Origin of the sequence: Providencia stuartii (assembly GCF_029277985.1) — a bacterium.
GTDB classification, from domain to species: Bacteria; Pseudomonadota; Gammaproteobacteria; order Enterobacterales; family Enterobacteriaceae; genus Providencia; species Providencia zhejiangensis.
The window spans coordinates 115343-230685 of record NZ_CP119546.1; the positions used below are offsets into that span (position 1 = coordinate 115343).

General features: G+C 40.8%; 99 protein-coding genes, 1 tRNA gene and 1 pseudogene (1 of these 101 cut by a window edge). 50 read left to right on the forward strand and 51 right to left on the reverse strand.

What is annotated here, in order from left to right:
- A protein-coding gene (prlC, locus tag P2E05_RS00485; protein ID WP_154624688.1) for an oligopeptidase A crosses the window boundary here: on the reverse strand, nucleotides 1–1437 show its 5' portion. 606 nt of this gene lie to the left of the window's left edge; 1437 of the gene's 2043 nt are visible here — the first part of the coding sequence; the start codon lies at nucleotides 1435–1437; the stop codon falls past the left edge of the window.
- A gap of 255 nt (nucleotides 1438–1692) precedes the next feature.
- On the opposite strand from prlC, the gene P2E05_RS00490 reads away from it, so the two are divergent.
- Together P2E05_RS00490 and P2E05_RS00495 are read left to right on the forward strand one after the other, a co-directional pair.
- Nucleotides 1693–1787 (forward strand) — tRNA-Sec (locus P2E05_RS00490).
- 164 nt (nucleotides 1788–1951) lie between these two features.
- Nucleotides 1952–2475: pseudogene (locus P2E05_RS00495) on the forward strand (tyrosine-type recombinase/integrase); the annotation flags it as partial.
- Between the two features lie 163 nt (nucleotides 2476–2638).
- Here P2E05_RS00495 and P2E05_RS00500 read toward each other — a convergent pair.
- From P2E05_RS00500 to P2E05_RS00515, 4 genes are all read right to left on the reverse strand, one after another.
- The gene (locus tag P2E05_RS00500) at nucleotides 2639–4009 is read right to left on the reverse strand and encodes a class-II fumarase/aspartase family protein (RefSeq protein WP_154623533.1); all 1371 of its coding nucleotides are present in this window, start codon (nucleotides 4007–4009) and stop codon (nucleotides 2639–2641) included.
- 14 nt (nucleotides 4010–4023) lie between these two features.
- Nucleotides 4024–5580 (reverse strand): PTS transporter subunit EIIC, encoded by a 1557-nt coding sequence (locus P2E05_RS00505; protein ID WP_154623532.1) that lies wholly within the window; start codon nucleotides 5578–5580, stop codon nucleotides 4024–4026.
- Nucleotides 5581–6053: 473 nt separating this feature from the next.
- Nucleotides 6054–6794 carry a MurR/RpiR family transcriptional regulator gene (locus P2E05_RS00510; RefSeq protein WP_154598569.1) on the reverse strand — a complete coding sequence of 247 codons (741 nt, stop codon included), beginning with the start codon at nucleotides 6792–6794 and terminating at the stop codon, nucleotides 6054–6056.
- Between the two features lie 43 nt (nucleotides 6795–6837).
- Nucleotides 6838–7317, reverse strand: coding sequence for a cold-shock protein (locus tag P2E05_RS00515; RefSeq protein ID WP_154622039.1), 480 nt, complete (start codon nucleotides 7315–7317; stop codon nucleotides 6838–6840).
- Nucleotides 7318–7971: 654 nt separating this feature from the next.
- Here P2E05_RS00515 and P2E05_RS00520 point away from each other — a divergent pair.
- Nucleotides 7972–10698: an ATP-binding protein gene (locus P2E05_RS00520; RefSeq protein WP_272657794.1), complete on the forward strand. Its 2727-nt coding sequence runs from the start codon at nucleotides 7972–7974 to the stop codon at nucleotides 10696–10698.
- Here P2E05_RS00520 and P2E05_RS00525 read toward each other — a convergent pair.
- Nucleotides 10675–11820, reverse strand: coding sequence for an MFS transporter (locus P2E05_RS00525; protein WP_272657795.1), 1146 nt, complete (start codon nucleotides 11818–11820; stop codon nucleotides 10675–10677). The two genes, P2E05_RS00520 and P2E05_RS00525, sit on opposite strands and share 24 nt — an antisense overlap.
- Before the next feature lie 235 nt (nucleotides 11821–12055).
- Between P2E05_RS00525 and P2E05_RS00530 the strand changes: the two genes are divergently transcribed.
- The 10 genes from P2E05_RS00530 (at nucleotide 12056) to P2E05_RS00575 (ending at nucleotide 22261) form a co-directional block, all read left to right on the forward strand.
- Nucleotides 12056–12838, forward strand: a complete 783-nt coding sequence (locus P2E05_RS00530) for an SDR family NAD(P)-dependent oxidoreductase (RefSeq protein ID WP_272657797.1) — start codon at nucleotides 12056–12058, stop codon at nucleotides 12836–12838.
- 732 nt (nucleotides 12839–13570) lie between these two features.
- Nucleotides 13571–14137 carry a tyrosine-type DNA invertase gene (locus P2E05_RS00535; protein WP_154622043.1) on the forward strand — a complete coding sequence of 189 codons (567 nt, stop codon included), beginning with the start codon at nucleotides 13571–13573 and terminating at the stop codon, nucleotides 14135–14137.
- Nucleotides 14138–15044: 907 nt separating this feature from the next.
- On the forward strand, nucleotides 15045–15434 hold the full coding sequence (locus tag P2E05_RS00540; protein ID WP_154635685.1) for a helix-turn-helix domain-containing protein: 390 nt from the start codon (nucleotides 15045–15047) through the stop codon (nucleotides 15432–15434).
- 82 nt (nucleotides 15435–15516) lie between these two features.
- The gene (locus P2E05_RS00545; protein ID WP_154622811.1) at nucleotides 15517–16080 is read left to right on the forward strand and encodes a fimbrial protein; all 564 of its coding nucleotides are present in this window, start codon (nucleotides 15517–15519) and stop codon (nucleotides 16078–16080) included.
- Between the two features lie 66 nt (nucleotides 16081–16146).
- Nucleotides 16147–16692 carry a fimbrial protein gene (locus P2E05_RS00550; RefSeq protein WP_272657798.1) on the forward strand — a complete coding sequence of 182 codons (546 nt, stop codon included), beginning with the start codon at nucleotides 16147–16149 and terminating at the stop codon, nucleotides 16690–16692.
- 28 nt (nucleotides 16693–16720) lie between these two features.
- Complete coding sequence (locus P2E05_RS00555; protein WP_154622810.1) at nucleotides 16721–19252, forward strand: outer membrane usher protein; 2532 nt, start codon at nucleotides 16721–16723, stop codon at nucleotides 19250–19252.
- Nucleotides 19253–19265: 13 nt separating this feature from the next.
- Nucleotides 19266–20015, forward strand: a complete 750-nt coding sequence (locus P2E05_RS00560) for a fimbria/pilus periplasmic chaperone (RefSeq protein WP_154622809.1) — start codon at nucleotides 19266–19268, stop codon at nucleotides 20013–20015.
- A 10-nt stretch (nucleotides 20016–20025) separates the two neighbouring features.
- Complete coding sequence (locus P2E05_RS00565) at nucleotides 20026–20640, forward strand: fimbrial protein (protein WP_154622808.1); 615 nt, start codon at nucleotides 20026–20028, stop codon at nucleotides 20638–20640.
- A gap of 39 nt (nucleotides 20641–20679) precedes the next feature.
- Complete coding sequence (locus tag P2E05_RS00570) at nucleotides 20680–21246, forward strand: fimbrial protein (RefSeq protein ID WP_154635686.1); 567 nt, start codon at nucleotides 20680–20682, stop codon at nucleotides 21244–21246.
- A 13-nt stretch (nucleotides 21247–21259) separates the two neighbouring features.
- Nucleotides 21260–22261, forward strand: coding sequence for a fimbrial protein (locus tag P2E05_RS00575; protein ID WP_230085797.1), 1002 nt, complete (start codon nucleotides 21260–21262; stop codon nucleotides 22259–22261).
- Nucleotides 22262–22532: 271 nt separating this feature from the next.
- Here the strand turns inward: P2E05_RS00575 and P2E05_RS00580 are convergent, their stop codons facing one another.
- Nucleotides 22533–23156, reverse strand: a complete 624-nt coding sequence (locus P2E05_RS00580) for a TetR/AcrR family transcriptional regulator C-terminal domain-containing protein (RefSeq protein WP_196713929.1) — start codon at nucleotides 23154–23156, stop codon at nucleotides 22533–22535.
- A gap of 128 nt (nucleotides 23157–23284) precedes the next feature.
- Between P2E05_RS00580 and P2E05_RS00585 the strand changes: the two genes are divergently transcribed.
- Genes P2E05_RS00585 through P2E05_RS00595 form a run of 3 tightly spaced genes read left to right on the forward strand, consistent with a single transcriptional unit; the run spans nucleotide 23285 to nucleotide 25888 of the window.
- Nucleotides 23285–24370, forward strand: a complete 1086-nt coding sequence (locus P2E05_RS00585; RefSeq protein WP_154622705.1) for an HlyD family secretion protein — start codon at nucleotides 23285–23287, stop codon at nucleotides 24368–24370.
- A gap of 1 nt (nucleotide 24371) precedes the next feature.
- On the forward strand, nucleotides 24372–24623 hold the full coding sequence (locus P2E05_RS00590) for a hypothetical protein (RefSeq protein WP_276122970.1): 252 nt from the start codon (nucleotides 24372–24374) through the stop codon (nucleotides 24621–24623).
- On the forward strand, nucleotides 24623–25888 hold the full coding sequence (locus P2E05_RS00595; protein WP_276122971.1) for an MFS transporter: 1266 nt from the start codon (nucleotides 24623–24625) through the stop codon (nucleotides 25886–25888). Before P2E05_RS00590 ends, P2E05_RS00595 begins: the two co-directional genes overlap by 1 nt.
- Nucleotides 25889–26124: 236 nt before the next feature.
- Here P2E05_RS00595 and P2E05_RS21565 read toward each other — a convergent pair whose 3' ends face one another.
- From P2E05_RS21565 to P2E05_RS00645, 10 genes are all read right to left on the reverse strand, one after another.
- Nucleotides 26125–26424, reverse strand: a complete 300-nt coding sequence (locus P2E05_RS21565) for a hypothetical protein (RefSeq protein WP_276122972.1) — start codon at nucleotides 26422–26424, stop codon at nucleotides 26125–26127.
- Between the two features lie 1295 nt (nucleotides 26425–27719).
- Complete coding sequence (locus P2E05_RS00605; protein WP_154635687.1) at nucleotides 27720–28154, reverse strand: YbaY family lipoprotein; 435 nt, start codon at nucleotides 28152–28154, stop codon at nucleotides 27720–27722.
- A 14-nt stretch (nucleotides 28155–28168) separates the two neighbouring features.
- Nucleotides 28169–28597: a winged helix-turn-helix domain-containing protein gene (locus P2E05_RS00610; RefSeq protein WP_154635688.1), complete on the reverse strand. Its 429-nt coding sequence runs from the start codon at nucleotides 28595–28597 to the stop codon at nucleotides 28169–28171.
- A 344-nt stretch (nucleotides 28598–28941) separates the two neighbouring features.
- A complete protein-coding gene (locus P2E05_RS00615; RefSeq protein WP_163860487.1) occupies nucleotides 28942–29436 on the reverse strand; it encodes a hypothetical protein in 495 nt (164 codons plus the stop codon).
- Nucleotides 29414–30064: a hypothetical protein gene (locus tag P2E05_RS00620; protein WP_154623060.1), complete on the reverse strand. Its 651-nt coding sequence runs from the start codon at nucleotides 30062–30064 to the stop codon at nucleotides 29414–29416. The genes P2E05_RS00615 and P2E05_RS00620 overlap by 23 nt, the downstream gene beginning before the upstream one ends.
- The gene (locus tag P2E05_RS00625; RefSeq protein WP_247047930.1) at nucleotides 30042–30596 is read right to left on the reverse strand and encodes a hypothetical protein; all 555 of its coding nucleotides are present in this window, start codon (nucleotides 30594–30596) and stop codon (nucleotides 30042–30044) included. The genes P2E05_RS00620 and P2E05_RS00625 overlap by 23 nt, the downstream gene beginning before the upstream one ends.
- Nucleotides 30580–31338, reverse strand: a complete 759-nt coding sequence (gene sctJ, locus P2E05_RS00630) for a type III secretion system inner membrane ring lipoprotein SctJ (RefSeq protein WP_154623058.1) — start codon at nucleotides 31336–31338, stop codon at nucleotides 30580–30582. Before sctJ ends, P2E05_RS00625 begins: the two co-directional genes overlap by 17 nt.
- Before the next feature lie 3 nt (nucleotides 31339–31341).
- Nucleotides 31342–31635, reverse strand: coding sequence for a type III secretion system inner rod subunit SctI (sctI, locus tag P2E05_RS00635; RefSeq protein ID WP_154623057.1), 294 nt, complete (start codon nucleotides 31633–31635; stop codon nucleotides 31342–31344).
- A 54-nt stretch (nucleotides 31636–31689) separates the two neighbouring features.
- On the reverse strand, nucleotides 31690–32019 hold the full coding sequence (locus P2E05_RS00640; RefSeq protein ID WP_154623056.1) for an EscF/YscF/HrpA family type III secretion system needle major subunit: 330 nt from the start codon (nucleotides 32017–32019) through the stop codon (nucleotides 31690–31692).
- 11 nt (nucleotides 32020–32030) lie between these two features.
- The gene (locus tag P2E05_RS00645) at nucleotides 32031–33227 is read right to left on the reverse strand and encodes a PrgH/EprH family type III secretion apparatus protein (RefSeq protein ID WP_272657803.1); all 1197 of its coding nucleotides are present in this window, start codon (nucleotides 33225–33227) and stop codon (nucleotides 32031–32033) included.
- A 197-nt stretch (nucleotides 33228–33424) separates the two neighbouring features.
- Between P2E05_RS00645 and P2E05_RS00650 the strand changes: the two genes are divergently transcribed.
- From P2E05_RS00650 to uhpT, 21 genes are all read left to right on the forward strand, one after another.
- Nucleotides 33425–34204, forward strand: coding sequence for an AraC family transcriptional regulator (locus P2E05_RS00650; RefSeq protein ID WP_154623054.1), 780 nt, complete (start codon nucleotides 33425–33427; stop codon nucleotides 34202–34204).
- Nucleotides 34194–35891 (forward strand): type III secretion system outer membrane ring subunit SctC, encoded by a 1698-nt coding sequence (gene sctC / locus P2E05_RS00655; RefSeq protein WP_272578348.1) that lies wholly within the window; start codon nucleotides 34194–34196, stop codon nucleotides 35889–35891. Before P2E05_RS00650 ends, sctC begins: the two co-directional genes overlap by 11 nt.
- Nucleotides 35882–36994, forward strand: a complete 1113-nt coding sequence (gene sctW / locus P2E05_RS00660) for a type III secretion system gatekeeper subunit SctW (protein ID WP_272578349.1) — start codon at nucleotides 35882–35884, stop codon at nucleotides 36992–36994. Before sctC ends, sctW begins: the two co-directional genes overlap by 10 nt.
- A gap of 4 nt (nucleotides 36995–36998) precedes the next feature.
- Complete coding sequence (locus P2E05_RS00665; protein WP_272578350.1) at nucleotides 36999–39068, forward strand: EscV/YscV/HrcV family type III secretion system export apparatus protein; 2070 nt, start codon at nucleotides 36999–37001, stop codon at nucleotides 39066–39068.
- A gap of 11 nt (nucleotides 39069–39079) precedes the next feature.
- Nucleotides 39080–39487 carry a type III secretion system protein gene (locus P2E05_RS00670; RefSeq protein WP_154623050.1) on the forward strand — a complete coding sequence of 136 codons (408 nt, stop codon included), beginning with the start codon at nucleotides 39080–39082 and terminating at the stop codon, nucleotides 39485–39487.
- A gap of 2 nt (nucleotides 39488–39489) precedes the next feature.
- Nucleotides 39490–40782, forward strand: a complete 1293-nt coding sequence (gene sctN, locus P2E05_RS00675; RefSeq protein WP_272657804.1) for a type III secretion system ATPase SctN — start codon at nucleotides 39490–39492, stop codon at nucleotides 40780–40782.
- Complete coding sequence (locus tag P2E05_RS00680; protein ID WP_154623048.1) at nucleotides 40782–41237, forward strand: hypothetical protein; 456 nt, start codon at nucleotides 40782–40784, stop codon at nucleotides 41235–41237. The genes sctN and P2E05_RS00680 overlap by 1 nt, the downstream gene beginning before the upstream one ends.
- Nucleotides 41209–42597 (forward strand): hypothetical protein, encoded by a 1389-nt coding sequence (locus tag P2E05_RS00685; RefSeq protein WP_272657805.1) that lies wholly within the window; start codon nucleotides 41209–41211, stop codon nucleotides 42595–42597. The genes P2E05_RS00680 and P2E05_RS00685 overlap by 29 nt, the downstream gene beginning before the upstream one ends.
- 2 nt (nucleotides 42598–42599) lie before the next feature.
- Entirely contained in the window at nucleotides 42600–43529 is a 930-nt protein-coding gene (locus tag P2E05_RS00690; protein WP_154623046.1) for a FliM/FliN family flagellar motor switch protein, read from the forward strand.
- A gap of 1 nt (nucleotide 43530) precedes the next feature.
- On the forward strand, nucleotides 43531–44196 hold the full coding sequence (locus P2E05_RS00695) for an EscR/YscR/HrcR family type III secretion system export apparatus protein (protein WP_196713916.1): 666 nt from the start codon (nucleotides 43531–43533) through the stop codon (nucleotides 44194–44196).
- Between the two features lie 12 nt (nucleotides 44197–44208).
- Nucleotides 44209–44481: a type III secretion system export apparatus subunit SctS gene (sctS, locus tag P2E05_RS00700; RefSeq protein ID WP_272657807.1), complete on the forward strand. Its 273-nt coding sequence runs from the start codon at nucleotides 44209–44211 to the stop codon at nucleotides 44479–44481.
- A complete protein-coding gene (gene sctT / locus P2E05_RS00705; RefSeq protein ID WP_154623043.1) occupies nucleotides 44478–45278 on the forward strand; it encodes a type III secretion system export apparatus subunit SctT in 801 nt (266 codons plus the stop codon). Before sctS ends, sctT begins: the two co-directional genes overlap by 4 nt.
- Before the next feature lie 15 nt (nucleotides 45279–45293).
- Nucleotides 45294–46397, forward strand: coding sequence for an EscU/YscU/HrcU family type III secretion system export apparatus switch protein (locus tag P2E05_RS00710; RefSeq protein WP_154635689.1), 1104 nt, complete (start codon nucleotides 45294–45296; stop codon nucleotides 46395–46397).
- Between the two features lie 109 nt (nucleotides 46398–46506).
- Nucleotides 46507–47022 (forward strand): type III secretion system translocator chaperone SicA, encoded by a 516-nt coding sequence (sicA, locus tag P2E05_RS00715; RefSeq protein ID WP_154624776.1) that lies wholly within the window; start codon nucleotides 46507–46509, stop codon nucleotides 47020–47022.
- A gap of 10 nt (nucleotides 47023–47032) precedes the next feature.
- A complete protein-coding gene (gene sctE / locus P2E05_RS00720) occupies nucleotides 47033–49228 on the forward strand; it encodes a type III secretion system translocon subunit SctE (protein ID WP_276122973.1) in 2196 nt (731 codons plus the stop codon).
- 21 nt (nucleotides 49229–49249) lie between these two features.
- The gene (locus P2E05_RS00725) at nucleotides 49250–50557 is read left to right on the forward strand and encodes a hypothetical protein (protein ID WP_272578354.1); all 1308 of its coding nucleotides are present in this window, start codon (nucleotides 49250–49252) and stop codon (nucleotides 50555–50557) included.
- Between the two features lie 4 nt (nucleotides 50558–50561).
- Nucleotides 50562–51554 carry a hypothetical protein gene (locus P2E05_RS00730; RefSeq protein ID WP_269723459.1) on the forward strand — a complete coding sequence of 331 codons (993 nt, stop codon included), beginning with the start codon at nucleotides 50562–50564 and terminating at the stop codon, nucleotides 51552–51554.
- Nucleotides 51555–51653: 99 nt separating this feature from the next.
- Entirely contained in the window at nucleotides 51654–53768 is a 2115-nt protein-coding gene (locus P2E05_RS00735) for a hypothetical protein (protein ID WP_272657810.1), read from the forward strand.
- Nucleotides 53765–54025, forward strand: coding sequence for an acyl carrier protein (locus P2E05_RS00740; RefSeq protein ID WP_154624771.1), 261 nt, complete (start codon nucleotides 53765–53767; stop codon nucleotides 54023–54025). The genes P2E05_RS00735 and P2E05_RS00740 overlap by 4 nt, the downstream gene beginning before the upstream one ends.
- Before the next feature lie 583 nt (nucleotides 54026–54608).
- Complete coding sequence (locus tag P2E05_RS00745; RefSeq protein ID WP_276122974.1) at nucleotides 54609–55397, forward strand: inositol monophosphatase family protein; 789 nt, start codon at nucleotides 54609–54611, stop codon at nucleotides 55395–55397.
- A gap of 29 nt (nucleotides 55398–55426) precedes the next feature.
- A complete protein-coding gene (gene uhpT / locus P2E05_RS00750; RefSeq protein ID WP_163860499.1) occupies nucleotides 55427–56827 on the forward strand; it encodes a hexose-6-phosphate:phosphate antiporter in 1401 nt (466 codons plus the stop codon).
- A 50-nt stretch (nucleotides 56828–56877) separates the two neighbouring features.
- Here uhpT and P2E05_RS00755 read toward each other — a convergent pair whose 3' ends face one another.
- Nucleotides 56878–57594: a FadR/GntR family transcriptional regulator gene (locus P2E05_RS00755; protein ID WP_154623683.1), complete on the reverse strand. Its 717-nt coding sequence runs from the start codon at nucleotides 57592–57594 to the stop codon at nucleotides 56878–56880.
- A 215-nt stretch (nucleotides 57595–57809) separates the two neighbouring features.
- On the opposite strand from P2E05_RS00755, the gene P2E05_RS00760 reads away from it, so the two are divergent.
- The gene (locus tag P2E05_RS00760; RefSeq protein ID WP_163860500.1) at nucleotides 57810–59120 is read left to right on the forward strand and encodes an MFS transporter; all 1311 of its coding nucleotides are present in this window, start codon (nucleotides 57810–57812) and stop codon (nucleotides 59118–59120) included.
- 44 nt (nucleotides 59121–59164) lie between these two features.
- Complete coding sequence (gene uxuA / locus P2E05_RS00765) at nucleotides 59165–60355, forward strand: mannonate dehydratase (protein ID WP_154623681.1); 1191 nt, start codon at nucleotides 59165–59167, stop codon at nucleotides 60353–60355.
- 51 nt (nucleotides 60356–60406) lie between these two features.
- On the opposite strand, the gene P2E05_RS00770 is transcribed toward uxuA, so the two are convergent.
- Nucleotides 60407–61219, reverse strand: a complete 813-nt coding sequence (locus P2E05_RS00770; protein ID WP_244316462.1) for a hypothetical protein — start codon at nucleotides 61217–61219, stop codon at nucleotides 60407–60409.
- A 179-nt stretch (nucleotides 61220–61398) separates the two neighbouring features.
- Here P2E05_RS00770 and P2E05_RS00775 point away from each other — a divergent pair, with 179 nt between their 5' ends.
- Nucleotides 61399–61986 (forward strand): RBBP9/YdeN family alpha/beta hydrolase, encoded by a 588-nt coding sequence (locus tag P2E05_RS00775; RefSeq protein ID WP_154623686.1) that lies wholly within the window; start codon nucleotides 61399–61401, stop codon nucleotides 61984–61986.
- A gap of 56 nt (nucleotides 61987–62042) precedes the next feature.
- Here P2E05_RS00775 and P2E05_RS00780 read toward each other — a convergent pair whose 3' ends face one another.
- The 7 genes from P2E05_RS00780 to P2E05_RS00810 form a co-directional block, all read right to left on the reverse strand.
- Nucleotides 62043–63419, reverse strand: a complete 1377-nt coding sequence (locus P2E05_RS00780) for an amidohydrolase family protein (RefSeq protein WP_196713909.1) — start codon at nucleotides 63417–63419, stop codon at nucleotides 62043–62045.
- 62 nt (nucleotides 63420–63481) lie between these two features.
- Nucleotides 63482–64432: a carbamate kinase family protein gene (locus P2E05_RS00785; RefSeq protein ID WP_154623678.1), complete on the reverse strand. Its 951-nt coding sequence runs from the start codon at nucleotides 64430–64432 to the stop codon at nucleotides 63482–63484.
- A gap of 71 nt (nucleotides 64433–64503) precedes the next feature.
- Nucleotides 64504–66066, reverse strand: coding sequence for a xanthine permease (locus P2E05_RS00790; RefSeq protein ID WP_154623677.1), 1563 nt, complete (start codon nucleotides 66064–66066; stop codon nucleotides 64504–64506).
- A gap of 123 nt (nucleotides 66067–66189) precedes the next feature.
- On the reverse strand, nucleotides 66190–67605 hold the full coding sequence (locus tag P2E05_RS00795) for a DUF1116 domain-containing protein (protein WP_154623676.1): 1416 nt from the start codon (nucleotides 67603–67605) through the stop codon (nucleotides 66190–66192).
- Nucleotides 67605–69155, reverse strand: a complete 1551-nt coding sequence (gene fdrA / locus P2E05_RS00800; RefSeq protein WP_163860502.1) for an acyl-CoA synthetase FdrA — start codon at nucleotides 69153–69155, stop codon at nucleotides 67605–67607. Before fdrA ends, P2E05_RS00795 begins: the two co-directional genes overlap by 1 nt.
- Nucleotides 69145–70068 carry a DUF2877 domain-containing protein gene (locus P2E05_RS00805; RefSeq protein WP_196713908.1) on the reverse strand — a complete coding sequence of 308 codons (924 nt, stop codon included), beginning with the start codon at nucleotides 70066–70068 and terminating at the stop codon, nucleotides 69145–69147. Before P2E05_RS00805 ends, fdrA begins: the two co-directional genes overlap by 11 nt.
- A gap of 18 nt (nucleotides 70069–70086) precedes the next feature.
- Nucleotides 70087–70683: an ankyrin repeat domain-containing protein gene (locus P2E05_RS00810; protein WP_154621901.1), complete on the reverse strand. Its 597-nt coding sequence runs from the start codon at nucleotides 70681–70683 to the stop codon at nucleotides 70087–70089.
- A gap of 750 nt (nucleotides 70684–71433) precedes the next feature.
- Between P2E05_RS00810 and P2E05_RS00815 the strand changes: the two genes are divergently transcribed.
- Nucleotides 71434–72369 (forward strand): LysR substrate-binding domain-containing protein, encoded by a 936-nt coding sequence (locus tag P2E05_RS00815; protein ID WP_154622185.1) that lies wholly within the window; start codon nucleotides 71434–71436, stop codon nucleotides 72367–72369.
- 22 nt (nucleotides 72370–72391) lie between these two features.
- Here the strand turns inward: P2E05_RS00815 and P2E05_RS00820 are convergent, their stop codons facing one another.
- Together P2E05_RS00820 and P2E05_RS00825 are read right to left on the reverse strand one after the other, a co-directional pair.
- Nucleotides 72392–73354: an alpha/beta hydrolase gene (locus tag P2E05_RS00820; protein ID WP_231131840.1), complete on the reverse strand. Its 963-nt coding sequence runs from the start codon at nucleotides 73352–73354 to the stop codon at nucleotides 72392–72394.
- Between the two features lie 59 nt (nucleotides 73355–73413).
- Nucleotides 73414–75459 (reverse strand): TonB-dependent receptor domain-containing protein, encoded by a 2046-nt coding sequence (locus tag P2E05_RS00825; RefSeq protein WP_163860505.1) that lies wholly within the window; start codon nucleotides 75457–75459, stop codon nucleotides 73414–73416.
- 385 nt (nucleotides 75460–75844) lie between these two features.
- On the opposite strand from P2E05_RS00825, the gene P2E05_RS00830 reads away from it, so the two are divergent.
- Complete coding sequence (locus tag P2E05_RS00830; protein ID WP_276123098.1) at nucleotides 75845–77023, forward strand: MFS transporter; 1179 nt, start codon at nucleotides 75845–75847, stop codon at nucleotides 77021–77023.
- A gap of 119 nt (nucleotides 77024–77142) precedes the next feature.
- On the opposite strand, the gene hdeA is transcribed toward P2E05_RS00830, so the two are convergent.
- The gene (gene hdeA, locus P2E05_RS00835; protein WP_154623420.1) at nucleotides 77143–77448 is read right to left on the reverse strand and encodes an acid-activated periplasmic chaperone HdeA; all 306 of its coding nucleotides are present in this window, start codon (nucleotides 77446–77448) and stop codon (nucleotides 77143–77145) included.
- Between the two features lie 481 nt (nucleotides 77449–77929).
- On the opposite strand from hdeA, the gene P2E05_RS00840 reads away from it, so the two are divergent.
- The 4 genes from P2E05_RS00840 to P2E05_RS00855 are packed head-to-tail and all read left to right on the forward strand — an operon-like array spanning nucleotide 77930 to nucleotide 83434.
- On the forward strand, nucleotides 77930–78640 hold the full coding sequence (locus P2E05_RS00840) for an ROK family protein (protein WP_154622635.1): 711 nt from the start codon (nucleotides 77930–77932) through the stop codon (nucleotides 78638–78640).
- The gene (gene gnd / locus P2E05_RS00845; protein ID WP_276122975.1) at nucleotides 78637–79689 is read left to right on the forward strand and encodes a phosphogluconate dehydrogenase (NAD(+)-dependent, decarboxylating); all 1053 of its coding nucleotides are present in this window, start codon (nucleotides 78637–78639) and stop codon (nucleotides 79687–79689) included. Before P2E05_RS00840 ends, gnd begins: the two co-directional genes overlap by 4 nt.
- Nucleotides 79686–81128 carry a glucose-6-phosphate dehydrogenase gene (gene zwf, locus P2E05_RS00850; RefSeq protein WP_154622637.1) on the forward strand — a complete coding sequence of 481 codons (1443 nt, stop codon included), beginning with the start codon at nucleotides 79686–79688 and terminating at the stop codon, nucleotides 81126–81128. Before gnd ends, zwf begins: the two co-directional genes overlap by 4 nt.
- A complete protein-coding gene (locus P2E05_RS00855) occupies nucleotides 81125–83434 on the forward strand; it encodes a glycoside hydrolase family 15 protein (RefSeq protein ID WP_272657815.1) in 2310 nt (769 codons plus the stop codon). Before zwf ends, P2E05_RS00855 begins: the two co-directional genes overlap by 4 nt.
- A 180-nt stretch (nucleotides 83435–83614) precedes the next feature.
- Here the strand turns inward: P2E05_RS00855 and glgA are convergent, their stop codons facing one another.
- Nucleotides 83615–85054, reverse strand: a complete 1440-nt coding sequence (gene glgA / locus P2E05_RS00860) for a glycogen synthase GlgA (RefSeq protein ID WP_154622639.1) — start codon at nucleotides 85052–85054, stop codon at nucleotides 83615–83617.
- Between the two features lie 9 nt (nucleotides 85055–85063).
- A complete protein-coding gene (glgB, locus tag P2E05_RS00865) occupies nucleotides 85064–87262 on the reverse strand; it encodes a 1,4-alpha-glucan branching protein GlgB (RefSeq protein ID WP_163860508.1) in 2199 nt (732 codons plus the stop codon).
- Between the two features lie 608 nt (nucleotides 87263–87870).
- Here glgB and emrA point away from each other — a divergent pair.
- Nucleotides 87871–89043, forward strand: coding sequence for a multidrug efflux MFS transporter periplasmic adaptor subunit EmrA (gene emrA, locus P2E05_RS00870; RefSeq protein ID WP_154623247.1), 1173 nt, complete (start codon nucleotides 87871–87873; stop codon nucleotides 89041–89043).
- Between the two features lie 16 nt (nucleotides 89044–89059).
- Nucleotides 89060–90580, forward strand: a complete 1521-nt coding sequence (locus P2E05_RS00875; RefSeq protein ID WP_163860509.1) for a DHA2 family efflux MFS transporter permease subunit — start codon at nucleotides 89060–89062, stop codon at nucleotides 90578–90580.
- A gap of 49 nt (nucleotides 90581–90629) precedes the next feature.
- Here the strand turns inward: P2E05_RS00875 and P2E05_RS00880 are convergent, their stop codons facing one another.
- From P2E05_RS00880 to paaA, 17 genes are all read right to left on the reverse strand, one after another.
- A complete protein-coding gene (locus P2E05_RS00880) occupies nucleotides 90630–91703 on the reverse strand; it encodes a fimbrial protein (protein WP_251464886.1) in 1074 nt (357 codons plus the stop codon).
- Between the two features lie 13 nt (nucleotides 91704–91716).
- Complete coding sequence (locus P2E05_RS00885; protein WP_272657817.1) at nucleotides 91717–94209, reverse strand: fimbria/pilus outer membrane usher protein; 2493 nt, start codon at nucleotides 94207–94209, stop codon at nucleotides 91717–91719.
- 20 nt (nucleotides 94210–94229) lie between these two features.
- Nucleotides 94230–94922, reverse strand: coding sequence for a fimbrial biogenesis chaperone (locus P2E05_RS00890; RefSeq protein WP_154623244.1), 693 nt, complete (start codon nucleotides 94920–94922; stop codon nucleotides 94230–94232).
- Between the two features lie 58 nt (nucleotides 94923–94980).
- Nucleotides 94981–95559 (reverse strand): fimbrial protein, encoded by a 579-nt coding sequence (locus P2E05_RS00895; protein WP_154623243.1) that lies wholly within the window; start codon nucleotides 95557–95559, stop codon nucleotides 94981–94983.
- A gap of 1188 nt (nucleotides 95560–96747) precedes the next feature.
- On the reverse strand, nucleotides 96748–97341 hold the full coding sequence (gene paaY, locus P2E05_RS00900; RefSeq protein ID WP_163860510.1) for a phenylacetic acid degradation protein PaaY: 594 nt from the start codon (nucleotides 97339–97341) through the stop codon (nucleotides 96748–96750).
- Between the two features lie 32 nt (nucleotides 97342–97373).
- The gene (gene paaX, locus P2E05_RS00905) at nucleotides 97374–98312 is read right to left on the reverse strand and encodes a phenylacetic acid degradation operon negative regulatory protein PaaX (RefSeq protein ID WP_154622250.1); all 939 of its coding nucleotides are present in this window, start codon (nucleotides 98310–98312) and stop codon (nucleotides 97374–97376) included.
- Between the two features lie 163 nt (nucleotides 98313–98475).
- Entirely contained in the window at nucleotides 98476–99798 is a 1323-nt protein-coding gene (gene paaK / locus P2E05_RS00910) for a phenylacetate--CoA ligase PaaK (protein ID WP_154622249.1), read from the reverse strand.
- A gap of 200 nt (nucleotides 99799–99998) precedes the next feature.
- On the reverse strand, nucleotides 99999–101201 hold the full coding sequence (pcaF, locus tag P2E05_RS00915; protein ID WP_272657836.1) for a 3-oxoadipyl-CoA thiolase: 1203 nt from the start codon (nucleotides 101199–101201) through the stop codon (nucleotides 99999–100001).
- A complete protein-coding gene (paaI, locus tag P2E05_RS00920; protein ID WP_247047538.1) occupies nucleotides 101201–101638 on the reverse strand; it encodes a hydroxyphenylacetyl-CoA thioesterase PaaI in 438 nt (145 codons plus the stop codon). Before paaI ends, pcaF begins: the two co-directional genes overlap by 1 nt.
- Entirely contained in the window at nucleotides 101635–103173 is a 1539-nt protein-coding gene (locus P2E05_RS00925; RefSeq protein WP_276122976.1) for a 3-hydroxyacyl-CoA dehydrogenase, read from the reverse strand. Before P2E05_RS00925 ends, paaI begins: the two co-directional genes overlap by 4 nt.
- Nucleotide 103174: 1 nt before the next feature.
- Entirely contained in the window at nucleotides 103175–103969 is a 795-nt protein-coding gene (paaG, locus tag P2E05_RS00930; RefSeq protein ID WP_163860513.1) for a 2-(1,2-epoxy-1,2-dihydrophenyl)acetyl-CoA isomerase PaaG, read from the reverse strand.
- Between the two features lies 1 nt (nucleotide 103970).
- Nucleotides 103971–104744 carry a 2,3-dehydroadipyl-CoA hydratase PaaF gene (gene paaF, locus P2E05_RS00935; RefSeq protein WP_154622245.1) on the reverse strand — a complete coding sequence of 258 codons (774 nt, stop codon included), beginning with the start codon at nucleotides 104742–104744 and terminating at the stop codon, nucleotides 103971–103973.
- 8 nt (nucleotides 104745–104752) lie between these two features.
- Nucleotides 104753–105811: a 1,2-phenylacetyl-CoA epoxidase subunit PaaE gene (paaE, locus tag P2E05_RS00940; protein WP_154622244.1), complete on the reverse strand. Its 1059-nt coding sequence runs from the start codon at nucleotides 105809–105811 to the stop codon at nucleotides 104753–104755.
- Nucleotides 105812–105821: 10 nt separating this feature from the next.
- Entirely contained in the window at nucleotides 105822–106331 is a 510-nt protein-coding gene (gene paaD, locus P2E05_RS00945) for a 1,2-phenylacetyl-CoA epoxidase subunit PaaD (protein WP_154622243.1), read from the reverse strand.
- A 4-nt stretch (nucleotides 106332–106335) separates the two neighbouring features.
- Complete coding sequence (paaC, locus tag P2E05_RS00950) at nucleotides 106336–107097, reverse strand: 1,2-phenylacetyl-CoA epoxidase subunit PaaC (RefSeq protein ID WP_154622242.1); 762 nt, start codon at nucleotides 107095–107097, stop codon at nucleotides 106336–106338.
- Nucleotides 107098–107107: 10 nt separating this feature from the next.
- Nucleotides 107108–107395 (reverse strand): 1,2-phenylacetyl-CoA epoxidase subunit PaaB, encoded by a 288-nt coding sequence (gene paaB, locus P2E05_RS00955; protein WP_154622241.1) that lies wholly within the window; start codon nucleotides 107393–107395, stop codon nucleotides 107108–107110.
- Between the two features lie 24 nt (nucleotides 107396–107419).
- On the reverse strand, nucleotides 107420–108358 hold the full coding sequence (gene paaA / locus P2E05_RS00960; RefSeq protein ID WP_154622240.1) for a 1,2-phenylacetyl-CoA epoxidase subunit PaaA: 939 nt from the start codon (nucleotides 108356–108358) through the stop codon (nucleotides 107420–107422).
- Nucleotides 108359–108682: 324 nt separating this feature from the next.
- Between paaA and paaZ the strand changes: the two genes are divergently transcribed.
- Nucleotides 108683–110749, forward strand: a complete 2067-nt coding sequence (gene paaZ, locus P2E05_RS00965; RefSeq protein ID WP_196713903.1) for a phenylacetic acid degradation bifunctional protein PaaZ — start codon at nucleotides 108683–108685, stop codon at nucleotides 110747–110749.
- A gap of 86 nt (nucleotides 110750–110835) precedes the next feature.
- Nucleotides 110836–111597: a class I SAM-dependent methyltransferase gene (locus tag P2E05_RS00970; protein ID WP_269723452.1), complete on the forward strand. Its 762-nt coding sequence runs from the start codon at nucleotides 110836–110838 to the stop codon at nucleotides 111595–111597.
- On the opposite strand, the gene P2E05_RS00975 is transcribed toward P2E05_RS00970, so the two are convergent.
- From P2E05_RS00975 to proP, 3 genes are read right to left on the reverse strand one after another with little or no spacing between them, the layout of a single operon-like run.
- The gene (locus P2E05_RS00975; RefSeq protein ID WP_154622237.1) at nucleotides 111569–111910 is read right to left on the reverse strand and encodes a monooxygenase; all 342 of its coding nucleotides are present in this window, start codon (nucleotides 111908–111910) and stop codon (nucleotides 111569–111571) included. The genes P2E05_RS00970 and P2E05_RS00975 overlap by 29 nt on opposite strands.
- Nucleotides 111911–111962: 52 nt before the next feature.
- Nucleotides 111963–113435 carry a deoxyribodipyrimidine photo-lyase gene (phrB, locus tag P2E05_RS00980; protein ID WP_276122977.1) on the reverse strand — a complete coding sequence of 491 codons (1473 nt, stop codon included), beginning with the start codon at nucleotides 113433–113435 and terminating at the stop codon, nucleotides 111963–111965.
- Nucleotides 113436–113461: 26 nt separating this feature from the next.
- Nucleotides 113462–114964, reverse strand: a complete 1503-nt coding sequence (proP, locus tag P2E05_RS00985; RefSeq protein ID WP_163860519.1) for a glycine betaine/L-proline transporter ProP — start codon at nucleotides 114962–114964, stop codon at nucleotides 113462–113464.
- Between the last annotated feature and the right edge of the window lie 379 nt (nucleotides 114965–115343).

Here is a 115343-nt window from a genome sequence, read left to right on the forward strand (position 1 = left end):
CATCATATGATGCAAACCATGACCAAATTCATGGAATAGGGTGATCACTTCATCATGGGTAAACAGAGCAGGTTTATCGCCAAGTGGTTTATTAAAGTTACAAGTTAAATAAGCAACAGGATTTTGCAATGAGCCATCTTTGTGAACCATTCTTCCTGCACAATCATCCATCCATGCCCCGCCACGTTTGTGTTCACGTGCATAGAGGTCTAGGTAGAAGCTACCGCGCAGGGTATGGGTATCATCATACAGTTCGAAGAAACGCACATCGGGATGCCATGTTTCAACGTCTTTGCGCTCTTTGGCGGTTAACCCATAAATACGATGAACGACTTCAAATAAGCCTTCAATCACACGTTGTTCAGGGAAATAGGGGCGCAGTTGCTCATCACTGAGAGAGAATTTGTATTGTTTCTGTTTTTCACTGTAATAAGCGAGATCCCAAGATTCCAGCTTCTCAACACCATAATGTTCTTTAGCGAATGCCGTTAATTCTGCTAATTCATTTTTACCTTGTTGATGTGCTCGATCAGCCAAATTCGTTAAGAAATCCAATACTTGTTCTGGCGATTCAGCCATTTTCGTTGCGAGTGATTTTTCAGCAAAGTTTTTAAAACCAAGTAATTGCGCAAGTTCATGACGTAGTGCCATCAACTCATCGATAAGTTCACTGTTATCCCATTTTCCCGCATTTGGGCCTTGATCTGATGCGCGAGTGCTGTAGGCATAACTCATTTCACGGCGTAATTCCGCGTTATCAGCATAAGTCATCACTGGCAAATAACTTGGCATATCTAGGGTGAGTAAATAGCCTTCTTCGCCCTTGGACTCCGCCATCGCTTTTGCTGCGGCAATAGCGCTTTCCGGCATACCAGCCAGTTCGTTTTGATCTTTAATTAATTTTGTCCAACCCATTGTCGCATCAAGGACATTGTTGCTGAATTTAGAGGCAATTTCTGACAAACGTGCCACGATTTCGCCATAGCGTTGTTGTTTCTCAGGCGGCAGACCAATACCCGATAACTCAAAATCGCGTAGGGTATTTTCAATTGATTTTTTCTGCGGTTGGCTGAGTGAAGCGAAATGAGCACTGTCTTTCAGTGATTTATATGCCTGATATAGCGGCTCATGTTGGCCCATCCAAGTACTAAACTCAGAGAGCAGCGGTAGACATTTTTCATAAGCTTCACGTAGCTCTGGGCTATTTTTAACAGAATGAAGGTGCCCAACGGGTGACCACACACGGGAAAGTTTATCGCTTGCTTCTTCAAGAGGCTGACATAGGTTATCCCAAGTGTATTGATTGTTAGCTGACAGGATATTTTCGACAGTTTGACGATATTCAGTCAGAACTTGTTGAACCGCAGGAAACACATGCTCAGGTTCAATTTTAGCAAAATGAGGTAGTACAGAATCGGTTAATAATGGGTTTGTCATATAAACATCCTGTGATAGCAGGCTTGCGCTCGTAGGCCAAGGCTTACTGTAGTGACAATAAGTTAAACGGCTGACCCTCAGCTTAACGAAAGCAGCACGCCACTGTGAATATGTAAAATTATATGGGGGCGGAAATGAAAACCTCAATACACGATAGCGTTTTTTGTGCTTAATATTTATCAATAAATGTGACTATTTTATTCACTAAGCTTTGGAAAACAGACTATTCGGGCTATAATCGAGCTTCTACAGAAAGGAAGATCGTCGTCTCCGGTGAGGCGGCTGGATTTCAAATCCAGTTGGGGCTGCCAGCAGTCCCGGGCAGGTTCGACTCCTGTGATCTTCCGCCACTCAAGTTCAATGCACCTCCACTAAAATCAATTAACCCCATTAAATTCAACAGATAAAGTCTATTATCATCAACTCGGTTCTACTCATATCACCCAATTAAGGCTGTTTGTTAGGGAGGCATTTAGATATAGTCTATTTTGCACCCCGAAATTCTTATTCCGCGTTCTTAATAGCTCAAGAGTTGCCATATTTTCTAAAAAATTTAGCAGGTTACACAGATAATATGATCACCAAAACTGCGACTAAAATTATTTTGCTAACGGCTGTTCGACCGCAAGAACTCCGCTTTGCCCATTGGCAGGATATTGATTTAGAAAAAGGAATTTGGGAGATACCTGCTGAAGTCATGAAAATGAAGCGAGCGCATGTTGTACCGTTATCAAAACAGCCGATCGAGCTATTTAATTCACTTAAGCCGTTATCAGAACATTATGAACTCGTATTTATAGGTCGTAACGACCATAGAAAGCCGATCAGCAAAGAAAGCGTGAATCAGGTTATTGAGTTGCTGGGATATAAAGAAAGGCTAACAGGGTACGGCTTCCCGACACAATGAGCACGATTTTGCATGAGAAAGGATTTCATTCAGCATGGATTGAAACCTAGCTTGCACATATCGATAAGAATGCGATCCGTGGTACGTATAATCACGCTTAGTATATGAAAAGGTGCAGGGAAATGATGTAGTGGTATGCCGACTACATGGGGGAGTTGGAGGGGAGTTTGATAATGTGGTCAGTGTGAGTTTTAAGTCATGATTGGTCGTCTTTACTTATGGATATAAAGACGACCATATTTATTAGAGATTGCAAATAATATTTAATATATTATTTATTCTTAACATTATGGTTTATTTATAATGTTGTTGAATCTTTTGTACAGTCGCAAACCCACGTTTTGCTTCTTTCTCGGCAATTTCAACAGACAAACCAATGTAAGCTCGAGGGTCTAACATTTCTTTGATTTCATCATTGCTAAATGTGGCTGAAATGATCTCATTCTTAGTTAAGTTCGTATAAAAATCCTCACCATCAGCAGCGGTTTTAATCGCTTCGTCATAGAGTAGTGAGTGAGCTTTATCTTTACCCAATTTTTCAGCCATTTTCATCATAACGTATTCAGTATTATCTAATCCTTTATTTCTGAGGGCGTTATGTAGCATTCTTTCTTCATGAGGCACAATAGTTCTAGACAGCTCTTCGGTTCTCAACAAGATCTCCGTAGTGAGCTCTAATGCTTCTTCAATTAGGCCATCAAACAGCATGTATGAACTGCTATCCCCTTCATATGGTCTTACCGCAGAGTACATACCCACACTTGGCAAGGAATATAATTTCTGTGAGTTAGCAATGATCCCTTTGGCTAATTTAGGGTTAATTTTATGTGGCATGGTACTGCTACCCACGGTGCCTTTAGTAAACCCTTCAGAAACCTCAGCGATTTCTTCCAATGTTGTGCTATAAACTTCTTCACCAATCTTATGACAGATGTTAGCCATCAACGCTAAGTTAGCCATATATTCTAATTTATGGGTACTAAGGTTTCTTGATGGTACTTCCATCGCTTCCATGCCCACTAACTCGGCAACTCTTTTTTGTACCTTTAAGCCGACACCCGGCATTGAGTTAAATGCCCCAACAGCACCACCCATCATGATAGTAAATACACGCTTTTCACATTCTTGCATGCGTTGATAACAATCAATGAAATCACTGATCCAGACAGAAACCTTATATCCATAGGTAATCGGGATCGCATGGCGGCCATGGGTTCTTCCTGGCATTACCATCGATTTGGTTTTCAATGCTAAATTAGATAAGTTTTCAATGATCTCGCCTAACAGCAACATAAACTTATGATGTACCGTCTTCATCATATACAGCTGTGAACTCTGCTGTATATTCTGCGTGGTAATTCCATAATGGATATATTTACCGCTCTCTTCGGAACAAGCATTTACCAGTACTTTTAAAAAAGGTACAAAGCCATGACCGATTTTTTGATAAATACGGTTCATTTCTTCGAAATCAATATTTTCGATGACGGCTTTTTCTTTAATTTCATCCGCTGCTGATTGAGGAATAAAACCAAGTTCGGCCTGAGCCTGAGCTAGCATTGATTCAAACATTAACCAAGTTGAATATTTGGCTTCATTCGATAACAGGTCTTTTATTCCACGGTCATCAATCGTTTTACTTTTAGAATCGTATAACGCTCTCATTTTGTATCCCTTCTTTATTTCTTCATTGCTTCATCAACAGCATTACGAACAAACTCAACTTTTGGACCATAGACAACATGGACATGGTTTGCCGATGGGAAGAAGAATGCAGTACAACCAGATTCCAACATTAACTCTTTATCAATTTGATTCACTTCTGCGACGTCAATACGCATACGGGTAATACAGTTATCAACATTACGAATATTTTGTTTACCGCCTAAAGCGTTAATCAGTTTTTCTGCAATCTCGCCATAGCGTTTTTCTTTAATTAAGGTATTTTTCAAATTACTTGATTCTTCTCTGCCTGGTGTTTTGATATCAAATTTGATGATCGCCCAGTAGAAGATAAAGTAAGTTACAACAGCTAAACAGCTTCCAATAATAACTAAGAAGATCCAGTTCGTGTGTTCATACAGCAAGCCAAAGATAGTAAAGTCAAACACCGTTCCTCGGATATAGCCGATTGCAACACCTGCTAAAGAGAGTAAAACTGCACCAATACCAACAATGATTGCATAAACTAAATATAAAAGAGGTGCGATAAAGACGAAGGTAAATTCTAATGGTTCGGTCACGTTACCTAACATGGCTGTTAAGACCATGGTCACCAGCATTGATTTAACTTCAGCACGGTTCTCTTTTTTGGATGTCTTATAGATGGCTAAGGCAATAGCAGGGAATAAGAACAAGGTCACTAACATCTGCTGTTGAGCCATAAAACGAGTCAGGCTTGGCATCATCGCCCAGTATTCACTGTTTGGTCCTTGTTTGAATAACACTTCCGTCATGGCAGGAACAACACCGACAAACGTCTGTCCATCAATAACGTAAGAGCCACCTGCTTCTGTAAATCTAAATAAAACGTTCCAAACATGGTGTAAGCCAAATGGAATAAAGAGTCGTTCACCACCCGCAGTAAAGAATGGTCCGACAGGGCTGAGGATCACGGCGGATAATTTCATCAAGCCAAGAACCAAAATTTCCCAAATAAAAGGTAAGACAGCACCCACTGCGATCATTAAACCAATCATAATAATCGAGACAGATTTTTTACCTGAGAAGAAGGCAAATGCAGTCGGTAACTCAAGGTTATAGAATTTATCGGTCGCCCAAGCAGCAATTAATCCAGTGATTATCCCGCCTGCGGCGCTAATATTCATGGTTTGTATGCCTAACACCTTAATTTGTCCAACCTGAGTCATAATGGCAGGGTCAGCAAGCTTACCTGTCAGTACTAGCCAGACATTAATGGTTATGATTAATGTTAGGTAGCCAACGACAGAGGCAAAAACAGCAATGCCTTTATCTTTTAAGCTCATGCCATAAGCCACCCCCATTGCGAAAAGGAGCGGGATGTTGTCAAAAATAACACCTGCAATTGAACGAATACTGACTAATAACGCATTAACGGTCTCATTCCCCAGAAAAGGAAACCGAGCTATCATGTAGGTCTGAACTAAAGCACCGCTGATACCCAAAATCATACCAATGGGCGCCAAAACACCGATTGGAAGAAGTAAGGTTCTCCCAAAACGTTGAATTGATTCACCAAACTTTCTTTTGGCCATATTTTTTTCCTTATGACTTCGAATATGAAATATATTCTAAATAATTCGAGATGCAGTTAAGCGACAAGCAAAAAAAATCGCTATGTGCTTAGAAAACGCTGCAACTAGAAGTATGACGAGTATAAAAGGGATACTAGCATCGGAGATCGAGTAAAATAAATGATGTTGCGGTTTTAAATATTATCTTAGGTCATTAATTATGACCTGGGTCATTTTATTTTTTACAATATGAAAAAAATTTACTTTAAATAGTCTAGGGATAATATTGTTGCTCAGATTAAATAATGGTTAAAATTATTTAAGTTAAGTGGATATAATAAAAAGTACATAGGCAACTTCTGTAGATGAAAAAATTTTCGTTTAACTTTATTGATACTTTAGCAATTCGAGATGTCGATAAGTAACAAATCAACGTAGTCACCATATTTTAACGAAAAGCAGGATATTTTGAAATATGACAAGTGCAGCTTATTTTAAAGCAAATACTCTAATTCATTGATCAATAAGTCAACTAAAATAAAAAAGCCGGTTCTGGATTTAGTATCATCGATCTTCGTGTCATAACTATCTGAAAAACAAAATAGAGTATTATCTGCATAGCTAGTAAGCTCATTGGTATGAAATGCAGTCATACTAATGATATTTGCCTCTTTTAACTGCACAATCTTCGCGGTTTCAATGATTTTTTTTGTTCCCCCAGACAGAGAGATAAAAATCACTGTATCGTCCTTGGTCACTAAGCGTGTGAATGAATCAGAGAGGTTGTAATCATTAATAAAAAAGCAATGAAGTCCCAGTGCAAACAGCATATGTTCAAGATAAAAACCTACCGCTTTACTTGTTCCCCTAGCAACAATAAAAATGTTCCTAGAATGACGCAACGTTTTGGCACAATTAGCAATTTGCTCCTCATTGATCAATGTAAAACTTTTATTAATGTTTCTTTCTAGTTGTTTTTTATAAGATGACGGGGTTATTTTTTCTGTTTTATTCTTACTGAGAATATAATTATTAATTTGAAATTTAAGCTCTTTAAAACCACTAAACCCTAATTTTTGCGATAAGTTAATGATCACCGTTTTTGAGACAAAGGTTTTAGCCACTAATTCATTAATATTTAAATAAGGGATATCAGTAATATTATCGGTAAGATATTTTAAGACTTTTTTTTCGCTAATTGTTAAGTTATCGTAATTTTTTAAAAATTCCAACATACCTTACCGCCCTATTCAGTATAAAAACAGCATCAAAAACCGGTTACTTAATCAATTTTACCGTTTCATCAATATCTATTTCATCTTCTGAGAAGATCAGCGTTGTGCCATGTAACGTGGTGATCGCCAATTTTTTTAATGAGCGCATATCACCCGCTTTAATCTCTGATTTTGGCCTAATACTATTCATTAAAGCACCTACAGATAATACGGTATTTTCTTTATTAATTCCTGTGTCAGCAGGGACTTCTTCACTGTAAACCTTATAAGACTTAATAGATGTCAGCTTAATACGTTCACCAGCAATATAAATATACTTGCTTTCAGGTATCACTTTAACAGCGTAAGCCGATAACCCTTTATTATTTGTTGTTGGCTCAAAGGTGACCGCTGCATTTTTCTTAATCAAATCAGGATTGGCGACCTTAATCACATGAAAATAGCGGTTATCGCCGTTTTCATCTTTGATAAACCCAAAACCTTTATCTTCAAACCACGTTGTGATTTTTCCATTCATCGCCATTACCGCCTATTTAATGATGTCATTACAGCTTGCAGTATAAAGCACAATGAGAGTGCAAACTATGCCTTTAATTTAGCTTGTTACCTAAAAATTAGTTATTTTAAGCTAAATAATTCGAGGTGCAGCTGAGTCACAAATCAATGTATTACCATCGCTTAACAAAACACAGCAACGTGAAGTAAGACGAGCATATCCATCCTCATACTTCGATTAGGCCGTGAAATCTTCACAATTATCGATACCCTTATTGCCCTACAATACCATACTGAAATAGAGCCTCTCTACCAAGACGATCAACAAATTCGGTGTTACTCAGAACCTTGGCTGACGTTAGTTAGAAGAAGCGAAAGGGGCAGGGTGAATATTACGGCACTGCAAGATTGACTGAAAAGAGGCTAATGAAAAAGTAGCTGTTTTGTTATTTGATTTAATATCAGCTTAATCATGAAAGTCCACGTTGTGCCAAATGTGGAGATTGTCTCTCTATATGGTTCTATTCAATGTTATTGTGCTTTATATAACTCACCTGAGTGTGATGAAAAATCACCCATGTTATTATTGCTGAATTAACTCCAGCGCTATGTGACACGTTGCCCCTGATTTTATACTACCGCAGACCTGCAACAGAGGATCCCGACAGAAGAGAGTGACACCATGAAAGCTACCGATGAAATCCGCTTCGCTGAGTGGCAAATTTGGCCTCAATTGAGGATCCTACTGCATCGCGGTAAACCGGTTAAAATTTCTGCTAGAGCCTTTGATGTGCTGGTTGTTCTGGTCAGTGCAGAAGGTGAAGTCGTCAGTAAAGACAGGTTGCTTACTCAGGTATGGGGTAATGAAATTGTTGAGGAAAATAATCTTCAGGCGCAAATTTCCGCAATTCGCCGCGTGCTTGGCCGTGATCGTCATCTTCTAACGACCGAATTTGGTTCCGGATACCGCTTTAATCTTTCATCCAGACCTCCAGTAATATTGCCAGAGCCAGCCAGAAAATCTCCCGTTGTTTTCCCCTTCCTGACATCAATTTTAGGGCGTGACCAAGCTGTACAGGCGGTCAGCGCCTTAATGCGTCAGCATCCTCTGGTCACCATCACGGGTCTAGGCGGCGTGGGTAAGACACGTCTTGCATGGGAAGTCGTTAATCGGGTCCGCACAGAGTATCCCGATGGTGTGTGTGTGGCTGAACTGGCACACATCACCGACGCCTCCAGTCTTCTCTCTGTTTTCTCGCAGGCCTTGCATCTACCATTGGCTGCTATTCATAACGACCATGATTTATCTCACCAGCTTGCTCGACGCGAATGCTTACTGATGATTGATAATGGCGAACATGTGATTAAAGAATTAAAACCGGTGATTGCCCTGCTACTGAATGCGGCACCGAATATTACTATGTTGCTTACCAGTCAGGTGGCAACAGAGATGGCAGGTGAGCAACAGTACCTCTTACCGCCACTTCAGGTTCCGGAAAAAGAAGAGACCGATTTTCAACGTTTGTTGCTGTTTCCCAGCGTCCGCCTGTTTATTGAACGGGCTCAGGCCCAGCGATTTGATTTCCATCCGTCAAATGCGGAACTCTCTGTGATAGGTGAATTATGCCGTCATCTTGACGGGCTCCCCCTAGCAATTGAACTTGCTGCCTCTCGGTTGCCCATTATGAGCGTCAGTGAGATTTATCATTGTTTGGAGGATCGCTTTCAGCTTCTGAGTAACAGGCAAAGCGTTCGGGTATCCCGACATCAAAAAATCAAGACTACGCTGGAGTGGACTTATCAATTACTCAATCCACGTGAACAGAAATTATTCTGCTCTTTGGGGATTTTTACCGATATGTTCACGGTAAATGCGGTTATCGACTTCTTGCAGTCCCCTGAAGAAAATGGTTGGCAGATTGTCGACGATCTCCAACGATTACTCTCCTTGTCACTGATTCAGGTCAGTACTCAGGTACCCGTTACCCGTTTTCGTTTACTGGAAACACTCCGGCAGTTCGCTTGCGATAAACTCAGGCAGCAAGGCGAATACCCAAGGCTTGCCGCTCAACTTGCTGATTATTGCCATCGCCAAGCGGAGCAAGCTCAGCTTGATTGGTATAAGCTGCCAACGAAACAGTGGCGAGCACGTTATGACTCTGTCCTTAATGATTTACGCAGTGTTTTGCAGCACACCTTAACTGAAGGGGCTGATCAAGCAAAAGGGCTTGAGATATTACAGGCCATGACGCCGTTCTGGATTGAATATTCACTTTATAATGAATGCCAGCGTTATATTTATCCGTTGCTCGGTGAAGCGCCTTTAACATTACAGCAGAGAATGAATCTCAACGCAGCAGCGGGCAAAGCGTCTACTTGGGCAAAAGGGCCTACTCCTGAAACTTGCCTCACTTGGCAAACGGCGCTGACACTTGCAGAACAACTCGACGATAACGAGATCCGCTTACAGGCTTACTACGGACTATGGTTGTATAACTTGCGAACCGGAAAACTGGATCAATCGCTTCACCATGCGCAGTCAATGTGCATGCTTGCGCGAACGATTAATGATACTAACGCGCTGGCTACAGGGTTGCGAATCTTGGGGGTATCTTGGCATTTTTTGGGTCAGCATGCTCTCGGTCGCGATTATCTGCAACAATCTCTGGATAGATTTGCCATTGACGGTTCCGGTCACACTTTCCGTTTTGGACTCGATCAGGAAACCGCCGGTGAGGCATTTTTATCCCGTGTACTCTGGGTACAGGGGGAGTATAGAGCCGCTAAGCAGGTGGCATGGCGAGCAGTGAAAAAAGCGGCACGTTTGCAACATATTTGTTCGCTGTGCTGCGCACTGGCCGAAGGTGCCTGCATGACAGCCGCGCTGGATCGTAATCCACGTTGGGTAAGAAAGGCCGCTATCTGGCTTATTGAACTGGCAGAAAAGCACGATCTCTATTTTTGGAAAACCTACGGTGAGTTGTTTCTCCATTGGGCTGAGCAGTTCAGCCATCCCGCTATCAAGCAAACGACATTGTTTAACTCGCTGCGTGCTATGGGATTAGACTGGCAGTACTCCCCTTTATTATCAGAAATGGACACCAGACTGTTACAGCAAACCCCGCATGAAAATTGGTGTACGCCCGAACTGATACGTCTTGCCGCCACACACTTACCTATCTACGCCCAGCGCCAGCAACTGGAACTGGCACTGAATAAAGCACACCAGCAACAGGCATATGGGTGGGCTTTGCGCATCGTTTGTTCGCTGGCAACGCTACAGGCTGAAACGGGTGACAACGTGGGGGCAAAACAGTTAATCATGGAAGTGCTAAGCCATATTGATGATTCTCAACACTCGACAGATATCAGAAATGCGGTCGCGCTATGTACTCGTCTGGGGGGATGAAGTGTTGCGTCTGATGGCGATTAACATACCCAATATCACCAGCCCCGCCCCAGCAGCAACGATCAACGTCCAGTTATGCGTGCTCTCCCATAGCCAGGTGGCTGTCAGTGAGCCGCATGCACCACCTATAAACATGACGCACATAAAGAGTGTATTAAGACGGTTTCGGGCATCGGGGGACAAAGAATAAATGGTGTGTTGATTGGCGATCAGGACACATTGTTCTCCCGCATCCAGTAACAGAATCCCCACCACCATACCGGCTATACTGTTCCAGCCCCAGAAAACAGCCCAAGCCAGCAGCATGAGTACCACGCCCAAGATAACCATTCGGAAAGGGCCTTGACGATCGCTGACACTTCCTGCCAGAGGCGCGCACAGAATTCCGATTAACCCCAGTGCTGCCAGCGATCCCGTTATACCCGCACCGTAATGGTAGCGATGAGCTAGCCAGAAAGGCAGTGCCGTCCATAGCACACTGAAGGAAGCAAATAATAGGGCCTGTGTCAGTGTGGCATTCCGCAGCAGTGGCTCGCTTTTCCACAGCAGCCTTAAGGAACGCAGTACCGCGAGGTAGTTAAATTTCGGGGTGGGCAACGACTGAGAAGGCAAAATACGGGCGATGAAAAATATCGCCAGCAGTGTCATGATCGCGCCCGATAAAAAGACCCCCCGCCAGTCGAAATACTGACCGATAAAACCGCCAATAGCCCGTCCCGCGAGAATTCCAGCCAGAACACCGCTCATTACCGTGCCCACCGTTTTACCGCGTGATGAACTTTTCGATAGCGAAGCCGCAAGCGGTACGATTTGTTGGGCGACGGTTGCTGCAACGCCCGTCAGGAAGGAAAAAAACACCAGTACTGATGCTGTTGGAGACAGTATCATGCCGATCAGTGCCAGAAACAGAACTTGTGCCTGACGCAGGATAAGTCGTTGACGTTCTATATAATCGCCCAGAGGGATCAGTAAGAACAAGCCAGCTGCATAACCTAACTGGGTGGCCATGGGGATCAACGAAACCGCTTTCCATTCATTAGGAAAAGAGCCGGCAATCAGATTCAAAACGGATTGATTAAAATAAATATTAGCGACAACAATACAGCAGATAATTGCCAGCATTAGGATCCTGACTGAAGAAAGCTCGTGGCTATCACGACACATGTTCACACCTCGTTCTAAACTCAATGTTGTCCACTCTATGCAATGCCAATCTTCGATTCTTTGATCACTTTTTTCAGACGTCTGAATTTTGCTCCCCAAGCGTCTGAAACAGAAATTTGCGACTAATGTTGTTCACATTAATCATGGGTCATCATGTAAGGAGCAGAAAATGGATTTAAAACTGGCAGGAAAAGTGGCTCTAGTAACCGGGGCCCGAACCGGTATTGGTTTCAGTATTTGCGCAGAGCTGGCGGCGAATGGCGTGCATCTGGTCATGGTTGCTAGACAAAAAGCGGAATTGATATTAGCAGCACAAAAAATTGCAGATAAATACGGTGTAACGGTTCTGCCTATTGCTGGGGATGTCACGGATCCTGAACTGCCTGAGCTGGTGGTCAAACAGGCCGAAAGTGTTTTTCAGCACATTGATTTGCTCGTAAATAATGCAGGAAGAGCCCATGCGGGCACGTTGCTGACCACATCAGAAGAAGAGTGGCAGTCGATGACAGAAACTAAATTTTCTGCAATGCGACGTTTTTGTAAGGCCGTCATCCCCAGAATGCAGGCCCGAAACTGGGGACGGATTGTGAATATTTCCTCTATTGGCGGGATCTATCCAAACCCGCAACTGACGGTTTCGCATGCTCTGAGCGCGGCAATCAATAACCTGACCCGTAGTCTGGCACTGAGTGTTGCACCTAATGGAATTTTGGTCAATGCAGTGGGGGTGGGCGCTGTCACAACCGATAATTGGGCCCAGAATATGCTGCCGAATGTCCGCAATCGTCGTCCTGAGCTGGCTGACAAAACGGATAAGGAGGTCATGGCATTACTGGGTAAAGAAAAAACACCTGTAGGCCGTTTTGGATTGCCGGAAGATATTGCGGCAATAACCGCATTCTTACTTTCTGATCGGAATCAGTTTGTTACCGGTCAGACCATTGAGGCCTCAGGCGGGGCTGACCGATTTATGTAATATGCCGGATGCCTCTTATACAGACGCTGGTGGATTCATGAGTATTTTCGGATTCGCCAGCGTGGTAGATTTTTCAAACAAAGTGCATAGGAAGCTAAGCTTGCCAGTCAAAGAGCAGTAAGCACAGACGGATAGCGGTGAAAGTGTACAAACTAAAAAGCCTTAATTGTGAACCTTCCACTAATGGCCGGAAAGGGGGTTCAAGCCATCTACATCATATGGCTGCAATATAAGAGGATGAAATATCGTTTTGTCGGTAAAGGAAAAAATACTTTCGATAGGGGAAAAACCCCCCGTGTCTGCTCTGCTTAAACTGCATGAGTTATACGAATAAAGCGGACCCAAAGCGTTTTTTTATCTCTTCTTCACCTATTTAATAAGCCTTTTTAAATACCCAGTCATGGTTCAATCTACCGAAAATGTTCAATGGTTAGATTATTCAAACATGTTTTTGAATAGGGCAGCACGATAACATTGACTCATAAATCAGCTTACCTCTGGAAGCCAAATCAAAAGATATATTTTATCTTTCAATTACGTCATTCTTTTGGCTTTTTTTCGCTTTTTAATCCTATTTAAGAGTATAAAAAGTCGCCATGCTCAAATACGTGTATTCAGGTATCATCACGTATTTTTCTGGCATATTATATCTAATTTTCTGAAAATTAATTATTTTTAGTTAATTTATTGTTGGTATATAGCGAAATGTAACGAGGTATAAATGAGATCATAATGACTAAACGTAAATTTATTACACGAACAGAAGTGAATTCCCTATTAAAAGCAACACAGCAAGGTCGCTATCCCAACCGCGACTATTGCTTGTTATTAATGAGTTTCCTACATGGTCTAAGGGTTAGCGAGCTTACTCATATCACTATGTCGGATATTGATTTTATACAGAAAGTTATCTATATCAGGCGATTAAAAGGGGGGCTATCCACTGTTCAACCGATAATCCCAGAAGAATTTACCGCGATAGAAAGATGGTTAATTGAGAGAGACTCTTGGAAAACTTCTGGCTCAGATTGCTTATTTATCTCTCAGAAAGGGAGCCAAATCTCTCGCTATCAAATCTATCGTCTATTTGAGCAATACGGCAAAATCGCAGGACTTCCTGTCAAGCTCCACCCGCATATGCTAAGACATGCATGTGGATATGCATTAGCTGATCTCGGTAGGGATACTCGATTAATTCAAGACTATTTAGGCCACCGAAATATAGCCCATACTGTCATTTATACCGCAAGTAATGAAAAACGCTTTAGTGGTATTTGGTCTAATCAAGAGACGGCTTAATGAGCGATGTCAGCATGAAACCAAAGCTCAATATTATAAAATGAATTAAATATCAGGAACACCACAGTTATTCAGCTGATTGGCTTTATGGCTGAGGTGTTTTTATAAAGAAGTTGAGCTCACTATTCCTCAAATAGAGCGGTAGATACATTATATTAAAATATGGTTAGTTAATTATTTTACTTATTTTTCTTTAACCAATTATCATCATTTAAATACTCTAAATATGAGTATTTATACTTACGTGTAAAATTAACAATATATTATCAATAAAAATACATAAGAATTACACAAATGATCTTATTGAGATTGTCATATAAAGATAATTTATAGACATAAAAAACTGATTTAATATTTTCCGGTGTTTAATGCTAAAGTTGTTATTTTACGCAATTTAAATAACTGAAAAATAAAATTATAAAGCAAAAAATAAGATGAAAATATAAACAAAATAAAACAATACATATAAATCAATGGGGTATATCAAATGCCGTTTAAAATCAAATGGTAACGCAACATAATAAATCAAAATGTTTAAAATGCTTAATAAGTATAATTCTGAGACTAACCAAAATCAAACAGCATAAAATTCTGTTTGCATAATACTTTTTAGCTATTATCAGCAATTAATGTATAAATTTGTTATCTACAACAAAAAGTTACCGACTGCTGTGTGTTTATCAAAAAAAAATAACTAGTCAAATGATCTATCCTTACTATACATATACGCAAATTAAAGATTTTAATTCTAAAAAATACAATATATAAAACAAATTTGCTAAAACCTATTTTACGCAACATTTTGATTTATTTTGTTGCGTTTGTTGATTGCAAGATAATCGAATTATTTGCTTTTTAGGCGGGATTGATTATGTAGCCATATTACATAAAGCTTTATTGGTGAGATATGAAAAATAATAAGTTAAAAACCAGTATAGATAATTTTCAGAAAATAATAACTGAACAAATTGGTTTGGAATTATCCCATCTTAGAAAAGAAAAAGGACTAAGTGGTAAAGATCTAGCTAAAAAATTAAAGATATCACAACAGCAAATTTCTAGATATGAAAGAGGAGTCTGTAGCATTAATTGTGGAATGCTATTTTCAATCTTATTTTATCTAGATACTCATCCTAGTAAGTTTTTCGAAAATATAATATCTAAAATAAATGAAGAATATCCTGATGCTAATTCATTTATTCATAACAATGAACATTTTTCAGATGAGCAAGATGATTTTCATTATATTTTCAATCGACAAACAGAAATTATATTAAATTCTGTATACAGTAAGTAGTTATTAAAAAAACATACAGTTTTAACTATGCTCACTTAATTGTTGAGTAACCATCACTTTGTTATATATCAATGAGGTTCAAATGAAAAAAGTATTTGTAGCAGCACTTGTTTCTGCCGCTATCGCTTCTCCAGCACTCGCTGATCAAGGGCATGGTAAAGTGACCTTTAAAGGTGAAATTATCGATGCACCTTGCTCAATTAGCGCTGACTCTATTGACCAAACAGTATGGTTGGGCCAAATTGCTAACTCTGTTTTAGCAAATGGCGGAACTTCTAGTGCTAAACAATTCAATATTGAATTGGAAGACTGCGTATTCCCTAAAGATGCAGAAGACAAAGTCTACAATGACAAGGTCAACATCACATTCTCTGGCGCTAGTGCTGCGTTTAACCCTAAATTATTAGGTGTAACAGGCTTAGATGCAACGGACCCAACTAGCGCTGGTAACGTTGGTATTCAATTAATTGATACAAACGGTGTTGCATTAGATATGGGTGTTGCTACAGCACAAGAACATCAATTACAAGCGGGTGATAATATTCTGCGCTATAGCGCTTACGTACAAGGTGCAAACGTTGCAGTAGATAAAATCCCCCTAGGTAAATTCGAAGGTGTGACTAACTTTACCTTAACTTATAACTAATTGATTAGTTAAAGAGGAGTACTTTCGTATTCCTCTATTAATCACCAAATTAAGTCAGAGGCTAAAGTGAAAGGATTTATCTATTTCCCAAGAAAAGTATCTTCCCTATTTCTGCTAACATTATTTCTTTCGCCAAAAATGGCGGCATCACCTCATGGATGGGGGAAAGTCACAATGGGCGGCGAAATAGTCGATACTGCCTGCGCAATAGATATCGGGTCAAGGGATCAGACCATTAATATGGGGGTACTTCCAACAAGCTATATTCGTGAAGTTGGGAAAGGCCCCATAAAAGAGTTCAATATTAAACTTGTTGATTGCCGTTGGGAAAAATACTCAAAAGAGAATAACGAATGGAATTCATTTGAAGTCACTTTTGATGGTCCATCAGAAGGGGGGTTTTTCACCCTTTCGGGTGAGGCAAAAGGAGTGCAATTGGCATTGCATGATCTCTCCGGATATTCCATTACACCAGGAAAGCCATTGCCTGCATTAGGAATGACTCCCGGCACAATGATACTGAAATATCAAATGCAATTAGTCACCAACTATCATCCTGTTAAAGCGGGTAATTACCAAACCTTACTAAGGTTCAAGGTCGATTATTATTAATTCTAAAAGTTATATTGGTGTTTTAGGGATGTTTTTTATGTTTTTTAAACAAGACAAAATAAATATAATAACGACAATGATAATGATTACTTTTGGATCATTATCAGCCCAGTTATATGCCGCCGATACCATACAGTTTAATACGGCATTATTTGATTTAGAAGACAAAAAAAACATCGATATTAAGCAATTCTCACGTGCTGGCTATATTATGCCTAGCACTTATCCGCTAAAAGTCCAATTAAATAAAGAAACTCTGCCTGAGCAACGATTTTCATTCTATGCACCTGAGGATGACCCTGAAGAAAGTCTTGTGTGTATTACTCAAGAACAAGTTCAACAGTTAGGGTTAACGGCGGATGCTTTGAAGAAAATAACGTGGTGGCATAATAATGAATGCCTTGATTTAAACAGCTTACCCGGTTTCAAAGCTCATGGGGATTTATCTGACTCAACATTATATTTGAGTATTCCTCAAGCCTATCTTGAATATAGAACCACGAATTGGGATCCGCCTTCTCTTTGGGATGAAGGGATTTCAGGGGCTATTTTAGACTACAACATTAACGCAAGAGCTAATAAGCCTCATGACAACAATAGCAACTATAATATGACGGCAAATGGTGTTATTGGTGTAAACCTTGGCGCATGGCGCTTTAGGGGAGATTGGCAAGGAAATGCTCAACGAGAAACTGGCTCAAATAGTAAAAGTGAGCATAATTTCCAATGGAGCCGACTTTATATTTATAAAGCATTAACCAGTATCAAAGCAAAATTGACCTTGGGTGAAGATTATCTAAACACGGATTTATTCGATAGTTTTCGATTTACAGGTATAAGTCTACGCTCTGATATTTTAATGCTCCCACCTAATTTACGTGGATATGCACCTGAAATAACAGGGGTTGCGACAAGTAATGCGACGGTCATTGTTAGCCAACAAGGCAGAATTATTTACCAAGAACAAGTCGCTGCTGGGCCTTTTCGCATCCAAAATTTAAGTGATGCGACGACAGGTAAGCTGGATGTTCGCATCGAAGAACAAGATGGCTCGGTTCAAGAATATCAAGTTGAAACGGCCAATATTCCTTATTTAACCCGCCCAGGCAGCGTTCGGTATAAATTAGCCATGGGGCGTCCTACAGATATGGATCACCATGTCAATGGCGATACATTTGCAAGTGGTGAAATGTCTTGGGGGGTTACCAACGGCTGGTCGTTATTCGCAGGTTCATTAAATAGCCAAGACTACAATGCATTTAACGTGGGTGTAGGGCGAGATTTATTAGCATTTGGCGCCTTGTCTTTCGATGTTACGCATTCCATTGCAAATATTCCTAACCATCAAAAACTGACAGGTAATTCTTATCGAATAAACTATTCGAAACGTTTTGATGATTATGATAGCCAAGTCCAATTCGCAGGTTACCGTTTCTCAGAACGTAGTTTTATGACGGTGACTGATTTTTTAGCGGCTAAAGATTCAGGTGAGCGTCAAGGCAGTAATAAAGAAATGTATGTGATTTCCTTAAATAAAAATTTTAGGGAATCAAAAATTACAGCGTATTTAAACTATTCGCATCAAACCTATTGGGATAAGCCAGAAAGCAATCGCTACAACCTCATGGTGACAAAAACCTTAGATTGGGGAAGCTTGAAAAATATTAATATATCGTTATCAGCTTATCGCAATAAATATAACGAAACAAATGATGATGGCCTTTATATCTCAGCATCAATGCCTTGGGGAAATGGTGCCAATATAGGTTATTCATTACAAGCAACGCGGGATGATACCGTTAATCGAGCAACCTATTATGACAAGCTGTCAGATAGAGCCAATTATCAAGTCAGTGCAGGTTCAACCAACAAAGGCGGAACCGCGAGCACCTACCTTACCTATTATGGAGATAGTGCTAAATTAACCGCGAATGCGAGCTATATTCACAACAATTACACGTCATTTGGGTTAGGGGCTCAAGGTGGAGTCACCATGACCTTAAATGGTGCTGATACTCACCGTGTATCAAATATTGGCGGCACTCGCTTACTGATCGACACCGACGGCGTAGCTAAAATTCCCGTGTCAGATCGTGGGATCCCTATTGCATCGAATGCATTCGGTAAAGTTGTTGTCCCTGACCTGAATAGCTATTACCGCAGTAAAGTTAAAGTCGATTTAAACGCATTACCCAATAATGCCGAAATTACTGACTCCATTGTTCAAGCGACATTAACAGAAGGAGCAATTGGTTACCGTAAGTTTAATGTGTTATCGGGCGAAAAAATGATGCTTTCAATGCGCATGTCTGACGGTTCTGTACCGCCATTTGGTGCTCAAGTTACCAATTTAAAAGGAAAAGAAACAGGAATCGTCACTGATAATGGATATGCCTACATCAGTGGTATCAACCCAAATGAAATGATGATTATTCATTGGGGTGGTGAAGCGCAATGTGAAATTCATTTTCCTGAGAACTTAGAAACAATTAATCAAGGCTTATTTATTCCTTGTAAACCATTATCGAATAAACGTAATGAAACAGATAATAATCTGTAGATGAGTGATTGCTATGAAGAAATTAACTAAATTATATATCAATACTATTTTATTAAGCAGTTTATTTAGCGGAAGTGCTTTATCCGCAATTGCTATAGATAGAACTCGGATTATTTTTAATGGCGATCAAAAAAGCGTTTCAATCACCATTACCAATAAAAATAACCAACTGCCTTATTTAGCACAAGGCTGGATAGAAAATATTCAAGGGGTAAAAGTGAACTCACCTTTTGCTGTATTGCCCCCAGTGCAAAGGGTTGAGCCTGAAAAATCGAGCCAAGTTCGTGTTGAGGCACTGCCGGAAATAAGCCAATTACCTCAAGATAGAGAAAGTGTTTATTACTTTAACTTAAGAGAGATCCCACCGAAAAGTGATAAACCGAATGTTTTGCAATTAGCTTTACAAAGCAAAATTAAATTATTTTATCGTCCTAAAAATATCATGCTCAGTGAGACTGAAATGTTGAATAGCCCTTGGCAGGAAAAAACACAGCTGATTAAACAAGGCGACCAATATATTATTAAAAACCCAACGCCTTTTTATATCACAATTATTGGCGCAGCTGAGCGTATGAATTCACCTGTAAATCAAAACTTTAAAGCCGTTATGGTCGCTCCGTTTAGTGAAGAAAACTTAGGTGTGTCAAGCTCTACTGTGGGGACGAGCCCTGTACTGACCTATATCAATGATTATGGTGGTCGCCCTAAATTGCAATTTAAATGCCAAGCCAATATCTGTCAGGTTGCGCCTGAAAATAAATAGAGAGGAAAAGATGATTAATCAAAAAAATCTTCCCTTACTTCTCGGGTTATTTTTTATTGTTCCTTCACCGGTGATATATGCGGTAGCTGAAAATACTTTTGATAACACCGCAGGAAATTGGGATGTCGAAGGTGCAAATGGAAAAATTTTTGTTTACGGCTCCTTAACTGAGAGTGCTTGTCACTTATCGATGGATTCTGCATTTCAATCGGTTGATTTGGGTAATATTGACACCGCGTCATTAAAAGTCATTGGTGCTCAAGGACATAAAACCCCTATTTATATTGAATTACTGGATTGTATCGAAACGCCAACCGTCCTAAGAGATGACAAATCAGGTAATGTTACTTGGAGTACTTCCCAACCGGGTATGAAAATTCGTTTTATTGCTCCCGTTGTTCCGTTTCGTCCTAGTATTGCCCGTGTTGAAGGTGTTACGGGGCTAGGGTTGCAAATCACCAATCTAAAAGGAAACGAAATCGTTTTTGGTGAATACAGCGAACCACAACTGATTTCGTCTGGACAAAATATTTTAACTTATTACGTTGCCCCCGTTAGAGTTGCTGAAAAATTACAGGCGGGTGCGTACAGAAGCGTTATTTCTTTTCAAATCACCTATGAATAAGCTTACCCAATTGGCTGATATAGCATTGAAGGTATTTATATGAATCACTTAAATTTCAAATTTTATAAATTAAAAAAGATAATACTCACAATGCTATTAAGTTTATTCTTTTTTTCGTCACCGAATTATGCAAAGAATGGTCAAATCGGTGAAATTAAGATTCGTGGATTACTTGTCGCCGAAGCTTGTACAGTGAGACCCGGTGATGAAAATATCATTGTGGACTTTGGTACTATCGTCAATAAATACCTTTATATTAACCAAAAAACACCACTGGAAAATTTTAATATTCATCTAGATGACTGTGATAACAGTATCTTTAAAACAGTCGCTGTCAAATTTACAGGAACAGAGGATCCAAATTTACCGGGGCTGCTGGCAGTGGATTCTGCCAGCATGGCTTCAGGTATAGCAATTGAAATTTTAGATTATAGCGGTAAAAAAATTCCCATTAATAGCATGACGCCCGCATACAATTTAGAAAATGGTACGAATATTTTAAGTTTTAATGCGAATGTGCAAGGAGAACCTGATGCAATAAAAAATAAAAGTATTGCATTTGGCCATTTTACTGCAACCGCTGTTTTTAGTTTAATTTATGATTAGGGTATCAGTAAAAATGAAGATATTATTATTACTCCTCGTAACCTCATTATTTTCCCCTTCCATTTTTGCATTTCAATGCAGAACAAATGGTGGTCAAGAATTTCGTGGCGGAACACAGAATATTTATGATGTACCTATTGATAATGATATTTTTGCTGTACCTAATCGAATTAATGAGTTTGCGGATGTGAGCGATTTCATGACTTGCCGTAACGAGGCACCTTCTGCATACGTTGATTACCTCAATGTTACAGGGGCGAGTTTAGGTCCTGCATTTAGAAATAACCCAGAATTAAAAGCCGGCGTTGTTATACGTGGTGCTTATTATTTAGCGCCATTTAGTGGTCGAGAAATTCCCGTTTTCCGTTTAACAACCGCCACTGAGCCTCTGCCAATAAAGTTATATTTACAGGTAAATGTGAGGCCAACGCCTTCCGTATTGGTGAGAAAAGGTGATCTGTTAATGACATTGGATCTCCATAAATATGCGACATTTATAAATAGCAACCAATATATTGACCATTTCTATTATAGATGGAATTTCTATTCTGGAAATGATGTGGTGGTAGGGACAGGAACTTGTGATATCAATAATAACCAAATCATTATTGTTGATTTTGAAATGGTCAATGCATCGGGTATTTCAACAGTTGGTAGCGCAAGCCGCTTTCAGCGCAATGTTGAGCTCACATACAGCTGTGAAGATAATAATCTCACCGCACCAATAAAAATGACCTTAAGCGGTGAAACCTCAACCTTTTCGTCTGATGCATTGCTCATTAGAACGGGTGATATCGGCAATCAAGGTCCTATCATGCGCGGATTAGGTGTAGAGGTTTATCATCAAGGACAACGAGTATCGCCGATGAATGGCTCTTTCAATTCAAAAATAGAGAATGGGCGTGGCCGAGATACACTAATGTTTACGTTAGTTAAGAAACCTAATTTATCGCCAAATGAGCTAACAGAAGGGCAATTTAATTCTGCCGCGACAATTATCATGTCTACACCTTAATTATAAAAAAGGGGCTATTATCAAATAAAAATCTCTTTTAATAACGGCTCGTTATTCCGATGGAATAATATTTATTCAAAATTAATCTGGTGTTTTTAGTGGTGAAAATAAAGCACTCGGTATTTTGACTTAAAAAGCGTTTGGGGATTTAGTCATGATTTCAGCCTATTTATCATTTTATCGGTAAGGATAGAAAACGCTTAGGTTAATTTTTATTGGCTAACGAGCTGATTATGATTCTAATATTCAGCTCGTTAAGTCGTGATTGCGATTATTTTTCTAGGCCGCGAATAATGAGTGTGAGGCCATCTAGAAAACGTTGCTCATAGTTATTGGTAAACAATATGGTTTTAGCAGCCCATGTGTATGGGTATTGATTCTTATATATTTCATTGAATTTATTTAGTTTTTCATCTATCTCATTATCATGAGAGTAGAGTGCTGCTTGTTGTTCTATGCAGCATCCCAAAATAAAATAAAATATAGTCATGGTTGAGTTTGCTGCTTTTTCTGCTGACATGCCTGATTGCATAAAGGTTTTAATCAACGCGTTATTGATACGTAATACATTATCTGAAATAACATAGGTTCCAGCGAAAACTCGCGCGCCATCTCGATGCTGTAACAAAGCGTCTCGCAATTGATGGGTAATGTTTAATAAATTAGTCTTCCAATCCCCTTCATTTAGATCACCCACCGCGACATTAGCCACAATATGGTCAGCCATGCCTTCGACTAAGGACTGTTTGTTATTGAAATGCCAATACAGTGAAGCGGCTTTGATATGCAGAGCATCGGCAAGCTTACGCATCGTCAATCCATCAATACCGTCGGTCTCTAGCAGTTGCAGTGCTGTTTCAAGTACTTGTAATCGTGTGATTTTTTGATTTTTCATAAATAATTCTCAATTATATCTTTATTCCCTAACATTGTTAGTCTAACATATTTATCTAACCTAACGTTGTTAGGTTGTCAGTATAGTTTATTTTGCCACTTGTAGGTATGCATATTGAGGTTGATGACATGGCGACTGAGGAAACTAAAAAATTTTCCAAAAAAATCTTTGGATTAACACCGTGGATAAGCGTGTTATGTATAGGCATATTAGTTGCAATTACCACGTTCAATTGGAATAGGTGGCAAAGTAATCAGCGCTATCAAGAGTCAAATAATGCGTATATTAAATCAGATTCAGCAATCTTAAAGTCAAGAATGACAGGCTATATTTCACGAATCTTAGTCGATGATTATCAATATGTTCATCAAGGGGAAGTTATTGCTGAAATTAATAACCAAGAAGAGCTGTTGAATCAGAAAATTGCTAAAGCAAAGTATATAAAAGCGGAGCAACAATTTGCGAATCTTGCAGATGAAATTAAAGAGCATGACCTGACAATTGAAAAGCTATTAAACCGCTATAAGGCTGCGGGGATTGAAGTGGCACAAATGCAGCGTAGTCCTTTGTTGCGTAAGGAATTAATTAAAAGTGGAGCAATAACCTCTCAAAATCATCTTGATGCTCAATCAGATTTACAGCGATTAATAAAATTAGAGCAAGCAGCTAAAGCCGAATGGGAGCAAGCAAAACAATCTAAATTAGTATTAATGCAACAAGAAAAGATCCGTCTGGCAGAACGAGATATTGCATTAGCAAATTATCAACAAGCAGAGACGCAAATTTCGTATTCCACGATAGTGGCACCATTCGATGGCCAGTTGAATAAAATTAAGCTTAATGTAGGCAGTTTGGTAACGCCAGGCACCGAAATTGTCACCGTCACACCGCGTTCACAGCCTTATATCATTGCGCAGTTAAAAGAAACCCAACTTAAAAACGTTCAGTCAGGACAATCCGTTTCTATTGCGATTGATGCTTTTCCCGGTATGGAGTTTCGTGGTGTTGTTCGTGATATTGGTGCGCAAAGTAGTGGTGAGGCCGCATTAATTCCCGCAGATAATAGTAGCGGGAATTTTACAAAGGTGGTTCAACGGATCCCTGTTTATATTAGTTTTCTCTCAACGCAATCAAATGACATAGATAAGCTCCGCCCTGGAATGTCAGTTGTTGTGAATATTGATACGCAGAGTATGCATTCGCAAGGAAAGTAATATGTCACTAAGAATATTGCAAAATGCTAAAGAAACGAAGCCTCTTTTTGTTGTTATTTCGGTATTTCTCGGGGCTGTCTTGTCGACATTATTTGTGAGAATGTTTTCTTTGTCACTGGCCGATATTCGTGGTGTTTTTGGTTTAAGTGCGCAAGAAGGATCATGGATTAATGTTTCATTAAATGCGGCACAGCTAATCAGCATGACGTTAACACCTTGGTTTATGGTCGTCTTGGGTGCTGAAAAATATTAATGAGTACCAGTATTGTTCTATTAGTGAGTTTTTTGTCATTTCCATTATTAGGTGTAGATGGTCGATCACTTATTGAATTAGTATCAATTCATTTTGTCATTGGTTTCTGCTTAGGCGTGTATTTGCCGATGACAATTTCATTAGCTTTACGAAATTTACAGCCAAATGTCTGGTTGATTGTCATGGCCGCTTACAGTTTACGGGTCTCTTTAGGCATGGATGCTGGCGTCGGAATTTCAGGATCATTTATTGAAATCTTTGGCTGGCAATGGATGTATTGGGTTTGTACTTTTTTTACGTGTTTTATCTTTATATTTACATGGAAAGGTATGCCAGTAGCTGAAATTAACCGTGATATTTTAGCTAAAACGGATTGGGGAGGAATGGCGCTGAAAAGCGTCAGTTTGGTTTTACTTTATATTGGTATTGTGCAAGGTGAAATGTTTGGTTGGTATGACTCTGGATTGATTGTTTCTTGTCTATTAGGAAGTGTGATTCTTTTTACTATTTTTATCGTTCGTTCATTCCTTTTTAATCAAACATTTGCTCATCCTGGTTGGCTAGCAAATCGAAACTTGTTGTTGTGCTTTATTGTTTCCTGCCTATACGGTTTTTTAATGCTAGCGAACTCTCTATTTATTCCTTCATTTTTAACGACAATCAGTGGGTTAAAACCCTATCAAATAGGAGAAGTGACTAACATTGCTTTTATCGCTTATCTCTTATTTAGCCCAATAGCAATTTGGTTGGCGCGTAGAGTTGATTCACGATTACTAATGGTGATTGGTGTAACGATTATTGGCGGTGCTAGCGTATTAGGAATGCAGGTGGATTATCAATGGCGGGTTGATGAATTCGTACCACTCATGATTATGCAGTCATTTGGCGAATGTTTAGTATTGATAGGTTTAATTGCTTCATTTGTTGTTAATATTAAGCCTCAGGATGCATTAAATTTAGGCGCATACATCTCTATTGCCAGGGTATTAATGCCGGCTATATCGGGTGCATTAATGAATACTTATTTACGGGTAGCTTTTGATGGGCATTTCGAAACTAAAAGAGCTTTTATCCAAACAGGGGAACAGAAGCTATCTTCGGCAGACACGTTCAGTGTCGTTTTATCGTTAATCAGTCGGGAGTCAAGTGTAGGTTCTTTTATCGATGGTTTTGCCATGACATTACTCATTGCAATTATGGTATTGTTTTTACTTATATTCTTAAAACCAGCGCCTGAAAATAGTATTGTGCCTGGAAAAGAATGACTCACAGGCTCGTTGTGAGAATATTATCGTAATATCGATATTGCCTCCTTATTAGGAGGCAATACTGAAATAGAGGCTTTAATTTTTACCCATCGTTAATTTAGTGATGTAATGTAAATTATCCTCATTGTTCAATTGAGCCTCGAATTTTAAATTATAAATGTTATTGTTATCATAATAATTCACCATATAGGTGAAGAACACATCCATAACGGATGGGTTATCCATTGATAGGATCAATGACTCATCATTAAAAAAATAAAATAGTCATCACGTCCCAGATTTTTAGCAATATAATCTACCTCGGTAATATAGCCTTGAGTGGGTTGTTCGATCTTTTTTGTTACCTCTAATTTACTCGCCGAATAACCTGTAGGACTAATATAAAAATCATTTACTTTTCGACTATTTTGAGGCCTTGTAGCCTGTTCATCTGCATCAATGATCGTTAGCATCATATCAGAACCGCTTTTATGCTCGGTCGCGATAAAAAGCGATACGGCATAGGCATCAACACCTTCAAAAAGAAAAGTCAATATCTCAGGGTTTCTTGGCCCCGTCACGGTTCAGGTTAGCAAGACGGAACGGTTATCTGTCTGATTACTTGTATATCCAATAATATTTGTTACATATCCATAAAACATAGTGACCTCAACTTAAATTTAAAAAATTAGGATGTTAATATTTAATTAATAGCTATCAAATAAAAATAGCTGAATATTGAAACGGACTATCATAAAGAATAAAAGATTTTTCATTTCAATTGGCCAGTTAATGAATGAGCATAATTAACTGGCCAATTGAACCTTATAAAGATAACAGTTGGATTATCGTTTTAATCTAATATATAGCGGTAAGATTACTTTTTAAATATAACATAAGATTTGAAATGTTCTATTTATTCCCACAAAAACAATAAAATGCTTTTTAAATCTAGAGATAGATAATATAAAAGCTATAATAGTGCCTTATTTAGGCGTGAATGGTTATTTTCATATGGTCGACCACTCATAAAGAGTAAGGGCGAGTTTAATTCGTCTATTATTAATTGATTGTGTTTATTGGATGTTGATAGGAATAAAATATTTTATAATGCATAGAATGCAAGGGGCATCACTATAATGTTTAGATTTTGTTAATCTAAACATGTATATTGAATAAATACTGTTGTTTAATATAGCAACATTACAGATTATCTATCATAGATAATTCCATTATTTCTTTATGATAAATAAAAGTTAGCGCTGTTATTTATTTGGCATTAATAAAGTCAAATAATGTTAAATAACGATTAAAAAGCTATAATGAATTCGATTTACGTCCAGTATCAATGTGAATATTATATCAACGATTAATAGATACAGTCATTTTATGCTTATTAAATCAATTATCTTGCATGTTTCCATCGGTTATTGCATTTTATTGTGGAAGAAATTCGCTATTATCTCTTCTGTAAAAAAACAGGTATGGTATCTCCATTCAAATATTTATATGGGCAGTCATGTTCACTTTATTGTTTGATTTTAAACGGTTGGAATTAAGTCAGCTGCTGATTTTTCATTAAATGCTCATGACACAAGGTCGTTAATCTATCTAACCTTAGACAAGATTGTTTTTTATGCAGAGATTTATTTCTTCAGTTATTGTGATGAATTTTAACTTAATTGTAGGAAGGGAGTATATGGAAGAATAACGTTATAGAATATCGCTATAAATAGCCTCATTATAATCACCATAGACTATAGATAACACTGAATCTTCTCGTTTTTCTTGTAATGCAATTCTTCCATATGACTTTTAATGAGCGATTGATCGTTTTATTCAATGACTCTTACTGACTTGTTATAACCGTAAGAGAAACATGACCAGAAGCGCTTTTAGGTATAGGATTGATAGTATCGCTCATCATTATTAGCTGATTATCTTTTTCTATTCTTGCACTGATTCCTAACTGACTTCTTAATTTATTCATTTCAGATGATAGTCTGATTTTAAATGTTAAAAAACGCCCTGATTTTTTAGTTTTAAATTGAAAATTATTGCTTGTAATACTCTCATTTTCGTTTTTACCGATTGGTGAAAGAGAAAGGGTAACCAATGAATCATTAGGGATATCAATAGATTTGGAATGAATCGTTCCCTCAATGATAGATAACTTATTATTTTTATTTTCAGTTAAGTTTTTTGTACAGCCAGACAAAAAAAAGACCAATAGCAATAAATATATTGATGATGTGAATTTGTTATTGCGGTTAATTAGTTTCATTTCTATTCTCTTGATTATAAAATAGTGCGGTTAAATACCTTATTGAAAAAACATTGAACATAAGAATATATCCCTTTCTTTTGAGGGTTGAACATTGAGCGATTAGCTTCTGATTTTGTGCCTGTGTATAGGATACCAACCCTAGGTAGGGTCATGATTAAATTTTCATCAAGCTCTATTTTTTTAAATGATAAGCGAAGCTGTCTGACTAACTTATAATAGCTGCTTTCAGTCACAATCGTTCCGCGTTTTTCCCAAATCTCATACATAATTTCTCGTTTACTACTGGTTTTATTCAGTAATAGTTTCAATAAGCATGACTCATTCTCTGAAAGATTAATCGTTTTCTTACCGCGAGAGAGCGTTCGCTTGAGGGGGTTGTAAACAACATATTCCGATAAAATAATAAGGGGTTCTTGCTCAATTTGATCTGTCTTATTCATATTATTTTTCCATATATATAATTTCATCGACAAGTTATTTGCCATATCCTAACGTTCAAGATAGTGTGCCACAATATAAAAAAACGACACACAATAAGATTTTTATAAAAAAAAGACGATTTTTAATAAATCCAGATGATTTTTTAGGATGGCTTAATTTATCGCTATGCGCTCAGTTATATATATCAATTTAGTATATTTATTTTTTATATTTTATTGAGCGGGGTGTTTGACTAAGACTTAGCATGATAAGAAATATGCTAAGTCTATAAATTTCGAATAGGATTCTTATCAAATCTTTGTGAAGAAAGGAAAAAACGATAATATATTAACAATACGATAGATTAGACGAATGAAAGCTCATCATCACCATCATCTTCTAGTTTGTTATGGCCTATCTGATTATTCATTTGTTCTGTCAGTGGTTGGAGCATAAATTTTACCGCATTAACACGATAAAATGCGTGATTGAACGTTTTCTTGAGTAATTCTTGATTATCAAAGGTATCGGGCTTTCCGAGTAATTGTATGGCGCCAGCAATAAACCTTTTTTTTTCTTCAGAAGAGAGTCTATTGAGTTTTTTACAAAGCGCTAAGAAGTTTGTTTTATGATCTTCCGAGTTTTTAATATCTTTTGGATCACTGACTCTCAATGTTGTAAAAAATGTTTTAATATTTTCAATCTCTTGAGTCGTTAGCTTAAGCTGCTTGGTATTTTCGATTGTTTTAGCTTGCCATGTATTTTTGACTTTGTTGACTAACGTTGAGCTGTCGTGATTTGTGGGTAGTGTATGCTCTGATGGTGTTTTTAAATGATTATTTTTTAGCGGCGTAATCATTGGTTTCTCCTTGATTAAGGTTATTCCTCATCGTTTGGTAGGCTATTTTTCGTTCTGCTAATACTTGGCAGCGGCTTGGAATCGATAATAGTTGTGGTAATAGATGTTTTACGGCGATAGAAGGTGAAAAATGAATAATTTCATTGCCTATTTCTAAGGCGATATCCTCATTTTGACTTGGTATAAATTTAATATGAGCGTTTTTTTGAGGGGAGTTCTCTTGTAATGAACTCGGTAAATACAAAATAGCGGGTTCCATATTCGATTGTTGAATGAAATGTTCAGCAATGATTGTTTGTAATAGTTTATCGTGGAAAAATTCAGAGAGTTGATGTAAAAGTTGTTCTTTACTTTGACTTAATTGTTGCTGAAAGCGTTTCTCGCTCATCTCAATACTTTCAATCATATTCGAGAGTAACTGTTTTAATCCATCTTGATAACCTTGTTGATAAGCAACATGACGGATATGCTCTATTTCTTGCTGAGCTTTCTGATAGTTTTCGGTTACTTGCTTGTGAGCTTGTTTTGTTATGTGTTTTGCATAGCGAAAGGCACTAATTGTATTATGTTTTATGAGTACTTTTTCTCTTGCGGTTTGTTGAATATCAGGCTGCATTTTTTCGGACATAGTGACAAGTCTCTTCAATAATATTCCAAGGTAATATTGCTTTTACGGCGGAAGGGATGAGTTGGCGCGTTTTATAGCTAAACATATGTTTTAACCTGTCGGTATATACTGCACCGAATGGAATTAATTGAGCAAAAAGTTGTTCTGCTCCGAGAGCCAGTAGTCTCTGTGGCGAGGGAATATTTACTCCACTAACTTGCCAAAGCGGGTTAGCAAACTGTTGGCGTAAATCTGAGTAAACGGTGAGTTTTCCCCACCAAGGAAGCTCTTCCTTATAGAGAATTGTGCCTAATCCAAGCGCAACCTTCGGAAGGTTCGACCATTCTTGTAAGAGAATATTTGGCAATATCATCGTGGTACGATCTGGCCAAGGCATCGGGTATTGTCGAATTAATCGATGGTTATGTATTTTCTTTAATATTGGAGGCAATTTATGGTAATGAATATTACTATATTCAGGATGAAAATAGCTTCCTGGCGCTAAGAAAATATCCGTTTTTAAAAGCAATGATATATTACTCTCCGACGCCATGGGTTTTTACCTCAGTCATATTATTTGTATCTGCCTTAGTCTTGAAAAATGGCTGCCGACGCCAAACAAATATTAATAAACCAATCACCATGATGACTGACAAGGAAATGACCGTAACCCAAACTGGATTCAACAGAGTTTTAGGTTGATGGCGTGTTTGATGTTGCAGTGGTGGTCGTTTAACGACGACAACAGACACATTGTCATAGCTGGTTTCTGCGAAACTATTGGTTAGGAATAATTTGATTTTATTCATCATGAGTTTGGGGTCTTCATTACCTGAATAGGTCACCAGACTGGATACTTTTTGTATTTGTTTTGTGGCGCTATTGCTGCTTAGAGGATAGCTAACATGTACTCTTGCATTGACAATATCAGGGATGGTTAATAATGATTGCTCTAAACGTTGTTCTATTAATGATAATAGTCGGGTTCTCTCTGCTTGTGGTGACGCCACTAAAGAATCTCCAGGAAAAGCTTGGATAATTTCAATGGGATCTTTGGATGGCAAATGATATTGTCGTAACAAATCAACGGCGATAACAAAGTCATTAGGCGCGATTCTAATTGAGTCTCCTTGCTTATTATCTTGTTTACGTGAAGCATCAACGCCGTGTTCTTGTAACACAGCGAGGACTTCGTTACTTTGTCGTTGGCTAAGGTGGCTGAGTAATAATTGGTCATCACAACCGACCAAGAATCCAATCATGCCAACCAAGAGCAGTTTTTTGACTATATTCATGGCTTATTGGGCTTTTAATAATGTATCAATGGCATTGGTTGCTTTGTGGGTGAGTGTGGAGACAAAATTGAGCTCTAATGCATATTGTCCAATGGCATCCTGCATTTTCAACATCTCCACGGGATTGCTGACATCTAGACTATTTCCCTGAATAATCAGTTGCTGCTTTTTATTTTTTACCTCAACAGAATATTGTGCATATAACTCTTTCACTTTATCTTCAAGTGATTGGCTTGAAGTATTGTCTGAAATGTTATCTGGTGTTGGTGGTAACATAGTATGGTTGGTGATTTGCATGATATTAGTTCCTAAAAAGTAGAGCATCACTTAACTGATGCTCTTCGATATAAATTAAATATTACGAATAATCGCTGAGGCTGTATCTTTAATAGATTTCATTAAGCTACTTTGTAATTGACGTGCCATATTATAGTTACCGCTTAAAGCCGTAATTTTTCCGAGTACTAATGGGTTATCGACTTCTAATTTTTCACTTTTACCATCAAGCATATTTTTTAATTCGTCAGCTAATTCCTTAGCGCGAATACTGACATTGGCACTACTGCGATACATCATCCCCCAGTTATGATCACCTTTAACTGGTGTTTCAAACGCGGATGAATCCCAATTACCGGTGGCACTATTAATACCTAAAATATCTGATGTAGATCCATCTGACATATATCACCTCATTAGTTAAGAGTATTTGAATTAAACGACCAATGGTTATGACCTAAAATAATGAAGCCTTGATCGTTACGGATAAATGATTTTCCTGCTAACTGATTAGTCGCCAAAGATACTGAAAACTGAATATACTTATTTCCCCATTTATGAGAAAAATGTTCAGCTAACTGAACAATTGAAGACGTTTGCTTATCATTAAGATTTCCCTGAATAATAAAAATAACGTGATTATCTTTATTTATTTTTTTCCATGGAACGTTACTTTCAGTCAAACCAAGTTCAGCTATCTGGATTAATGCTTTTGACTCTATTTCTATCACCTTACTATCGGTATAACAGGTAAGATGGCTTTTTATTATATTATCAATAATTTTCCTATCTTTAGATAAGGCTTGTTCTTTGATTATACGTATAACGGGTTGGCAAGGATTGGATAAATCTACTTTTAAAAGGTTAGGTATATAATCATAAATGTGGTTTTCAATCTCACTTTCAAGATCATTGATTTTTTTTATGTGATATTTATCGACATAATTTTCTTTATTTAAACGCTGTACACTCCAATCGGCATCACGCTGTGTTTGTACGAGAATTAATGCATCCCCTTGTCCATCTCGAGTGGCGATGATGGGGTAATGGCTATCTTGTAGTATGTTTTCTAGCATATTTATTTTTTTTTCTGAATTATTTGTAGGGTATAGATAAATACCCACAAAAGAAATAAACAATAGAAAAGTACAGATAAAAATGGTTTTGCGTTTTTCAGTAAGAGACGTTAAGTTATTTTTTTTATCATCACAAAACACGCTATACGGTATACTTTCTTCTATATCGGTTAATTTCCATGGCATATCAAGTGCTTTAAAAGCAATCGGGAATATATCAGCAAGCATTAATTCTTGATAAACAATGGGAATAGTAAATGATTTAATCCCATCATTAATATTCAGGCTAAATATTTTTTCTTGTATGTTATCACTGCTGTTTGTTGGGTCTTGTTCTGTCACGACAGCGAGTTCATAATGCTCGGTAGCACTAGGAATATAATAGGTAGTAAAGCCATTATCATCGACTTCTGCTCTGTATTGAATATTGGGGTCGATAACAATAAGATGAGCATCTGCTGTTAATACCAACTCATGCCCACTCATAGGGCCGCTAGCAATTTTCATTATACAAGCGCGGCTATTTGTATCTGTCATAAAATAAATTCCACGGATAAGAAATTAGTATCAGTAAAAAGTATTACTTCATTTTTGTCAGTAGAATTTATCTTAATCATTCTGACTGATTGATTTGTTTATTAGGTATGAGTTATTCCGGAATATTCCCTTGTATAAAAAGTGCATTTTCTTCAATTTAGCTATATCGAATCTTTTTAAATAAAAGTATAAGCATCATGATTGATACGAACATTGCTGCACTACTCGAAAATAAAGAATGTTGTTTTTCTTTGCAGGATAAGTTGGTTTTGGCTGTTCCTCATTCAGCTGAAATGGGGATAAGTTTCAATTCATCGTATTCAGGGAAGAGAATTAATATTGAAGAGCAGTCTTTATTTGTTTGTTCGCAATTAGAGTTCGATTCTATTATTAGCAGAAAAGATTGGTTAATTTATTCATTAGAGCTTTCAGAGGTAGTGGAGATCCTTGCTGTTATTGATTCTGCTATGAAGCAATCATTTCTCTTAGAAAAGGAAATGATGGAACCGGGGAGCAAAAATAGTGATGTTATCTATATTTCTAATGATTATATTTATGATCTTACAATCAAAGATATTGTTATTGGCTTAATTATTCAGCAACAGCCTGAATTCAATTTATGGTGCAACATATTAAGGCGTTATGAAGCATACGGCATTATGCGATTTTTACTTTCCGCCGCCGAAAAAGATAAAAATGCCAATATTAATCAATTGTGTAAACAGTATGGCATATCGGCCTCTTATTTTAGGCAACTGTATCGAGAAAACTTTAATAAAACAGCAAAAAGAAAAATTATGAGTGTTCGTATGGCCTCAGCCATCTTAAAGCTTATTGAAAGTGATAATTCTATATTAGATATCGGCCTTGAAGCAGGTTATTGCTCAGCCTCTCATTTTACGAATGATATAAAAAAAGAATTAGGGTTAACCCCTTCAGATATTAGGCATCTTGGAGTGAAACTATATGAAAAGTAAAAGAAGTGGGATGATATTAGTATCGCTACTTTTACTCAGTGTAAATGTTTTTTCAGCGCAAACTGAAATTATCATGGCTGAACCTGTTCAACAGGAGATGAATCAAGAAACGTTTGTTGCAAATAATATTATGGTCGGCAAAGTTTTTGATGCTATAGCTGAGCGACTTAATAAACCGATTATTCTTAGCAAACTCGCGGCACAAAAGCGGATAACGGGTAATTTTAATTTGGCACATGCTGATGAGATGTTTAAGGCGTTAACGCGCCGTATCGCATTGGTTTGGTATGATGATGGTGCCGCTATTTATGTTTACGATAATAGCGAGATGCGTAGTGCTATTATTCCTATGAATAATGCCAGTAGTCATCAAGTTCTCAATTATATTAAAAAAAATGGTATCTATGACCAGCGCTTTCCTGTTCGTACTCAAGGAGGAAACAGCTTATTGTTTGTTTCTGGCCCTCCTTTATATGTTGAATTGATACAAGCCGCGACAGCCTATCTTGATGAGCAAGTAAAACAAGAAGCTCTTTCGGGTGGGGAGCTTGCCGTTATTGCGGTCAAATATGCTTCGGTGACAGATAGAACTTATTCATTACGCGGTAATAATATTACTGTTCCAGGTATGTTATCAGTCATCAGTGAATTATTTAAAAATACCCCTGTAGGGACTGTACCAACGCAAAAAATTGCATCGGCACCAAAAGATAACATAGGAGATGACATTGATGCCTTGATGGATGCGCCGATTGGTGAGGCTGTAGAGCCCATGCCTGCATTCAATGGTACTCGTAATCCATCTAATGTTCTTTTTTCATTAGTGGCACATCCAGATAGTAACAGTTTAATTGTTAAAGGTTCCCCTGAACAAATTCGTTATGTTCGCCAATTAGTCAGGACATTAGATACTCGGCGCCGACAAGTTGAATTGTCGTTGTGGATCATTGATATCACACGTAGTGAATTAGATAACTTAGGTGTTAATTGGGAAGTTGGCACCATTAATACCGGTAACAGTTCGTTTTCTTTTAACCGCAGTACACTGTCTGATAGTACAGATTTCTTATTGCGTATCGATGCGCTAAGTAAAAGTGGCAATGGGCATATTGTGTCTCGCCCCGTGTTATTAACTCAAGAAAATATTCCTGCTTTATTTGATAACAACACCAGTTTCTACGCTAAGTTACAGGGTGAACGTATCGCCACTTTAGAGCAAGTCACCTACGGCACGATGGTCAGTGTGATGCCACGCATTTCAGCGGGTAACCATGTAGAAATGGAAGTGAATATTGAGGATGGTGCTGAAAAACAATCAAAAAATGGTGAAACGTCTAATGTTGAAGGGCTCCCTTCGGTCAATCGAACAACGATTAATACCGTTGCTCGTATCGCTCAAAACAGTAGTTTATTGATAGGCGGATATACTCGAGAACAGATTGTAGAAAATGAAAGTCATATTCCTTTATTAGGCGATATCCCATTGGTTGGTCGTCTATTTAGCCATTCATCAATGAATAAACAAAAAATGGTACGGCTATTCTTAATCCAACCTCGTTTGTTGGATGAAAATGAAGTATGGGATGGCCGACAATTTTCTGAAAACCTTCGCATCAAACAACATGACAAACAGTTACATAGCACCATCCAATTTTTAAAAACCTATATGGGGGAATCATGGCAATAGCGCCTTTGGGTGGTGGTGCCCGCATGTTAGGAGGGGCGCAAGAAAAGAGTCGTTCATCCAAAACGGGTGATGATTCGGATGAGGTATTACGTGGGCAAGGGGTGATTGATAGCTCCGGAGAATATGCGTCGATGTCGATGTTAGCAGCGAGCCATGTAAAAAGAAGTAGTGGTAAGCAAGATGACACGGAAGATTGGATGCAGTTTGCTGAACGTATCCTTGATGAGAATGCGGATGAAACTATTTTAAATGTTGAGGGCATACTCAATCGTCAATTTATGACACCTAAAGAGTTAAAAGCATTTTTATTGCGTTTTTTCTCCGATCCCAGCGATTTATTAATGGCGTTGGCAGCATTAATTAATCGTGGAAAACTTAAGCAAGAGCAGCTTGAACAACTCAAAAAACTGGAAGAGCAACTTCACCAAGAAGATATCGATAGAAGTACGCAAGCTGGTGTGAATATCGCCCTTATTGCAAAGGCTTTTGCGCAAAAAATAAAACAGTCGGCGGGAAACTTGCGTATGTTATACCGTGAGTTTTTGGCTTATGAAGGTCCTGTTGTTTATTTATATGAACAATGGGTGGAAGAGATGGAAAGCCAAGAACGTGAAAATATTATGCGTTATTTAAGTCGTGCATTGGCTTGTGATCTGCAAGCGCTTCCCTTAGGTGACATTAATATGGGTGAGTTCGGTAACTATTTTATGCGTGTAGGACGATTAAGAGAGTTACAGTCATTAGACCATGTATTTATCCAACAATTTTTTCAATCAAATCTATTTAAGCACCATCGGCAATTTATTAACGAAAAATTTGAAAAAGAGCTTAGTAAATTATTTACGGCAGGTATTCGAAATCAAACTAATTTCAATGAAGGTTTATTATTATTTATTTCTTCCCAGTTAAGCATGATGAGTACTGATTTGCGTGCTCGATTTTTGCAATTATTAATTTTGGCATTTGCAACAATACCCGTTAGCGTCTTTCAATCATTGGAAGCGCGCGATGAATTAATAAATCAATTGAAAGATTGTATGCATTATGTGATGGCACAAGAAGAATTAATGATGCGTAACTATTTTCAAAGGGAGGATTTTTAATCAAATGAATAAGTTTACTGGATTTCTTTTAGCGATCCGTAATCGGCCAGAATTGATGGTATTAGTGATTATGGTGATGGTCATCGCGATGCTCATTATTCCGTTACCGACGATATTGGTCGATTTACTGATTGGCTTGAATATTATGATCTCAGTACTTATTTTTATGAGTTCTTTTTATATTACTCGGATCCTCAATTTTCAATCCTTTCCCTCAATTTTATTAATCAGCACATTATTTCGCCTTGCTTTATCGATTAGTACTAGTCGACTGATCCTATTAGAAGCTGACGCTGGGGAAATTATTGCCACCTTTGGTGAGTTTGTTATTCAAGATAACTTGGTTGTTGGGATGGTCGTATTTGCGATTGTAACCATCGTACAATTTATTGTTATTACTAAAGGTTCTGAACGTATCGCGGAAGTGGCTGCTCGTTTTTCGCTTGATGCGATGCCCGGAAAGCAAATGAGCATTGATGCTGACTTACGGGCAGGAGTTATTGATGAAGCAACGGTCAAAGAGCGCCGAGGTGATTTAGAAAAAGAGAGTCAGCTATTTGGTTCTTTTGATGGTGCGATGAAGTTTATTAAAGGAGACGCAATAGCTGGGATTGTCATTATTTTTGTTAACTTAATCGGTGGGATTTCCGTTGGTATGGCACAACAGGGAATGGATATCTCTTCTGCGCTGAACACGTTCTCATTATTAACCATCGGTGATGGACTTGTTGCGCAAATCCCTGCGTTACTTATCTCTATCAGTGCTGGTTTTATTGTCACCCGAGTGGGTGGCAACGATAAAAACTTGGGACAGAATATTGTTTCTGAGTTATTTGCCAATGATTTTACGATCCTCATTACCGCACTCATTGTTTTATTTATGGGGTTCTTACCTGGGTTTCCGACAGCGATATTTATTTTCTTATCAGCGCTCTTATCGATAATATTTTTTGTCCGTTTTTGGAAAAAACGTAAAGATAAAACTTATCAGCAGACACAAGCTGAGCGCGTTAATGTGGGTACAGAGATAACTGAAGGAGAAACACAAAGGGAAAACAGTGCTATTGAGGAAGAGTATATTCCTGAAACGCTACCCATTATTATTTCTGTCAACCAACAATATAAAAAATCACTTGAAGAGAAAAATTTCTTAGCGCGTTTTAAAAAGGATGTGTTTATTCGCTATGGCTATCGAATACCCGATATTGCCATTAATTACTCACCGATTGTACCTAATAATAAAATTATCATTTTAATAAATGAAGTCAAAGCAGGTGAGTATGATATCTGTTTTGGCGGTCATCGTTTATTAACAGTGAGTGATGAGCTGGAATATTTAGGGATCGAGCTAATACATTTTACGGATGAGTATGGTGCAGTGAGTTCTTGGATTACTAATCAAGATATCGAGCAAGTTGAACAATTAGGATTGATGATACGCGATGATGTAACAGAAATGATTGATTGTGTTAGCACGCTTTTATTACGTCATATTAATGAGTTTTTCGGTATTCAAGAAACTAAAAATCTACTTGATGATCTAGAAAACAAATATCCGGAGTTATTAAAGGAGTGCTATCGGCATTCAACAGTGCAAAAAGTCACGGAAGTTTTTCAACGTTTATTAATGGAAAAAATTTCAGTTCGTAATATGAAATTAATCGTTGAAACCCTTGTCCAGTGGGCGCCAAAAGAAAAAGACAGTTTGATGTTAGTCGAGCATGTTCGAACGTCGATGTCGCGTTATATCTCTTCCCGTTTCGCTGTTGAAGGCCGCTTAAATGTATTAATGGTGAATTCTGTATTTGAAGACACCATTCGCCAAGGTATTCGGCAATCGGCAGGCGGGGTTTACTTGCATCTCGAACCCGAAACAACCAATGAATTAATTCAATCTGCGGAATTAGCCCTTGAAAACAGCTATCTCTCAGCTCGGGATATTACGGTATTGGTTCCTGTTGATATCCGCCGTTTTGTGAAAAAAATCCTTGAAGGACGCTTTCCTGAGTTAGAAGTTCTCTCATTTAATGAGGTTTCTGACATGGTGAAAGTGAATATTATTAAGACAATATAAGGAAATTTCTTATGAAGTATCGTTTTGTTGAAGCATTAAATTCATTTTTAAATGACATGGGGCGTAGTGATTTAATTAATCCTCAATTAGATTGTCATTCAAATATTCAATTAGAAATGAATGATGCACCAGCGATTAATATTGACCTTTCTAGTGATGACGTAATTATTTGGTGTCATTTAGCGGAGTATAGTGCAGCAAGGTTTGATTCTGTCAGTCAGAATTTGCTAAATATGATAATTCAATATCCACCACGTAATTTTCAACCAGGTCAACCGGCATTAAATCTTGTCGATGATGTTTTCGTTCTGTCCGCGGTCATGAAAGAAACGGCATTAAGTCATGCACAGCAGTTTGCTGATAGTTTCGAAGAATTTTTTGAACGTAGCAATTTGTTCAGAACAGCATTAGTTGGCTAACCATGAAACTATTTGATTACTGCGCGCACCCAGCGCGCATTCATGGCTGTTTGATGGAGGCACCGTTACACGGTGTTTTTATTGGCGAAATTTGTATTGTTGAACGTTCTTTAGCCTCAAGTGAATGTCTCGCAAAAGCACAAGTTGTCGGCTTTAAAGAAGGGCTGACAGTGCTGAGCTTAATTGGTCGAATCCAAGGATTAACTCGCGAGGTTGTTATCCGCCCAACAGGACAATCTTTTGTGTTTGCAATGAATGAGCAACTGTCTGGCAAAATCTTTGATGCTGCCGGTGAGCTGGTTGGCACACTCGGTGAACCAGTAAGGGAAAGTGTGTTAAATGAATCGAAGTTAATGCGTATTGATAGCCCACCTGTCAGTGTTACCTCAAGGCGCGCTATTGATGAACCTCTCATTACTGGAATTCGAGCTGTCGATGGTTTATTAACTTGTGGGTTAGGGCAACGCATTGGTATTTTTGCGGCCGCAGGCAGCGGCAAAACATCGTTAATGAATATGATCATTAACCACGCTGAAGCGGATATTCATGTGGTGGCTTTAATTGGGGAGCGTGGTAGAGAGGTTATTGAATTTATTGATGAATTGCAAAACTCACCTCATGCAGGTCAGACTATTTTAATATACGCGACCTCAGATAGTCCTCCAATAGAACGCTGTAATGCCGCTTTACTGGCGACAACAATTGCGGAATATTTTCGTGACCTTGGACGCAATGTGTTGCTTTTTGTGGACTCCATGACTCGTTATGCAAGGGCCTTACGGGATGTTGCATTAGCTGCGGGTGAATTACCTGCTAGACGAGGTTACCCCGCATCTGTTTTTGAACAACTTCCCATGTTGCTTGAGCGACCCGGACGTCTCCAAAAAGGGTCGATAACCGCGTTTTACACGGTGTTAATCGAAAGTGAAGATGAAGCAGACCCTATTGGTGATGAGATCCGTTCGATTTTAGATGGGCATATTTATTTAAGTCATAAGCTAGCCGGAAAAGGGCATTATCCCGCTATTGATATTCTGCATAGTATTAGCCGCGTCTCCTCGAAAGTAACAACAGAAAAACATCAACAATTCGCGATTAAAGTCCGTGAGCGGTTATCGCGATTAGAACAAATCCAATTGTATTTAGAGCTTGGAGAATATCAGCGTGGTGAAAGTATCGATAATGATAATGCGTTAGATAAAAAAGAGGAAATAGAGCAATTTTTAAAACAAAAAATCAATGAAGCAGAACATTTTGATGCAATGTTAAATCAACTCAGTCATTTGGCATCCTAATGATTAAAGACCTCCTTGCACTCAATGAAAAACGGTTTGAAAGCGTTTTGCAGGAGCAATTGAAATTGCAATCATTCATGAATGCATTGCAACAACAACGTACAGACATTCAATCACGAATTAATGTGTTGAATACACAAACGGGTTTATATGAATTATCGGCGGAATTAAACAAAGTTGCTTTTTGGGAGCGTCAGCGACTAAAAGCCGCCTTGTTAGCTGAAATTGCCCACCTTGAATATCAAATTGAATCGATGAGTGCCGAGTTAACCAAATATGAACAATCACGAAAACATCTTGTTCAGCGTATGTTCACTTTACGTAACAAGTGCGAAAAATTCCGAAATTATCTCAAGCAGCAACGAATTGCTCGGTGTTTAAAATTAGAACGTCAGCAACAAAATGAAATTGAGGAGTTGTCCGTTTATGACAACAATAAAATTGGAACTGAATGAATCTAATGTGGTACCGATAGATAAGCAAACGATGCCAGCCGGCAATGGAAAGCCGCTCGATAATCTATCCGTACTCAAAAAACAGATGAAAGCATTGGCAGCGAAGCACGCTCACCGTTCGACACCGAAAAAACACCGTAAAAAGCTGGCTGAAGAGTGTATCGTGCCATTATTGATGCAGTTGCCTATTCACTTACGCCATACGGAAACAGCCGAAAAGCTTATGGCGTTTTGCCAATTAGGGTTAAATGTCGAGAAGGAGGCTGACGAAACCTTTCAGGGAGAACACTTAGCGGCAGAGATATTGCCGGTAGCAACGGTCAGCATGTTGCAGAAGGACGGCGGTGGAATATTCGGGAATTTCAATAACACTCAACAGCATCATTTCCCCAAAAGCCAGTTAAAAGCCACCTCAGAGAAACAGGCGCTATTCGGTGAAACCATCAATAAAAATATTGCCGACAGCTTGCAGCCTTCTTTAGCGACACAACAAGCCAAGCCACAACGTAGTGTTCAGCAATTGGCCTCGTCAAACTTGCTATCGCCGATAAAATCCCGAGATATACCACAGACTAATATTGATTTGACCCATGTTGAGACGTCACAAGTGCCTGCTCAACCTTCGGTCATCACGCCTAAAATACACCATGGTATTCAATCTCCCTCCCTGTTATCTGAAATACAGGATGGCGTTCAGTGGCCTGTCACCTTATCTGAAACTGCTCCCACGACTCAGTCATCTACAACACTGCTTGACACTCAGCATGCCTCTTCATTGGCTTTCGCAGAGGCTCATCCAACAGAAAATGTCACGTTAAATACGTTCACTGCGCCTTCTCTGTCGCTTGAAAAGCAACGAACAGCGTTAACTAAACAACCGATTAATGTGCCAATGGATACCGAGAGTACTCAGTCTACGCCAGTGTCTCAGGTTCAGTCGCTGGCAGAGCGCCTTGATGTACTTGAACAACAAAATGGGACTTTACCTGCACCGATGAATGCAAACATACAGGTTCATACAACAGCTCAAGCGCGGCAATCCACAACAGTGGCGATGAATACGGCACAAGTTAGGGCTGAGATGACTGAGCAAATGACGGAAAAAGTCGCAAAAATTGAAGGACGCAGCCTCACTTATACCTTTAGTCGATGGCAAAGTAGTCCCGCGGTGACGTTTGAATTGAATCCGCGTGGTGGAGAGTTACTCGCCAGTACAACTAGTCAGGAAGTTCATCAAGTATTACGTGAAAACCAACACCTTTTTCGTGGTGAGCAGCCTTTATCGATTCGTTATGAAGGTCAGCAGCATGAAAAGCAACGCCAACAGCAGCAAGAACACACTGAGCCAGAAGATAACTAATTATGTTGAATATTCGTCGTATTAGCCCACGAGAAGTGCAAATGCGCGCTTGGCAGCAGCGTTATCAACCTGATGCCGATGTCGTTGTACCTAAATCAGGGGAGCGTTATTTTCGTCTGACGTTAGTGAGCGAGAAGGAAACCGTACAGGGGCTCATGCATGTCGGTGAATGGTGTGATTATCGTTGGCCAACATTGATACATTATGCATGGGATGCCCTTAATGAGGCAGATTTGGTTAGCTTGTTTCATTCTGAATACCCTAGGACTCTTTTTTTCTCCGAACGTTTCCGTTGCCGAAATATTGAAATTATTGATGATGAGAGTGTCACTCAGCATTGGTTATGTGTGCATGAGTCTCACCTAGGAAAAGTGTTGCTGTCCTCTCCAATTAATGGGGTAGCACGGCAACCAGTCGAAAATCGTTTTATAGAATGTTTGCGATTACAAGCAGATTGGATATTAGGCCATAGCGATATCAGCGTGAAGCTGTTGCAATCCATCGAATTACACGATGTGTTGTATATCCAAAAATTACAACTGCATATGTCAATTGCAGGGCGTCTGTTTGCCCGTTTTCAAAAACAACAAGAAGGCCAATTTATGATTGAGGAAATGATTGATTCGGAGACTGAAAATAACACTGAGGCGTCAACGGAAGCACTGATTGATGAAGTCGTGCAACCATTTGATGTAAATACGTTATCGGTCAAACTGACATTTGTATTAGGTCACAGTGAAATCACGATTAATGAGTTAGCGAATATGCAGCTTGGCTCAATATATTCCATTGGTGAGAATAAAGAGCGCGAAGTTAAAGTTTATGCAAATAAACAGTTTATTGCGGAAGGGGAGCTAATCTATATTGGCGATAGTGATGAGTTAGGTTTAGAAATCACCCGTCTTGGCAATTTAGGCGATAGAAGGCTTTAATATGTCTATCGTATCTAATGAAATTCCGCTATTAGCTGTTATTTCTCTTGCTACATTACTGCCGTTTCTTATTGCGGCAGGTACCTGCTATCTCAAAATATCTATTGTATTAATTATGGTACGTAATGCGATGGGGGTACAGCAGGTACCGTCAACGATGGCATTAAACGGTATTGCAATGCTGTTATCTTTATTTGTCATGATGCCCGTTGTTCAAGATATTAATCATTATATGCGTGAAGAAAAGGTGGATTTTACGCGTGTGGAATCGGTCGATAATTTTGTTGAAGGTGGATTAGGCCGTTATAAAGCATATTTACTAAAATATTCCGATCCTGAACTCGTCAATTTTTTTGAGTCCGTACAAAAAGGCACGAATGAAGAAATTAATTATATAGAAGAGGGTCAGACAACACTTTTTTCATTATTACCTGCTTATGCATTAAGTGAAATTAAATCTGCATTTGAAATTGGTTTTTATATCTATTTGCCTTTTGTGGTCATTGATCTGGTGATCTCTAGCATTCTTTTAGCGCTCGGTATGATGATGATGAGCCCTGTCACTATATCAGTGCCGGTAAAATTGATTTTATTTGTAGCTATTGACGGGTGGTCGCTCATTTCCAAAGGACTAGTGATGCAATACTTTGAATTAGCACAACAATAATGAGGAAATGCCATGGATGCAATTATTTATAGTAGCAATAAGGCGATGTTACTGATTGTTATATTATCGGCATTTCCTATTATTGTTGCGACGGTTGTCGGCTTATTTGTTGGCCTGATTCAAACGGTGACGCAACTTCAAGAGCAAACATTACCTTTTGGTATTAAGTTACTGGCAGTGTTTGGTTCTTTATTTATGATTTCAGGTTGGTTGGCTGATAAAGTCATGAGCTATGCGCTAGAAGTATTCACAATGGCAATTCCTGCCATAGGGTCGTTAGGATGAATCAAGATATATTGTCTTTTTATTCATCGCTCTATTTTACGTTTCAACAGCAATTAACCATCGTCGCGATTGCTTGGATACGAATTGCGCCTACCCTTTTTTTTCTGCCATTTCTCAGTAATAAGTTACTGAATAGCAGCGTGATTAAAAGCTGTGTCACGATTTATATTGCATTAGGATTATGGCCTTTTTTATCTGCCCATGAATTTCAATGGGAGAATGTCAGTGTTGTTGAGGTGGTTGTTTATGAATTGACGATAGGGGTCGTGATCGCGTTTATGTTAGCGTTGCCGTTTATGATTGCGAGTGTTATCGGTGAGCTAATTGATACGCAACGCGGTGAAACAATCAGTAGTATTGTTGACCCTGCAAGCGGTAGTGAATCATCTGAGCTGGCTGTCTTCATCAGTTATATCATCTGTATGATCTTTCTATCGCAGGGGGGAATGGTATTATTAGTCAAAACGTTTGCTCAAAGTTATCAAACCCTTCCTTTCGCGGCTGGATTCACTCAATTTAATAGTTTACCTATAGGGGAATGGATTAATCAGATGGTGGTGAAAGGGGTTACATTAGCATCCCCTATTTTAGTCACTCTATTTATTAGTGAAGTTGCGCTGGGGTTATATTCCCGATTCTGCCCTCAACTTAATGCCTTTTCTTTATCATTAGCAATCAAATCAATTATCGCATTTATTGTCTTTTTACTCTATTTTCAAAATGAAATACCAGAAATTTTAGTCAATTTAATTTCACTTTCGACACTGAATGAAATTTTCAATTCTTCGATGCCATAATCGAGAGAGTATAAGATGGCAGAAAAAACCGAACAGCCTACTGAGAAAAAAATTAAAGACTCTGCCAAAAAAGGGCAAAGTTTTAAAAGTAAAGATAGTGTTGCCGCATTAGTTTTAGTTGTGAGTGCCTATGTGATTTCAGGCGCCACCAGTTTATTTGAAATTGGGGGCTTGATGAGGCGTCTTTTATTATCACCTAATGACATTAATATTGATAAGCTATTTTCAGAATTTATTGGTATTTTTTTTGTGATTGTTTCTCCGGTGCTATTAGCGAGTTTTCTTTCAGGTTCAATAATCTCCTTATTACAGAGCCGCTTTCGTTTAGCAACAGAGGCAATAAAAATTGATTTTTCTAAATTAAACCCTATTTCTGGGATAAAAAAGATATTTTCGCTCAATTCACTTAAGGAGTTGGTTAAAGCCTTTCTATATCTCATTGTTTTTTCAATTTCTGCGAGTGTCTTTTTTTTCTTATGGCGACACGATATTTTTTTACTTTATCGGACCACAATAAATGGCATGATTTATCAGTGGGTTGATCTCTGTATGAGTTTTGTTGTGGTTTTTTTAGCCGTGGCGTTACTGATCATTATTATTGATGTCATTACCGAGTTTTTCCTATTTATTAAAGGCTTAAAGATGGAAAAACAGGAGGTAAAAAAAGAGTATAAAGATAATGAAGGTGATCCTCATTTAAAAAGCGCGCGTAAAGGTTTGCATCATGAAATACTGTCTGAAGAAGTAAAAGCAAATGTCCGTAATTCAACCTTTGTTATGGCAAATCCAACCCATATCGCGATGTTAATTTATTATGATGATAATATAGCGCCATTACCTTTTTTATTATTTAAAAGTCGTGGTCTACAGGCCAAAATGATTATTAAATATGCAGAGCAACAAGGAATACCGGTTGTCAGAGATATTCCATTAGCACGAAAAATATGGCGTTATTACCGAAAAGACAGTTTTATTGATGAACATTGCTTACAAGATGTTATGCAAATCATTAATTGGTTATTACGTATTGAATTAGAAAAAATGGGAATATTTGTTGATGACGAATTGATGAGATTAATTAATGAAGAGGAAGTGACTCAAGAAAATAACCAAAATTAATTGTTTGCTAATAATATCGTTTTTTATAAGAGAATTAAACATTGATTAATTAAGATGCAACTATCACTGTGGAGCATCTTATATCTTCAATAACTTATGGGGTTAATATATGAAGAGTGAAAAAGAGCAACAACCCGTTGATATGGATGAGTTACTTGAAAGTATTACGTCTGCTTTAATGAATGGCTCAACATATAAAGATATTCATGGTATTTCACAAGATATGATGGATGGAATTTATGCCTATGCATATGAATTTTATCAGCAAGGTAAATTAAAAGAAGCGGAGACTTTTTTTCGTTTTCTCAGTATTTATGACTTCTATAATACCGATTATGTCATGGGATTAGCGGCTGTTTATCAATTAACTAAACGTTATGAAAAAGCCTCTGAATTATATGCGTTAGCATTTGTTTTAGCGAAACATGACTATCGACCATTATTTCATGCAGGCCAATGTAATTTAATGTTGAAAAAGAGTAGTGCTGCTTTGCATTGTTTTGAGAGTGTTTGTGACAGTAGTACCGATAGTGAGTTAAAAGCCAAATCGCAGGCTTACCTTAATGCATTGAAAAAGAATCTTGAAAAGACTGATTCAGCGCAGGAAGACTCTTCAATAAAGTAGAGGAAATAATATGGCATCAATGACAAATATAACATCTGACAGAATAGGTTTAGTTAAAGCCTTTCAACAAGGTGTTAATCCATTAGAAATGGGGGAAAACATCGCTAAAGCGGTGTTAAGTATGGAGGTTGCATGCGAAGAATTAACATCCAATGAACAAATGAAACGCAGTAAGCTAGAAAGCCAGCCACAACTGCAAGAACCGAAAAAAGGGGTGAATGCCAGAGTCTCCATGTTGGAGGCCTTCTCGTCGATACGTAAGATATTAGGTGAAAATAATATCAATGAATTACGTAATCAACTGCACCAATTAAATATTGAATCGGAAGCACTAAAACAACAAGGGGAATCCTTATTAAATTCGTTTTCAGAGAGTACCAAAAAACTGGAAACAAAAAAACAAGAAGTCGCGTCGATTAAACAAGCAGTAGAAAAAGTTGAAACTCGGTTAAATAAGCTGACAGTAACCCAAAATCAGCGACAGACCGATATTGATGATAATACTCAGCAACAAAACGCAGTGAATAAGGAATTGGTCACGGCACAATCAAACCTATCCTCATTAGCAAAAGAACCTAGAACAGCAGAGACATTGTCAAAGTTTCATCAATTAACGCAGTTAGTTAACACACTAACATCCGAACTGGCTCATTTACAGGAAAAAGGGCAACAGCTTATTTTGCAGCGGAATGATGTGACCGCGCAAATGAGTCAGGTAGAGGCTGAACTCGCGGTACTTAGTCCACAACTTGAAGATGCGTATAAGGTTCTCACTGGGCTTGCTCAGAGTGCCGATAGTGATCGAAGTGTATTAAATAATTTTATTGATACCGCCCCTCGCCCTGTTGAAGTGGATGGTGAGAAGTGGGAAAACACTCTTGCGCTATTAACGATGTTGACCGCATCGCTGAAAAAAACGATGAATGAAGACTCTATTCGTAGTATGAAAGAGCAGGAAGAGGTGATGGCTAAGATCAGCGAAGCCTCTCGTAAAGATTCAGAAAAAAAAGCCAAAGAAGCTGAAGAGGCTCAACATAAAGCTGACGCTGCGAATAAAGCGGCATCATGTGCCAGTAAGATTTTTAGCTACGTCATGTTAGCAGTATCGGTTATTGCGACAGTTGCAACATTCGGCGCGGCTGCCCCATTAACACTCGCTGTTGCTGCCATCGGTATCGCAATTTCGGTCACTGATATCGTGTTGGAAGAGACGGGTAATGCCAGTTTAATGCAGATGCTAGCAACGGAAATTTCAAATGTTGTCACGGATATGCTGGTGTCGTTTGGAATGTCTGCGGAAGAGGCGAAAAAGATTGGTAGCATTGTTGGCATGGTAGTTGCCGCTGTCGCTTTTCTGGCTCTCTCTTTGGTTTCTATGTCCTCTTTTGTGAAAAACATCGCCAATACCGTAAAAACAGTCGCCAAAGTGGCGGCAAATTCACTTAAAACGGTCGTAAAAAGCACAGTGAAGGCGATAACGAATACGATCATCAACCTCGTTAAAAAGCTACTCAGCAAAATAAAAACGTTAGGTAAAGCCGCGGATGACATGGTGGTATTAACGAAATTGACTAAATTGACGGATGCGGCGGAGGAGTTGCAAAGTACAGTCAAAACCGCCAATCAGGTCGCGAAGAAAGCTCGTGATATCAAAAATATTGCGAAAGCAGCCGATAGAACGCATGAACAGGCTGACATTGCAAAAAGTGCAGCGAAAAACGTAAATAAGATCAATGAACAGACTGACGGCATCAAGGATACGGTGAAAACGGTTGATAAGATGCATCAGCAAGCAGATAGCGTCAAAGATACGGTGAAGGTGGTCGATAATGCTGCTGATCGGATTGATGATGTTGCTGATATCGTTGATACAGGGAAAAAACTGGGAAAACAGAGTCTATTAGCGTCACGCGTAGAGGTCGGCGCGAAAGGGGCTGGCGTTGCTACGTCAGTAACAAGCACGGTCACTGTTGGGGCATTACGTTTAGAAGGGGCGGCACAATTACGAGAGCTTAAGAAGTTATTCGCCAAAATGATGATGAATGATGAAATTATTAAAGTTCTCGATGAGTTGCTGGAGTCCCTGATTAAGATGCTGTCAAAGCAATACGAAGTGTTTAATCACCTATTCACTGACACGCTGACATCACTGAAACAATCCAACGACCGTAAAGCCAGTGCAGTCAATCTCTCTAATTATGCCTAATTCTCATCAAGGAACCCTACTATGACGACAATTTCATCACCAACGCAGTTTTCTATGCCAACTCAAAAGTTAGACAATCTTGAGGAGGGAGCTGTTTTGACGGGTCGTGATACTCAAACGCTGTCAACACCAGCCGCTGCACCGCAAGTCTCTATCAGAGATGCCGTTGAGATTACGGTACCAAGATCACAAGATAAGCCGTTATTAAAGCGCCCTGAGCAAGCGACTGTTAACCCATCGCTCCTGTTTGATGCGAAAAACATGAATAAGGCGGAGCTTGAAGAAACATCGAAAGTGATCGGTGGTTTTTCATCGGCTTACGCCAACCTTCAAGCGCATATTGCGGTAACGGCAACCAAAGTTGAAAACGCCGTAAGAGAAGTGATCGCGGAAGAAAATAGCAAGTTGGAAAACATGTTTCCAACGATAGCGAATTTGGACGAAAGTGAGATCAAGCAATTATCTCAAGGGGTTAACTTAATGCTGGCGGCATCTGCAATTAAAGATGTGCAAGTGGCTCAAGCAAATAGTGAAGATGTAAAACCTGGAATTCAGTCTTTTGATGCAATAAAAGATAGCCAATTTATCGGCATTATGAGTAGCGATATTTTAATGGAGCTACGTAATCTATTGAGTCAGATTAAGTCGATCATTAATACGACAGACCGCCAACTGCAAGCCGATTTTTTAAAATTAAAAGCAAAAATGGTGCAGAGCGCGGCAGATACGACGATCAAAGAAGGTGAGAAAGCGTTTCTTGGCGCGGTATTAGGTTTTGCGGTATCGATGGGGGTCACGCTGGCGGGAGCGGCATTACAAACTAAGCAGTTAGTGAAGCAAACGAAAGCGATCAATATGCATGGTGTAGCAAGGAATCAGCATACTTCGAGCGCGCAGGATTCGATTGAATTGAGTCGTGCATCAACCATCAAAACGACGAATAAGGCCCTGAATCAGCAAAATGATTTGGCAAGTTTACGTCACCAAGATGCCGGAAGACGTAGTCAACTAAAAGCAGATGAGCATCAAACAAAACTGGATAAAATCACCAATCAAACACAAAAGAAATCCAGCATTATTGAGAGTGTGACTCGTCTATCTGATAACGCGGGGCAGCTAGTGACATCTGCTGTGCAAATGGATGTGAAGGCATTGGAAGCACAAAAAATGGTCTTGCAAGATATTGGTGATACTGCACGGTCTATCGCCAATGATAAAGAGAAGCAGATCGATACGGTTTTGGATCTGATGAAAAAAGTATTCGATATCCTTAAAGACGTTATTGAAGGGCAGATCAGAACTTTCCAAGCTGTTGCAACGAGGGGTTAAATCGATGAGTATGAGTGAAATTAATCCAATGCTCCCACAGTGTAATCCCATAACCACTTCCGCTAACAGACTCATGGCACAGAGCAATTTACAGCTCAGCCCAGTAGGGGGGAATTTTGTGGTCGATAGGGCAACGAACCCAGAAGAGCAGGCTGAAGCTGTTTTAAAATATTATGATATGTATGTACCTGATAAAGTTTATCAATACACAGATAGGCAAGAAACAGAGGAAGACATTAAGGTAAAATCCCGCTTAGTTGAGCGCGAATTAAAAAATACCACAGATTTCTATAATAGTGCTTCCACTAAAATTGCTGCGGAGGTTATTCAAGATGGTCGATCTCATATAACCAGTATTTTTAATGTCATTAACGATGTGAATTTAGATTATCAGAAAAGTTTTGGTGAAATTACTAAAGCGGCAACCCAATTTATGGAAAAAGTTAATAAGGGGTTGGGCGCGATTAGCCAATGTTTAGATAGTGGTAGTAATGGTTATATTAAGTTTAATAAGCAAAAGTTTTTTAATTTACTAAAGGATAGTTTGCAAGATTATACTTATGCGCACACTAAAAATTTTTGGGAGCACAGTTTAAGCATAGATAACATTAATAATGTGATTAAGCCAATGGCTCGCTTTGATAGCAAACCGGGTATGTTAGCTTTTTGGCAAAAAAAATTGAATGGGCAAGGCTTTTTAGTTAAAGAAATAGATCACACTATCTATATTTATCCTGATATGCAGCCGATAAAAGATATTTATGAAACCGTTAATCCAATCATGGGGGCGAGTACGCCAGAAGGGGAGATGATGGTGCAGACTTTCCAAAGTATGCAAACGGCGATAGATAGTAAAAAGAATGCGGTTAATAATAGCGTATCGCGTTTATTAGAAACCTTTCGACAAGATAATAGCCATTTTGAGACACTGACTCAGTTGTTAATTCAATTATTAAAAGACCTATTTCAATATAATGTTGCTTTTGCCAATACCTAATTAGTTTTAATTTTCCCATTATTTAAATGAGATATAATCATATTATATCTCATTACCTTCAGATATTAATGATAGAAATATAATGAAGAGTAATATTCTATGCGACCAAATTCATTAGCGCCTTTCAATAGCTATATAGATACACATTCGACTAAAAGAGTGGGTGTCACTAGCCAAAATATGTTCATGGCAAATCATATTGGGAATGTTTCTAGTGTAGCAGAAACCTCGCCTCTAGAAGCTAAACAAACTATGGCTATTCAAGCGGATAGTATCGCGTTACATCGACAACTGAATGATGTTAAAGCGAATAAAATAGCAGAGATGTTAGGCAGTGAAGCCTTAAAGTATCATATCACTCCTGAGAGTATTCATCATATCTTACAGGAAGATAGAAATCATATTAATGCCGTATTAACCTCCTTTTCATTATTAAATAGAGAGGAAATAACCCCTGCCTTAATCAAGCATACGGCAAAAGTGGTTTCGGCTGCATCGGAGAAGTCAAAAGCAGTAGCAAGTCAATCTCTCAGTAAAGAGTTACAAAATATCTTAGCTAAGTTGCCCAATCAGGCCAATACCCTTAAACAGCGCTTTTTAGCTGAGTATGTTACACCTGCTATCAAGGCAAAGCTGAATGAAAATTACACGGATAGCCAACTAAAATCGATGGCGGGGCTGTCGCCTGAACAGTCTGTTGATGATGCAACATTGGTCACTCATTTTTTAACGGGTTCACTGCTGCAAGGCAAAACGGCGCGCTTTGATAACGCGATGCAAGCTTATCAAAAACATAATCTCTGGGCAGATAAAAATGCCTGCTTGGAACAAGGATTTCGTGCCTTAGAGGAGCATATTGAGACAATCGGTTTGAATGTGCCAACGACCCCAGCCGCATTGTCGTCACCTGAATCAAAAATGACCGAAAAGCCTCCGGTCACTCAGCGAAATGTCCCGCTATCTTCTGCCGCTTCACCGCAGCCAGATGATGTGGATGGTATGCCGTATCGTACCAGCGACCAAGCATCAGCACCGGTCATCAATAATTATTATATAACCAATAACTATGCATGCCCTCATTGCATTAATAAGGTCTCTGATACGTCGAATCATTATGCTAATGCGACAGCAACGGTAACCATTGACGGTGTCACCACGTTACCGACAGCCCAGAGTCAAACCGTTACGCCCAAAAGTGCAGCATCAGCGGCAGATGCGCCGACAAGCTACCGAACTGAATTGCATGTTCAGCTCAACGATGAAGGAAAAACAGTTAAAGGAAGTGGCTCGTTACCACAGAATAATGTGGTTCAGACTGACTATAACGCGCCTTCTCAGCAGCCGTTAAAAGATAAACCGAGTGATGAACTATCAGAGACGACACGGCAGCCAGTAGAGGGTAAGGCAGCACCTTTGCTGCAATCCAACCAAGAAAAACAAGCACCGGCGTCCTCTTCTCGACAGCAACAAGTGGGGGGATATACACGTACAGCGGAGGGAAAATGGCTATCAAACACCCAAAAAATCAACCCGTTTGTGCTCACCAGTCGGGGATTTAACCAAAGTACAAATCCTTTGGAAAGGCAGCGGTATCGGGCGGGTGACTCGAATACTGAGAGTACAAAACTGTTTGCTCAAAACCCGAAGGAGCCACCGCAGAAAGCCGTGGATGGCATTGACGACCAGCTGTTGGAAGAACATGTGACACAACTTACCGATCACCTCTTTGATGCTCATATACAAACGGTGAGCAATTCACGTTTGGTGGATACGGCCAAACAAGTGGTCGTTGAATTAAGCAATATGCTTGATGTCGCGAAGGGTTCTGCCATGGAGCTGAAAAACAACGCATTAGATCCTGAATTAGACACACAAAAATCGTTAGGCAATAAACAGCCGTTGGGCGAGCAATCGACAGCAAGTACGCTATTAAAGGGGCATATTAGTGGAGTCTATCACGCGAAGGTGGCACAGGTTGTAGAGGAGCAGCCAATGACAGCTTCTGAGATTGAAAAGGCGCCTGCCGAACCTATTCGAGAGATAGCGCCCTCGAAGGAAAAATTAGATGGTGATACGACGGAGAAGAAATATCGTTGGCAGGTTAATACGGATAATAGGGTATATACGACGTCAGGTGGTCAGGCGAGAGATTTGTCACGGAAAAAACACTATATCGGCAATGACCAGCGGTTTAAATTAGGAAGTGGGTCATGAGTACCCGTCATTTAATTCATCAAACATGGCTTACCGAGCAAATAAAAGCGATCCGCACCTATTCGGGTATCGATAAACCCATTGAGATGGATTCAGCATTAATTTTAGACTTGCATATCGATTCGTTGGAAATGCTCGAGTTAATTACGGCTATTGAAAATTATACTGGCCAACCATTAAACGATAGTATCTGGGTAAAATGGTATCGATTACAGGATATTGTCGACTACCTTTCTCAAGGGAATACCTTGAAATAGTGTGTATATAATGGCCTGAATGACAAGGATGTCCGGGTCATATTAACGATGAACCACGCGCGCTATCAATAATGAATATTAAGTTCTTTTCTAATTAATATTAAATTTTAACCACATTAAACTGCTTATTTATTCTATTAAAAAATATTTTTAGTATTGATAGTAAAAAATAGCTCCCTACTCGCATTTTCACAACATTAACAGTCACAAAATAAATCCTATTTAGCCGGTTAAAGATCATTTAATCAAAACTCAAAAGACAGTCATGCTATTGGTGAATCGTTATCAAAGGGCGAGTTAATTTTACGAATGGAAGTGGGTGTCAGGTCATCATAAAACGATGTGTTTTCAGGATTTAAATGAAAAATTTATTTTAAAATAATAAAAAATAGAAAATGAAAAATAACGACCTCAATTGAGTAATTTTATTTATGTTCTTTATATAACAATAAGTTGATAACAATAAAATATATTTTATAAAATAAAAATTACATTAATTTATCATCTCATGAAATCGATCACAGAATATACGATTCGTTAAATATATATTTCGAAACATTAATTTCATTATCTGGAGATGGGAATGAATGCGATTTCAGCGAGATATACTTTTATTCGCCAAGTTGCTCTTGAAGCCGGCAAATTAGCGGTATCCTACTATTATGACCGAAACCAACTCAACATTGAAAAGAAAAAAGAGGATGGGCAGGACTTAGTCACTATTGCGGATAAAAATACTGAACAATTTATTCGTGAGAAAATTCACCAACAATATCCCCTCGATACTTTATTTGGTGAAGAAGGGGGTTATACACAAGGTGCATCAGAATATACTTGGGTCGTTGACCCTATTGATGGTACTAGTGCATTTATTTTTGGGTTGCCTTCTTGGTGTATTTCGATAGCCCTCTTGGATGAACAACAAAATACACAAATCGCGGTTGTTTATGACCCCGTACAGGATGAATTATTTCATGCAATGGCGGGTCATGGGGCTTATTTAAATCAATCACCTATCAAAGTTAATGCGATTCAATCCCTGAATGAAGGTTTGCTTGGTGTCGGGATTTCAACTCGCATATCACCTAAATACATTATTCCTTTTTTAGATAAATTACTTCATGAAAAAGGGATGTTTGTCCGCAATGGTTCTGCTGCATTAATGTTGGCTTATGTAGCCGCAGGCAAGCTAATTGGTTACTACGAACCTCATCTAAATTCATGGGACTGTCTTGCAGGCTTATTGTTAATTCAAGAAGCCGGAGGGGTTATGAATAATTATAGAGCGAAAGATAATTTTCTCCTTAAAGGAAATTATGTATTGGCATCGAGTCCAAAGATATATCAGCAACTCGAATCATTTAGAGAATAAAATAATAAAACCACGAAAAGGCTAATAACATGAGTTCTAAATTTTCTTTTTTTGATATAAAAAGGCTACCGACAGGAAAAATTCCCCTCTCTGTACAACGCGATTTATGGTTAAGAAAGTTTATGGAGCCATTCTTTGTGATGTGTTTGGCTTATACAGGGATCTATTTTCTTCGCTATAATTTTAAAGCCGCTACCCCGTTTATTATTGAACAAACAGATTTCACTTTGAGTGATTTGGGCACGGTGGGTTTTGGTTTCTCTATTACTTATAGTCTAGGCCGTGTGCTCCTTTCCTATTATATTGATGGCAAAAATACGAAGAAAATACTCAGCTTCTTACTTATGCTGTCTTGTGCATCTTCATTTGCGATCGGCATGTTTTTACTGTCATCAGGGCATTCTCTTGGTATTTTTATTTTCTTATGGGCACTCACGGGGTTATTTCAGGCTCCTGGAGGTCCTTGCTCTAACTCAACCATTAACCGTTGGACACCCAGAAAAAATCGGGGTCGGTTTATCTCTTGGTGGAACGCATCACACAATATAGGTGCTATTTTGGCTGGGCCAATCGCCTTATTCGGGATGGAATATGCTTTTAACGGTAATGTGGCAGGGATGTTTATTTTCCCGATTTTATTTGCGGGTGTCATTGCTACATTTGGGATGTTTTTTGGTAAAGATGACCCATCAGAATTAGGTTGGAACACACCAGAAGAAATTTTTGACGAGCCAGTTTCTAAAGATGATACCGCCGCAGAAAGTATGTCAAAGTCAGAAATTTTCATCAAATATGTTCTGAAAAATCCGGCAGTTTGGTTTCTATGCTTAGCTAACCTCTGTGTGTATACCATTCGTATTGGTGTCGATAACTGGAGTGTTGCCTACGTTAAAATGGCACTTGATTGGGATGATATCTCTGCTATTGGTACGATTACAGCGCTCGAATTAGGGGGATTTTTAGGCTCACTCACTTGGGGGTATGTCTCCGATAAAATGGGGGGACGCCGTGCATTACTCGGTATGTTATGTATGATCTCCGTCATCTTCCCATTAATTGCTTACCAAAATATGTCCAGTGTCTGGGGCATTTATATTGCACTCTTTTTTGAAGGCTTCTTTATTTTCGGACCTGTGATTTTGATTGGTATTTCAATCATTGGCTTTGCACCTAAGTGTGCAACGGCGGTGGTTAACTCAATTCCGGGCTTTTTTGGTTACTTATTCGGTGATGGGATGGCTAAAGTCCTAGTTTCTCGTATCGCAGACCCAACCGGCAACGGTATCTCGGTAGGTGGATTTACACTTCATGGCTGGTCGGATACTTTCTATCTGTTATTTGCTGCAACCGCAGTAGGGATAGTGATGCTGGGTGTCGTGGCTATCTATGAAGAACGCAAGATCCGTCGCGATAATCGACTCATTCAGTAAAAGTGTGGTGACTCCCCCATCGATAAGATGGGGGCGTTTTTTGATCAATGTTATTCGATGTTGAAGAAACATTCATAGACATGCTGTAAGTGGTCATGCATGCATCTTGCTGCTTCTTTTGGATTTCTATCTAGAATCGCATTGACGATTAATTGGTGATCTTCGTTCATCGTTTTGGGTAAATCAATATCGGCATAGTGAGATTCCATGCGGATAAAACGTGTTGATTGGCGCATATCCCACAGATGTTCCATCATACTATGCAACACTTCATTTCCTGTCATTTCACTGATCAGCAAATGAAAACGTTTATCTTCGCGCAAAAAGTTTTCGTCATTGTCTTTCTGCTTGATGAGATCTTTCATTATTTCTTGTAATTCAGCGCATTGCTCATCTGTTGCATTACGAGCTGCGAGTTCTGCAATCATAGTTTCGAAAGATTGCCTCGCTTTCAACAAATCACGTAAGCTGAATTCGGTTTCATCTTTTTCTGGTGTTGCACTGACGGTTTCTTTTTTAGATTCAACCTGTGGTAATGGATTGGCGACATAAACACCATTTCCAACTCGAATTTCAATCCAACCTGTCATTTCTAATGCAATAAAGGCTTCACGGATGGATGATCGGCTGACTTCCATCTGTTTTGCAAGTTCTCGCTCAGAAGGCAACGGCTCTCCTGCGTTGAAATCGCCACGTTTTATACACTCAATAATAAGGTTTGAGATCTGGCGGTACAATCGTTCAACTTTCAGTGGGGCTAATGCCATGTTAATTCCTCGGTATTCTCATCCTATCGCCACATATCATACGCTCTAATCGCTGCTAGCTACTAATCTGAATGATAAAAAAACAGATTTGTGAGCCATATCAAGTTAATTTTTTTCAAATTCAATAACTATAATACCGGCCTGACCACCTGACAATCGAGCCACCAGTCATTCAGGTATCATGCAATTATAATTACTTTTTTGAGGATGTAACTATGCAGAGTTCAGCATCTGACATAACACCCGATAATATTGCAAAAACCGCCAGGATTAAGAAAATTCAACGTATCTCGTTACTGCTGCTGTTTTTGGCAGGGATCATTAATTTCCTTGACCGAGGTTCGCTTTCGGTTGCTAACGAAGCGATTCGTGCTGATTTAGGGCTTTCAGCAACTCAATTCGGTGTTTTATTATCTGCTTTTTCATTGTCTTACGGTATTTCACAGCTACCATCAGGTTTATTACTCGATAAATTTGGACCTCGTATTGTTTTAGGCGCAGGATTGATTTTTTGGTCAACAATGCAAGGCATGGCGGGTTTGATCCAAAACTTTTGGCAATTTATTGCATTACGAATTGGCCTCGGAGTGGGTGAAGCGCCCTTTATGCCGAGTGGTGTAAAGGTCGTTAATGATTGGTTTAGTGCGAAAGAGCGAGGTATTCCGATGGGAATATTTAACTCCTCTACGACGATTGGCCAAGCTTTTGCTCCACCAATCTTAGTTGCGCTCATGTTGGCTTTTGGCTGGCGAATGATGTTTATCATCATCGGGGTTGCAGGCATTCTGATTGGTATTTGTTGGTATGCGTATTATCGCAACCGTGAGTCATTAAAGCTGTCAGAAGACGATTTGAAATATCTCAATTCCGGCCGTGATGAAACCCCAAAACAGAAAGTGACGCTTAAAGAGTGGGGCGCCTTGTTCAAAAAGCGTACTGTTTGGGGAATGATTTTAGGTTTCAGTGGTGTGAACTATACGGGATGGCTATATCTTGCTTGGTTGCCGGGGTATTTACAGGCAGAACGGGGATTAAGTCTCGCGAATACGGGATGGGTTGCCGCAATTCCATTCTTATTCGGTTCGCTCGGTATGTTAGTCAATGGCATGGTGGCAGACCGCTTAGCAAAAAAAGGTTATTCATTAATGAATAGCCGCAAAATTTTAATCTGTTTAGGACTGATTTGTTCCGCGGCTTGCACGCTCTTAGTTGTGCAATCGACTTCCACCACTATGGCGGTCGCATTTATCAGTTTAGCGCTGTTCTTTGTGCATTTTGCTGGCACTTCTTGCTGGGGATTAGTGCAAGTGGTGACGCCTAGCAAAATGGTCGCTTCCGTCAGTAGTATTCAAAACTTTGGTAGCTTCATTTTTGCGTCATTCGCACCGATTGTTACTGGTTGGGTATTAGACACCACGGGTTCATTTAATTGGGCGCTAATCGTTTGCTCTATGGTGACATTCGCGGGCGCATTAGCTTACTTCTTCATCGTTAAAGCACCGATCGAAGAAACTGTTACACAATAAATTTAAGGGCACGATACGGTGCCCACATTTTTGAGGTGAGTGATATGGAACAAACATGGCGTTGGTATGGCCCTAATGACCCGGTTTCTTTGAGTGATATACGTCAAGCAGGGGCTACGGGCATCGTGACAGCACTGCATCATATTCCGAATGGTCAGGTGTGGAGTATTGAAGAAATTCAAAAGCGTAAAGCAGAAATTGAAGCGGCGGGCCTTGTTTGGTCTGTCGTGGAAAGTATTCCTGTTCATGAAGAAATCAAAACACACAGTGGCGATTATGAGCAGCATATTGCGAACTACCAACAATCGATTCGTCATTTGGCCGCCTGTGGCATTGATACCGTGTGTTATAACTTTATGCCCGTGCTTGATTGGACTCGCACAGATTTAGAATATGAATTACCAGACGGTTCAAAAGCATTACGTTTTGACCAAATTGCATTTGCCGCATTTGAGCTGTATTTGCTACAGCGCGAGGGGGCAGAACAAGATTACAGTCAAGAGGAAATCGCTCAAGCGAAAGCCTATTATGAAGCGATGAGCCAAGCCGATATTAATAAACTGGTTGGAAATATTATTGCGGGCTTACCTGGGGCGGAAGAAGGCTATACTCTTGAACAATTTAAAGCCCATTTGAAAACATATGCGGGTATTGACAAGGCGAAGCTACGTGAAAATATGGCGTACTTCTTAAAGGCGATTATCCCCGTCGCTGAAGAAGTGGGTGTGAAAATGGCTATTCACCCGGATGATCCACCACGTCCAATTTTAGGGTTACCGCGGATTGTTTCTACCATTGAAGATATGCAATGGCTGAAAGATACAGTGGATAGTATTCACAATGGTTTTACCATGTGTACCGGTTCTTACGGTGTAAGAAGTGATAACGATTTAGTTAAAATGATTGAGCAATTTGGTGATCGTATTCATTTCACTCATTTGCGTTCAACCTGTCGGGAAGATAATCCGAAAACCTTCCATGAGGCCGCTCACCTAGGGGGGGATGTGGATATGTTTGCCGTCGTGAAAGCGATTTTAACAGAAGAAAATCGTCGCCAAAAAGCAGGTAACATGCGTCGTATTCCAATGCGTCCTGACCACGGTCATCAAATGTTGGATGATCTGAAAAAGAAAACCAATCCAGGTTATTCTGCGATTGGACGTTTGAAGGGATTGGCAGAGGTACGTGGTGTTGAATTAGCGATTAAACGCGTGTTTTTCCCCGATTTAAAATAATTGCATTTGCTAGGAAGGTTGGGCAGGCTAGCCCAACCTCTTTAGTAACAATTAAATTATCCCTTCTTCCTGCAACACATTATGAAAATGCTGCACTTCTTCAGGGGTTGCTTGAATACGCTGCATCGGGAAATCAAGTACATAAGGAATATTCTGCTGGGCACTGGCCACCGCGAGCACATAAGTTTTACCATTTGATTCTAAAACGATAGGTGCACTTGTTTTCTTGCCTGAATAACCTGTCGATATTTGTTTCCCATTCAATTCACGCTGATAAGTGGCAATGATTTGTCGATTGGCATTAATGACCTTGGCAGGGATAGCCATCAGTTGCAAAGGCTGGCTCCCGACAGATAATAACTCTTTTCTTATTTTGCTGATGCGTATTTGGGCACGAATAAAAAAGAAGATACAAAAAATAAATAAGCCAATTAATGCAATAGTGGTAACAAAGCGAAGCATGACATTATCGACAGCAACATCTACGGTTAGCTTTGACGGATCTGTCGCATCCATGAGTGGCATGACTGCAATGTCTCCACCGTTCAATCCTACGAAAGTGAAGTCATGGGAGACGACATTGTGTTTATAACGCAACTCAACTTTACAGTTGGTGATCACCAATAAGTTCGTTTTGCAGGAGCCATCAATATCCGCATCAACGGGAACGGCATTCTGGCCAATTTTATAGTCATAAGCGATGTTAGGTAGCTGATACGCACTGAATGCGGTTAATACGACTAGGAACACAATCAAAAATAGCGAACGAATCATGCCGCCATCGCCTGATAGTGGTGTTAATTTTAGTGATCGTTGTGGGAAGGCGTTTAAAACTTTATCTGAAAGTTGAAGATTATTTTGCACAGGTAAAATATCCATTTATGTTAATTTTTAGAGAATTATAAAGATTTGCTGAATAATAATAATGAGATAATTACCAAAAAACACATCAGGTTTACCTGAAAACGTTTTAGTATAGATGGTCTTTATTTGACGCTATCTTAATGTACAGCCTACTCAGTACTGATAAAAGGAACCGAATGATGAGTGGTGAAAATCTTCAGCATGAAAATTTAAACAATAAAAAAGTCATTATTGTGCATGGTTATACGGCATCGCCTGAGAAAAATTGGTTTCCTTGGTTAAAAGCACAGCTTGAGCAGTGTGGGGCTAGCGTATTCGTTCCTGCTATGCCTGATCCACAAGCGCCTGATCCCCAACGATGGTTGCAGTTTTTACTGGATGCAAATATTAAATTGGACACAAATACGGTGTTGATCGGTCATAGTCTTGGTTGTGTTAGCGTATTACGTTTCCTCGCGGAGCAGCGACAGCGGGTAGGTGGTTATATCTTCGTTTCTGGTTTTACTGATGAGCAAAAAACATTGCCTGAATTGAAACCTCATACTGAGTTTATATTCGATTACCCTTATTTGAAATCATTAGCTGACTATCGCGTTTCTGTGATCTCAAATAATGATCAGATTGTTTCCCCGCAGTCATCGAGAACATTAGCGGATAATTTAGAAACAGAGGTTATTACGGTGGAAAATGCAGGACACTTTCTCGATAGGGAAGGGTTTTGTGAGTTTCCACTGATATTGGCACTGTTAAAAAATTGGCGTTGCTAGCGATGCCCAACCAGTAAGACGGCGGGAGTTGAACCCCCGTCTTTTTGGACAAACAGTTAGCCTACTCTCTTCTCAATTGAGCCGGAAGCTAAGTTCCCTTTGTGGAAGCTGGCTTGCCTTGGTGAAATGCGTGCAACCGCTTCAGCAGAACAAGAAGCATCCACGAGGACAAAGCTGGCATCGTCGCCTGCAACTGGCCACACTTGCTTGCCTTTGTTATCCAATGGCAATGTATTCCCCGTCGCGATTGCGAGTGAACGTGATAGAGCATGTTCATCTGGGCGCGTGTAAAGTTGAGCGTATAAATTGGCTTTTTCTAACATGTCGCCTAGGCCAAAAGGAGACCAATGGTCAATAACGCTATCGGTTCCAGACATCACAAATACACCGTGTTCATTCAGTATTTTCAATGGCATATGTAATGTACCGATAGGAACCGTAGTGGCGATGCTAATCTGTTGCTCAGCAAGGCGCTGCGCTGTGGTGTTGGCTTGCTCTGGTGTCAACGTTGTGAGAGCAAAGGCATGGCTGATAGTGACTTTACCGCGTAAACTGCGGTTTTTATCCACAGTATCAATCATATAATTAATGGCTGCTAAGCCCGCAGGGCTGGTTTCATGAAGATGAATATCAACGCCTTTATTGTAATCCAATGCAATTTGGAACAGGGTATCGAGTGATTTTTCCATCGCACCATCGACGTGAGTTGGATCGAGTCCACCAACATAATGTGCCCCCGCTTGCATTGCTTCACGCATTAAAGGTTCTGATTTGGATAATAGCAAGCCATGTTGTGGGAAAGCGACGATTTCACAGGTTAGGTCCTGCTGATGTTTATCAAGAACCTGTATGAGAGCCTCAAGATTTTTAAGCCCTGAAACGGGTTCGATATTACAATGGCTACGCGCGATAGTTGATCCCTTAGATTGGATCAAGCTGATCAGCGCGTGAGCACGCTCTTGTGTGTAAGGTTGTAACTCAGGGAGTAATTTTTGCTCCAGTGCAATCATATCCAGTATGGTTTTGCCTTCACGTGATTCAGGAGCCTGCCAAGGACCACCATAAAAAGTTTTATCAAGGTGAATATGCATATCGCGAAAAGCGGGGAGCATAAGCTTATTATTCGCACTGTATGCGGCTAATTGGCTATTCTGATGTTGTGTATTTGGCAGGATAGCCACGATTTTACCTTGCTTGATCTCGAGCGTGTGTAACGCTGTTTTCGTGCCGACGACAGTATTATCACGATAGTTAAACCCTGTCTCAAGTAACACATTATCAAGATAATAGTGGCTATCTGTAATCTTTGACGTCGTGCTTGATGGGACTGAATCGGTTTCAGCGATAGCAATACCTGACATCGCACCAAATAGCGTGCAAGTCGCAGCCAGTTTTGCACTCGTAGAAAGGAACTCTCTTCTGTTGGATTGCATAGAAACTCCTTAATTAGGCAGTTTTCAGGTTGCTGAACGTCGCAACCTGAAATGGTGTGAAGTTAGCCTTGAATAATATGAGTACCTGTTTCGCCGCGTAAGGCTTGCGGCAATTTTTCAGGTGAGGTAATAATCACTCGCTTGCCACCGTTGGCGAGAAACGACAGGCTAGCTTCTATTTTCGGTAGCATACTTCCAGCGGGGAAATGCCCTTCACGCATATAGCGTTGCATCGCGGTTGTCGTGGTTTCTCCAAGTTCCTTTTGTTCTGGTGTTCCAAAGTAAATACAGACTTTTTCAACCCCTGTTGTGATGATCAAAATATCGGCTTGTAACTCTTTTGCGAGTAGCGTTGTGGATAAATCTTTATCGATAACGGCATCGACACTTTGAAAGCCTCCATGGCCATTTTTGACCACAGGGATCCCACCACCACCAGCGGCAATAACAACATAGTCATTTTCAGTTAATGTACGGATAGCCGCGGATTCGACGACACTTTTGGGCTCGGGTGATGCGACTACACGGCGGTATCCACGTCCTGAGTCTTCAACAAAATGCCAATCAGGGTTTGCTTGTTGCAATTTCTCGGCCTGTTCAGCGCTGAAAAATGCCCCTATAGGCTTGGTTGGCGATTGAAAATTGGGATCATTTTTATCGACTTCAACTTGAGTGACTACAGTGACCGCTTGACGATTATGGCGCGTCACCAATGCGTTAGTCAGTGCTTGTTGGATTAAATAACCAATTCCCCCTTGGGTATCGGCGACACAATTGGCTAATGGTGTCAAAGGTAGCCCTTCAACGGTATGTGCGATTTCAGCGCGGCGTAAATCCAATCCGACTTGTGGCCCATTTCCATGAGTTAAAACGATATTATAGTTTCCTTCAAGCATGTCACAGATATGGGTAGCCACTTCTTGTACGGCTTTTTCTTGAGAATCAATCGACTGGCTGTTGTTATCTTTGATAATACTGTTGCCCCCGATGGCAACAACCACGAGTTCTTTCATTGTTATTGTATCCTGATACAGAGTGTTAGAGTCGGTGTGCTAGGCACACCGACAATCGGAGGTTAGTGGCATCACACTGATTTACTGATTTTTTCAGCTTTTTCAGGTTGTTGCTCTTCTGTTGTTTTGCCTTTATCCAAAAAGTATTTCATGACAAATAAGCCCGCCATCATGAGGTAAGCGTATACAAACATCAAGGCTGAGCCTTGTGCTATTCCTACCATTGGCGAATGAATGATTCCGAAGAATACGAGTAGTGCGCCGACGGCAGCAGCAATTGCACCACGTAGTGGTTGATTAAGAATGGCGAAGATAGCAATACAGCCCCACAGCATACTGGCTAGCGGTGCACCATTGCCGAGGTGTACGAGACCTTGGTAATACACCCCTTTGCTCAACAATACATCGGTTCCGATCTGCGCCGCTGAAGTCCCTGCTGCTCCCATCATGCTATTCATCATGGTCAGTGCCCAGTTGGCAATCCAAGGGAATAAACAAATAAAGATAACGGGGACTTCAATCTTGGGTGTTTCTCGCACCACTTGGTTCGCCGTAACAACCCCGATAAATACCAGAATAGGTACGATCGCTGTCATTGGAATAATGGCTAACATGAAAGCCCCCAAACCAAATAACGGAACGATGAACATAGTGATCCCAGAAGCTAACGTATAGCCAATACTGGCTCCCATGGCTTTCCAACCCGCATGACCTACGTACACCGTCACGGGGAATGGGTTCCCCATAAAGCAACCTACAGTTGATGATAAACCATTGGCTAGCATGACCTTACGTGTATTGTATTCATCACCAGCAGCGTGGGCACTCTCAATATTTTCGAGGTCAAAGATATAGTTTGCTAAGCCTAATGGAACCGCGGAAGCTAAGTAAGGCAGCGCGTGCGGTAGACCTTGTAAAAAGCTATCAATATGGATGCCTGGTGGGTTAAATCCAAATGACTCGACGGAGGATTTAATCGCAGCAGGGCTTTGTAATCCTGAAATCCATGCCAATACGGTACCTGCGATCAGAAGCAATAAGCCTGTCGGTATACGGGCAAAGATCGGTTTTTTACCAAACCAGTTGATAAAGATGAGCAGTAAAACGATAAATGAGACGGTCGGGGCTTCAAATGCTTGTAGCATTGGGTTCATGGCCAGTAACAGCAAACCTAGCCCAGATAAACAGGAAAGCAAGACAGTGCGAGGGATCATTTTACGGATCGTTTCACCGAGGAATGAGCCACCAACAAGGATCATTGATTCCACAAAACACCAAACCAGTGCAATCTGAATGGCAAACTCCGCATTTTGCGTAGTTTGATAGACTGGCATGATGACTAAAAAGGTGACGGTAAAAATAGAGGGTGCACTTGGGCCAGACGGTAGTGCGGTAACATCGTCGCGCCCAGTTTGTTTGGCAAGTTGCTGGCCAAAATAAGCATAGCTGACACTCGCAAGTAAGACGGCAAAACCAAAAGCGGGTGCAATACGTCCATAAACAATATCTTTTGGGATACCGACGACAAAGATCAGTAGCCCCATCATTGTGAGCAGATTAGTTAAGTTATTGGTCATTAGCCCGAAGTAGGCCGCCCAGTCACCACGTTTCCACTTTAGTTTCGTTACACTCATGGAATGTATCCTTCAAAGAAGAGACTGCGGGGGCAGTCATAATTAAAAACCCTATTTGCTCTGGTGAATCACAACTCATTAGTCTGGATTGCCCAACCGAAGTTGGGCTTATTATCTGTGTGACTAGGCGTATTTTTCGGCGTAAGACAACATCGCTTTTTCAAAGCAATCAAACGGAGGGTGAACAATACCCGCCCCAATCATACCGATACCTGCATCTTTATGGGCAATTGCGGTATTGATGACCGGAAGGATACCGCTGGCGGCAACCTTAGTGATATCAATGGCAGTAGGAATACCCATAAAGCCAAGCAGAGGAATCGTCACATTTGGGTTTTCACCTAAAGTGATTTCACGCATCTGCCTTGAAAAATCAATAGCTTCTTCAACGGTACCTCCGACGAGAGCAACAATGGCAGGCGCTGTTGCCATGGCGAAGCCACCAATACCATAAGTCTCAGTAATTGCGGAGTCTCCAATATCGAGGCCAGAGTCTTCAGGTTTATAACCTGCAAACATAGGACCAATCACTTGTTGCGATGGACCCGTAAACCATTGGCCCGGTAGCCCACTGATACGTAAACCGAACTCATAACCGTTACGTGCCATGGTCGTGACGACGGTGCTGTATTCGATACCATGTGCCGCATCCATTGCCGCTTTACACATCGCCATCCAAGTTGGGCCTGAGAAATAATCACTACTTGCCACAAAATCAAATACTTCTTTTTGTTGAGCAACAGAAAAATCAGTTTGGATGATATACGGTGTTAATGCTTGGATGAGCAGTGTGGTGCCTGCATTATTACGGTTATGACATTCATCCCCCATATGCAGGGCTTGCGCTAACATTAAGCGCAGGTCTATTTCACCAGCGAGCTTCATCGCGTCACGTAGCATTGGACCTAAAACATCACGCATCCAGTTCAAGCGGTCGATAACACTTTGGTCATTGGCCCCCATCCGCAAAATTTTTGCCATTTGCTCACTAAGGTTAGTGAAAGCGCGATTACCATACGTTTTGTTTTCAACAATGTGCATAAACATGGAGGCAGAGGTCACTCCCGCCATGGAGCCTACACAGTCGTGTTCGTGACAAGGGGAGAAAATGATCTCACCAGAAGCGGCAACACGTTCAGCATCCGCTAAATCTTTCGCTAGACCTTCAAATACTAATGCGCCTGTCACCGCGCCTTTCATCGCACCGCACATGTCTTTCCACTCAACAGGAGGACCTGCGTGTAAAATAGTATTCTTGGTCATTCCTGGTACAACATTAATGGCTTGATCATAGCCGACCAACATCGGTTGTGATTGAATGATACGTTCCAAGGCTTGCGCGTTAGCCGCTGCAATCTTTTCTTGTAATGCGGCGTTACTTTCAATTTTGTCTAATGCACGGATGACGGCAACGTTACCTTGCCCAGGCGGTGTCCAATTCAAATGTGTTACGGGAACATGTTGTTTTTTCAGGTCATCGCTAAACATTTCAATGCCCACATTAATCACATTTAATGGTTGTTTAAATAATGAAGTCATTATGCTTTCTCCCCTTTCCAGACAAATTCACGCGCTAACAAACCGGTGTTGGTGCTACTACTCGCCCAAATGACACCTGCATCAGTGAGCATCTTCACCTGTGCATCCATTGATGGTGTATCTTGATCAGTGCCTAAAACATACCCGAGGATCACCAGTTCACGGTTATCTTGTTTCGCAATCTCTTTTGCTGCTTTGATAGCATCAATCATTACCCCAACAGGGTCTGCATGAGAGCCGTAACCCAGAACAAAGTCCATGACGATAACACCGACTTCAGGGTCGCGCGCTTCTTGCAGTAAACGCTCTATGCGGTTGGTTGGGTCGATCATTGGGTGAGGTTTGCCATTGGTAAAATCATCATCACCAAAGTCAAGGAAAGTATGGGCAACACTTTTGTTGAGATCTTTTAAGCGGTAATCAGGGTTCGGTTGAATATTACTGTAGACATCATCATATTTTTCGAGTGCAGCAAACATGGCTTCATCACATAACGTACCGCCACAAAAAAGGCCGCGAATATATTTTTGTGTGGGTGATAGTTTTGCTCTCACTTCTTCAATTAGAGGCCAATTCAACGAATGCAAATCCAACTCTTCTTCTTTGACGCCAGTGAGAAGCACCGCTTTTAGTGCCGCCTCTTTAGTTCCTTTTGCGAAGCTTAAACCGGGTTTATCTTCTGGCGTGGGTTGATTACCGAGAAAACAAACGACAACCGGTTTGTGGCATTTTTCTGCTTGAGTTAAGACTTTTTTGGCAACGGCCGCCGCTGGTGGTTTAGAAACTAAGACGATTACTTGAGTTTCATCATCCTCATCCAGCATTTTCAGCGCATCAATCATCATGATCCCGCCGATCTTTTCACTGAGATCACGACCACCCGTTCCGATCAGTTGTGAAATCCCAGCGCCAAATTCATGAATACGGACACTGAGCTCTTGGCTGCCTGTTCCGGATGCACCGATAATACCGATACTACCGCGACGAACGCTATTGCCAAAGCATAGTGCTGCACCATTGATGATTGCAGTACCGCAATCCGGACCCATCATCAATAGGCCTTTACTGCTAGCGAGTTGTTTTAACGCGAATTCATCATCGATTGAGACATTATCAGAGAACAGCATGACGTTAAGATCATTTTCAAGTGCGATGCGTGCTTCACGAGCAGCAAATTGACCATTAACAGAAATGACCGCTAGGTTGCTGTCTGGGATGTGGCTATGTGCGGAATGAATCGTGGCATATTTAGCTTCATGTTGTGAGCCACCTTGGTTTTTCTTATTGAACAGCTCTTCAATCGCGATGAGTGTTGCTTCATTTGCTTCATCACTCGTGCCTTTAATGACAATCATCAAGTCGCCGTTTTTGGCTGCTTCCAATTCAGCGGATAATAACCCTAGGTTTTTCAGTACACCTTTATTCATTTCTGTTGCCATGGCCACAAATGCCTGCTCAACGTTGTCGAGTTGGTTAGCTTTTGTGGAAATAGACATCAATGATACAGAATCAAAATAGGTATTCTTTTTGATGACAACTTTAGTCGACATACTTTTCTCCAAAATAATGGGTAAGGTACAAAGCATCACGAATGCCAAATAACATGTCGCTACCCGAACTAGACCCGATATCTAAAATCTTTTGATACTGCGGATAAATATTTCTCTCATCTGCTGTTACTAACATCTGAATAAGTTGCAGCAAGTTTTCTCTATATTCGCGATTGAGCGCCTTTTCTAAGGTGATGGCACCAATTTTAGTGGTGGCATCTTTGGCACGGCGGATACCTTGTTCAAAAAAAGGGTGTAGGTGCTGTGCTGGGTGATGCTTGAGTAATAAAAACGCCATTAATCCAACTAAATAGTCATCCCCTGAAGGAGTAAGACCAATCCCGAGCCCAACAAATTGTTGGATAATAACAGGCAAGTTTTGATGCTCTGCTTTCTTTAATGAATCGATTAATTCGTTACGTAATAAATTTAATTTGTTAGCGAGACTAGAATAAAATAAATTACACCCATGATAACTCAATAAAGCGTGACCACTTTTATTCAATAGTTTATCTATTTCATTAATATTAAAATTTAAAAATGTAAAATAGTCGTCGCTATTTATTTTCTCTGGAATAAAACTAATATTATTAGGCTGCCATTGATGACATAAAGAGAATGACAGAAAGTAATGGTCGCCAAAATAAATTTTTTTATCCGATAAATAAACGTTTTCTCCTTCTTTGATATTTAATTGAGAAAGATCACTATTCAATAATCGACAACTGTTAGGGGCATTATCTAATTCGGCGCTCAGTAAGGTAAAAAGTGAATGATTAATCGAAATATTGATCGCCTTACGGAAAACCTGTTCTATGTGGCCTGATAATGAAGGCTGATTTAACAGATTGAAAAATGTTATATCAGCCGAGAGTCCATGCAGTTGTTGTCGTTGAGTCTTGATGTTATTCACAAGCCTCCTTGTAATGCACTATGCACCGGCTGCTATCAATAATTCAGCAATTTCGTGATAGCCTTTTTCGCGCGCTAACTCTAATGGTTTTTTACCGTATTTGTCGGTCATATGCGGGTTGGCACCGTGCTCTAGCAACATTTTGACAATCTGCTGCTGTTTTTCACCGCCATCATTCAGCACGATCGCTTCCAGTAGTGGTGTCCAACCGACAAAGTTTGTGTGGTTAACATTAATATCTGTTTTTTCGAGTAATTCTCGCACAATGTCGACATGGCCTTTTTCGCTTGCAGGCGTGATGCCCACACCACCAAAGCGAGTCAATAAATCAAGGTTTGGCTTAGCGGGGAGTACGATGCGTAGTAATGTTAAATCATTATTTAAGCAACTTAATAAAAAAGGATTAAAACATGTTTGGTCTTGTTTATTAATATCTGCACCTGCATTAATCAGGAAAGTCACACACTCATAATGTTTATTGAGACTTGCATTCACAATAGCAGTACGGCCTTGGCGGTTGGTTGTATTGATATCAACGCCCTTTTTCAGGCAGTTTTTTAATAAATCTAGGTTGCCTTGTTCTGCTGCGGATAAAAACTCTTGCTCTAATGTCATGTTTTTCCCCTTATTAAATTATTTGATTTCAGCATCAAATAACGAAATAGATAAAGACAATATTTAAATGTGACCCAAGTAAATGAAGCGTTATGGGCATATTTATGATGAATTAAGCATAGCAAGCAGGTGAGATAAATAGAATCCATTTAAAATTAATTCATCAATAGCTACTTTTATTGTTGATTTTAAATCAACAATAACGATTTTTTGTGCGTGATAGCATGATTTTTTGTCGCTTTTGCCGTGTTTTTGGATAAAAAATAAGCAATATAATGAAATTTTGTTTGCTAATGAGAAGGGGAAAAAAGGATTTGATCAATTTTGTGATATAACTCAAATTAAAAGTTTTTAAACTGTTAACAATGTAAAAGAGTTGATCGAGATCAGCGAGATTGTTAATAGAATTTTTTATTATTCATTTCAATAAGATTAGCTATTTTGGTTATAAATAGTTGGTTTCGTATTACATCGGTTTTTGCCAAAAAAGCAAAAATTTTTTATCGCTCGGTATGTATGCCGATTTCTGTTAACCTTGAAAAAATGCTTGATAAATAACCTAAAATTACGGGTTATTAAATATAATTCACATATATTCGTCATACTTCAAGTTACGTTATTGTTGCGGATGCTCACACACACCAGTTATCAACCGTAAGCTATCCATCTTTTGTTGCTTAACTGTAATGCGAAGTATTTTGATTATAACTTTTTATTTTGATTGATTTTAAGCCTATTTTGGACACCAGTATGAACTCTATATTTACCGAAGAAAACTTACTGACTTACACGACAGCAGCTAAATATGCGAGCTTTAGTAAAGCAGCAGAAGAGTTAGGAATAACCACCTCCGCCGTCAGTTATACGATAAAACGTATCGAAACCTATTTAGATGTTGTGTTGTTTATCCGAGATACGCGTAATATTGAGTTAACCGAAGCAGGCTATTATTTTTACCGTAAAGCAACTGATTTATTGAATAACTTTCATCTTATTAAGAAGAGTATTTATTCCATTGAACAGGGGATTGAAGCCCGTGTACGGATCTGTATTAATCAGCTGCTGTATACGCCTTATCATACGGCGAAGCTGCTGCAAATCCTTAAAAAACAGTTTCCAACTTGCCAAATTACAGTCACGACTGAGGTGTATAACGGCGTATGGGATGCCATTATTAACAATTTGTCGGATATTGCGATTGGCGCACCAGGCACACTAATGGATGGTGGGGGAATTGATTACACTGAAATTGGGGCTATCCACTGGCAATTTGCGATCTCTGCGACTCATCCATTAGCATTGATGCCTGAACCTATCGCAGAAAGTCAGCTACGTTTATATCCAAATATTATGGTTGAAGATACCGCACTCACTATCAATAAACGGGTTGGTTGGCTACTGCATGGTCAAGAGGCTATTCAGGTACCCGATTTTAATACGAAATGCCAGTGTCAGATATTAGGGGAAGGGATTGGTTTTTTGCCTGATTATATGGTTAAAGAACACGTTAAAAATGGCCTATTGGTTATCAAACAGATTCAAAATCCAAGACAAGATTCGCATATGTTACTCGCGACCCAACACTCTGCAACAGGATTAGTGACACAATGGATCCGTAAAGAATTCACGGCCAATGGTATCTTGGCCAAGCTATACAGTGATCTGCTTAAACCCATTAGCCACTAAGTCCGTTATGCGGTACTAGAATTTATTCCGTCGCAACGAGTAGCGCTTTATAAATCGCATCAGGGATCACGCTACCATGCGTTTTGTCTGGGTAGAGAGAAAACTGACAATGGCGCCCGTGGTTTGCAATTTCAGTGCACAATTGGCGTGCAGTAATCCAACTAGAACGGGATTGATAATGTTTAATCTGCTCTTCACTAAGGCGTGATAAATCAGGCTTCTCCTCTAAACCCCCCAAGGTAATAAATAAAGGCGCTGCATTGTGTTCTTGGGTCAGTTTATCCCTATTTATCATTTCACCTTTTCCCCACCATAATGAGGGGCTGGCTGACACAAAGGATTGAAACGCTGTCGGGTGATTTTGATAAGCCATCAAAGTAAATAGTCCACCGAAGGAGTGACCAAATAGCGTTTGTCTTTGTTTATCAAAAGTGAAGTTTTGCTCAGCCCAAGGACGAATTTGTTGATCGAGGAACTGATACAGTTCATCGGCGCCTCCGCCGTGTGTAAACGCATCACCGGAAACGCGGGGAGTATAATCGTAGTCGCGTAATTTCTTGGGAAAAGCCTCATCGGTTGGGTAACCGATACCAATAATAATAGGCAATTTATCCGCTGGGAGTGTTTGGATTGCGCGATTCACAGCTAACGGAAATAATCCATTACCATCAAGCATATACAAAATAGGCCTTGTTGTTCCAGCGGAATGAGGAACTGCGCTAAAAATTCGATAGCGACGCTTTTCGTTAGCCGAATTTTCGTTGGTCATGTCATGATGCTGAACAGCATAAAACTGACTCACTTGCTCATCTAACTCGGGGATCTTTTGCGATGGACGAGCAGCAGCGGGTGTTATTAAGCTGATTGAGAGTAATAAACTCGAAATAATTAATTTATTTAGCATAGTTTGTGAAAACAACATTGATGAAAGCGGATACCGAGCAAGGATATTCTTTAATTGATTGTCTTTTTGGCTCTTCGCCAACTCGCACTCAAATGACGGAGAAAACTTGCTAGATATCCACCTAAAATAGTTAAAATAAATTAAAAACTCACATTGACGTTGGCCCAATAACGGCGTCCATCTTCAACATCCCAGTTGCCACCATTTGTGTCAATCTTAGGACCTTTTTCATTAGCGATATTCAATACGGCTAAATTGAGCTTGGTATTTTTAAGTAACTGATAAGTCATGCCTACATCCATTGTAGTGTAGCCGCTACGGTAGCGCGGTGCCGTATAGCCATTACGCTGTGCCGCCCAGATTTGCTTACCTTCATAATGTGCACGAGTGTATAGATTCAAGTCTTCACTATATTGCCAATCGAGTTTGGCATTAGCGGTGTGTTTTGGTGTCTTATCCAATGGATAGCCTTTCAAAGATATGCCATTGCTTAGCTTTTCATCATCACTTTTACGCTCTGAATCAACATAAGTGTAGTTTAAGCTAAGTTTCCAATCTTCTGCTAGAGGAATACCTGTCGCGACTTCGACACCTTTGATATTGGCTTTACCTACGTTGTCATAAGTGTAGAGTTTTAGACCTGTAATTGGATCCGGTTCACCTGTGTAGTAACTGGTGAGTTTATTTTTAAAATCAGTATTAAAGAGCGTAAGGCTCGCATTGAAACCTGACTCGTGGTCATAGGCAATGCTGATCTCTTCACTCAGGCTTTTTTCTGGTTTCAGGTCTTTATTACCATAAATAATCCCTTCCCCTTTTTCGGTTGATGTTCCATAGTTTGGGCTCACTTCACGTAGTGTTGGGGCACGGAAGGCTTGTGATACGCCACCTTTAATGGTGATTTCGTCAGTGAGATAATAGATAGCATAACCACGAGGATTCCAGTGGTTACCATAAAATTCATGATGGTCTAATCGTAACCCGCCAGTCAGGATAAGGTTTTCTGTTGCCGTAAACTCATCTTCAATAAAGAAGGCATACTGGTCAGCACTGAGCGTCGTATCTTCCGTTGTTTTTTTTCCTGTTGCCGAAGTGTCTTTTAATTTAGCATGTTGGAATTGTCCACCGACAGTCATGATATTATCAGGAAGGAAAGCGACCACTTTTCCATCGACAACAGTATTGGTGATTTCAGGCACACGAGCTTCATAGACAAAATGGTAATCACCCGCGCTATCTTTGACTTCTGACTTGGTATGGCGTTTAGTTTGTTCTTGGTAAACACTTAATTCGGTGTTAACGAGATCCCAATCCCCTTTATAGGTTAAAGCAAAGTGATTTCGGTTATTGTGGAGCTCTGTTTTAGTATTTTTCTGTTTTGACTCACCACGCATTGTATATTCGGCAAGTGATTTACCCGGTGTCGAGTCACGTTCTTGGGTGGTTCTACCCGCCTCAAGCAAAAAGGTTTGGTTATCCAGAGGAGTAAACGTTAGTTTGGCGGTGAGACTACGATTATCACGTTTGTTATGGCCGTCGGTAATCTTGTCTTCTTGACGATAGTCACCACCTCCGTACAGCTGTAAGCCTAATTTATCGTTGACCAGCGGCCCTGATAGGTAAAAATTGCCATCAGTCGAATCGCCGCTTTCGCTGTTTTCTTGCAAAATACCACCAATGGCGACATTACCATGCCACTCATTAGTGACTTTTTTGGTAATGATATTGATAACGCCACCCATTGCATCTGAGCCATATAGAGAGGACATCGGACCTCGAATCACTTCAATACGTTCAATCGCTTCCACTGGTGGCATAAAACCGGCTTCAAAACCACCACTACCATTTGGGCGTGATTCACGGCTATTTTGGCGGCGTCCATCTACCAGTATTAAAGTATATTCGCCGGGTAAACCACGAATATTGATATCTTGCTTATTGGCACTACCGACAATACTGACACCTTCCACATCTTTAACTGCATCAGCTAAGTCGCGTACCGGTTTGTTCTGAAGTTGTTCTTTTGAGATAACCGTAATACTTGCAGGGGCATCGCGTAACTGTTGTGAGTAACCAGATGCAGAAACAATCATTTTATCTGAGTCTTCTTGAGCGAGCGCATTAAAAGATGAGATGGCGGCAATAACCGCGGCTGCTAGACGTGTGTAGTGGCAGTGAATAGACATAAAATCCCCTAGTAAAATACAAATGCAAATGAGAGTAATAATCATAAACTATACAGATGTTACCACTGAAATAGACAAGAAATAAATATGAGATTGGCGGATTCTATAAAATTAAAAGTTTATTAACAGGTATGAAGTAAAATGATAAATAAAGAGTAACCTCAGTGTTATTGAGTATTTACACAATGGTGAATAGGTTAATGATAATAGAATTAAAAGAGTGATTTTATTTATAAATAAAAATAATAAATTTCAATTGGTTATTTATAAGGATCTCAAATTAACGCTAACGTAAAATACCAAAATAAACTCAATTGACATTATTAATTTGCTCACTTAATGTCAGAGATAAACATGATGTTGTGAATATGGATAACCTTTAATGATGTCGACGTCCGCGCCAAATTCGCCAATACCACTGCTTCGAATTTCTATCTCCATGTTTTTTTCTTATATGACCATCGGTTTGCCTTTAACGGTTATTCCGCTTTTCGTTCATCAAGAACTCGGATTTAACGATGTCTGGGTAGGGGTTGTGGTCGGTGTGCAGTTTTTAGCAACGGTGTTGACAAGAGGCTATGCAGGGCGCCTAGCCGATCAAAAAGGTGCGAAAAGAACGACTCTCCAAGGTATGAGTGCCTGTGGCATATCGGGGGTATTTTGCCTGCTAGCCATATTGTTGCCAGTTTCGTCAATCTACCAACTACTCTTACTCATTATTGGACGTTTGGTGCTAGGTCTAGGTGAAAGTCAGCTTTTAACAGGTAACTTAACTTGGGGAATGAGGCTTGCAGGTGCAGAAAATGCTGGAAAAGTCATGTCTTGGAACGGAATGGCTATTTATGGTTCATTAGCGGTTGGCGCGCCATTAGGGCTTATCATTTATCAGCAATATGGATTCATGGCAGTGGGGGGGATAGTCATGCTGTTACCTTGTATCTCTTGGCTAATTAATGGGTCTGTTCGTTCTGTTACGCCTTTACAGGGGAACTTACTTCCTTTCTGGTCTGTCATTCGTAAGATCTGGAAAATGGGAATGATATTAGCGCTAAAAGGCATTGGTTTTGCGGCGATTGGTACATTTATTTCGCTTTATTTTGTGTCAGAGCAGTGGGGCAACGCCGGCCTTGCGATGAGTGCATTTGGCTGTGCTTTTGTGTTGGTGCGCGTATTTTGGGGAGGATTACCGGATAGAGTCAATGGTTATCGCATTGCGCTAATTTCGTTATTAATTGAGTTTATTGGTCTGATAACATTGTGGTTAGCTCCCGTATACGGCATCGCGTTATTCGGTGCGGCATTAACAGGTGCTGGCTGCTCCTTGATTTATCCCGCGGTGGGCACGGAAGTGGTTAAAGCTGTTGCACCACAAATGCGAGGTACCGCATTAGGGGGGTATTCTGCATTCCAAGATATTGCTTACGGTGTGACTGGACCACTTGCAGGAATGGTAGTCGCTACGTTGGGTTATAGAGGTATCTATTTAATTGCGGCAATGGGCGTTTTGATTGCCTTAATGATGACGTTATCAGCGTTACGCCATATTCATCGGATAAGAGAGTGAATTTTGGCTGATGAGGAAACATGATGAAATAGGAAAAACCAAATCACATCCATCATAAAAGGGTGTGATATGGTGAATGTATTGCGTAGCCAAAAGGCTACGCAACCAACAAGGAAGACTTATTTTTTAGCGTTTTTAACTTGCTCAACAAAATTAGCCTTAGTCTCTTTTTTACAAGCCTCAATCACGAGAGGTGTTAGGGTTTGAATACCATCAACATCTAGCACGGCATCTTCGACTTTATCTTTTTTCGTTAATAACTCACCAAAGCCGACAGCGGTTGGATAAAAGTTATCATCGATCGCTAAAAACTCTTCACATGTCCATTCGTTTAGGGGCTTAGTATCGTTTTTCTTCTCTTCAGCCATGGCGGAAAGGCTCGTTAATGAAGCAGCAATAATACCGACAATAAAATATTTTTTCATAATTTCACCTTAATAATTAACGATCATTGAATGAGTTTTTCATAAAAGGTTCTAATCTGGATATAAATGCTTATCTCCATTTCCTAATCATCATAGATGATGAAAAATAAAAAACAAAGAGCGCAAAATGACGGTATTTATATGATTATTTAAATTCTATCAATAGTGATTTATTATTTGAAAATAAGACTAAAAGTAGTCATTTAATGATAATTAAATAAAAAGATAATTAAGTTTTATTTAATTAAAAGCGTTTTTACTTTTATTAAAACTATTTATAGGTATACTTTTTTTATCGACAAAAAATAAAATGTAATCTTGTTATCGATTATTGACGGGGACGTATTTCGGCACCGTCATTTCAACACCAGAAGGAAGACAGTTGTTCGCCTAGATCGGCTTGCGGTTATCGATTTAGGTTCGGGAGTTTCCTGTAATACAACATCCATTGCCTATGTTGGCAAAGCGGAGAAACCTTTCTATGTCTTTAACGAGTAAAACATCTTGTGTCATTACAATTTCGGATGTTCCCACAACCAAACGAATTTTAGTTATTGATGTTGGTGGTACACATGTCAAACTGTATACCGCCCCTAACACCCCTGCTATCGAATTTGTTTCTGGTCACACTATGACGCCAGAGCAATTTATTCATGATGTCAACCAATGCATTGATACGCGTTTATTTGATGGCGTCAGCATTGGCTTTCCATCCCCTATCTCTGGTAATCGTATTCTCAAAGAACCCGTTAATTTAGGACGTGGTTGGGTTGATTTTAATTTAGTGAATGCATTCCCGTGCCCTATTCGTCTGATTAACGATGCTGCAATGCAAGCTGTTGGTAGCTATGAAGGTGGCAGCATGTTGTTTTTAGGATTAGGTACTGGGTTAGGCAGTGCATTAGTGGCTAATCAGCAGCTACAGCCAATGGAAATTGCCCATTTACCCTATCGAGAACATGACTACGAATATTATGTGAGCGAACACTATCGTGAATCGGTTGGGGATGAGACATGGCGGCAGAGTGTGCTAACGATAGTGGATTTATTTTATCAAGCCTTTATGCCGGATTACATTGTGATCGGTGGGGGTAATGTGCATCAGTTTGCTGAACTACCTGAGCATGTACGGCGTGGCGATAACGACAAAGCTTTTCTTGGTGGAATCAGAATTTGGGGGAATAACCTATGAGTCAATCATCTGTAAATCAACTGCAATTAGGTTTTATTGGGCTTGGCAGAATGGGGGCCGCGATGGTGCGTCGCATCCAACAAGCCGGTATTTCGTGTGTTGTTTATGATCAAAATGCAGCGATTCGTCAGCAATTACCCGACAGCGTTGTTTTTAACCACTCACTTGAGGAATTGGTGAAAAACATGCAGGCACCCCGACATATTTGGCTTATGTTGCCCGCAGCGGTTGTCGATACGGTCATTGCTCAGTTAAAACCGTTACTCGAAAAAGGTGACACACTGATTGACGGTGGAAACTCCCATTTTACTGAAGATATTCGTCGTGCTAATGCATTGAAAGCCGACGGCATTCACTATATGGATGTTGGTGTCAGTGGCGGTGTATGGGGAGAAGAACGTGGTTATTGCCAGATGATTGGTGGGCCGAAAGCGCATTATGAATATTTAGAACCGGTTTTTCGTGCATTAGCGCCTGGCGTCGATGCCGCACCACGTACTGAAGGTCACCAAGGCGAACCGTCACCAGCAGAACAAGGCTACCTACATTGTGGCCCGAGTGGTGCCGGTCACTTTGTTAAGATGGTGCACAATGGTATTGAATATGGTTTGATGGCGGCTTATGCGGAAGGACTGAATATCCTTAAGCATGCAGATCAAGGGCTTAATCCTGTTGCTGCGGATGCGGAAACTGCGCCACTGGAACACCCTGAATATTATCAATATCAATTACCTGTTGGCGAGATCAGTGAATTATGGCGCCGCGGTAGTGTGGTTGGATCTTGGCTACTTGATCTGATCGCACAAGAGATGCACCAATCCCCTGACTTGGAGAATTATGCAGGACGAGTTTCTGATTCGGGAGAAGGCCGCTGGACATCAACCGCAGCTATCGATTTAGGGGTTCCTGCTCCAGTCCTGACAAGCACTCTGTATTCACGTTTTGCTTCTCGTGATAATGATTTATTTGCAGATCGCGTTCAGTCGGCAATGCGTCATGCTTTTGGAGGACATAAAGAAAAAGCAGCAGAGCAGGGGGGAGATCAATGAGTCGTCTTTCATTGGTAATATTGGGAGCAAGTGGTGATCTGACCAAACGTTTATTAATGCCGTCATTATTTCGCTTGCATAGATTAGGCCTGATCCCTGAACTCAATATTATTGGTTACTCAATTGATAAATGGGATCGCGAAGCTTTTTTACAGCATATTCATAACGCTCTGGCTGAATTTATTGCCGATTTTAATGAAGCAGAATGGACATCATTCAGTGAGCACTTAGATTTTGTCAGTGGTTCACTTGAAGCATCGGCTTTGCAAGCGCTAGAAAGCAAATTGACACCATCGGCGCTGTTTTATCTTGCATTGCCTCCTACCTTATTTGGGCAAGCAGCACAGGCGATAGGTGAGGCAGGATTATCCAAAGAGAGTCCCGATAACTGGCGTCGTATCTTAATTGAAAAACCCTTTGGCACAGATCTCGAATCAGCAAAAGCATTGCGTGAACAAGTTCATGCTTATTGGGATGAATCACAGGTCTATCGCATAGACCATTTCTTGGGAAAAGAAGCGACACAAAACTTAATGATCTTCCGCTTTGCAAATCGTGTCCTTGCCCCTGTTTGGAATGCAGAACATATTGAGCAGGTACAAATTACCTATGCCGAAACCCTTGGTGTAGAGAACCGTGCGGTTTATTACGATCATTCAGGGGCAATGCGTGACATGCTGCAAAACCATCTTATGCAGCTACTGACCCTGACTGCAATCGAACCGTTAGGCCGCTGGGATGGTGAAATTCTACGTGACCATAAGGTTGAAGTACTCAAGTCCGTTAGGCCTACGGATGATATGGAGGCGAACGATTGGGCGGTTCGAGGACAATATTGTGCTGGGCAAGTGAACGGTGAAACGGCAACAGACTACTGCAATGAACCGGGTATACCTGTCGACACTAATACTGAAACTTTTGCCGCATTACGAATTGAAATTGATAACTGGCGCTGGAAAGGGGTGCCTTTTTATTTGCGTAGCGGTAAACGCCTTGCGAATAATTACGCTGAAATTGCGGTGCAATTTAAAGCGCCAGCAGGCGCATTACCGGAAAATGTTCAGGTTGATAATAATTGGCTGGTGTTCAGATTAGCTCCGACGATGGGGATGGATATGCATATGACGGCGAAATTACCGGGTATGCATCTAAATACACATGGCATTACCCTCAGTGCACCCTATACACAGCCTGGACAATATGAGGTGTCCGCCTATGAGCAGCTTTTAATTGATGCGCTCCATGGTGAACGCGCGCATTTCTTGCGTTTTGATGAGGTTGAGTGGGCGTGGCGGATTATCGATCCTGCATTAAAAGCATGGCAGAAAGGTATGCCTGATTTGTATAAAGCGGGAACTCAAGGGCCGGATACGCAATCACGAATTATGCGTACAGGGCATCAATGGCGTTCACTCTTTGAACAGGAGAGTCGCGAATGATAGCACAGCAAGCACCGGGGGCACCCGGTAGCACCGCAACTTGGACGAGTAGTGCAAAAGATATGGTAGGCACTGCGATAGGACAAGGGCGTGTATGGTTTACTGTCGGGTATGGGATTTTAAATGAAGTCTACTGGCCTTCTTGTAGTACTCCGCAAATTCGAGATTTAGGGTTTATTATTGCTGGGGATGATTTTTGGTCAGAAGTTAAGCGAGTTCATCAATATAGCTTAACCACGCCATCATCTGCTTTACCTATTCCGAAAATCGTACATCAACATGAACGTTATCGTCTTGAGCTGGAAATTATCACTGACCCAGCCCGAGATGTATTGCTGATTCATTATCACCTTGAAGGTGAGGGACTGCGGCTATACCCACTCTTAGCACCACATCTTGGAGGGGATGGCGACAATAATTATGCGTCAGTGACTCCTGCGGGTTTGGCGGCTCAGAAGAATGGACAATACCTTATTTTGTCTGCTGAAAGTGGTTTTGCTCGTGGCAGTGTGGGTTATGTGGGAAGTTCTGACGGCTGGCAAGATTTTAGCCAAAACGGTGGAATGCATTGGGAATATCAACAGGCAGGTCCTGGTAATGTCGCAATGTTGGGAGAGTTGAATCGTAATTCAGGAGTACTCGCATTAGCTTTTTCAGATAGTGCACAAGGAGCTATAACTCTGGCAAATAGCTCTCTTGCCGCAGGTTATCAGGAAGCAAAGCGCCAGTACGCTTATTTATGGGCTGAATGGAATGAAACGGTCAATTTTCCTGAACTCGATAAATTACCGAAAAAGTTATCCGATGCTGTGCGCACCTCAGTTGTAGTATTAAAGACGCACGAAGGTAGAACCTTTCCCGGCTCACTGGTGGCGAGTTTAAGTACACCATGGGGGGATACCCATAAAGACCCTGGGGGTTATCACCTTGTTTGGCCGAGAGATTCGGTTGAAGTCGGCTTTGCGATGCTAGCTTGTGGGTTGATTACGGAAGTGCGAGCTTTACTGGCTTATTTGATAGCCATTCAGCAGCCTGATGGGCATTGGATGCAGAACAATTTTACTGATGGTCGCCCTTATTGGCAGGGGATTCAACTGGATGAAGTCGCACTACCGGTACTATTTGCCGCAAAATTACATGAGCAAGGCTTACTTGGCGAAATGCGTGGGGCAGCGGTGCATATGGCACGTAAGGCACTCGCTTTTATCGCACAATATGGACCTGCTAGCCCACAAGATCGTTGGGAAGAGAACTCAGGAATTAACCCTTTCACACTATCAGTCTCGATTGCTGCATTGGTGGCTGGAGCGAAAGCGGGTTTCCTTGAGGAAGGTGATAAGCAATACGCTATTGATTTGGCTGATGATTGGAATGAGCGATTAGAATCTTGGGTCTATGTCTCTAATACGGAACTTGACCATGAGTTGGGTATTTCAGGACACTATATCCGTTTAAATCCGAATTGCCATTCAGCCCGCTTTGGCGATGTGATGCTACGTAACCGTAATAATGAAACAATTAACACGCGTGCGTTATTGGGGATGGAATATCTCTATTTAGTGCGCTTAGGGCTACGTAAAGCGTCAGATAAACGTATTCAAGATACCACCAAACTGGTGGATAAACAGTTATGTGTGAACTTGCCGGAAGGTCCATATTATTATCGTTATAACGAAGATGGTTATGGTGAACATGAGGATGGACGCGCATTTGATGGAAGTGGTGTAGGTCGCCTATGGCCATTACTCAGTGGTGAACGAGGCCACTATGCCGCGGCCTGTAAACAAGATATTCAACCTTATTTAAATGCGATCTTAGCCTCGGCCAGTACTGGCGGTATGTTGCCTGAACAAATCTGGGATAAAGAAAGTATTCCAGAAAGAGGGTTATTAACGGGCAGGCCGAGTGGTAGTGCGATGCCACTGATTTGGGCACATGCGGAATTAATCAAACTAATTTACGTGCAAAAAACGGGTGTGCCTATTGAACAGTTGCACTCGGTGAGTGAGCATTATGGTCAAAAATCGCTAGCGCCACGGGCACGTCATTGGCGTGATAATTTGTCTTGCGGGGCCGTGCCCGCAGATCGTGAGCTATGGATTGAAGCGCAAGAGCCATTTGTTCTGCATTATGGTTATGATCATTGGCAAAATATTAAAGAGCAAAGCAGCCAGCCACTTGGTTTAGGGCTATATGGTGTTGCATTAGATGTCAGCGCATTAGCAGGAAAAACGATCCAGTTTACACGTAGATTTGATGCCAAGGGCTGGGAAGGCCGTGACTGGAGTATTGATATCGAAGCATAAATAATCGTTTATGCATTCAATCTTTCAAGCGGGCATTTAATCATGCCCGCTTTCTTTAATATAAATTAAATCAGCAAATTGATTGTAAACAGCAACGCATGATTGAATGGCGAGATGCAGGGGAATGACAGGGTAGTGAGAATTTAAAGCCGCATCGCGGCTTTAAACCTCATTGAACACTCATTGGGTTAGCAGTCTGCGATACACTTCTAAATATGTTTCAGCCGACTTTTGCCAACTCACATCCCGAGCCATTGCGTTTCGTTGTACTTGCTGCCATTGTGCTGGGGAATCCCATAAAGCAAGTGCACGATCAACGGCGGCCTTGAGGTCAGAGGCATGGCTTTCATTAAACACAAAACCAGTTGCTTCTCCGCGCTTGATAGCTTCTAAGGAACAATCTGTCACGGTATCAGCAAGGCCTCCGGTATTACGTACTAGGGGGAGAGTGCCATACCGTAATGCATAGAGCTGAGTCAGGCCACAAGGTTCAAAACGACTTGGCACCATTAATACATCTGTACCTGCAATGATTTGGTGGGATAGCGGCTCATCATAGCCAATGATGGTGCGGATCTGATCAGGATATTGCGATTGTGCATGACGATAAGCATTTTCAAGATCATGATCGCCGTTACCCAGTAAAATAAACTGACTCCCTGAATTCAGTAGATCCGGTAAAATATCAAGGATCAGATCTAACCCTTTTTGGCGAGTCATACGGCTGACAACAGCAAAAATAGGCTTGTCAGTCTGTTGCGCAAGACCGAGAGACTTCTGTAAAGCAAGCTTATTTTTCACCTTATTTTTTAAATTGTGTGCACTGTATTTTTGCGCAATGAATGTATCACTTGAAGGTGACCATACTTCCGTATCGATGCCATTGAGAATGCCGCTGAGACGTTGTTCATGACTGAGTCGATTTAGCAATCCATCTAGGCCATAAGCATAATGTGGATTTAAAATTTCTTTGGCGTAGGTTGGGCTAACCGCATTGGTATGGTTGGCATAAAATAGACCTGCTTTCATAAAGGAGAGCTGACCAAAAAACTCCATTCCTTCAACATTATAAAACTCAGGGGGTAACCAAAGCTCATGGATATGATGAGGGGAAAATAGCCCTTGGTAAGCAATATTATGTATTGTAAACATACAACGAGCAGGGTATCCGTACGCGGCGAGATAGGCACAAGCAAGGGCGGCATGCCAATCATGTGCATGGACAATTTCTGCTTGCCATAGGGGATCACATCCTCTCGCAAGTTCTGCTGCAACAAAGCCTAATAGACCAAATCGACGGTAATTATCTTGATATGCATTATTATAACCATCGTGATAAGGGCTGCCTTCGCGCTGATAAAGATGCGGCGATTCAATAATATACAGTGGCGTGCCTTGGTATTGACTATAAAATAAGGTGATTTCACCAGCAAATGTATTGAGTGTGGTGACTTTCTGTTTGTCGGATACTTGATTGATGATGGCAGGAAAGCCCGGAACTAACACCCTTGCATCTGCACCATACTGTCGCTGAGCTGGCGGAAGTGCGGCCACAACATCAGCCAACCCACCTGTTTTTAATAAAGGGAAAAACTCGGCACAAACATGTAATACTTTCATTTTTACTCCTTATTGATTTGTGGTTGGCCGTAGGCTCAGGTATAGCGTTGATAGAGGGGGGAGTGTTAATTCAATAGAATGATCATAACCATGAGCCTTAATGGGTTGGGTCATAATGTGGGAGGTCGATTGGGTTTCTTTCCCCCCATAGAGTTGCTCGCTTGTGTTTAATAAAATTTGGTATCGACCCGCTTGTTTGACGCCGATACGATAATGAGGGCGAGTTACAGGTGTAAAATGACTGATCACGAGCAGTGGATCTCCATTTTCTGCATAGCGAATAAATGCAAAAACGGCGTTGTCATCGTCATCGACGATCACCCATTCAAAGCTTTTTTCATGGTGATCATTATCGTAAAGTGCCGGCGTATTACGGTAAATTAAATTGAGAACCTTCACCAAGCGTTGCACACCAGAGTGTGGGCTAGTTGGAATATCAATTAGGTGCCAATCAAGTTCACTATCATGATCCCATTCGCGCCATTGGGCTATCTCCCCACCCATAAAAAGTAACTTTTTGCCAGGATGCGCCCACATAAATCCATAATAGGCTCGTAGGGTGGCAAATTTCTGTTCGGGCGTACCTGACATTTTGCGTAATAGCGACCCTTTGCCATGCACCACTTCATCATGGGATAAAGGAAGTATGTAGTTTTCAGCCCATGCGTACATGACACTAAATGTCATTTTGTTGTGATGATATTTTCGGGCGAGTGGATCGAGTTGTAGATAACTTAAGGTGTCATGCATCCACCCCATATTCCATTTGTAGTTAAAACCGAGTCCACCAAGGGATGGCGGCAAGGTAACGCCCGAAAAGTCTGTCGACTCTTCAGCTGCCATGAGGCTATTAGGCTGGATTTTATGCAATCGCTCGTTGGTCTCTTGTAAGAAGCTAACGGCTTCGAGATTAATATTGCCTCCGTATTCATTGGCAATCCATTCGCCGTCAGGACGGCTATAATCACGATAAATCATGGAAGCAACAGCATCGACGCGTAAGCCATCAAAACCAAAGCGATCAATCCAATATATCGCGTTATCAGATAAAAACTGACGCACTTCACGGCTACGGTAGTCGTAGATCAGAGTATTCCAGTCACGGTGTTTGCCTTCTTTTGGGTCAGCGTATTCATAAAGTGGCGTCCCATCAAAATTGGCGAGTCCACTGCTATCAGAAGGAAAATGGCCAGGTACCCAATCAAGAATAACATTGATACCGAGCTTGTGTGCTTTATCAATAAAATCAATTAAATCTTGAGGAGAACCAAAGCGGCTGGTAGGGGAATAAATCCCCAATGGCTGATAGCCCCAAGAGCCATCAAAAGGGTGTTCACTAATGGGCAATATCTCTAGGTGGGTGAACCCCATTTCTTTGACATAAGGCAGTAATGTGTCTGCTAACTCACTGTAACTTAACCATGTTGTGCCATTATGTGAGCGACGCCAAGAGCCAAGGTGAACTTCATAGATTGAAATAGGGGCATTACGTTGGTTCGCCTGAATTTGTTGCGGTGTAGGTATAGATTTTTTGGGCAGTGGAGAAATGATGGATGTGGTATCTGGCCGTAATTGGCTACGAAAAGCATAAGGGTCAGATTTTAATTGGAGTTGCCCCTTTGCATCTAATATTTCATATTGATAGTGAGTACCAGCATGGATAGCAGGAAGAAATATTTCCCAGATACCGCTTTCTGGATGGTAGCGCATTGGATAGCGACGACCATCCCAAAAATTAAACTCACCCACCACTGAAACCCGTTGCGCATTTGGTGCCCACACACAAAAATGGGTACCTAAGATATCATCCAACTGCTTGATATGTGCACCTAATATCTCAAATGAGCACGTTTGAGGAGAACCTTGAGTATTCGAGTCATGGAGTAATGTGCCGAAACGATAAGGATCTTCAATGATTTGTTGCGAGTCACCCCAGTCAACCTGCAAGATATAGGTAAAGTTAGTATCTAAGTCTGCTGCGTCACCAACAAAAAAACCACGTGGGTCAACGCGTGATAATTGAATGACAGGGGCTGCGGTTAGCCTGTCAAGGACGGTGACTTGCTGAGCATTGGGTAGTAATACTCGAAAATATGTTTTTCTCCCTTGCTGATGCATACCTAAGAAGGAGAAAGGGTCACGATAATTTCCGGCAAAGAGTTGATCAACGATCAGAGCTTGAGTTGAGGATACCTTCGTTTCTTTCATTACCTCTCCTGAATCAAAGCAGTCGGGGCTAACAGTCTTCTATTATAGTTCTCATTATGAACGATAGAATGATATTTATTGTTTCATGCTCATCATTTTCTAGTGATACTGAAAATTATTTTGATCATATAAGGATGATCTAGGGTATTCAGATACTTTTTATTTATTATTATTCTGCACATGTATTATTCAAATGTAACAGCAACTAATTCTGATATATCAAAACATTGAGTTGGATCAATATCAAGTAAATTAGCGATACTTTATATGCGAAATATGCGAATAAAGCCAACGCGCAATAAAGCTGACGAGTGCTGATGGAAATCATCAAAAATCGATGTATTAAAAATAATCTTTTTTATTATCATAATAATTAGGGGCAAGAAAAGTCAAATATAATAATCTTTAAAATTCATTAAGTTAAGTTGATTCTATTTAAGATGCTCACCATTGAACATTCTCATCATTTAATGATGAGAATGTTAATATCTAATTAAGAATAAATTTTGAAATTAATAATGCTAAATGGAATTCTCTATTGCTTTATTAGCATTAGTTCGTAAATATAAGGGCAGTGATTAATAAAGCGTGAGACCCTGAGAGTTATTATGGATCAACCTACAAATTCAGCAGAAACCAATCAAAAAACGAAGAAAGAAACACGTCGAAAAGTGTGGATGGTTATCGCTTCAATTATTATTGTTCTTCTATTTGTTGCCTATGGTGCTTATTGGTTTCTTGTATTACGTTTTCAAGAATATACCGATGATGCCTATGTCTCTGGTGTGCAGGTGCCGATTATTGCGCAAACAACAGGCAACGTGACTCAGGTTAACTTTGAAAATACAGATTTAGTGAAAGCCGGTGATGTGCTGGTGGTTCTTGATAAAACCAATGCACAGTTAGCCTATGAGCAAGCAAAACACGATTTAGCGACCACTGTGCGGAAAACGAAAGAGTTGTATATCAATGGTGATGAGTATTTGGCGCAGATTCAAAAAAATCGTATCTCACTTGCGCAAGCACAAAAAGATTATCAACGAAGAGTTGCTTTGGGTCGCAGTGGCACAATTTCGAAAGAAGATTTACAGCATTCTCAAGAAGCCGTGCAGTTGGCGCAAGCCGCACTGGATATATCCATTCAACAATATAATGCCAACCGTGCCCTGTTGCGTAATACCGAGCTGAAAAAACAACCCGCTATTCAACAGGCGGCTGACAATGTGCGTAATGCATGGATTACCTTGCAACGCACTGAAGTAAAAAGCCCTATTACTGGTTATGTTTCACGCCGTAATGTACAAGTCGGTTCTCAAGTTAGCCCACAAGGTTCTTTGATGGCTGTTGTTCCAGTGCAACCTGTGTGGGTTGATGCCAATTTTAAAGAGACCCAACTTGAGAAGGTGCGTATTGGACAGCCTGTCACTCTAACCAGCGACTTTTATGGTGATGATATTGTGTATACCGGCAAGGTTGTTGGCTTAGATATGGGAACAGGAAGTGCCTTCTCTTTGTTACCCGCACAGAATGCAACGGGCAACTGGATCAAAGTGGTACAGCGTTTACCTGTTCGTGTCGAATTAGAGCCGGAGCAGGTCGCAAAATATCCATTACGTATCGGGCTATCAATGAATGCAACGATTGATATTAAAGACCAAAATGGCCCTGTATTAGCTGAGATTCAGCGTGAAACACCGGCTTTTGAAAGTGACGTATTGGTGTTAAAACTGGCTGATGTCGATGCAGTGATCGACACCATTATTAACGAAAACGCGGATTAGCCCGAAAGGAGTGGCTGTGGCAGATATTCAACCACTAAAGGGCGCAAAGCTGGTATGGGCAACGATTGCATTGTCGTTAGCAACTTTTATGCAGGTGCTAGATTCGACCATTGCTAACGTTGCTATACCAACAATTGCAGGTGATCTCGGTGTTTCTATGTCTCAAGGAACATGGGTTATCACCTCATTTGGGGTTTCTAATGCTATTTCTATCGCGATTTCTGGATTCCTTGCCAAACGGTTTGGAGAAGTCCGCGTTTTCCTATGGGCAACAGCGTTATTCACCGTATTTTCATTACTCTGTGGTTTCTCCGACAGCCTTGGCATGTTAATTTTATTTCGTGTTTTACAAGGTGCTGTCGCAGGGCCTGTGATCCCCCTTTCACAAAGTCTGATCATGCGTTGTTATCCACCCAAAATGCAAAATATGGCGCTGGCATTTTGGTCAATGACAATCATTTTAGCCCCCGTATTTGGCCCTATTTTTGGTGGTTATATCAGTGATAACTTCCATTGGGGCTGGATCTTCTTTATGAACGTACCGTTAGGTATTTTCGTGGTTATCGTCGGTTCTATTATTCTTAAAGGAATGGAATCGAAAGTCGTGAATGTACCGTTTAACGTGATTGGTCTGGCATTACTATCCGTAGGGGTGGGTTGTCTTCAGGTACTACTGGATAAAGGGAAAGAGCTTGGTTGGTTGGCATCGAATGAAATTGTGATTTTAGCGGTTATTTCAGCGATTGCTTTAGTCTTCTTGGTGATTTGGGAACTGACCGACAAAAACCCAGTGGTTGAATTATCCCTTTTTAAATCACGTAACTTCACCATTGGGACGATTTCTGTCAGTTTGGCCTATATGGCTTACTTTGGTGCCATTGTTCTCTTGCCTCAATTATTGCAAGAGGTCTATGGTTATACCGCAACATGGGCTGGATTAGCGCTCGCACCAATTGGTTTATTACCCGTCTTATTTTCTGCGCCCGTTGCTAAGCTATCAGATTTCTTAGATATCCGCTGGATAGTGACGTTTAGCTTTGTGTTTTATGCGATTTGTTTCTTCTGGCGAGCGTATACTTTTGAGCCTAGTATGGGCTTCTCAGCCGTTGTTTGGCCACAATTGGTGCAAGGAATGGCGGTTGCCTGTTTCTTTATGCCATTAACCACGTTGACCCTGTCTGGTTTACCGCCAGAGAAACTGGCTTCGGCATCAAGTCTGGCAAACTTTTTCCGTACACTCGCGGGTTCGATAGGCACTTCAATCACAACAACGATGTGGAGTGATAGGGAATCAGTTCACCATAGTCAGTTAACGGAATACATTACAGACTATAATCCAGAATCTTTGCAGATGTATAAAGAGATGGGAGCACATGGTTTAAGCCATGAGCAAACATCGGGTTTCATTGCGCAAGAGATTACTAGCCAAGGGTTAATCATTGCTGCAAATGAAATCTTTTGGTTATGTGGATGGGTATTTATCGGGCTGATTATTACCGTGTGGTTTGCTAAGCCACCATTTGGTAATAAGGCTTAAGTGCATAAAATAAGGGCGTGAATGTATCACGCCCTTATTGTTTTGAATATTAGGGATAAACAATATTCAGGGTGGCTGTTGTTTTTAGGGTGCCTTGGCTGGCTTTATGCGGATCCCAAGCGTAATAGTAAACGGCCATAGGGATACTAAAGTTCGGTTCTAACTGACCCCCCGCATTCACATAGAATAATGATGTTGCATGACCACGAGCGTTTGGGTTTTGTGAAATCACGATAGGGCTATTTGGATTACTGGTTTTAACTAAGCGTAGGCCGATACCTTGGGCCGCATTAGCTGTTTTATCAATCAACACGGTATTATCTGAGCTGAGCAGATTATTGCTAGATAAAAAGATATCAATTGCTCGTTCCGCTGTATTATTCGCCCCCCCTAGGTTTTCACAACGCATATTTAATGCAAATGGGGTATAGCCTGCCTGTGACTCATTAATGACTTGATGACGGCTGAGTGTTGGTAATGTCACAACAAGGCCTGCATTTTGAAAAGCGCAAGTGGTAAGTTTAGGCGCATATTTCAATATTAGCGGCTGGCCGTACATATCTTGGTCATCGTAAGGCCAATTAAACCCATTAAACAACCATTGCAGGATCTTAATAATTTGCTTAACAGGCCATAGTACAATGTCAAAAAATGACATGCCACTTAAGTCTGTAACAAATAAAATATCATGCAGATGAGCAGTATGACCGGCAATCAGGGTGCCTTGTTTGGGTTCAAGGGTAAATTTAATCGTTACTGGAGTATTAAGTTCAGAGGCATTGTGGCGACCTGAGTTCTTCAGTTTTCTATTTGGGATATCATTAATGATTTGTGCTCTGACATGATATTTCCCATTCATGAAACTCAAAATCGTCGCATATTGGTTATCGGTATTGAGAATTTTGGTATAACCGAACTCGCTGTTACGAGTGGAACAATTGAAGCTACCCACATACTGGGTTGATATTGTGGTGGTCCATTCTGGCGTAGCGGGGGTTAGTTTATCGGACAAATCAATACTGATCGGCGAGGCATAGCGAATACCTCCACCTCCCTCATGACAAATTGCTTGGCTATAACCACTAAATGCAATCAAGACTAAAAAAAGAAAATGTTTCATCATGACATTCATCTCGTTATTGGCAAACGCCAGTTATGCCATCAAGGTTGTCAGGCAGATTGTGAATGGTGCAAGTACCATTATTCAGCCGGATAATGACCGACTTAGGAAAGGTTTCTGCTTTTAAATACAGCATGCTGGCTTGCCCTACATAACCCAAGGCTTCGCCTTGAAGGTCAGTAACCTCCGCGCCAAAAGGAAGCGCACTGCCATTTTTTTGTACTGCACGACTGATCCAAGAAGAACGGGTATCTGTTTTAAATTTAATTAAATTCACCGAGCCTTCTATCGGGGCACTATTCGCAATATTACCAATAACTTCAGCACCTTGAGTATTTTCTGTATTTGACAGAGTGATGGTGTTTTTACGATAAGGGGTTGCATAAGGCACCAATGCCAACCCTTCTTTATTGGTAATAATACTTTGGTCACCATTGACCATGAGTCCTTGCGCTTTTGGGGCTTTCACAATGGTCATTGTGTTACCAATCTCATTGGAGGCAAGAAGTTCCCAAGGTATGGCAACTAGGCTACCACGAGCGTTTAGACCGGTTTGGCGATAGTCATTAGATTCACTTATAGAGCTACCAATAGTGGAGATATTTGAACGATAAGCAACGTTGGCGCTTGCCATATTTTGGCCGCCTTGTTGATTACTTCCAGATAAGGAGTAGCTCAAACGATTTGATTCCAGAGCAGTGCCACTTAGAGACACCGTACTTTGCTGATAACGAGAGTCAGTCGCCGTGAATCCCGTACTCACCCACATATCATTATCAAACAAAGAGAGCGGGAAGCTAATTGAAACATAATAGCGATTTTCTTCTTTGCCTTTGCCATCGCGTACTCGGCTTGCTGAAAGAGAGTAACTCATATTTGCATAGGCGTTTGAATAACCTAATTGATATTCACGCGTGGTTGGGGTGGTTGACCAATAGTCTCGTTGAGAACCCGAAATATATAAGGTTCCCCAATTTTCTGGTAAACGTTGGTTAAGGTTAATGGTGAAAGTATTCTTAGGGCGTACGCCACGCATAGAATCCCATGTATTCATATCAAAAACAGGTGCTTCACGATTAGGTTGCGTTTCTGACTGCTGTTTTTCTATGGTTTCTTGATAAAGGCGATACCCTTCATGAGCATGGATAGCGTCACTGAAACTATAGTAACCTTTCGTGGAATAACGATAGGCTGCTAAGGTAAAGTTTGTGGCGGTTGTATTTAAAAATTTACTGTATGACACCCTCATACTTTGACCTGTTTGAGTATCACTAGGTAGCTTCGTTTTGGCATGGGTGATATCAACGGCGACCGCACCAATAGGAAAATTCCAGCCAGAACCCAGCAAATAAGCTTGATAATCTTCACTGGCGATAACGCCGGTATAACCCGTGATTAAGTTATTAAAGCCATATTCGAAAGTGCCTTGGAAGAACTTCGGCTGATAGCCACCATTTTCTTGATTAACTTTACCTGCGAGTAGTGCGTAGTTACTGACGCCTTCTTTTAGCATGCCAGGTACAGCGGAGAAAGGGACAGTGAAGGACTGTTCTTGGCCGTCAGCTTCTTTCACAATGACTAATAAGTCACCCGCAGACCCTGTTGGCTGAATATTATCAATGGTAAATTGCCCTGGTGGAACGTTTTCTTGATAAATCACACTGCCGTTTTGCATCACCTTGACGAGGGCGTTAGTTTGCGCAACACCTCTGACAATCGGGGCGAATCCCTGTTGTGAGGTTGGGCGCATATTAATATCTGACGCGAATGAAGCCCCTCGGACACGCACTGAGTCAAATAATGTGCCTTGAGAGTAGAAATCTCCAGCAATAAAATTTGATTTATAGGATGGTAAAGCTTTACGTAGGTAGCGGGTGTTATTCTGCCATTTTAGATCATTGCCTGCATGTTTACGGACTGAGCTGCTATCACGAAATTGCCAAGAACTGAAGTTGATCCCGGATTCAAGGCCAGCATAAAAGTCATCACTGGATGATGTGTCGCCACGTTTATTATGCGTTTTATAGTATGTTGTATTATATGAAAGCATCGCAGCGGGTATGCCATTCTCCCAAAATTCAGGGGGAACGTAGCCCGCTTCCGTGCGTAATAGGAAGCTTTGTGGAATAGACATTTTGATGCTTAATGTACTGACATCAACATCAAAGCTACCCCCTTGAACTAATTGTTCTAATGAATAATTTTGTTGCTCACTCGTGCTTTCAGGTAACTTGATACCTAACAACGACGCTTCATGTTTGCTAAGCAACACTTGATTGTTATCGTTGGTAAACACAAAGGAATAGCGCCCTTTCCAGTCACCATTAATAAAAACGTCCATTTCTTGGGTGCCTGCTGGCATGCTTTGTTCTTCATAAAAGCGAGACAGGTCTGATTTCGCAGAATCACCAGCGAGTAAAGAGGTATCAAAGCTGACCCCCCAACTTTTTGATGTTCCAAGAACGAGAAAAGCGAAAAATAGGCTTTTATGGCAGCCAAACAACGTCATTATTACTGATTCTCTTATTTTTATTTTGCAATCACAGCTTTATGTTTATAGGCACCTAAGTCATCGACGTACAGCAAACGATAATTTTGGCCTGCAATGACATTCGTTTTAGCGGGCGCTAAAACCTGATCAAAAGGATTAATCATGAGGGAATCCGATAACATTTTCTGACCTTTTCGATCATCAATATTCGCGATGGTGACATAATAAGGGCTATTATTCGTGATAAGGAAACCCCGATTTTCGGCCTTAACAGAAATACTCTCAAGAGCTTCATCCACTCCCGCTTGTAAATGTGTTGGGCGATAGAAAAGCTTAATACGCGTTTTGATCGCAAGCTGCATGGTATTTTTACCTTGCAGATGCTCTGGGGTCGGTGGAATATCTAATATATTTAAATAAAAAACCGATTCGCGATCAGTTGGTAAAGAGGCTGGCAATTTTTTTATACGTAATTGTTGCCCTGCATTACCAGACACTTTCACAACTGGTGGTGAAAGTAAGAAAGGCACATTTGCGGTTTCAGGGGTTGAATCGATATCACCATCATCAATCCATGACTGAACTAAGGCTGGGTCATTCCCATTATTAATTAATTGCACGACTGTTTCGTTATTTTTTTCAGGATAAATAACGCGGGTGCCATTCACAACGATATTAGCAAATGCAGTATGACTACTAATAAGTAAGGATAGAAAGATAAATAATCGCATAATAATCAACTCAGAAATAGCCAAGTTAAAAAGATAACTTGGCTATTTGGGGAAATAATTACAGATATGAAATGGTGTAAGTCACGTTAGAGCTTAAGCTACCGACTCTTGCTGGTAGAGCATTAGTTTTATAGTAATAGATATCTAATGCTAAAGTATCAGTTTTAGAATCATTGCCTTTGATATCAGTCACTAATGGTTGGTTTAATAACAGAGGGATTTGGTCTGTTGTTTTAGTAATAGCGAAACCAACGTTACGAGAAACACTGGTGTCATTTTCATTAACAGTGGTGTTTTGTAGATATTTACCATCAGTAGAAATATTATTTGCAGAAGAGAAATAAATTTTCAATGGAGTATCTGCTACACCGCTAGCAGAAGTACAGTTAGAGAAAGTAAGTGCGACTGTTTTTTTGTTTTTAGTAATAATACCTTGCTCAGTGCCAGCATCTTCAACAGTGATTGGGTTTAATGCAACAGTGAAATCTGCACTTTTACCACCGTTGATAGTACAAGTTGTATCTGTGATCGCGCCACTAAAGTTAATTACACCACCAGCTGCGCTATCAGCAGCCAGTGCTGGTGTAGCAGACAGAATTAATGCTGTAGCAGCCGATAATGCAAATTTGTTATTCATTTTCTTCTCCGAGAAAAGCTGTATATAGGTTAATAACGGTACATGGCGAAGTTTTTAAATTCTATTTAAATAAAAATAGAACGCTAAACTGGCCAGTTAAAAAATATTTATTAATTATGTGAAGTTTAAATAAAAGAAATACAAAACTATGCCTTTTAGTAAAGGAGTTTTTATATTTAGGCTGTATTTAAACTTCAGGGTAATTTGATTTATATCAAATTTGGCTGGACGCTATTATACGTGTAATCATTTGTTTAAAAAGAGGGTAAATATTACTCACATTAGATTTAAAAATTAAATATCGAGATAAGCTCAGAAAAGGTTGCAGATTACGTGTAAAAAGGCGAATTTAGAAATGAGACTGGAGTTTTATTTTGTAAATTTATATATTTCGGCATTATATATATTTTTTATCTATAAAGGTAGGGTTAAAAACTTGTTACCAAGTGTTTCATTCTGTCATTTTATGTTTTTTTATTGATTTTAAATCAAAGTGTTATGTCAAATACTACTTTAGTAGTATTACGTTAATTATATAACTGCATGAAATTTTTCGAAAATTAATATATCAATAATTTTATTTATAACATCTTTTTTATCTTTATAAATGAATTTCTTGGAATAAATGTTTATTCTATTTGATAACAATTCACATTAAGAATAATTGTTAATAAATATATTCACCAGTGAAAATATTTTTTTAACGTAAACAACCGGCTATGAATGAGCAATAATTAAGCAAGCTAAGTTTTTACCTATTAATGTAATAGGCAAAAACGTATTATAACCTTAAAAATAATAAGGTTATATGCGTATGAAGTTGTCGAAATAGCATGACTAACTTCAAATTTATTTTTCAAAAAGCGATGACTAAACTTTTACTTAATTAACTATCGGCAAAAAATCAATTAACTTTATTATTTATTTACTTTTTTCTCTCAATAGTCAGTGAATGAGTCGGGCGCTTTGCACGGTACATTCACTGAAACGTGATGACTTATCATGTATGGCGATAATATAGCCGATAAGTTGAGAGACTTATTTTGAGCAGATCTTATTAAAAATGCTTATATAAGATAATCGGAATAGTATCAATCTCATAATGATTCGTTTGACAATTAATCATTATTGCTTGTTGATGGTCAGAAAAAGCACTCTATTTTGAGTGCTTATGGATGGCGATAAAACTCATAGCGCTGATTTTGGAATAATTCCTTCAAATTCAAGTTTTGGCCGGTTTGGCTCTTCTTCTTTTAAGGGGGATACTTCTTTAAGCGTTTGTTGGCAACGAGCCACTAAGTTTTGATAATCCACAGTACCGCTGCTTTTCCATGCGATTTCTTTTTCCGAGAGGGTGCGTTGCGCTTTGGCTGGCGTGCCCATGATTAAGGTATTATCGGGAAATATCGCCTCTGCTTTTACAAAGGAACAGGCACCCACAATCGAGTTTTCTCCAATGATGGCACCGTCCATGACAACACTATTCATTCCTACTAACGCATTACGTTTGATATGGCAGCCATGCAAAATTGCGCCATGACCAATATGACCATCCTCTTCAATGATCGTATCGTATTGGGGAAAACCATGCATGACACAGTTATCTTGAACGTTGGCACCATCTTTAATAATTAGGCGACCGAAATCCCCCCGTAAACTTGCATTAGGACCAATATAAACATTTTTGCCAATGATGACGTCACCAATGACAACGGCAGTTGGATGAACAAAACTTTCAGGACTGACAACTGGCGTGATGCCGTCTATTTGATAAAAAGGCATATTGAGTTCACTCCTATTTGTTTTTAGCATGACTATGCTGCGATTTCTTTTAAAATACCGCCAAAACGCCGGAAGTAGAGTGTCGTTGGTTGCGGTAATTCTCCTACGGTTGTTTCACATATTTCGCTAACGTATCGTGTTGCGGCCAGCTCAATGCGCTGATAAATATTGATACACAGATTACGTGCTATTTGTCCTTCCCACTGTGCTGGAAGCAGCTCATCAGGTAATAGTGGGTCTTTTAAAATGACTCGGCGGTAAAAGTGGATCAGTAATAAGCGTAGCTGAAAACATTGCTCGGGTGATATTTGCTCATCAGATAATTCTTTCAGCAATAAGGCGAGTGGCCGAAATAGCACAATGAATTGATGGTAGTGTTCAGCAACTTCCTGTAATGACCAGCTATCAGAAACGAGGTTTTTCAGATTTTTTTCTGAACGAGTATAGGGATAATCCGCTCGAAAATAGATCACCTCTTCACTGGCATTGAGCTCACTGAGTAGAGAAGGGATATCACTTTGAGCACTGCTGGGAGCCGCCATTAATGAGGTGCTAAATTGGCCAAACCCTAACCAACTTAACTCTTTTTTTAACCGAGCTTTTTCGTCTTTATCTGCGGCTTCAAGCAGTAATAAATCCCATTTTCCATCCCAATTTGGCTGCTCACTTTGATAGATTTTACTCTCAGCGTGGCGAAATTGGTTTTGTCCACGTTCAGATATTCGATAATAGCTACGGCGACCGATTTTCTCTGCGTCAAGCCAACCTTCTTTTTGTAGACGGAATACAGACGTACGGACAAAGCGATCTGTGAAGCCCATCGGCTCTAGTAATTGGGTTAAGCTACCCAACCATATTTCCCCGCCACGATGGTGCAAGGCATCGCCATACAGCGAGATAATCAGGGATGTTCCACTAATGGGTTGGCTCGTTAGCGCATGCTGTATAAATTGATCAAGTTTAGTTTCCATTTTTTTATTATCCATTGAATATCTGTATCAAAAGCATGAGAGAATAGTAGACAAAAACAGCTGATTTGTCTTCTATTTGCTATACAGAGGCTGACTGTGATAGGAAACTGAGATTGAGGCACTTTTAGGTATTATCCGCAATAAAGTGCCTCAATAAGATGAATTATATGGCAATCCTTGTATCAATGACTCGAGTTGCTTTACCTTGAGAGCGCGGAATATCGCCACAATTAACAATACTAATCTGGGTACTAACACCTACCATTGATTTAATGCGATGCTTAAGATTATGGCAAATATTACAGCGTTCATCATAGTTGAGTATGTCAGGTTGTTTTAATTCAACGCGAATAGCCAAGCTATCCATATTACCTTTACGACTGATTTCGAGTTGATAATGTGGAGAGAGCTCTTTGAATTGCATAATTTGCTCTTCGATTTGTGAAGGGAACACATTGACCCCACGAATAATCATCATATCGTCAGAACGACCGGTAATTTTTCCAATGCGGCGCATATTGCGATTGATGCCAGGCATTAAATGCGTCAGATCTCGAGTTCGGTAGCGAATAACAGGCATTGCTTCCTTTGTTAAGGTAGTAAATACTAACTCACCTTGATCACCCGGCGAGAGGGCTTGCAGTGTTTCTGGCGAAATAATTTCAGGATAAAAATGATCTTCCCAAATGGTTGGCCCACTTTCTCCCGCATCGGCGCATTCCATGGCAACGCCCGGCCCCATCACTTCGGATAATCCATAGATATCTAAGGCTTTAATTCCTAAACGCGTTTCGATTTCTGTTCTTAATGCTTCTGTCCATGGTTCAGCACCAAACACGCCCAATCTTAGTGAGCACTTACTTGCATCACCACCCATGATTTTCTCTAGTTCATCAATAATACTTAAGCAGTAAGATGGGGTCACCATGATCACATCAGGTTTGAAATCTGCGATCAACTGAGCTTGTTTCTCTGTTTGTCCTCCCGACATGGGAATCACAGCCGCACCAAGACGTTCAGCGCCATAATGGGCACCAAGACCGCCCGTAAATAAGCCATAACCATAGGCGACGTGGATTTTATCCCCTTTCGTGGCCCCAGCAGAACGGAGACTGCGCGCAATGAGGTCCGCCCAGTTATCAATATCTTGTTGTGTGTAACCGACAACAGTTGGGCGTCCTGTCGTACCTGACGATGCATGGATACGGATGATTTGATCCATCGGTACAGCAAAGGTATCAAATGGATAATTTTCACGTAAATCTTGTTTTGTCGTATAAGGGAATTTTTCGATATCACTGAGTTGCTTGAAATCATCAGGATGAACGCCCGCAGCATCAAATTTTTTGCGATACATTGGCACATTCTCGTAAGCGTGAGTGAGTGTCCACTTCAGTCTAGAGAGTTGCAATGCCTCGATTTCATCTCTTGAAGCAAACTCAATTGGATTAATCATGTGTTGCTGAGTATGGGGTAGTGTGCTCATATTTGCTAGTCCTTATAATTATTGATATCTGCAGGCTTTAAGTCCTTAATGGCGTATTACCGAGTCAGGACGATATATACTTAAAAACTTAAAGTGAGCGCAGTATTAGCCTGAGCAGGTGTAGGGTTTCAGGCTGTTTTTTATGTTTCTACCTATCATCTATCTGATTGAATTTGTATGACTTTAGGTAAACTAGTTACTTAAACTCGTTCAATAATCATGGCGATCCCTTGACCGACACCAATACACATGGTGCATAGGGCAAAACGTCCTTGTCGGCGATGTAACTCATTGGTGGCGGTGATCGCGAGTCTTGCGCCACTCATACCAAGAGGGTGCCCTAATGAAATAGCGCCACCATTTGGGTTAACTTGTGGTGCATCATCCGGTAGGCCTAATCCTCTGAGTACGGCAAGCGCTTGTGCCGCAAAAGCTTCATTAAGTTCAATGACATCCATTTGTTCGATAGTCAGTCCTGCCATTTTGAGAACTTTTTGGGTGGCAGGTAATGGTCCGATCCCCATAAATCTAGGTTCAACACCACAGGTTGCAGTCGCAATAATGCGCGCTCTAGGGGTTAAGCCCTGGGCTTTAGCGACCTCTTGTGAGGCAATTATTAATGCGGCTGCACCGTCATTAACGCCAGAGGCATTACCCGCGGTCACGGAACCATTTTCACGAAAAGGTGTTTTAAGTTTTTGTAATTGCTCAATTGTCGTTTCTGGGCGAGGGTGTTCATCGGTGGTGATGGTAATATCGCCTTTGCGGTGCTTAATCGTGACCGGTACGATTTCTTGCGCAAACACACCTTTTTGATGTGCTTGTTCAGTACGTTGCTGGCTACGTAAGGCAAACACATCTTGATCTGTTCGGCTAATTTGGTATTTCTCAGCAACGTTTTCTGCTGTTTCGGGCATCGAATGTGTTGAAAACTGTTGGTCCATGAGAGGGTTGATAAAGCGCCAGCCGATAGTAGTATCGAATATTTGAGCCTGTCTCGAAAAGGCAGACTCTGATTTTCCCATGACAAAAGGGGCGCGACTCATTGACTCTACGCCACCAGCAATCATCAGACCCGCTTCGCCAGCTTTGATACTTCTTGCCGCGAACGCAATTGCATCAAGCCCTGAACCACAGAGACGATTGATTGTTGTTCCAGAAATCGATAACGGTAGACCCGCCAATAAGCCCGCCATTCTCGCGACATTGCGATTATCTTCTCCCGCCTGATTGGCACAGCCTAAGATAATGTCATCGGTGATAGACCAATCTAATTGTGGATGCCTTTCCATTAGGGCCTTTAAGGGGAAGACCGCAAGGTCATCAGGGCGCACAGAGGACAGAGCACCACCATAACGGCCAATTGGGGTTCTGATACCATCACAAATAAAGGCATCTTTCATCATGCTTCTCCTGTTAAACGATGACCTAGGCGATGTGCTCGCCCATAAAACCACGCTAAGGTTTTTCCTTGTTGGTTGATAATTTCGACTTCATAGAAGCCTGTCCGTTTGCCTTGATGCTTTACGTGAGCAATGGCAGTTAGCTTGTCGCCTTCAAAGGCCGGCCGGATAAAATCAATAGAGCAACTTGAGGCTACCGCAGCAAGACCATGGCTGTTGCAGGCATAAGCAAAGGCGGTATCAGCGAGACTAAATAGCTGCCCACCATGGCAAGTTTTATGCCCATTTAACATGTGTGATGAAACAGTCATAGAGAGCCGGGCTTCTCCTTCAGAAACGTGTTCTATCGTCATGCCCATTGCTTTTGCGCATGCATCATCACGGTACATAATTTCTGCTGATTGCTGGGCTAATGTCATGGTGATTTGAGAATTCATTCAATCTCCTTAGCGTTTAACCTGCGCGTTCCAGCAACGAGTTGTCGTAGTAAGGGATTGGCTCGATAACGGCCATCGGCATAAAACTGTGAGAGTTGCTCAAGAGTATGAAGAATATGCTGCCAGCCCAATTCAGTCCCCCAAGCGAGAGGGCCTTTAGGATAATTAACCCCATAGCGCATGGCATTATCGGTATCTTCAGGGGTTGCGATCCCTTTGTTAACAACGTCTAAAGCCTCATTGCATAGCATGGCAACGGTTCGCATGGTCAGTAGACCGGGGTAATCAGGTAACACAATGACGTCCTTGTTTAGCGATTGAAAAAAGGCAATGACATTTTGGTTGTCTTGGACGCTGTTTTGCACTGCACAACTTATCGCGATAGTGGTTGCTTTGGCATAGTCAGCCGATAAATCAAATTGCACCATGCTTTGGTTCATTTTTTGCGCGCGCACAGAAGTTAATTCACCATTCGTTAACATGACAATAACATTGTTAACGAAAAGAGTGGGCGGATTAGGGTTATCTATTTTAGATTCTTCGAGAGGGATCCCGTTTTGCTTTAATAATTGCGCAAATTCAGGGAAACTTTGCCAATTGCCGTGTGCTGTCACTGCCGGTGCATGCGGTAAAATGACTTTCTCGGCGATTGTCGCTTGAGTTAAAGGTTTATTTTCATCGTAATGATAGAAGCCACGACCGGTTTTTCGACCTAAATGGCCCGCTTGTACCAACTCTAATTGTTCAAAGGAGGTTTGAAAGCGAGGATCATAGCCGAATGCTTGGAAAATAGAGTCCGTCACTGCATAGTTGACATCATGACCGATGAGGTCGGTCAATTGTAATGGCCCCATTGAAAATCCACCGGCATCGCGTACAACACTATCGAGTGTTGGCGGATCACCGACTTGCTCTTCAAGTGCACGCATTGTTTCCGCATAGAAAGGACGAGCAACGCGATTAACGATAAAACCCGGTGTTGAACGGCATATAACCGGTGTTTTTCCCCATGATAACGCTAAACTTTTGAGCTGTTCAATGACCGTGTTGGATGTTTCTCGTCCTCGTATCACTTCAACCAGTTTCATGATAGGCGCAGGATTAAAAAAATGCAGTCCAGCAAAGCGCTCTGGGTATTTGAGTTGGCTGGCGATGGCAGTAATGGAGAGTGATGATGTATTACTGGCAAATAGGGTGTTTTTCTGACAAATCGCTTCTAATTCGCTAAAAATCGACTGTTTTATCGCTAATTTTTCGGCGACAGCTTCAATGACTAATTGAGCTGGCGCTAATTCGGCCATAGTATTAACGAGCGTGATACGCGCAAGCAATTGTTTGGTGGCTTGTGCATCAGCTTTGCCTTGTTGAACGCGTTTATTTAGGCGTTCAGTCAACGAGTGCTTTGCTTGCTCCAGCGCTTGCGGGTTGATGTCAAATAACAGTACGGTATGTCCACAGCTCGCAGCGACCTGTGCGATGCCGATACCCATAGTACCAGCACCAATGACAGCCACGGTGTTGAGTATAAGTGTCATATCAGCGTCCTTTAAATTTAGGTTCGCGTTTATTCAAAAAGGCATCGACTCCTTCACGATAGTCTTCACTACGACCACCTAAACGTTGCAAGTCGCGTTCAAGGTCTAGCTGTTGATCTAAGGTGTTGGTTGCCGCGCTGTAGATCGCTTTTTTAATTAGCCCTAAGCCGTAAGTAGGCTGTGTTGCGAGGTGCTGAGCTAATTTATTGACGGTGGCGGACAGGTCTTCATTTTCTGTCACTTGCCAGATCATGCCCCACTGTAGCGCTTGCTCCGCACTGATTTTGTCGCCTAATAATGCCATTCCCATCGCTCTCGCATGTCCAGCTAGGTGCGGTAAAAACCAGCTACCACCTGAATCAGGAACGAGCCCTAAACGACAGAATGATTGAATAAAACTGGCATTCTTGGCGGCAATAACGATATCTCCTGCTAAAGCAATAGCAGCACCGGCTCCAGCTGCAACACCATTAACTGCACAGATAATCGGTTTGGGTAAGCGGGTTAGCCGACGGATCAGTGGGTTATAAAAAGTCTCAACGGAATAACCTAAATCAGGAGCTTCGGCGCCTACGGAGACATTACGATCGTTTAGATCTTGTCCAGCACAGAAACCCCGGCCTGCGCCTGTAATCACTAAACAGCGTACGGTGTCATCACGTTCAGCAATTTTTATGGCATCACTTAGCTGGTGGTGCATTTCATCATTAAAGCTATTAAGCCTATCAGGACGGTTCAATGTGATGGTGAACACGCCATTTTCCAATGTGGTCAGTATGCTTGGGCTGTTTGGCATTTTATTGTCCTGTAAATTTCGGCTGTCGTTTTTCAAAGAAGGCTGCAATACCTTCTCGTCGGTCATCAGTACCTGCTAAGCCGACAAAATATTGGCGCTCAAGCTGTAAACCATCAGTCAGTGATATTTCTTGAGCGGAATTAATGGCTGCTTTAGCGGCTTTCACCGCGAGTGGTGCATGGTTTGCAATGCGTTGCGCAAGCTTTTGTGCATATTCAAGGGTCAGCCCATCTACACAGATTTGGCTAATTAACCCAGCTTGTAAGGCGCGATGCGCGTTGATCGCCTCTCCGGTGAGGACCATTTGCATTGCTAGGGATTTACCAACACTCTTAATTAAGCGCTGCGTTCCCCCTGCACCAGGTATTAACCCGAGAGTGATTTCTGGCAGGCCAAAGCGGGCCGTTTCACCGGCAATCACGACATCACTGGCTAGCACTAACTCGAAACCTGCCCCGAGGGCATAACCGTTTACAGCGGTCACTATCGGTTTGGATATCTGAGAAAACCGACGCCAAACTAAAGGTCGTTTATCGGTAATGGCGGTTGCAACAGTTTGTTGTTGAAGCTCTTTAAGGTCGGCACCCGCGGCAAAAAAACGTGGGTTGCCCGTAATAACGATCGCCCCTATTTGCGGGTCTCTATCGGCATGTTCTAAATGTTCGACCAGTAGCTCAAGGCAATCGGTGCTCAGGGCATTACGAACTTCAGGTCGATTTAGCGTCAACGTTAAAACGCGGTGTGCTGTATGGCTTAGGATCCAATCAGTTTGCATATGGCCCCCTACACATCAAAGTCGAGAACGACGCCATCGCCTTTCGGCCACGCTTGGCAGCTAAGAATGTAGCCGTCCGCGATTTGATCGGGTTCAAGGCTATAATTGACACCCATTTCAACGTCGCCAGATTTAAGCTTGCATTTGCACGTTGCGCAAACCCCACCTTTACAGGCGTAAGGTAAGTCTGCGCCTTGGCGTAGCGCGGCGTCGAGAATGCTATCGTCTTGACTGTCCATATTGATTGTCATGGTGCGACCATCAAGGTGAATGCTGACTTGGCGGCTGTCTGTCGATAAAGCGGCAGATGGGCGAAACTTCATATTAGAGGTATTGAAACGTTCGCTATGGATATGCTCTGGTTTCATGCCACATTCTGATAATGCCGACTGAACATCATCCATCATAGCCTCTGGACCACAGACAAAAGCGCGATCAAATTGTTGAAAGTTAAGTAATGTTTTACCTAATGCAACTAATTGGGGCTTATTGATTCGGCCACTGAGCAGCTGGCTATCTTGTTGCTCTTGGCTGAACAAGTAGAGCACTTGGAATCGTTCGGCATATTGGTTTTTAAGATCAGCAATGCTTTCTTTAAACATCACGGAACGGCTATTTTTATTACCATAAATTAAGGTGAAACGGCTGTTTGGTTCGGTTTGTAATGTTGATTTAATGATCGATAAAAGGGGGGTAATCCCTGAACCCGCTGCAACGGCAAGGTAACGAGCTTGGGTGGTCACTTTAGGTAAATAACCAAATTTTCCTTGTGGAATCATCACATCAAGGCAGTCACCAACATGAAGTTGCTGATTAATGAAATTGGAAAAACGCCCTTCATGAATCGCTTTCACCCCAATTTTTAAAACGCCCTCATCGGGGGAACTGCAAATGGAGTAGCAGCGGCGTAAATCCTCGCCATTGACTAACGCTTTGAGGGTTAAATGCTGGCCTGGGTGGTAACGGTACTGTTCGCGTAATTCGTCAGGGACACTAAAGGTCACAGCAACCGCATCTGCGGTGTCACGTTCAATAGCGGCAATACTTAAACGATGAAATACAGTCATGAGTGTGCCCTTAAATACATTTAAAATAATCAAAAGGTTCAAAGCATTCGAGACAGCGATATAACGCTTTACAGGCTGTAGAACCGAATTCGCTAATTTTTTCTGTCTGTTGGCTGTTACAGCGTGGGCAGCAGATTGGCCCCGATTTTTCAGGATGTTCACAGGATTTTCCTGCGGGGGGCGCGATACCAAATTCACGTAAACGTTGTTTGGCATCTTGGTTCATCCAATCTGTTGTCCAAGCGGGTGTTAGCACTACATCGATTTCTACATTGGCAAATCCTGCATGCGCTAAAACGGTTTTAATTTCGTTGATTAAAAATTCTGTTGCTGGGCAACCGGAATAGGTGGGTGTAAACATGACTTTCCATCCGTGGGATGTCGCAACAACATTGCGGATCATGCCGAGATCAGTAATGGAGAGTGCAGGTAACTCAGGATCGGGTATTTGATGCAATTGCTGCCAGATCTGATGAATTTGTGGAGGTTGTAGTCCTCCAATTTGCATACTCTGTTCCATAACATCACCACTCACAATTTGGGTAAGCACGCTGGACAAACTGTAGTTCGGTGAGAAGGATGCCCAAATGCTCGGTGTGAAGACCTTGTTTGCCACCTAAACGGTAGGCATTTTGATCTGGAATGCTCAGGGTTGCCTGATCGAAAATGTCAGTGACTGTCGCGAGCCATTGTTCATGTAATGTGCGAGGATCGACCGCTATTCCCGTTTTGGCTAACGCAATTTCAATGTCATCTGCATGAAATAATTCACCTGTAAATCGCCATAATTGGTTGACGGATTGTTGAATTTTTTGGTGACTCACTTCGCTACCGTCGCCTAAACGGATCATCCAGTTACTGCTGAATCGCAAGTGATAAAGCACTTCTTTTAACGATTTTTCAGCAATCGCGGATAGCTGCTCGTCCCTACTGTGAATTAAGGCTTGGTACAGAGGAACATGATAGGCATCCATAAAAAATTGGCGCACTAACGTGTCGTTGAAGCCTCCATTAGGCTGTTCAACCAACAGTAGGTTGCAGAACTCACGTTCATCTCGGAGGAAGGCAATTTTGTCTTCATCATCGAATTTATCGTCTGATAGGGTGGCGGCGTATGCTAAAAAGTTTCTCGCTTGGCCCAATAAATCGAGCCCAATGTTAGATAATGCGAGGTCGATTTCCAGTTCTGGGGCATGACCGCACCATTCACATAAACGTTGCGCAAGAATCAATGATGTATCGCCTTGCCTTAAAACATATTGTTTGAGTACTTCATGTTGGTTCATATCCGTCACCTCACATATTCTTGATACCATCAGGGATGGTGTAAAAAGTCGGGTGGCGATAAATTTTGCTATCAGCGGGATCAAAGAAGGCGCTCTTATCTTCAGGTTGTGAGGCGATAAGGTGTGTGGCTTTTACGACCCAGACGGAGCATCCTTCACTACGGCGAGTGTAAGCATCCCGTGCATTTTCGAGAGCCATTTGGTCATCTGCGGCATGTAGGCTTCCGACATGACGATGTGCAAGCCCTTGTTTGCTACGAACAAAAACTTCATATAATGGCCAATCTTGATTGCTCATGATCTTTTCCTTTTTTATTTTGTACTAAGCAGCAGACTTAACAGCTTTGCGTTTTTGGCTGTGTGCCATGGCACCTTCACGCACCCATGCGCCATCTTCCCAAGCCTTACGCTTGGCATTAACACGTTCGTAATTACAGATCCCTTCGCCTTTGATCACTTGATAGAACTCTTCCCAATTGATTTCACCGAAACGATAATGCCCAAGCGCCTCATCCCATTGCAGATCAGGGTCAGGAATGGTCATACCGAGGGCTTCGACTTGTGGCACCGTGTTATCAACAAATTTCTGGCGTAGCTCATCGTTACTAAATCTTTTGATTTTCCACGCCATACTCTGTGCACTGTGTGGGGAGTCGCTGTCATTAGGGCCGAACATCATGAGAACTGGCCACCAAAAGCGATTAATTGCATCTTGCAGCATGGCTTTTTGTTCGGCAGTTCCGTTGGCCAGTACGGTGACGGCTTCATAACCTTGGCGTTGATGGAAACTTTCTTCTTTACAAATTTTCACCATGGCGCGTGCGTAAGGGCCGTATGATGCTCGACATAGCGCAACTTGGTTAACAATGGCCGCACCATCAACCAGCCAGCCAATGACGCCGACATCTGCCCAGTTCAGGGTGGGATAATTGAAGATTGATGAGTATTTCATTTTGCCGTCGAGCATCTTTTGATAGATATCTTGGCGTGAACATCCCAAGGTTTCCGCGGCGCTATATAGGTAAAGGCCGTGTCCCGCTTCGTCTTGAATTTTTGCTAATAAAATGGCCTTACGCCGCAATGTGGGGGCGCGAGTTAACCAATTCGCTTCAGGCAACATACCAATCACTTCTGAGTGTGCATGCTGTCCCACTTGGCGGATCAGATTTTGCCTGTAAGCATCGGGCATCCAATCTTTTGGCTCAATGTTAATGTCGGCTTCGATTTTGGCCTCGAAGTTTGCCTGATTTTGCTCATTCATTGTTTTCTTCATCCAAGTGATTCGAATTAAATCATTTAAAAATAAAAAATGAATCATAAATATTTAACATTAATGCTAGGAATCGTTAACAATAAAATCAATGCTGTTTATTCTTCTTTTGCGATGGGCTTCACAGTTGATTTTATTTTATTGTTAATAAACATATAGTTAAATTTATTGTCTTTTGTGTGGTTTTTGTTTTTCCATGGATTTTTGATCTGATTTGTTTTTGATTTGTTAAATTTCAAGTGGCGTCTATCATTGATGTTGTGATACATATTTATAATATGTCTATTTTTGTTTGTTTTTATTTGGAGAGATGTCATGCAGCAATTAACGAGTTATATAACGGGGAAGTGGTTATATGGTGAAGGTGAAGGCCGCAAAATTTACCATGCGTTGACTGGGCAGGCGTTATATGAGGTCACGACAGAGGGTTTGCCTTTAGTTGATTGCCTTGATTATGGGCGCAAAAAAGGGGGTGATGCCTTATCTGCTATGACATTCCAGCAGCGTGGGCAGATGTTAAAGGCAGTAGCAAAACATTTGTTAGCGCATAAAGCATCTCTTTATGAAATCTCAGCGCAAACAGGAGCGACTAAGGCGGATAGTTGGGTCGATATCGAAGGGGGAATTGCGACGTTGTTTTCCTTTGCTGGATTGGCAAATCGAGAATTACCGGATGATACCCTTTGGCCTGAAGATGACATGATCCCATTATCGAAACAAGGGCAGTTTATTGCGCGGCATATTTTAACGTCTCGCCATGGTGTCGCACTGCATATCAATGCCTTTAACTTCCCGTGTTGGGGGATGCTAGAAAAATTAGCGCCAACATGGTTAGCAGGTATGCCAGCGATTATTAAACCTGCGACTGCTTCAGCACAAGTGACACATGCAATGGTTCGTTTAATTGTTGAGAGTGGCTTAGTGCCTGAAGGGGCGATTCAGCTAATTTGTGGCGGTGTCGGTGATATGTTTGAACATTTAGATTTTGAAGATGTGGTGACATTCACAGGCTCGGCAGCAACAGGACAAAAATTAAAATCACATCCTCGACTACGTGAAAAATCAATACCTTTTACTATGGAGGCGGATTCGCTGAACTGCGCCATTCTTGGTGTTGATGTGACCGCACAGCAACCTGAATTTCCACTATTTATTAAAGAAGTGACGCGAGAAATGACGGTAAAGGCGGGCCAAAAATGTACGGCAATTCGTCGTATCCTTGTGCCAAAAACACAATTAGAAGCGGTTAAACAGGCCTTATTACAGCGTTTATCAGGGGTAACGATGGGGGATCCGGCTGTTGAGGGCGTTCGCATGGGGGCGTTAATCAATCTGGAACAGCGTGAAGATGTCCACCAAAAAGTCATGTACTTGCAGCAAAATGGTTGTGAGTTGCTGTGTGGTGGGAGTATGGAAAACCTAGATGTTATAGGGGCTGATAGCCAAAAAGGCGCGTTTTACCCACCGACATTACTGTATTGTGCGGATCCCTACACTCATCAAGCGGTACATGAAACAGAAGCGTTTGGGCCGGTAGCAACACTGATTGGTTATGAAACCAGTGAACAGGCGGTTGAGTTAGCCATTATGGGAGGCGGAAGCCTTGCGGGAACCTTAGTGACGGCAGATTCATCGGTAGCTCAAGATGTTATTCGCAAGAGTGCGAGAGCGCATGGCCGAATGTTGGTGTTAAATGAAGCGGCGGCAGCTGAATCGACCGGACATGGCTCCCCATTACCTCTATTAGTTCATGGTGGCCCAGGGCGTGCGGGGGGGGGAGAAGAACTCGGAGGACTAAGAGCAGTAAAACATTATATGCAGCGAACAGCGATTCAAGGCAGCCCGTCCATGCTGACCTCAATCACGAAGCAGTGGGTCCGTGGCTCGGATGTTATTACCGACCCTGTACACCCCTTTAGGAAGTATTTTGAGGATTTAGTGATTGGCGATACTTTACTGACAGCGAGACGTACGGTATCAGAAGCCGACCTAGTCAACTTTGCGTGTTTAAGTGGCGACCATTTTTATGCGCATATGGATAAAATTGGTGCGGCACAGTCATTGTTTGGTGAACGTGTCGCTCATGGTTATTTTGTCGTATCGGCGGCGGCAGGTTTATTTGTCGATGCTGCTGTTGGCCCAGTGATTGCCAACTATGGGATGGAAAACCTACGCTTTATTGAGCCAGTCAAAATCGGAGATACAATTCAAGTACGTTTAACCTGTAAGAAGAAAATTAAAAAGGCACAAAAAACAGCGGAGGATAAGCCAAATGGTGTGGTTGAATGGGATGTTCAAGTGTTTAATCAAAATAACGCCGCGGTTGCCTTGTATAGCATTCTAACATTGGTTGAACGTCGAGAAGGGGATTTCGCACAGTAGATTTGGCATGAAGGATGAAATGCGTGTCTTTTTATTGATTTTCTGTTTTGATGGAAAAAACCGCCATAAAAATAATAGGGGATCATATGAAGACACATCATCAATCGGTATACCAACAATTTGACGAGCAAGCGGCTGCTTATTTAACGAGCCAAGTGCATGCACAAGGCGAAGATTTACACGCCTTACAGCAGTTGCTTCAGGAAAACGCTGAGGCAACTGTTCTCGATCTTGGCTGTGGTGCTGGGCATGCCAGTTTTTCGGTTGCGCCTTTTGTGGACTCTGTCACTGCCTATGATTTGTCGGATTCCATGCTTTCTGTTGTCGCGGCGACAGCCCAAGAACGGGCACTGCATAATATTAAAACATGTCAGGGAACGGTAGAGTCATTGCCTTTCGAGGATAATCGTTTTGATATTGTTATTAGTCGTTATTCCGCGCACCATTGGCATGATGTTGGTCGAGCTTTGCGTGAAGTGCATCGTGTCTTAAAGCAAGGTGGCCGAGCGGTGTTTATTGATGTTGTTTCACCGGGGCATCCACTATTAGATATTTACTTACAAACCGTTGAAGTATTACGTGATACCTCACATATTCGTGATTACTCTGTTGGTGAATGGACTGCGATGTTTAATCATGCACAGTTATTTGTACGTACGGTGAAAAACTTTCGTCTTGAATTGGAGTTTACCAGTTGGGTGGAACGGATGAGGACACCGCCGCCGTTAGTTGACGCAATCCGTCAATACCAAATGACACTCAGTGATGAGGCAAAGAACTATTTTATGGTACAAGAAAATGGTTCTTTTACCTCCGATGTTATGCTGTTTGAATGTTTACGTCCATGAATGACTTGGTAATAAATTGCGCTTGGTTGAGTTGGCTAAGCGCATGATTGACAGCAAAAATCTCACCTCTTACTTCAGGCACGCCAAATGATTTTAATCGTGCGCTGTGTTTTTCTAAGTAGGCTTGCGCCTGTTCTTGTGAGTTAAACAAGTAAATACCGCCAGCTTGCTGTGTTGCGGGGTTTTCTGTCCATATTTTCCAAATGAATCCTGGCTCCTCATTGATCGATTTGGCTAACGTTTCCATCGCATTGGCCATGTCCTGTCCCCAAGGGCCTTGGTAAGGAAAGTCCACTTGTAAAATCACCGGCATAACGACTCCTATTTGAATTTTTTATTTTATTAATTATTGAACAGTATAATCCTTAACTTAAATTATTACTTTGATCATTAATGGTTTTTATACTGTCATTTTTTCCTGCCTCGAAAGCCGCTAGAGTGGCTAAACGAGCCTGTTTGTGATCAACAATGGGGGCAGGATAGTCTAAGGTTAGGTTATTCGCCTCAGCCCACTCATGAGGAGTATGAATATATTTGTCCGGTACTGAACCTAATTCGGGTAACCACTGGCGAATAAATTCACCCTGAGGGTCAAATTTCTTTCCTTGTGTTGTCGGATTAAAGATACGGAACCATGGTTGCGCATCTGTCCCCGTGGACGCTGACCATTGCCAACCACCATTATTGGCGGCAAGCGTGCCATCAATCAGTTGTTGCATAAAGTATCGCTCACCAAGGCGCCAGTCTATGAGCAAATCTTTCACTAAAAAGCTAGCAGTGATCATTCTTAGGCGATTATGCATCCAACCGGTGGCGTTAAGCTGACGCATTGCGGCATCGACGATAGGATAGCCTGTTTGTCCATTTTGCCATGCATTTAGGTCCGTATTGTTCGTGTTCCACTGAATATATGTTGTCCACTCAATAAAAGGCTGGTGGCGGCACAAGCGGGGGAATGCGACCAATAAATGATGATAAAATTCACGCCATATCAGTTCATTGAGCCATGTAAATGCACCACTATCAGGTGAATCGAAAACATGCGGGTTTTCAGCAAGCAATCGATTTAAACATTGTCGTGGTGAGAGAACACCTATCGCTAAGTAAGGCGATAATTGGCTGGTTCCATCAATAGCAGGAATATCACGCTGTTGCTGATAGTGTTGGACCTTAGTACGGCAAAATTGTCGTAGTTGCTGCAATGCAGCAGCTTCTCCAGCCGGAAAATGGGGCGCAATATCCACCGCGTGATGCTCAAACAGGGGTTGTGATAGCGTCTGGATCTTCAGTGCGTTATCTCTTGGCTTAGGGGCTGCCAAAGAGCGAAAATCCGCCGTTATCAACTGACTAATAAAGGCTCGGCGAAAAGGTGTGTATACCTGATACATTTCACCTTTTTGATTGGTGACTGATTGAGGCGCTAATAAGAGTGCGTCATCGAACGTGTGGACATGAAAAGGTAATGTTTGTTTTAACAACCATTCATCGCGCTTACGTTCGTTCAATTCATATTGACGGTTGAAATAGAGGTGATCGGCCTGTTGCTGTTGTGCAAACTCGATGACCCAGTGTGCTGCACTTGAAAAATCAGCGACTGTCTGACAAATCAAGGGGATGCCTAGCTTCGCCAGTGAGTCGCGTAGCGCAAGCAGATTTTGGTGTAAGAACGTGATTTGTCGGGAAGAAAGGTCATGTGCCCACCATTGTTCCGGTGTTGCAGTAAACAAGGCGAGCACTTTAGCCTCGGGATCAGCACAAGCAGAAGACAGGGCTTTATTATCGGTGACTCTCAGATCATGACGAAACCAGACCAAATGACAAGCCTGTTTCTTGACCATCTTCTGCTCCTTTGCCTTACATAGACTTAGTCTAATTTAGGGTGCTGATTAATTAACGATTGGCGTTTTTTCTCAAGTTCTGCAATCTGTTGTTCAATATCTTCAACCTTCTGTTCAATATTGTCATAGTGCTCACTTAAGATTTCTTTTGCTTCAGCCTTATCTGATGCAGCCGGTGTCGCGCCTCTTAGTGGTTTATTTGCTGTTTCTGGCATTTTAATCCCAGTGTACAAGCCTATCAGCGCGATAACCATCAAATAAAAGGCTGGCATATACAGGTTGTTGGTGGATTCAACTAACCAAGCCGCGACGGTTGGTGTCGCACCGGCAATCAATACCGAGATATTAAATGCGATCGCGAGAGCACTGTAACGAATATGAGTTGGGAAAATGGCGGGTAAAATAGACGCCATCACGCCAGTAAAACAATTAAGTAAAACGGCTAAAATCAGTAAACCAACGAAGATCAAACCCACAGAACCGCTGTCAATCAGCATAAAGGCCGGATAGGCTAAAATAATCAGGCCTAAGCTTCCCGCTATCACAAATGGGCGACGACCTATTTTATCGCTGGTTAAGCCAATAATAGGCTGAACAAATAACATACCAATCATAATTGCAATAATGATAAGCACACCATGGTCAGCTGAATAATTCATGTTATGCGATAAGTAACTTGGCATATAGGTCAGCAACATATAGTAAGTCACGTTAGTTGCGATAACCAGCCCCACACAGATCATTAAGCTCTTCCAGTACTTTGTTACCACTTCACGGAAAGACACTTTTGGTGGGTTTTGAATATTGGCTTTATCTTGTTTTTCCAGTGTTTCAACATGTTGTTGGAATGCTGGCGTCTCTTCAAGCGCATGACGCAAATATAACCCAATGATACCCAGTGGCAATGCTAAGAAGAATGGAATTCTCCAACCCCAATCATGAAAATTTTCTTCTCCGACAATGCTCGAAATCAGGACGACGACACCAGCCCCTAATACGAAGCCAGCAATAGAACCAAAGTCTAACCAACTTCCCATAAAGCCGCGTTTTCGGTCGGGTGAATATTCGGCAACAAAGATGGCTGCACCTGAATATTCTCCACCAACGGAGAAGCCTTGAGCGAGTTTCGCTAACAGCAGCAGAATGGGAGCCCAAATACCAATACTTTCATAGGATGGGATCAAACCAATCGCGAACGTACTGATCGACATAATAATAATGGTGATCGCCAAGACTTTTTGTCGGCCGTATTTATCACCTAAGATCCCGAAAACAACACCGCCTAAAGGCCTAACGAGAAAAGGCACGGAAAACGTTGCCAATGCGGCAATCATCTGAACGCTCGGTGATGCGCCAGGGAAGAAAACTTGACCAAGTACATAAGCTAAGAAGCCATATACACCAAAATCAAACCACTCCATCGCATTACCCAGCGAAGCCGCTGTAATGGCTTTTTTCAATTTCCCATCATCAATGATAGTAATATCATTAATATTTAATGGTTTTTCTTTTTTCTTTCTGAATTTCATGGAACCATCCTCTTATCTGAATCTCGGAACATAAGGAACTGCATTCATGATGTGTGTGGCGTCCATATCTCTACAGCTAACTTGGGTAAGATAAACAGAGAGACTGTTATATTAGAATAGTCGTTATCTATAGAATGCATAAATATTTTATTAATCACCTGTAGAAATCATCAATATGAATAGCGTGTTATATCCGATTACTAAGACAATTAGGGGAAAATCACCGCTAATAATTGTGAAGAGACGAACGAAGAAGCGGAAAGAATAGTGAGTTATTTTGTTGTTGTGTATTTTTTAAATAAAGCAAAACATGTACCTTTAGGTAACCTTACATAGCGACTAATAATACAATAATATCGAATAAATGTAAAACGTTAGT

Bases quoted from the DNA above. Each gene is read 5' to 3' on its own strand.
- sctI (WP_154623057.1), bottom strand. From the start codon at position 31,635: ATGCAAATCACCAACCATACTATGTTACCACCAACACCAGATAACATT.
- paaZ (WP_196713903.1), top strand. From the start codon at position 108,683: ATGCAGCAATTAACGAGTTATATAACGGGGAAGTGGTTATATGGTGAA.
- sctJ (WP_154623058.1), bottom strand. From the start codon at position 31,338: ATGAATATAGTCAAAAAACTGCTCTTGGTTGGCATGATTGGATTCTTG.
- P2E05_RS00785 (WP_154623678.1), bottom strand. From the start codon at position 64,432: ATGAAAGAACTCGTGGTTGTTGCCATCGGGGGCAACAGTATTATCAAA.
- gnd (WP_276122975.1), top strand. From the start codon at position 78,637: ATGAGTCAATCATCTGTAAATCAACTGCAATTAGGTTTTATTGGGCTT.
- P2E05_RS00830 (WP_276123098.1), top strand. From the start codon at position 75,845: ATGTCGACGTCCGCGCCAAATTCGCCAATACCACTGCTTCGAATTTCT.
- glgA (WP_154622639.1), bottom strand. From the start codon at position 85,054: ATGAAAGTATTACATGTTTGTGCCGAGTTTTTCCCTTTATTAAAAACA.
- P2E05_RS00735 (WP_272657810.1), top strand. From the start codon at position 51,654: ATGCGACCAAATTCATTAGCGCCTTTCAATAGCTATATAGATACACAT.
- paaA (WP_154622240.1), bottom strand. From the start codon at position 108,358: ATGAATGAGCAAAATCAGGCAAACTTCGAGGCCAAAATCGAAGCCGAC.
- uhpT (WP_163860499.1), top strand. From the start codon at position 55,427: ATGAGTTCTAAATTTTCTTTTTTTGATATAAAAAGGCTACCGACAGGA.
- proP (WP_163860519.1), bottom strand. From the start codon at position 114,964: ATGAAATTCAGAAAGAAAAAAGAAAAACCATTAAATATTAATGATATT.
- paaI (WP_247047538.1), bottom strand. From the start codon at position 101,638: ATGAATTCTCAAATCACCATGACATTAGCCCAGCAATCAGCAGAAATT.
- phrB (WP_276122977.1), bottom strand. From the start codon at position 113,435: ATGGTCAAGAAACAGGCTTGTCATTTGGTCTGGTTTCGTCATGATCTG.
- P2E05_RS00680 (WP_154623048.1), top strand. From the start codon at position 40,782: ATGATTAAAGACCTCCTTGCACTCAATGAAAAACGGTTTGAAAGCGTT.
- P2E05_RS00570 (WP_154635686.1), top strand. From the start codon at position 20,680: ATGAATCACTTAAATTTCAAATTTTATAAATTAAAAAAGATAATACTC.
- P2E05_RS00780 (WP_196713909.1), bottom strand. From the start codon at position 63,419: ATGCAATCCAACAGAAGAGAGTTCCTTTCTACGAGTGCAAAACTGGCT.
- paaK (WP_154622249.1), bottom strand. From the start codon at position 99,798: ATGAGCACACTACCCCATACTCAGCAACACATGATTAATCCAATTGAG.
- P2E05_RS00545 (WP_154622811.1), top strand. From the start codon at position 15,517: ATGAAAAAAGTATTTGTAGCAGCACTTGTTTCTGCCGCTATCGCTTCT.
- P2E05_RS00725 (WP_272578354.1), top strand. From the start codon at position 49,250: ATGACGACAATTTCATCACCAACGCAGTTTTCTATGCCAACTCAAAAG.
- P2E05_RS00855 (WP_272657815.1), top strand. From the start codon at position 81,125: ATGATAGCACAGCAAGCACCGGGGGCACCCGGTAGCACCGCAACTTGG.
- paaY (WP_163860510.1), bottom strand. From the start codon at position 97,341: ATGCCTTTTTATCAAATAGACGGCATCACGCCAGTTGTCAGTCCTGAA.
- P2E05_RS00810 (WP_154621901.1), bottom strand. From the start codon at position 70,683: ATGACATTAGAGCAAGAGTTTTTATCCGCAGCAGAACAAGGCAACCTA.
- P2E05_RS00615 (WP_163860487.1), bottom strand. From the start codon at position 29,436: ATGATTACGCCGCTAAAAAATAATCATTTAAAAACACCATCAGAGCAT.
- P2E05_RS00640 (WP_154623056.1), bottom strand. From the start codon at position 32,019: ATGTCAGATGGATCTACATCAGATATTTTAGGTATTAATAGTGCCACC.
- sicA (WP_154624776.1), top strand. From the start codon at position 46,507: ATGAAGAGTGAAAAAGAGCAACAACCCGTTGATATGGATGAGTTACTT.
- P2E05_RS00760 (WP_163860500.1), top strand. From the start codon at position 57,810: ATGCAGAGTTCAGCATCTGACATAACACCCGATAATATTGCAAAAACC.
- sctC (WP_272578348.1), top strand. From the start codon at position 34,194: ATGAAAAGTAAAAGAAGTGGGATGATATTAGTATCGCTACTTTTACTC.
- P2E05_RS00795 (WP_154623676.1), bottom strand. From the start codon at position 67,605: ATGACTTCATTATTTAAACAACCATTAAATGTGATTAATGTGGGCATT.
- P2E05_RS00535 (WP_154622043.1), top strand. From the start codon at position 13,571: ATGACTAAACGTAAATTTATTACACGAACAGAAGTGAATTCCCTATTA.
- P2E05_RS00670 (WP_154623050.1), top strand. From the start codon at position 39,080: ATGAAGTATCGTTTTGTTGAAGCATTAAATTCATTTTTAAATGACATG.
- sctE (WP_276122973.1), top strand. From the start codon at position 47,033: ATGGCATCAATGACAAATATAACATCTGACAGAATAGGTTTAGTTAAA.
- pcaF (WP_272657836.1), bottom strand. From the start codon at position 101,201: ATGAAAGATGCCTTTATTTGTGATGGTATCAGAACCCCAATTGGCCGT.
- P2E05_RS00505 (WP_154623532.1), bottom strand. From the start codon at position 5,580: ATGGCCAAAAGAAAGTTTGGTGAATCAATTCAACGTTTTGGGAGAACC.
- paaX (WP_154622250.1), bottom strand. From the start codon at position 98,312: ATGGAAACTAAACTTGATCAATTTATACAGCATGCGCTAACGAGCCAA.
- P2E05_RS00890 (WP_154623244.1), bottom strand. From the start codon at position 94,922: ATGCGATTATTTATCTTTCTATCCTTACTTATTAGTAGTCATACTGCA.
- P2E05_RS00500 (WP_154623533.1), bottom strand. From the start codon at position 4,009: ATGAGAGCGTTATACGATTCTAAAAGTAAAACGATTGATGACCGTGGA.
- P2E05_RS00730 (WP_269723459.1), top strand. From the start codon at position 50,562: ATGAGTATGAGTGAAATTAATCCAATGCTCCCACAGTGTAATCCCATA.
- paaF (WP_154622245.1), bottom strand. From the start codon at position 104,744: ATGCAAACTGATTGGATCCTAAGCCATACAGCACACCGCGTTTTAACG.
- uxuA (WP_154623681.1), top strand. From the start codon at position 59,165: ATGGAACAAACATGGCGTTGGTATGGCCCTAATGACCCGGTTTCTTTG.
- P2E05_RS00710 (WP_154635689.1), top strand. From the start codon at position 45,294: ATGGCAGAAAAAACCGAACAGCCTACTGAGAAAAAAATTAAAGACTCT.
- P2E05_RS00755 (WP_154623683.1), bottom strand. From the start codon at position 57,594: ATGGCATTAGCCCCACTGAAAGTTGAACGATTGTACCGCCAGATCTCA.
- P2E05_RS00775 (WP_154623686.1), top strand. From the start codon at position 61,399: ATGAGTGGTGAAAATCTTCAGCATGAAAATTTAAACAATAAAAAAGTC.
- P2E05_RS00560 (WP_154622809.1), top strand. From the start codon at position 19,266: ATGAAGAAATTAACTAAATTATATATCAATACTATTTTATTAAGCAGT.
- P2E05_RS00840 (WP_154622635.1), top strand. From the start codon at position 77,930: ATGTCTTTAACGAGTAAAACATCTTGTGTCATTACAATTTCGGATGTT.
- paaB (WP_154622241.1), bottom strand. From the start codon at position 107,395: ATGAGCAATCAAGATTGGCCATTATATGAAGTTTTTGTTCGTAGCAAA.
- P2E05_RS00885 (WP_272657817.1), bottom strand. From the start codon at position 94,209: ATGACGTTGTTTGGCTGCCATAAAAGCCTATTTTTCGCTTTTCTCGTT.
- P2E05_RS00925 (WP_276122976.1), bottom strand. From the start codon at position 103,173: ATGACACTTATACTCAACACCGTGGCTGTCATTGGTGCTGGTACTATG.
- P2E05_RS00510 (WP_154598569.1), bottom strand. From the start codon at position 6,794: ATGTTGGAATTTTTAAAAAATTACGATAACTTAACAATTAGCGAAAAA.
- P2E05_RS00540 (WP_154635685.1), top strand. From the start codon at position 15,045: ATGAAAAATAATAAGTTAAAAACCAGTATAGATAATTTTCAGAAAATA.
- P2E05_RS00970 (WP_269723452.1), top strand. From the start codon at position 110,836: ATGAAGACACATCATCAATCGGTATACCAACAATTTGACGAGCAAGCG.
- paaG (WP_163860513.1), bottom strand. From the start codon at position 103,969: ATGCCAAACAGCCCAAGCATACTGACCACATTGGAAAATGGCGTGTTC.
- P2E05_RS00590 (WP_276122970.1), top strand. From the start codon at position 24,372: ATGTCACTAAGAATATTGCAAAATGCTAAAGAAACGAAGCCTCTTTTT.
- P2E05_RS00695 (WP_196713916.1), top strand. From the start codon at position 43,531: ATGTCTATCGTATCTAATGAAATTCCGCTATTAGCTGTTATTTCTCTT.
- P2E05_RS00525 (WP_272657795.1), bottom strand. From the start codon at position 11,820: ATGCTGGCAATTATCTGCTGTATTGTTGTCGCTAATATTTATTTTAAT.
- P2E05_RS00975 (WP_154622237.1), bottom strand. From the start codon at position 111,910: ATGCCGGTGATTTTACAAGTGGACTTTCCTTACCAAGGCCCTTGGGGA.
- paaC (WP_154622242.1), bottom strand. From the start codon at position 107,097: ATGAACCAACATGAAGTACTCAAACAATATGTTTTAAGGCAAGGCGAT.
- P2E05_RS00690 (WP_154623046.1), top strand. From the start codon at position 42,600: ATGTTGAATATTCGTCGTATTAGCCCACGAGAAGTGCAAATGCGCGCT.
- P2E05_RS00515 (WP_154622039.1), bottom strand. From the start codon at position 7,317: ATGGCGATGAATGGAAAAATCACAACGTGGTTTGAAGATAAAGGTTTT.
- emrA (WP_154623247.1), top strand. From the start codon at position 87,871: ATGGATCAACCTACAAATTCAGCAGAAACCAATCAAAAAACGAAGAAA.
- P2E05_RS00620 (WP_154623060.1), bottom strand. From the start codon at position 30,064: ATGTCCGAAAAAATGCAGCCTGATATTCAACAAACCGCAAGAGAAAAA.
- zwf (WP_154622637.1), top strand. From the start codon at position 79,686: ATGAGTCGTCTTTCATTGGTAATATTGGGAGCAAGTGGTGATCTGACC.
- P2E05_RS00555 (WP_154622810.1), top strand. From the start codon at position 16,721: ATGTTTTTTATGTTTTTTAAACAAGACAAAATAAATATAATAACGACA.
- P2E05_RS00605 (WP_154635687.1), bottom strand. From the start codon at position 28,154: ATGAAACTAATTAACCGCAATAACAAATTCACATCATCAATATATTTA.
- P2E05_RS00595 (WP_276122971.1), top strand. From the start codon at position 24,623: ATGAGTACCAGTATTGTTCTATTAGTGAGTTTTTTGTCATTTCCATTA.
- P2E05_RS00880 (WP_251464886.1), bottom strand. From the start codon at position 91,703: ATGATGAAACATTTTCTTTTTTTAGTCTTGATTGCATTTAGTGGTTAT.
- P2E05_RS00585 (WP_154622705.1), top strand. From the start codon at position 23,285: ATGGCGACTGAGGAAACTAAAAAATTTTCCAAAAAAATCTTTGGATTA.
- P2E05_RS00565 (WP_154622808.1), top strand. From the start codon at position 20,026: ATGATTAATCAAAAAAATCTTCCCTTACTTCTCGGGTTATTTTTTATT.
- P2E05_RS00580 (WP_196713929.1), bottom strand. From the start codon at position 23,156: ATGAAAAATCAAAAAATCACACGATTACAAGTACTTGAAACAGCACTG.
- P2E05_RS00625 (WP_247047930.1), bottom strand. From the start codon at position 30,596: ATGGCGTCGGAGAGTAATATATCATTGCTTTTAAAAACGGATATTTTC.
- P2E05_RS00745 (WP_276122974.1), top strand. From the start codon at position 54,609: ATGAATGCGATTTCAGCGAGATATACTTTTATTCGCCAAGTTGCTCTT.
- P2E05_RS00895 (WP_154623243.1), bottom strand. From the start codon at position 95,559: ATGAATAACAAATTTGCATTATCGGCTGCTACAGCATTAATTCTGTCT.
- P2E05_RS00815 (WP_154622185.1), top strand. From the start codon at position 71,434: ATGAACTCTATATTTACCGAAGAAAACTTACTGACTTACACGACAGCA.
- glgB (WP_163860508.1), bottom strand. From the start codon at position 87,262: ATGAAAGAAACGAAGGTATCCTCAACTCAAGCTCTGATCGTTGATCAA.
- P2E05_RS00650 (WP_154623054.1), top strand. From the start codon at position 33,425: ATGATTGATACGAACATTGCTGCACTACTCGAAAATAAAGAATGTTGT.
- sctT (WP_154623043.1), top strand. From the start codon at position 44,478: ATGAATCAAGATATATTGTCTTTTTATTCATCGCTCTATTTTACGTTT.
- sctW (WP_272578349.1), top strand. From the start codon at position 35,882: ATGGCAATAGCGCCTTTGGGTGGTGGTGCCCGCATGTTAGGAGGGGCG.
- sctS (WP_272657807.1), top strand. From the start codon at position 44,209: ATGGATGCAATTATTTATAGTAGCAATAAGGCGATGTTACTGATTGTT.
- P2E05_RS00740 (WP_154624771.1), top strand. From the start codon at position 53,765: ATGAGTACCCGTCATTTAATTCATCAAACATGGCTTACCGAGCAAATA.
- hdeA (WP_154623420.1), bottom strand. From the start codon at position 77,448: ATGAAAAAATATTTTATTGTCGGTATTATTGCTGCTTCATTAACGAGC.
- P2E05_RS00685 (WP_272657805.1), top strand. From the start codon at position 41,209: ATGACAACAATAAAATTGGAACTGAATGAATCTAATGTGGTACCGATA.
- P2E05_RS00575 (WP_230085797.1), top strand. From the start codon at position 21,260: ATGAAGATATTATTATTACTCCTCGTAACCTCATTATTTTCCCCTTCC.
- P2E05_RS00825 (WP_163860505.1), bottom strand. From the start codon at position 75,459: ATGTCTATTCACTGCCACTACACACGTCTAGCAGCCGCGGTTATTGCC.
- P2E05_RS00610 (WP_154635688.1), bottom strand. From the start codon at position 28,597: ATGAATAAGACAGATCAAATTGAGCAAGAACCCCTTATTATTTTATCG.
- P2E05_RS00645 (WP_272657803.1), bottom strand. From the start codon at position 33,227: ATGACAGATACAAATAGCCGCGCTTGTATAATGAAAATTGCTAGCGGC.
- sctN (WP_272657804.1), top strand. From the start codon at position 39,490: ATGAAACTATTTGATTACTGCGCGCACCCAGCGCGCATTCATGGCTGT.
- P2E05_RS00665 (WP_272578350.1), top strand. From the start codon at position 36,999: ATGAATAAGTTTACTGGATTTCTTTTAGCGATCCGTAATCGGCCAGAA.
- P2E05_RS00520 (WP_272657794.1), top strand. From the start codon at position 7,972: ATGAAAGCTACCGATGAAATCCGCTTCGCTGAGTGGCAAATTTGGCCT.
- paaE (WP_154622244.1), bottom strand. From the start codon at position 105,811: ATGACTGTATTTCATCGTTTAAGTATTGCCGCTATTGAACGTGACACC.
- fdrA (WP_163860502.1), bottom strand. From the start codon at position 69,155: ATGTCGACTAAAGTTGTCATCAAAAAGAATACCTATTTTGATTCTGTA.
- P2E05_RS00790 (WP_154623677.1), bottom strand. From the start codon at position 66,066: ATGAGTGTAACGAAACTAAAGTGGAAACGTGGTGACTGGGCGGCCTAC.
- paaD (WP_154622243.1), bottom strand. From the start codon at position 106,331: ATGGAACAGAGTATGCAAATTGGAGGACTACAACCTCCACAAATTCAT.